The organism is Bradyrhizobium shewense, assembly GCF_900094605.1.
GTDB classification, from domain to species: domain Bacteria; phylum Pseudomonadota; class Alphaproteobacteria; order Rhizobiales; family Xanthobacteraceae; genus Bradyrhizobium; species Bradyrhizobium shewense.
Genome location: NZ_FMAI01000013.1, coordinates 114,283 through 228,422 on the forward strand (window position 1 = coordinate 114,283; position 114,140 = coordinate 228,422).

The window sequence follows — 114,140 nt, forward strand, 5'->3', positions numbered from 1 at the left end:
CCCCGGAATGACGGCCCAAGAGGCTCCAGTCGCTGGATTTTCGTCCCTCCAACCTATATTTGAGGGCCGTTCTCCACCACAATTCCGGGTTCCATGACGCCGCCGCGCAAGCTGCACATCAAATCATATGGCTGCCAGATGAACGTCTACGATGCCCAGCGCATGGTGGACACGCTGGCTCCGGAGGGATTCGTGGAGACGGCCAGCGCTGATGACGCCGACCTCGTCATCCTCAACACCTGCCACATCCGCGAGAAGGCCTCCGAAAAGGTCTATTCCGAGCTCGGCCGATTGCGCGTCGCCAAGGACGAGGCCGCGCGCGCGGGCCGCGCGATGCAAATCGCGGTCGCGGGCTGCGTCGCGCAGGCCGAGGGCGAGGAGATCGTGCGCCGCGCGCCTGTCGTGGACGTCGTGGTGGGACCGCAGAGCTATCATCACCTGCCGGAACTGCTGAAGCGCGCCGGCAACGAAGGCCGCGCGATCGAGACCGAGTTTCCCGCCCAGGACAAGTTCGGCTTCCTGGCTCAGCCCAAGCCCGACGCGATCCGCGCGCGCGGCATTTCCGCTTTCGTCACGGTGCAGGAAGGTTGCGACAAGTTCTGCACCTTCTGCGTCGTGCCCTACACGCGTGGCTCGGAGGTCTCGCGCCCCGTCGCCAAGATCGTCGACGACGTGAAGCGCCTCGCCGACAACGGCGTGCGCGAGCTGACGCTGATCGGGCAGAACGTCAACGCCTATCATGGCGACGGACCGGACGGAAAAACCTGGCCGCTCGGCAGACTGCTCGAGCATCTGGCGACGATTCCCGGCATCGCGCGGCTGCGCTATTCGACCAGCCACCCCCGTGACGTCGACGACAGCCTGATTGCCGCCCATCGCGATCTCGGTGCCCTGATGCCGTTCGTGCACCTGCCGGTGCAATCGGGTTCGGACCGCATTCTGGCGGCCATGAACCGGAAACATACCGCCGATGATTACCGGCGGGTCATCGACCGTTTCCGCGCCGCGCGCCAAGACATTGCTTTTTCATCAGATTTTATCGTGGGTTTCCCCGGCGAGGGCGAGCAAGATTTTCTCGCCACCCTCGCGCTTGTCACGCAAATCGGTTACGCTGCGGCTTATTCGTTCAAATACTCCGCCCGGCCGGGAACGCCGGCCGCGGACATTCAGGAGACGGTGTCCCCCGCCGAGATGGACCAGCGATTGGAGCGGCTCCAGGAACTGATCGACAGCCAGCAATCGGCCTTCAACAAGGCTGCGATTGGCTCAACGGTCGACGTGCTGTTCGAGCGTCCGGCGCGCAAGGACGGCCAGATCGTCGGCCGCACCGCTTTCCTGCAGCCCGCCCACGTGATGGCCTCGCCCGACATCATCGGACAAATCCTGCCTGTTAGGATCGACAGCCTCGAACGCTACAGCTTTCTCGGTGAGCTCGTGACGCCGCGTGGGGCGCGCGAGCCCGCTTTATCGCCAGCCATCGGAGCCTGAACCCTTGCCAAAAAGCGCATCGGATTCGTCTTCTCTCGCTCCCAGCCGCAAATTTGACCGCGACATGCAAGTACCGCCCGAGACCCAGGTCGTCATCGACTTCGACGACAACCGCGCCGCTTCCGCGCTGGTCGGCCCCTACGGCCAGCATCTGGCGCAGATCGAGCGGCGGCTCGGCGTCGTCGTCGATTCCAAGGGCAACCACATCACGATCGGCGGCACGCGCGACGGCTGCGACGCCGCACGCCGCGTGCTGGAGATGCTCTACGCGCAGGCCGTGAAGGGGCAGGATCTCGACCAGGGCGAGGTCGAGGGCGCGATTCGCGCGGTCATCGCCCAGGGCTCACTGTTCGAGTTCGACGCCAAATCGGCCAAATCGGCGACCTTCGACAGCATCAATCTGCGCAAGCGCCCGGTGCGCGCGCGCACCGCCGCCCAGGACTCCTATATCCGCGCGCTGAAGCGCCACGAGCTGGTGTTCGGCATCGGCCCGGCCGGCACCGGCAAGACCTGGCTCGCGGTTGCGCATGCCGCGCAGCTGTTCGAGCGCAAAGAGGTCGACAAGATCATCCTGTCGCGACCGGCGGTGGAAGCCGGCGAGCGGCTCGGCTTCCTGCCCGGTGATCTCCGCGAGAAGGTCGATCCTTATCTTCGTCCGATCTACGACGCCCTCTACGATCTCATGGATGCGCGCATCGTCGAGCGCGCGCTCCAGACCGGCGAGATCGAGATCGCGCCCCTCGCCTTCATGCGCGGCCGCACGCTCACCAACGCCGCCATCATCCTGGACGAGGCGCAGAACACCACGTCGATGCAGATGAAGATGTTTTTGACGCGCCTCGGCGAGAACAGCCGCATGATCGTGACCGGCGATCCCTCGCAAATCGACCTGCCGAACGGCCAGACCTCGGGCCTGGCCGAAGCGACCCGCCTCCTGGGCGGTGTCGAGGGCATCGCCCAGGTTCATTTCAAAGCCGAGGACGTGATCCGCCACGAACTCGTGGCGCGGATCGTCGCCGCCTACGAAGGCTCGCCGCAGCGGCCGGCCGCCGGCAAATCCTGACGAGGCAACAGCCGGACCCAGAGAGCGCGGACACGGCGCCCTTGTCCCAGACAACACAATGTCCCATCCCAACCTTCCCATGACCGAGGTCCTCGTCGTCGCCGATTGCTGGCAGCGCGAGCCCGATTCCGAAGCCGTGATCCAGCGCGCGGTTGCGGCCGCCGCCGAGAGTGTCGACGAAGACGTTGCCGACGCTGAAGTGGCGGTGATGCTGACCGATGATGCCGGCATCCGCACCCTCAACAGCAACTGGCGCGGTATCGACAAGCCGACCAACGTGCTGTCGTTTCCCGCGCTTCAGCCGGAGGGCGAGTGGAAGCCGGGCGAGGCGCCGCGCATGCTCGGCGATATCGCGATCGCCTACGAGACCATGCGGCGCGAGGCGGACGAGGAACACAAGCCGTTCGACCACCATTTAAGCCATCTCGCCGTGCACGGCTTCCTGCATCTGATCGGCTACGACCACGAGAACGACGGCGACGCCGAGGAGATGGAAGCCCTGGAGACGCAGATCCTGGCTCACCTTGGAATTCCCGATCCCTATGCAGACCGCGCAGGGACGCACTGAGATGCCGGACTCCGACCCAATTCAAGACAACCCGCGCCACACGGCCAATCTGCCGGCCGTGGTGACCCAGGGCGAGGTGATGCGCCCGACCGCCGATGGCTGGCTCTTGCGCGCCATCCGCACGCTGTTCGGCTGGAAGGCGGGATCGGTGCGCGACGACCTCCAGGTCGTGCTCGATGCGACCACGCCCGACGACACCGGCTTCTCGGCGGTCGAGCGCACCATGCTGCGCAACATCCTCGGTCTGCACGAGCGGCGCATCGCCGACGTCATGGTCCATCGCGCCGACGTCGTCGCGGTGAAGCGCGACATCCCGCTCGGCGAGTTGATGGACCGCTTCGAGAGCGCCGGCCATTCGCGCCTCGTGGTCTACAACGAGACGCTCGACGATCCCGTCGGCATTGTCCATATCCGCGACCTGCTCGCCTTCATGACCGCCCGTGCGCGCGTGTCGGAAGCCACCAAGACCAAGCGCAAGAAGCCGCTGCCGGCCGGGCTCGACCTCCGCACCGTCGATCTGGCGCTGCCGCTCGAGGAAGCGCGCATCATCCGCAAGCTGCTCTACGTGCCGCCGTCGATGCGGGCGATCGACCTGCTCGCGCAGATGCAGGCCACACGCATTCACCTCGCGCTGGTGGTCGACGAATATGGCGGCAGCGACGGGCTGGTTTCGCTCGAGGACATCGTCGAGCAGATCGTCGGCGAGATCGACGACGAGCACGACAGCGACGAGCCGCCCTCGATCGTGCGCCTGCCCGACAATGCCTTCATCGCCGACGCCCGCGCCAGCCTCGACGACGTCCGCTCGGTGATCGGCGAGGATTTCGTCACCGGCGAGGCCGGCGAGGAAGTGGAGACGCTGGGCGGCTATCTCGTCAGCTTCGTCGGGCGCCTGCCGGTGCGCGGCGAGGTGATCTCGGGTCCCGGCAATTACGAGATCGAGGTGCTCGATGCCGATCCGCGCCGCGTCAAGCGGCTGCGCATCTCGACGCGGAAGGAGCGCCCTGCGCCCCGCACTCAGCGCGAGAGCCGGCGCCGCGAGGCTACGCCGGACAGCGGTCAATCGCCGGCCAACGACACGCCCACCCCGCCGCCAAGCGACGGGACCGGCCAACAGTGAGTCCGTTCCAGCGGCTTCGGCAGATTGCGCTTGCCATCATCCTCGCCTGGGGATGGAAGCGCGCCGTCATCGCCATGGGGTGCGGAGCGCTGTCCGTGCTGGCGCTGGCGCCGTTCAACCTCTTCCCGGTGCTGTTCATCACCTTCCCGGTACTGGTCTGGCTGATCGACGGCGCCGGCGCCGGACGACATCGTGGCGTCCCCGCCGCGGCGCTGACCGGCTACTGGTTCGGGCTCGGCTATTTCGTCCCCGGCCTCTACTGGATCGGCTACGCCTTCTTCGTCGAGGCCGACGTGTTCGCCTGGCTGACGCCGTTCGCGGTGCTCGGCCTGCCGGCTTACCTGTCCATCTTCACGGCCATCGGCTTTGCGCTGGCACGCCTGCTCTGGACCAAGAACGCCACGCGCGTGCTTGCGCTTGCGGCAAGCCTCACAATCAGCGAATGGCTGCGCGGTCACCTGCTGACCGGCTTTCCCTGGAACGCGTTCGGCTATGCGCTGTCCGAGCCGCTGCCGCTGGCGCAGACGGCCTCGCTGGTCGGCCTGTGGGGCATGACGTTCCTGACGGTTGCGATCTTCGCGAGCCCCGCGACGCTGATCGACCGCACGCCCGATCGCCGCCTGGCGTGGCGCGTGCCGGCGGCCGCAATTGCGCTCCTGGTTGTCATGAGCGTCTTCGGCGCGATCCGCCTGTCGCTGCATCCGACCACGATGGTCACAGGCGCCAAGCTGCGCCTGATGCAACCGAACCTGCAGCAGGACGCCAAATTCAATTACGCCGCCAAGTCGGAGGTGATGAAAAAATATTTGGCGCTGTCGGACCGCGCCTCCGGCCCGCAATCGACTGGCGTGCGCGATGCCACCATCCTGATCTGGCCGGAATCGGCCTTTCCGTTCTTCCTGACCCGCGAAGCCGACGCGATGGCGCAGATCGCCGATCTTCTGCCCAAGGGCACGGTGCTGATCACGGGTTCGGTCCGCGCGCCCGACCTGCCGCGGGGCACGCCGATCACGCGTGCCTATAATTCGATCTACGTCATCGATCACGACGGCAGCGTGCTCGCAGTGTACGACAAGTTGCATTTGGTGCCGTTCGGAGAATTTCTTCCCTACCAGGCACTGATGGAAAAGCTCGGTTTCGAGCAACTGACGCGTGTGCGCGGCGGCTTTATTCCCGGCACGGTGCGGCATGCGCTGCAGGTGCCCGGCGCGCCGCCCGCGCTACCGCTGATCTGTTACGAGGCAATCTTTCCCGGCGAGGTGGCTGGACGCAATGAACGTCCGGGCTGGATCGTGAACCTCACCAATGACGGTTGGTTCGGCATTTCGACCGGACCCTATCAGCATCTCGAGCAGTCGCGCATGCGCGCGATCGAGCTCGGATTGCCGCTGGTCCGCTCTGCCAATACCGGTATCTCTGCGGTGATCGATCCAGTGGGCCGCACCGTCGCCAGCCTCGGTCTCGGCATCGAAGGCATTTTGGATGCAAGTCTGCCTGCCGCGATATCACCGACGGTCTATGCGCGGGTAGGCGACGTGCCGGCCGCCATGCTCGTCGCGCTGGCCGTGATTCTGGCGGTCCGCCGACGTGTCACCAAGCGGAAGGCCTGATCGCGCCGTCGCCGCGGAGGCGGCCGGAAACTTTTGACAACCGTAGTCCGACGGTTGACAGACTGCACATGGGCTCCCCATTCTGCACCGGCTGCAAAAGACAGTGGGCATTGCTAAATTTCTCCGCAATGTTTCCCAATAAGAGGGTCTGATTTGACGATGCTTGCACCTGAGGCACTCCAGTTGATTGCGCTGAAGGTGGTGTTTGGAGGGCTGAGGAAATGTCGAAAGCGCCCAACCCTGTTGACAAATATGTCGGCAGTCGCGTGCGTATGCGCCGCATCATGTTGGGCATGAGCCAGGAAAAGCTCGGTGAAGCTTTGGGCCTGACTTTCCAGCAGATCCAGAAATACGAGAAGGGCACGAACCGGGTCGGCGCGAGCCGCATCCAGCAGATCGCCGAAATTCTCCAGGTGCCGGTGTCGTTCCTGTTCGAGGGCGGCCCGAGCGGCGTGCCGGGTCCGGATGGCTTCAGCGAAGGCGCCTCGCCTTCCTATGTGTCGGACTTTCTCGCGACGTCCGAAGGACTTGCCCTGACCAAGGCGTTCACGCGAATCACCGATTCGAAGATGCGCCGCTCGATCGTCGATCTCGTCGAGCAGATTGCGGCTCGCGAAGGTCCCGACAAGCGCTGATCGCCATCTCAATGGCGATTTGAGACCGCGTCAAATCTGGCCTATGTCGTCATTTGTGGCCACGCTTGGGTGCGCGTCCGCTTCGATGATGCGATTCAAAGGCACAGATGCGTCCATGGCCAGCTCCAATTGGTTCGATTCCCAAACTATTCTCGATGGCATCCGCCGCTGGGTGGAGGTCGAGACGCCGACGGAAGCGCCTGAACAACTCAACAGGCTGATCTCGATGGTCGCGGAGCAATACCGCGATCTGCCGGTCACGCTGGAGCGCGTCGCCGGCGTCGGTGGCTGCGGCGATCATCTCATAGCGCGCTCGAATTGGGGGCAGGACCGGCCGGGCATCCTGGTGCTGAGCCACCTCGATACCGTTCATCCCATGGGATTCATCGAGCGCCTGCCGTTCAAGGTCGAAGGCGACGTCGCGTACGGTCCCGGCATCTACGACATGAAAGGCGGGGCCTACATCGCCCATCACGCGTTTGCCGCATTGTGTGCCACAGTCGATCGCTCGCCGCTCGGCATCACGCATTTGTTCACCTCCGACGAGGAGATCGGCAGTCCCACCTCGCGCGCACTCATCGAGACGGAAGGGCGCAAGGCCAAATACGTGCTGGTGACGGAGCCGGCGCGCGACGGCGGCAAGATCGTCACTGGACGCAAGGGCGTCGGACGCTTCAAGGTTTTCATCAAGGGCGTGCCCGCGCATGCCGGCTCGCGGCCGGAAGACGGCCGCAGCGCCGTGCGCGAGCTTGGCAACGTCATCCTCGCTCTGGAAGGGATGAACGACCTGACACGCGGCGTCAGCGTCAATGTCGGCGTGGTACGTGGCGGCACGCGCCCCAACGTCACGCCGGAAGCGGCCTATGCCGAGGTCGATCTGCGTGTACTGAGCCTTGCGGACGCAGAGGAGTTCGTCGGCAAGATCCTTGGGCTGACGTCGAAGACCGACGGTGTCACCGTCACCGTCACCGGCGAGCTCAACCGTCCGCCCTACGAGAAGAGCAACGCGGGCGCCTCGCTGTACGAGCACGCGAAGACGCTCGCCGGCGAGATCGGCTTCGAGCTGGTCGACACCCACACCGGCGGCGGCTCGGACGGCAATTTCACCGCGGCCCATACCGCGACGCTTGACGGTCTCGGCGTCGACGGCAAGGGCGCGCACACTCATTATGAGCAGCTCCATGTCTCCTCGCTCGCGCCGCGCGCGCGGCTGCTCCATCGCCTGTACCAGACGCTGCGATGAGCGGGCGCAAATCAGAGCCCGATCGCGATGACAGCGAGCGCGCGTTCTTCGGGCGCCGCAAGGGTCACAAGCTCAGGCAGCATCAGGCCGAGCTGATTGGTCAACTGCTGCCGCATCTGGCGCTCGACATCGACGGTGAGACGCCGGCGGATGCAAGCGATATCTTCGATCCCGCCGCCGACGATGTCAGGCTCGAGATCGGCTTCGGCGGTGGCGAGCATCTCGCGGCCGAGGCACAAAGCTTCGCCACGACAGGCTTCATCGGCTGCGAGCCCTATGTCAACGGCATGGCCAAGATCCTCGCGCAGATCGAGGCCGCCAACATCGGCAACATCCGCCTGTTTGCAGGCGATGCCGCTGAGCTGCTGGCCTGGCTGCCCAAGGCATCGCTGTCGCGGATCGACCTGATCCATCCCGATCCCTGGCCGAAGCGGCGGCACTGGAAACGACGCTTCGTCCAGGACAGGACGATCGCCGCGATGGCGCGCGTGCTGAAGCCGAACGGCGAATTCCGCTTCGTCTGCGACATCGACGATTACTGCGCCTGGACGCTGTCGCATCTTGCGCGTTCGCAGGATTTCGTCTGGCTTGCCGAACGCGCCGACGACTTCAGACAGCCATGGGCGGGCTACACCATGACGCGCTACGGCCGGAAGGCCGCGCGCGAAGGACGGAAGGCTGCGTATTTGCGGTTCAGACGACTCTAGATCGTCTGCCGGTTGCGCCAGAAATTGACGACGCGCTCGGCGGTCGTCGGCATCAGGCGCGTGAAGTTCACGCGCGCGGCCTCGATATCGGCATCGGCCGGCGTGCGGTGCGGCCCGTACCAGAGCAGGATGAGCGCGCGCACCGTGGGCCAGCCGAGATTCAGCACGCGGCCGAGAATGAGGATCGGGTCGTAGCGGTCGCCTGAGATCAGGCGGTCGAGCACAGAGAGGCGAACGCCGGACATCGCCGAAAGCGAGGCGATCGATTCCTCGTATTTGTTCGCCTTGGCGAAGCCCAGCAGCGCGCTCTCGCCGAGATGGCCCTCGCGATGCAGGGTGAGCACCGTGCGCTGGGCCGCGGAGAAATCGCGCCGCGGTCCCGGCGGCAGCGCGGCCTCCTCGATGGCCACCATCGCGCGCTTGATCTCGACCTGGCGCGCGGGATTGACCACGCTGGAGAGCCGCCGGCGGATGACGTCGAGCGTGCCGTCGAGAAGCTGTTTCAGGTTCTCGCCCGAGAGATCACGGCGCTGGCCGATCTTGAGCGTCAGCACGCCGTCCTGCGCCGCACGCTTGATCAGCTCGGAATAGCTGCCAGGCGAGAACACCGCACCGGCATTGCCCGCGGCGCGGCGCACCACGTCGCGATCGCCGCGCTCCACCAGCACGTCGGTGATGACGGAAGACAAAGCGGGGCGCTCCGTCATCGCAAGCAAATGCCCCTGGCCCTTCAGCCGCGCAATCTCGACCAGCGCGGCGTCATCGAGCACGGGCGAGCGGCGCAGCACGGGGCCGGCCACCATGATCTCGTTCTCGCGCGCGAGTTGATTGACCAGATGCGGCGGCGCGTTGTTCAGGTGCGAGAAGCGCTCGGCGAGGTCGACGCGCGAGGCAAGCTCCGCATGCGGGACGAGATCGATCAGGAGGTTGTCGAAGAGATCGATGAGCTCGGGCCGAAGATTGGCGGAATCCTGGAAGAACAGCTCGGAGATGGCGCGCGCGATTTCGCCGCGTCGCCGCGGATCGCCGCGTTTGACGATATCGTCCAGTCCGGGAATGAGCGACGTGGCAACGGTCATGAAAACGCAACTCGTACGGGGCACGCCGCGGGCGCGCCCTTGGTCCAAGCCGCCCCACAATCAGGGAATTTAGCCCCCCGAGGTGAAGGAAGCGTTAGGCCCGGGGCGCCGCGAATCGGGCGCAAAAAGCCTCGTCTGGCCCGCGATGGGCCTTGTCCGGGGGGACAGAAAGCGCTATATCAGCGCCAATTCATCTTCTCATACGATCCGCGTAGTGAGAGTGGGCCCGAAAGGACCCGCTCTTTTTTATTACCCGAACGCGGCTTGGCGGAAGATGCGGCCCGACGCGCTGTCGGGAAGTTCCGAAGCGGGCTTTGAAAATCGTAACCAAGCCTTAACCATCGAGCGCCTTGACCCCTGATATGACCGAACCGAACACTGGTTCCACGGATGCCGAATTGCTGGCCGAGCCGAGGCTCGTGGTCGAGCCGGGCGCGGCGGCACGTGTGTCCGCGGTCGCAGCGCCGGTGCTCGAGGGCATGGGCTACCGCCTGGTGCGGATCCGTATTTCCGGGGAAGCCGGCTGCACCGTGCAGATCATGGCCGAACGGCCGGACGGCTCGATGCAACTCGAGGATTGCGAGGCGATCTCGCGGGCGCTGTCGCCCGTACTCGATGTCGCCGACCCCATCGATCGCGCCTATCGGCTGGAGATCTCCTCGCCGGGGATCGACCGCCCGCTGGTGCGCCGTTCCGATTTCGAGCGCTATTCCGGGCATCTGGTAAAGATCGAGATGGCCGTCGCCCATGAAGGGCGCAAGCGGTTCCGTGGCATGCTTGGTACTGTCGAAGGCGACCAAGTGCATCTGCGTCGCGACGACGTTAAGGCCGGCGACGCCGCCGACGTACTCCTGACGATGGAAGATATCGGCGAAGCACGGCTGGTGCTGACCGACGAGCTGATCGCGGAATCGATGCGCCGCGGCAAGGCCGAGGAGCGCCAGATGCGCCGCGATCTCGGCATCGAGCCGCCACAGGCGCCGCACGCCGAGATCAGTGCGAAAACCACCAAGAACACCAAGCCGCAAAAGAAGCCGGCCCCGACCAATACGAAGAAGCATCGCCTGGCCGCCGAACGCGCGCGACGGGGCGAGATCGAGCCTGACGAAGGAGACTAGCCATGGCAGTCAGCGCCAATCGACTTGAGTTGCTCCAGATCGCCGATGCCGTTGCGCGCGAGAAATCGATCGACCGCGGCATCGTCATCGCGGCGATGGAGGATGCCATCGCCAAGGCGGCCCGCGCACGCTACGGCAGCGAAACTGACGTTCACGCCGAGATCGACCCGAAGAAGGGCGAGCTGCGGCTGTCGCGCCACATGCTGGTGGTCGAGAAGGTCGAAAACCATTCCAACCAGATCTCGCTGGTGGACGCGCAGCGCGCCAATCCCGGCGCCCAGGTCGGCGACACCATCGCCGACACCCTGCCGCCGCTGGAATATGGCCGCATCGCCGCCCAATCGGCCAAGCAGGTCATCGTGCAGAAGGTGCGCGAGGCCGAGCGCGACCGGCAATATCAGGAATTCAAGGATCGCATCGGCGACATCGTCAACGGCGTCGTCAAGCGCGTCGAATACGGCAGCGTGATCGTCGATCTCGGTCGTGGCGAAGCCATCATCCGCCGTGACGAGATGCTGCCGCGCGAAGTATTCCGAAACGGCGACCGCGTCCGTGCCTACATCTTCGACGTCCGCCGCGAGACCCGCGGTCCGCAGATCTTCCTCTCGCGCACCCATCCGCAATTCATGGCGAAGCTGTTCGCGCAGGAAGTGCCGGAAATCTATGACGGCATCGTCGAGATCAAGGCGGTTGCCCGCGATCCGGGCTCGCGCGCGAAAATCGGCGTGATTTCCCGCGATTCCTCGGTCGATCCGGTCGGCGCCTGCGTCGGTATGCGCGGCTCGCGCGTGCAGGCCGTGGTGAACGAATTGCAGGGCGAGAAGATCGACATCATTCCGTGGTCGCCCGACATCGCGACCTTCGTCGTCAACGCGCTGGCGCCGGCCGAAGTCTCCAAGGTCGTGATCGACGAAGACCGCGAGCGCATCGAGGTGGTCGTCCCCGACACCAACAACCAGCTCTCGCTGGCGATCGGCCGCCGCGGCCAGAACGTGCGTCTGGCCTCGCAGCTCACCGGCTGGGACATCGACATCCTGACCGAGCAGGAGGAATCGGAGCGCCGCCAGGCCGACTTCGAGAACTCCACCCGCGTCTTCATGGAATCGCTCAACGTCGACGAAGTGGTCGGCCAGCTGCTGGCGTCCGAAGGCTTCACCTCGGTCGAAGAACTCGCCATGGTGGACCTCAAGGAACTCGCCGGCATCGAGGGCTTCGACGAGGAAACCGCGCAGGAGCTCCAGAGCCGCGCCCGCGAATATCTCGAGCAGCAGGAAGCTGAGATCGAGGCCAGGCGCAAGGAGCTCGGTGTCGAGGACGCCGTCAAGGACGTCCCCGGCGTCACCTCCAAGATGCTGGTGAAGTTCGGCGAGAACGACATCAAGACGGTCGACGACCTCGCCGGCTGCGCCACCGACGATCTGGTCGGCTGGACCGAACGCAAGGAAGGCGGCGAGCAGACCAAGTTCCCCGGCGCGCTCGACGGTATCGACATTTCCCGTGACGATGCCGAGGCGATGATCATGCAGGCCCGCGTCAAGGCCGGCTGGATCACCGAGGCCGATCTGGCCAAGCCCGCTGAGGAGGCTGAGGCCACCGAAGATCAGCCGGCTTAAGGGCAAAGGAGAATGTCGCCCGGATGCTCACCGATACTGACCCCGAACTCGACCATGGCCCGCGGACCGAAAGGTCCGCGACCATGCGGATGTGCGCGGTCAGTCGGCAGGTCCGGCCGATCGACGAGCTGATCCGCTTCGTCATTTCGCCGCAAGGCGACGTAGTTCCAGATCTCAAGCGCAAGCTGCCCGGACGCGGCATGTGGCTCACCGCCTCACGCGGGGTGGTTGCGGAAGCCGTCCGGCGTCACCAATTTAGCAAGGCCTTCAAGCGCGAGCTGCGCATCCCTCAGACGCTTCCTGCCGATATCGAGGCGCTCCTGGTTCGGAGCGTGACGGAAGCCCTTGGGATCGCCGCCAAAGCGGGCCAGGTCGTGGCCGGCTTCGGCAAGGTCGAAAGCGCCCTTCGGGAAGGCACGGCCGGGGTCCTGATCCACGCCAGCGACGGGGCCGCGGACGGAATCCGCAAATTGGACATGCTGGCGCGTCAAAATGCCGGAAATCGCGGCGCCAAGCCGCAGATTCCCGTCGTTACCGCGCTGAAATCGTTAGAATTGGATTTGGCACTGACCCGGTCAAATGTGATACATGCTGCCCTGCTCGCGGGCCCGGCGAGCAAGTCATTCCTGTCACGTAGCCAGATGCTGGTCCGATACCGGATGGCGGACGCTGACAAGACTGCCGAAAAGCCCGGCCAGGATTTCTGAGAGATAAGACGACCCAATAGGACGGTGCGGCAACGCACAACACTGATAAATCAGGATTAGGACTGCTGAATGGTTGATACCAAGACCCCTGACGACAAGAAGCTGAGCGTTCCGAGCAAGACGCTATCGCTCAAGCCGCGCGTCGAAACGGGCACTGTCCGCCAGAGCTTCAGCCATGGCCGCAGCAAGCAGGTCGTGGTCGAGAAGCGCGGCAAGCGCCGCATCGACGGCAGTGCCGAACCGCAGGCTCCAACGGTCGTCGCGAAGCCGGCGCCGGCCGCGCCAACTCCGACGCCCGCCCCGTCGCGCCCTGCGCCGCCGCGCAACGCCGGATCCGGCGTGGTGCTGCGCACGCTGACCGAGGACGAACGTTCCGCCCGCGCCAGCGCGCTGGCCGATGCCAAGGTGCGCGAAGTCGAAGAGCGCCGCCAGGCCGAGGAAGAGGCCCAGCGCCGCGCTGTTCGCGAAGCCGCTGAACGCGTCGAGCGCGAAGCTGCCGAATCCCGCCGCAAGGCCGAGGAAGAGCGTCACCGTCACGAGGACGAAGCCAAGCGCAAGGCAGAGACCGAGGCCAAGAAGCGTTTTGGCGAAGGCGAGCAGCCGGCATCCGCACCGCGCCCCGCAGCCGCCGCCCCGGCCACTCCGGCGCCGCGCACCGGCGCCCCCGCCGCGCGCCCCGGCACCACCACGGCACGCCCGGGAACATCGACCGCGCGCCCCGGAACGACCACAGCGAGACCGGCAGGTGGCCCGTTGGGCCGCGCTCCCGCGGTTGCTGCCGGCCCGGACGAGGACGATGGTCCGCGCCAGATCCGCCGCGGTCCCGGCGGCGCAGCGCGTCCCGTGGTAGCCCCCAAGCCCACCCACAAGCCCGGCCCGCAGAAGGAGCGCGGCCGCCTGACCGTCGTCACCGCGCTCAATGCCGACGAAGTCCGCGAGCGTTCGATCGCCTCGTTCCGCCGCCGTACCCAGCGCCTGAAGGGGCACGCCTCGAACGAGCCGAAGGAAAAGCTCATCCGCGAGGTGGTCATTCCGGAAGCGATCACGATCCAGGAGCTCGCCAACCGCATGGCCGAGCGCGCGGTCGACGTCATCCGCATGCTGATGAAGCAGGGCGCGATGCACAAGATCACCGACGTGATCGACGCCGACACCGCGCAGCTCATTGCCGAAGAGCTCGGCCACACCGTCAAGCGCGTTGCTGCATCCGACGTTGAAGAAGGTCTGTTCGACGCCACCGACGATTCGACCGACACCGAGACCCGTTCGCCCGTGGTGACCGTCATGGGTCACGTCGACCACGGCAAGACTTCGCTGCTCGACGCGCTCCGTCATGCCAACGTCGTCTCCGGCGAAGCCGGCGGCATCACCCAGCATATCGGCGCCTATCAGGTGCTGTCGCCCGAAAGCGGGAAGAAGATCACCTTCATCGACACGCCCGGTCACGCCGCGTTCACCGCGATGCGCGCCCGCGGCGCCAAGGTGACCGACATCGTCGTGCTGGTGGTTGCGGCCGATGACGGCGTCATGCCGCAGACGATCGAAGCCATCAACCACGCCAAGGCGGCGCGGGTGCCGATCATCGTTGCCATCAACAAGATCGACAAGCCCGACGCCAAGCCCGAGCGCGTGCGCACCGAGCTGCTCCAGCACGAGGTGCAGGTGGAATCCTTCGGCGGCGAAGTCGTCGACGTCGAAGTGTCCGCCAAGAACAAGACCAATCTCGACAAGCTGCTCGAGATGATCGCGCTCCAGGCCGATATCCTCGACCTCAAGACCAATTCGGAACGGCCGGCCGAGGGCACCGTGATCGAAGCCAAGCTCGATCGCGGCCGCGGTCCTGTCGCGACCGTACTGGTCCAGCGCGGCACGCTCCGGGTCGGCGACATCATCGTCGCAGGCGCCGAGATGGGCCGCGTCCGCGCGCTGATCTCGGATCAGGGCGAAACCGTGCAGGAAGCCGGCCCGTCGGTGCCGGTCGAAGTGCTCGGCTTCAACGGTCCGCCGGAAGCCGGCGACCGTCTCGCCGTGGTCGAGAACGAAGCCCGCGCCCGCCAGGTCACCAGCTACCGTGCGCACCAGAAGCGCGAGAACGCGGCTGCCTCGATCTCCGGCATGCGCGGCTCGCTCGAGCAGATGATGTCGCAATTGAAGACCGCGGGCCGCAAGGAATTCCCGCTGATCATCAAGGCCGACGTGCAGGGCTCGCTGGAAGCGATCCTCGGCTCGCTGGAGAAGCTCGGCACCGACGAAGTCGCAGCCCGCATCCTGCATGCCGGCGTCGGCGGCATCTCGGAATCCGACGTGACGCTGGCCGAAGGCTTCAACGCCGCGATCATCGGCTTCTCGGTTCGTGCCAACAAGGAGGCCGCTGCGGCCGCCAAGCGCAACGGCATCGAGATCCGCTACTACAACATCATCTACGACCTCGTGGACGACGTGAAGAAGGCGATGAGCGGCCTGCTCGCGCCCACCTTGCGCGAAACCATGCTCGGCAATGCCTCCATCCTGGAGATCTTCAACATCTCCAAGGTCGGCAAGGTCGCCGGCTGCCGCGTCACCGACGGCACCGTGGAACGCGGCGCCAATGTGCGCCTGATCCGCGACAACGTCGTCGTGCACGAAGGCAAGCTGTCGACGCTGAAGCGCTTCAAGGACGAAGTGAAGGAAGTCCAGTCCGGTCAGGAATGCGGCATGGCCTTCGAGAACTACCACGACATGCGCGCAGGCGATGTCATCGAGTGTTATCGCGTGGAGACGATCCAGCGCTCCCTGTAAGTCCAAATCTTACCGAAGCGACTGGATCTTTTTGAGCTGAATTGCGGGAGTGCGATGGCCGGATTTATTCCGGCCATCGCACCGCATTCGTTTCAACAGGACAAATGACAATGCTCGTGTCCCAAACGCGGGCATGACGAGGTGATTTTCGAGAATGCCACGCCATCATCAGAAAAAAAATTCCGCACCCGGCGGAGGCTCGCAGCGTCAGTTGCGCGTCGGCGAGCAGGTTCGCCACGCGATGGCCGAGATTCTGGCGCAAGGCAATGTGCATGATGCGGATCTCGAAGGTCACATCATCACCGTGCCGGAGGTGCGGATGTCGCCCGACCTGAAGCTCGCGACAGTCTATGTGATGCCGCTCGGTGGCCACGACACCGCGGTCGTCATTGCTGCGCTCGAACGCAACAAGAAGTTTCTGCGCGGCGAGGTCGCGCGGCGCGTTAACCTGAAATTTGCACCTGATCTTCGTTTCCGCGTCGACGAACGATTCGACGAAGCGGAACGGATCGAGAAGCTTTTGCGAACACCTGCGGTTCAGAAGGACCTCGAACAGGATTTGGAACAGGATCCGGAGACGGATCGGGAAGAAGAACGATGACCATGGACCCGGCTCACGACACGATCAGCGGCGAACAGGCCGATCAGCGCGACGTGCAGAAAAATAATTTTGCGGATATGGGCGGCGATTCGCAGCCGCATCAGGAGCCGCGCCGCGTCAACAACGATCCGCGTGCCAATGCCAAGCAGAAGGGCAACCAGGTTCGCCGCGACCGGCGCGACGTCCATGGCTGGGTCGTGCTCGACAAGCCGATCGGCATGACCTCGACGCAGGCGGTCGCGGTGCTCAAGCGCCTGTTCAACGCCAAGCGCGCCGGACACGCCGGCACGCTCGATCCGCTCGCCTCGGGCGGGCTTCCGATCGCGCTCGGGGAAGCCACCAAGACCGTTCCCTTCGTCATGGACGGCCGCAAGCGCTACCAGTTCACGGTGTGTTGGGGCGAGGAGCGCGACACCGACGACATCGAGGGCCGGGTGACCGCGACCTCCGACCAGCGTCCGACCCGCGAGGCCATCCTGGCCCTGTTGCCCCGCTTCACCGGGGTGATCGAGCAGATCCCGCCGCGTTATTCCGCGATCAAGGTCCAGGGCGAGCGCGCCTACGACCTCGCCCGCGACGGCGAGGTCGTGGAGCTGGCTCCCCGCCCGGTCGAAATTCACCAATTAACCCTTGTGGATCAACCGGATAACGACCGGGCCGTATTCGAGGCCGAATGCGGCAAGGGCACCTACGTCCGGGCACTGGCCCGCGATATGGGCCGGATTCTCGGCACTTACGGCCATATCTGCGCGCTCAGACGGACCCTGGTCGGCCCATTTGGCGAAAACGACATGATTCCGCTGGATCAGCTGGAGGCTTTGTGCGATAGAGCCGCGTCCGGCGAGGGTAGCCTCGCCGACGCGCTTATGCCCGTTGAGACCGCGCTGGACGACATCCCGGCACTGGCCGTCACTCGGGCTGATGCGGCAAGGCTCCATCGGGGCCAGGCCGTTTTGTTGCGCGGACGGGATGCGCCCACTTGTAGCGGCACAGTCTATGTCACGGTGGCAGGCCGTCTTCTCGCGCTTGCTGAAGTCGGCAATGGCGAAATCATCCCCAAGCGTGTGTTCAACCTGACCGGCCTGACTGCCAGCCCCGGTCCCAACGAGAGAAATTGACGATGTCGATTGCCGCAGAACGCAAAGCGGAAGTCATCAAGACGAATGCCAACAAGGCCGGCGATACCGGCTCGCCCGAGGTTCAGGTCGCGATCCTGTCGGAACGCATCAACAACCTCACCAACCATTTCAAGACCCACGTGAAGGACAACCATTCGCGTCGCGGCCTCTTGAAGCTGGTCTCGACCCGCCGCTCGCTGCTCGACTACCTCAAGAAGCGGGACGAGGCGCGTTACAAGGCGCTGCTCGAGAAGCACAACATTCGCCGTTAAGAGTTCTTGCGCGCGCCAACGGCGCGCGTTTTCGCACGTGGTTTCGAACGAAAGCGCTTATTTTAAGCTTTTTGATCGAGGTTGCGCGCACGTCGGATGCGGGCCGTTGACGGCCAGCATCCGGGCATGATGAGCGAAGATCGCAATTCGGTGTTCGCATTCGTGCCGACTGACAGTCCAGCAGCAATCCGGCGGCTGGGCACAACGGGCAAGGCGCCCGTATGACCCGAAAGGATGGACGCCATCCGAAATCCAAAAACCATGGCAGGATCGCAGGACGCTGATCACCCGCTTCGATCAGCGCCCCGCAATCTTGCGCATGGTTTTTGTTTTTCGAGCCGTCCTTCTTTCGAGAACCCATGAAAGAAGACATCTATGTTCAATAAGCATTCGGTCGAGATCGACTGGGGTGGACGCACTCTCAAGCTGGAAACCGGCAAGATCGCCCGTCAGGCCGACGGCGCCGTCGTCGCCACCTATGGCGAGACCGTGGTGCTCGCCACCGTCGTTGCGGCCAAGGCGCCGCGCGAAGGCGTCGACTTCCTGCCGCTGACCGTCGACTACCAGGAGAAGACCTACGCTGCGGGCCGCATTCCCGGCGGCTATTTCAAGCGCGAGGGACGTCCGACCGAGAAGGAGACGCTGGTCTCCCGCCTGATCGACCGTCCGATCCGTCCGCTGTTCGTCGACGGCTGGCGCAACGAGACCCAGGTGATCGTCACCGTGCTCTCGCACGACATGGAAAACGATCCTGACATCGTCGCGCTGGTGGCTTCGTCCGCTGCGCTGACGCTGTCCGGCGCGCCCTTCAAGGGCCCGATCGGTGCCGCCCGCGTCGGCTTCGCCAATGACGAGTTCATCCTCAACCCGACGCTCGACGAGATGGTCGACACCCAGCTCGACCTGGTCGTCGCCGGCACCGCCGACGCCGTGCTGATGGTGGAATCGGAAGCCAAGGAGCTGAACGAAGACATCATGCTCGGCGCGGTGATGTTCGGTCACCGCCACTTCCAGCCGGTCATCAACGCGATCATCGAGCTCGCCGAGAAGGCTGCGAAGGAGCCGCGCGAAGTCACCGTGATCGACAATTCGGCGCTCGAGAAGGAAATGCTCGGCCTCGTCGAGCAGGAGCTGCGCGCCGCCTACGCCATTCCGGTCAAGCAGGATCGCTACGCCGCGGTCGGCAAGGTCAAGGAAAAGGTGATCGCCCACTACTTCCCGGAAGGGCAGGAGCCGAAATACGACAAGCTGCGCATCGCCGGCGTGTTCAAGGAGCTCGAAGCCAAGATCGTTCGCTGGAACATCCTCGACACCGGCAAGCGCATCGACGGTCGCGACAGCAAGACCGTCCGCAACATCGTCGCCGAAGTCGGCGTGCTGCCCCGCGCCCACGGTTCGGCGCTGTTCACCCGCGGCGAGACCCAGGCGATGGTCGTGACCACGCTCGGCACCGGCGAGGACGAGCAGTACATCGACGCGCTGTCGGGAACGTACAAAGAGACGTTCCTGCTGCACTACAACTTCCCTCCCTACTCGGTCGGTGAGACCGGTCGCCTCGGCGGCACCAAGCGTCGCGAGATCGGCCACGGCAAGCTCGCCTGGCGCGCGATCCACCCGGTGCTGCCGCCGCACCACGAATTCCCCTACACCACGCGCGTGGTGTCGGAGATCACCGAGTCGAACGGCTCGTCCTCGATGGCTTCGGTCTGCGGCGCTTCGCTCGCGCTGATGGATGCCGGCGTGCCGTTGAAGCGGCCGACCGCAGGCATCGCGATGGGCCTGATCCTCGAAGACAAGCGCTTCGCGGTTCTCTCGGACATCCTCGGCGACGAGGACCATCTCGGCGACATGGACTTCAAGGTCGCCGGTACCGAGCAGGGCATCACCTCGCTCCAGATGGACATCAAGATCGAGGGCATCACCGAAGAGATCATGAAGGTGGCACTGGCCCAGGCCAAGGATGGTCGTATCCACATCCTCGGCGAGATGGCCAAGGCGCTCACCAACGCCCGCGCCGAGCTCGGCGAATACGCGCCGCGCATCGAGACCTTCAAGATCGCCACCGACAAGATCCGCGAAGTGATCGGCACCGGCGGCAAGGTGATCCGCGAGATCGTCGAGAAGACCGGCGCCAAGGTCAACATCGAGGACGACGGCACCGTGAAGGTCGCCTCCAGCGACGGCGAGGCCATGAAGGCCGCGATCAAGTGGATCAAGTCGATCGCCTCCGATCCGGAAGTCGGCCAGATCTATGACGGCACCGTCGTCAAGGTGATGGAGTTCGGCGCCTTCGTGAACTTCTTCGGCTCCAAGGACGGTCTCGTCCACATCAGCCAGCTCGCTTCGGCGCGCGTGCAGAAGACCTCCGACGTCGTCAAGGAAGGCGACAAGGTCAAGGTCAAGCTGCTCGGCTTCGACGATCGCGGCAAGACCCGCCTGTCGATGAAGGTGGTCGATCAGACCACCGGCGAAGACCTCGAGGGCAAGGGCGGCGAGGGCGAGAAGGCCCCGCGCGAAGCCGCCGGCGAGTAAGCGCTCGCTACACTGCAGAAAAACGAAAGGGCGGCCGAAGGGCCGCCCTTTTTGTTTGTGTTCGCTCCGGGCGAGATGCGCCCCCTCTCCCGCTTGCGGGGGAGGGTTTGGGTGGGGGTGCTTCCGCAAAGAGACTCCCAACGACGAGAGAGCCCCCACCCGCGCCTTCGGCGCGACCTCCCCCGCAAGCGGGAGAGGTTGCACCGAGCCCGAGGTGAGATCAGTCGATCTCAGCCCGCGATGTCGTAACGGTCGAGGTTCATCACCTTGGTCCAGGCCTTGGCGAAGTCCTTTACGAACTTTTCCTTGGAGTCCGACGAAGCATAGACCTCGGCGAAGGCGCGGAGCTGCGAGTGTGCGCCGAAGATCAGGTCGGCGCGCGTGCCGGTCCACTTCACCGCATTGGTCTTGCGGTCGCGGGCCTCGTAAGTGCCGTCGGAAGCCGGCGTCCATTGCGTGCTCATGTCGAGCAGGTTGACGAAGAAGTCGTTGCTCAGCGTGCCCACCTTGGCGGTGAAGACGCCGTGCTTCGAGCCGTTCGCATTGGCGCCGAGCACGCGCAAGCCGCCGACCAGCGCGGTCAGATCGGGGCCGCTCAGCTTCAGAAGCTGCGCGCGATCGACGAGGGCCTCTTCCTGCTGCAGGAACTGATGCTTCTTGCCGACATAGTTGCGGAAGCCATCGGCCCGCGGCTCGAGCGGCGCGAAGGACTCAGCGTCGGTCTGCTCCTGTGAGGCATCCATGCGGCCCGGCGTGAAGCCGACCTTCACGTCGACGCCGGCATCCTTGGCGGCCCTCTCGACCGCGGCAGAACCGCCGAGCACGATGAGATCCGCGAGCGAGACCTTCTTCGCGCCTGAGGACGCGTTGAAGTCCTTCTGGATCGCTTCAAGCTTGCCGAGAACCTTGGAGAGCTGAGCCGGCTGGTTCACCTCCCAATCCTTCTGCGGGGCAAGACGGATGCGCGCGCCGTTGGCGCCGCCGCGCTTGTCGGAGCCGCGGAACGTCGAGGCGGACGCCCAGGCGGTCGAGACCAGCTCGGAGACCGACAGACCCGAAGCCAGGATCTTGCTCTTCAGCGCAGCGATGTCCTGCTCGCTGGCCAGCTCGTGATTCACGGCCGGAATCGGATCCTGCCAGATCAGCGTTTCCTTCGGCACCAGAGGGCCGAGATAGCGCTGGATCGGACCCATGTCGCGATGGGTGAGCTTGAACCAGGCGCGGGCGAAGGCGTCCGCGAACTGAGCCGGGTTCTCCAGGAAGCGACGCGAGATCTTCTCGTAGGCCGGATCGAAGCGCAGCGAGAGGTCGGTCGTCAGCATGGTCGGCCGATGCTTCTTCGACTTGTCGAAGGCGTCGGGAATGATCGCGTCGGCGCCCTTGGCGGTCCACTGGTTCGCACCGCCCGGGCTCTTCGTAAGCTCCCATTCGTAGTTGAACAGGTTCTCGAAGAAGTTGTTGCTCCACTTGGTCGGCGTCGTCGTCCAGGTCACTTCGAGACCGCTGGTGATGGAATCACCGGCGAGGCCCGAAGCGTGCTTGCTCTTCCAGCCGAGGCCTTGATCCTCGAGCGCGCCCGCTTCCGGCTCCGGACCGACCAGCGACGGATCGCCGGCGCCGTGAGTCTTGCCGAAGGAGTGGCCGCCGGCGATCAGCGCGACGGTCTCTTCGTCGTTCATCGCCATGCGGGCGAAGGTCTCGCGGATGTCCTTGGCCGCGGCAACCGGATCCGGCTTGCCGTTCGGGCCTTCCGGATTGACGTAGATCAGGCCCATCTGCACCGCGCCGAGCGGCTCGGCGAGCTGGCGTTCACCGCTGTAGCGCTCATCACCCAACCACGTGCCTTCGGGACCCCAATAGAGCTCTTCCGGCTCCCAGACGTCCGCGCGTCCGCCGGCGAAGCCGAAGGTCTTGAAGCCCATCGATTCCAGCGCGACGTTGCCGGCGAGAACCATCAGGTCGGCCCAGGAGAGCTTGCGGCCGTATTTCTGCTTGATCGGCCACAGCAGCCGGCGTGCCTTGTCGAGGTTGGCGTTGTCGGGCCAGCTGTTGAGCGGTGCGAAACGCTGCTGGCCGGCACCGGCGCCGCCACGGCCGTCGGTGATGCGGTAGGTGCCTGCGCTGTGCCAGGCCATGCGGATCATGAGACCGCCATAGTGACCGAAATCGGCGGGCCACCACTCCTGCGAGTCCGTCATCAGCGCGGTCAGATCCTTGACGACCGCGTTAAGGTCGAGCGTCTTGAATTCCTTGGCATAGTCGAATTCGCCGCCCATCGGATCGGACAGGCCGGAATTCTTGTGCAGCATCTCGATGCTGAGCTGAGTTGGCCACCAATCGCGGTTCGCTGGCACGCGTTTTCCACCCGAAAACGGGCACTTCGAAGTGTCGTCCATGAATACCTCCTCTGGTGGCGTCGAACTTGCGCCTTTGACCAGGTAGAACCACTCTAAGCGTCGCGTCCTATCAGGTAAAGTTGACTTTAATGATCGCTGCGATAGGATTTTCTGATGATAAACCTGACGCTGCGCCAGCTCCGGTATTTCGACGCGCTGGCGCGTCATGGCCATTTTGGCCGGGCGGCCGAGTCCTGCTCCATCTCGCAACCGGCCTTGTCGATGCAGATCAAGGAGTTGGAGGAGACGCTCGGCGGCCTGCTGCTGGAGCGCAGCGCCCGGCAGGTGGCGCTGACCCGGTTCGGCGAGGAGCTCGCGCAACGCGTTCGCGACATTTTGCGCTCGGTCGATGAGCTCGGCGATTTCGCCCGCGCCTCGCAGGACCGCTTCGCCGGCCGCCTGCGCATCGGCATGATCCCGACGATCGCGCCGTATCTGCTGCCCACCATCACGAAGAATCTGACGCGCATGCATCCGGAGCTCGACATCCGCGTGCGCGAGACGATGACGCCGCGGCTGATCCAGGAGCTGGTGGAGGGACGGCTCGACACCGCCATCGTGGCGCTGCCGGTGTCCGAGCCTTCGCTCACCGAGGTCGCCCTGTTCGAGGAGAAATTCCTGCTGGTCCGGCCGAGCGCAGATGAGGGGACCCCGGCGCCGTCGCGCGAGATGATGCGCGAGATGCGACTGTTGCTGCTCGAAGAGGGACACTGCTTCCGCGATCAGGCGCTGTCGTTTTGCAACATGCAGTCGGCGCCGCCGCGCGAGATGCTGGATGCCAATTCGCTGTCGACGCTGGTCCAGATGGTCAGCGCCGGCATCGGGGTCACGTTGATCCCGGAGATGGCGGTGCCAGTGGAAACGCGATCGGCGTCGGTCTCGCTCGCGCGCTTCCGCGACCCGCAGCCATTCCGCACCATCGGCATGGTCTGGCGCAAGACCAGCCCGCTGGCGCGGCAGCTGCTGCAAATCTCCGAAGTGGTGTGCCTGTCGGCCGGCAAAGTGCGCGCACGCCCGCCTGTGCGCAGCCAGCGGGCCTGAGGGTACGATGTCGCACCCGATCATCCGCCCCGCCCGCGCCGACGAATATGACGAGGTCGGCCGCGTCTGGATGGAGAGCTGGGTCTCGACCGGCCTCGGCGAGGCCAGCGACTTTCTGCTCGCCAATCTCCGCGCGCGCATCCGGCGCGAGATCGAGAACGGCTGGAGCCTGTTCGTCGCTGATGATCGCGGCACGATCGCCGCCATGCTGGCGCTGCATGTGCCAAAACTCTATCTCGACATGCTTTTCGTCGGACCCGACTATCAGGGGCAATCGCTCGGGCGAAAGCTGCTCGCCTTCACCCGCACGCAAATGCCGGATGAGATGTATCTGCGCTGCGTGCGCGAGAACGAAAAAGCCTGGCGCTGGTACGAGCGCGAAGGTTTTGTATTCGAGAAGCAGGAAATCGAGCCGTCGAACGGGTTCATGATGAAATATTATCGGTGGCAGAAGACGTCATAGGTTCTGCTTGCGGAGGCGCCCCGCACGCTCTAGTTTGCGGATTGCATCTCAGCAATTCCGCTCCCGAGTCATGTTACGCAATCTCGCCGTCACCGCCCTGTTCGCGTCGCTTTGTGCGTCGACCGGATGGGCCCAGTCTCCCTCCGCTCCACCAACTGCCACACCCCCGGCAACAGCCAAGCCTGTTGCGAAAAAGGCTGCGCCGAAGGCCAAGCAGCCGGCAGCGAACAAACCGCAAGCGGTGGACGTCGGCCCCTGCAAGCTCGGCGTAATCTCCGTGATCGGGGAGCGCTACTCCGTCCAGAAGTTCGGGCTGACCATCTTCGAGAACGAGGAGGCCGAAGTTCCTATCGACTGGGGTCTCGACGATCTCGTGTTTGCGCGCGTGAAAGCGGCAACCGGCGGCGATCCCGGTGTTCGCAGGATCGCCTACCCCAAGGGCGCCTTCGAACCGTTCTATCATCCGAAATCGCGATTCATTCCCGATCCCAACGAACGCCTGCCAGCGATCGTGCGTGGCATCACGCCGAACGTGAGCTGCGATCGCTATCTGGTTGCGACGACGTACAAGGGAGAATTGCCGGGCAGCCGCATGATGTTGAACGGAATCGGCACATTCAATCAAGGGCTCGGAAATCTGATCCGGCATTCGCATTTGTTCGCGAACATCTCGATCAACCTGATCGACGGCCGGAGCTACGAGGAGATCAAGCGCCCCTTTGTAAATTTCGGCGCGAACTTCGCCGCAAGTATGCGACTGACCGAAGACCCGCTTAACAAGCTCGACAATGACCAGTTCCCCAACCCGCCCGCGACCGCTTCGAGCAGCGCGATCCTGCGCGAGAGAACGCGGGCGCTCATCACCGACAGGCTCGATCGGGGGCTTCCCGGCTATCTGAAGCAAGACTGACACGCACTCATTCGCGTCGACCAAGATGTTGACGACCGATCGCTGCATCGGACCAACCGTAGTGCGTTGCGATTTCGAAGCAGACACGCGATGAATAGCCTCGCCCGCCTCACGCAGATGGAAGGTTCCCCGCCATGATCAAGCTCTATTGGTCGCCCCGCTCGCGTTCGTTCACGACGCTCTGGCTGATGGAAGAGAGCGGCCTTGCCTATGAACGCGTGCTGACCGACATCTCGACTGGCGCCCAGAAGGCGCCGGGCTATCTGAAGATCAATCCGATGGGCAAGGTTCCCGCGCTCAGCGATGGCGAAGCCGCACTCGGCGAAGCCGCCGCGATCTGCGCCTATGTTGCCGACCGCTATCCGGAGACGAAGCTTGCGCCTGCCGTGACCGATCCGCGCCGCGCCCGCTATCTGCAATGGCTGTTCTTCTCGCCGGGCTGCATCGAGCCCGCCATCATCCAGATCTTCACCAAGATCGAAATCCCGACCTCGACCGCAGCCTGGGGCAGCGCGACGCAGGTGTTCGACGTGCTGGAAGCTGCGCTTGCCAAGGGGCCGTGGATTCTCGGCGAGGAGTTTTCGGCCGCGGACATCACGATCGGCTCGGGCCTGAATTACGCGGTGCGCCTGTTCAAGATGGCGCCCTCGCGCCCGGCGTTCGATGCCTATCTCGCGCGCTGCATGGCACGTCCTGCGTTCCAGCGGGCGGAGAAGATCGCGGCGGGTTAGCCGAACTCTCGTAGGGTGGGCAAAGCGTAGCGTGCCCACGTCTTCTGTCTATCGCCATCACGAAGAGATGGTGGGCACGTCGCTTACGCGCCTTTGCCCACCCTACCGCAGCGTCGTCTATTCCGTCTTCAAATCGTCAGGCCTCGGCATCAGGACGATGTTGTAGCCGGAATCGACATAGTGGATCTCGCCGGTCACGCCGCCGGAGAGATCCGACAGCAGATACAGCGCCGAGCCACCGAGCTCGTCGAGCGTGACGCCGCGGCGGAGCGGCGAATGCTTTTGCATGAAGGCGAACATCGCGCGCGCCTCGCCGATGCCGGAGCCGGCAAGCGTGCGAATGGGGCCCGCGGAGATCGCGTTGACGCGGATGCCGCGCGGTCCGAAATCGGCGGCGAGATAGCGTACGGAGGCTTCCAGCGCCGCCTTGGCCACGCCCATCACGTTGTAGTTCGGCATCGCGCGCTCCGAGGCGCCGAAGGTCAGCGTGATCATGCTGCCGCCCTCGGTCATCAGCTCGGCGGCGCGCTTCGCCACTTCCGTGAACGAGAAGCAGGAGATCACCATGGTGCGTGAAAAGTTCTCGCGGCTGGTGTCGGCGTAGCGGCCCTTCAGCTCGTTCTTGTCGGCAAAGCCGATCGCATGGATGACGAAATCGAGCTTGCCCCACTTGTCGCGCAGCACATCGAAGGTCGCATCGACGCTGGCGATGTCCTCGACATCGCACGGCAGCACCAGATCGACGCCGAGCTGCTCCGCCAACGGCTTGACGCGCTTGCCGAGGGCCTCGCCCTGGAAGGTAAAGGCAAGCTCGGCGCCGTGCGCATGCAGCGTCTTCGCCATGCCCCAGGCGATCGAATGATCATTGGCGATGCCCATGATCAGACCGCGCTTGCCTTTCATCAGACCTTCCATCTCTCGATCACCTTCCGCTTTCGTCGTACCCGAGCTTGTCGCGGGCATCCACGTCCTTCGCAGCATGGGCCCCAGACGTGGATGGCCGGGACAAGCCCGGCCATGACGAGAAAATCAACAGTGCGCCAACAACGACGTCACACATCCATTCGGCTGAACACCAGCGTGGCGTTCGTGCCGCCGAAGCCGAAGGAGTTCGACAGCACGGTGCCGATCTTGACGTTGTCGATGCGCTTGCGCACGATCGGCATGTCGGCGAACACGGGATCGAGCTCCTGGATATGCGCGCTCTCGCAGATGAAGCCGTTATTCATCATCAGCAGCGAGTAGATCGCCTCCTGCACGCCGGTGGCGCCCAGCGAGTGGCCGGTCAGCGCCTTGGTCGCCGAGATCGGCGGGCACTTCTCGCCACTTCCGAACACGCGGCGGAGCGCGTCGATCTCCGGCGGGTCGCCGGCCGGCGTCGAGGTCGCGTGCGGATTGATGTAGTCGACCTTGGTCTTCACCGTCGACATCGCCATGCGCATGCAGCGCTCGGCGCCTTCGCCTGAGGGGGCGACCATGTCGTAGCCGTCCGAGGTCGCGCCGTAGCCGACGATCTCGCCGAAAATGCGGGCGCCGCGCGCCTTGGCATGTTCGAGCTCTTCCAGCACCAGCACGCCGGCACCGCCGGCGATGACGAAGCCGTCGCGGTTGACGTCGTAGGGACGCGAGGCGGTGGCGGGCGTGTCATTGTATTTCGAGGACATCGCACCCATGGCGTCGAACAGCACGGAGAGCGACCAGTCCAGCTCCTCGCAGCCGCCGGCGAAGATGACGTCCTGCTTGCCGATCTGGATCGTCTCATAGGCATTGCCGACGCAATGGTTCGACGTCGCGCAGGCCGACGAGATCGAATAGTTCACGCCCTTGATCTTGAACCAGGTCGCAAGCGTCGCCGAGGCCGTGGACGACATCGCCTTCGGCACCGCAAACGGTCCGACACGCTTCGGTCCCTTGGTGCGGGTGATGTCGGCGGATTCGACGATGGTGCGGGCGGAGGGGCCGCCGGAGCCCATGATGATGCCGGTGCGGATGTTGGAGACTTCGTCAGGCGATAGACCGGAGTCCTGGATCGCCTGTTCCATCGCGACGTGATTCCATGCCGCGCCCTGACCGAGGAAACGCATCGCGCGGCGGTCGACCACCGTGGCGGGATCGAGCGTCGGCGCGCCCTGCACCTGCGAACGGAAGCCGAGCTCTGCATATTTCTCAGCCCGCGAAATGCCTGACTTTGCCTCGTGAAGGCTCGCAAGCACTTCCTGGGTGTTGTTTCCGATCGACGAGACGATGCCCATCCCGGTGACCACAACCCGCCTCATGACAGCCTCGCCTTAATCGTTGTTGTCTTGGTGATGCGCTCAGCCCAGGCTCGTGCCCTGCTTGAACAGGCCAACCTTCAAGTCCTTGGCGCGATAAATAATCTGGTCATCGACCGAAAGCCACCCGTCGGCGATGCCGAGCACCAGCTTTGAACGCATCACGCGTTTGATATCGACGTTGTACACAACCTTGCGGGCCTCGGGCAGCACCTGGCCGCTGAACTTCAGCTCGTTCAGTCCAAGCGCGCGACCACGACCTTCGCCTCCGGTCCAGCCCAGGTAAAAGCCGACCATTTGCCACAGCGCGTCGAGGCCGAGGCAGCCGGGCATCACCGGGTCGTTCTTGAAGTGGCAGCCGAAGAACCAGAGGTCGGGCTTCACGTCGAGCTCGGCGCGCACCACCCCCTTGCCGAACTCGCCGCCATTGTCACTGATGTCCGTGATGCGGTCGAACATCAGCATCGGCGGCAACGGCAGCTGGGCATTGCCCGGGCCGAACATCTCGCCGCGGCCGCAGGCCAGCAGATCTTCGTATTCGTAACCGTTGCGCCTGTTCAGCATGCACGAGCCTCTGTTTGAATTCCGATTGAGCGGCGCTTTTTGGCGAAAATGGGCCCCGTCTCGGTCGGAGAGCAACGCCAATTGCCACCGTCAGGCGCTGCGCCCGCATGCCCCGATTGGACTGCGGACCGGGCTTCGATGCCCGGCTGCCGCCAAAATCGGCTAAGCGGAACCGCGCGCTCTCTAACACAGGCTATTTCGGGTAGCAAAGCGCATCCATGAAGGTAAAATGACGCGATCCCGGCCCAGTTCCAAGCCTGATTAGAACCTCTCTAGTTGCGAGAAACTTGCATCTGCATCTTTCTGTTCTTATATTACGGAGAGATATTGTTCACGCGTGCCCGAAATCTGGAAATGAGCGAGAATACTGCGCCCCATCACGACGACGACGTCCACTCCGCGGCCCTGCTGTCCGGCCGCCAGCCGGCTCTCACCGGCTGCCCCTGGCACGACGTCAACGAAATGCTCCAGTCCGCCGGACTCCGTCCGACGCGTCAGCGCATGGCACTGGGCTGGCTGTTGTTCGGCAAAGGTGCTCGCCACCTCACGGCTGAAATGCTCTACGAGGAAGCCACACTGGCCAAGGTTCCGGTGTCGCTGGCTACTGTCTACAACACGCTGAACCAGCTCACCGATGCCGGCCTGCTCCGCCAGGTCAGCGTCGACGGCACCAAGACCTATTTCGACACCAACGTCACCACCCACCATCACTACTATCTCGAGAACAGCCATGAGCTGGTCGACATCGAGGATCCGCATCTGGCGCTGTCCAAGATGCCGGAGGTGCCGGAGGGTTACGAGATCGCGCGCATCGACATGGTCGTGCGCCTGCGCAAGAAGCGCTGAGGTCTTCCTAGAATCGCTGAATTGATCGTCATGGCCGGGCTCGTCCCGGCCATCCACGTTTTGGGCCGACACGAAAGTCCGTGGTTGCCCGGGACAAGCCCGGGCATGACGTTCGAGCAGCAGCTGCTCTATCGCGTCAGTTGACCTGCTCGTCCGAATACACGCCCCAGAGGCGCTCCTGCTGGATCCAGCCGTCGAAACCGTTGCCGGTGACGCGGCACCAGTTTGCAGCGCACTTCTTTACCTGCGTGACGACGCCGGCCTGGAGTCTTGCTGCGACCGCGCTGTCGAGGTCGGCGCGATCGTAGATCGGGGCGAGGTCGTCCTTGTGCTTCATGGTGACGACCGCGGTGCGGCGGCCCGACAGCAACGAGTGATAGACCCAGCCCTCGGCGCCTTCGGAATCGCGCACCCGGCGCCAATTCTCGAACTCGGCGGTGATTTCCACCGGCAGGCCCGAACGGGTGTAGACCCAGGCCACGTCATTGTCCTTGGTCGGGCCGGCGCGGACGTTCACATGATCCGATTTGAGGCTGACATAGCGCGGCACCGGCAGGCCGCTTGCGGTCTGGGGCGTCGTATCCTTGGCCGAATGCGAGGGGCCGACCGAAGCGCTCAACCAGGTGCAAACGAGCGCCATCACCGAACAAAAACGCCCCAACGCCATCAACCCGTCTCCTGTCGAAGACCCGGCCCGAGCCGGTCCTCACCCCAAATTCCAAAACCTGCCGCGCAACCCCCTGACCCGCCCCACGCGGGTGTTCCCCAAACCGGGCTCCTTGAAGCCTTGACCCGTGGTTCTTGTCTTGGCCCGGCCTTCTGCTAGAGAGGACGGGCACTTGAACAACCAGTTTGCCCCGATTTTCCGGCCGGAAATATCGGGAGAGCTTGAAGGAAACGCCGGGGACGGACACGGCAAGGGCAGTGTCGAACAACCGGGTTAATGAGACCTCAACGACCGGCCTTTGGCGACAGAGGCGGCTTGCGACGCCTCATGAGAGCAGGACATGTCGGTGAAGAAAAAGCCCCTCGTCGTGGTGACGCGCAAGCTGCCGGATTCGATCGAGACGCGGATGCGCGAATTGTTCGACGCGCGGATCAATCTCGAGGACACGCCGATGTCCGCCGATCAGATCGCGGAAGCCGCACGCACCGCCGACGTGCTGGTTCCGACCGTCACCGACCATATCAGCGCCGACATCATCAACCAGCCCGACTGCAAGCTGCGGCTGATCGCCAATTTCGGCAACGGCGTCGATAATATCGACGTCGAGGCCGCACATGCTCGCGGCATCACCGTCACCAACACGCCGAAGGTTCTGACCGAGGACACCGCCGACATGACCATGGCGTTGATCCTCGCCGTGCCCAGGCGGATGATCGAAGGCGCCTCGATCCTGACGGAAGGAAAGCCCTGGCCGGGCTGGTCGCCGACCTGGATGCTTGGGCACCGCATCGGCGGCAAGCGGCTTGGCATCATCGGCATGGGCCGCATCGGCCAGGCGGTGGCGCGCCGCGCCCGCGCCTTCGGCCTGCAGATCCACTATCACAACCGCCGTCCCGTCGCGCCGAAGATCGCTGAGGAGCTTGGCGCGACCTATTGGGAAAGCCTCGATCAGATGCTGGCGCGGATGGACATCATCTCGGTGAACTGTCCGCACACGCCGGCGACCTATCATTTGCTCTCGGCGCGGCGGCTGAAGCTGATCCGCAAGGACGCCTACATCGTCAACACCGCGCGCGGCGAGGTGACCGACGAGGACACGCTGATCAAGCTGATCGAAGGCGGCGAGATCGGCGGCGCCGGTCTCGACGTCTACGAGCACGAGCCCGCGGTCAATCCAAAGCTGGTGCGGCTCGCCAAGGCCGGAAAGGTGGCGCTGCTGCCGCATATGGGCTCGGCCACGATCGAAGGCCGCGTCGAGATGGGCGAGAAGGTGATCATCAACATCCGCACCTTCCTCGACGCTCACAAGCCGCCGGATCGCGTGCTGCCGAGCATGCTCTGAGGTTTCGGCCTCACGCGTCACACCCTCATCTCCTCACCATGAGGGTCTACTGTCTGCGCGTCTCGCGCTTGCGCCAGTCGGCGACGAAATCGATGAAGGCGCGCAGCGCGGGCGGCGTCTGGCGCCGGCTCGGGTAGTACAGGAACGGGCCGGGAAACGGCTCGCACCAATCTTCCATCAGGCTGACCAGCGCGCCGGACTTCAGGGCTTCGCCGACATAACCGTCGAGGCTTGCCCAGATGCCCGCGCCGGCGAGCGCGGCCTGCATCGCAAGGTTCATGTTGGTCGAGATCAGCTTGGCCGGCGGATCGACCTTCACGATCTGGCCGGCCTTCTCGAACTCCCAATCGTGCATCACGCCGCTCGAATACCGGGCGCGGATGCAATCATGATCGAGCAGATCCTTCGGATGCTTCGGCTCGCCGCGGCGCGCGACATAATCGGGCGAGGCGACGACGACATAGTGCTGCGGACCGCTCAGCGGGATCGCCACCATGTCCTGCGCGAGATGCTCGCCATAGCGCACGCCGGCATCGTAGCCCCCGCTCACGATGTCGACGAAACCGCTTTCGGACACGACGTCGAGATCCACCTGCGGATGCGCGGCGAGAAACGGCCCGACCATCGGCGCCAGCACGAGATCGACCGCCGGGGGCGGCGCGTTGATGCGCAGACGGCCGGAGGCGACCTCGCGCAGGCCCCGCACCTCCGCCAGGGCATCGCCGACATCGCGCAGTGCAGGTGCCACCCGCGACAGCAGCAGCTCGCCCGCCTCGGTCAAGGCGACGCTGCGGGTGGTGCGGTTCATCAGGCGGACGCCGAGGCGCTCCTCGAGGTCGCGTAGGCGCTGGCTAAGGCTCGACACCGACACGCGAATTTCGACCGCCGCACGCCGGAAATTCCGGGTGCGGGCGACCGCCACGAAGACGTCGAGATCGCGCAGGTCAGGCTCGGTCATTGTTCGGTAATGTGAACAAGGCATTCCAGATTGTCCAGCTTATCGACGCAATGGACCAGGCGCATATCCACCCTCGTCACGCGGCGCAATCAGCCTGCCGCCTTTCGAGGAGAGCCATCATGGAACAGCACAAACTCGGTTCAACCGGCCCCAGCGTCTCTGCCCTTGGTCTCGGCTGCATGGCCATGTCGGACGCCTATGGCCCGGCCGATCGCGGCGAGAGCATCGCCACGGTCCATGCGGCCCTCGACGCCGGCATCACGCTGCTCGACACCGGCGATTTCTATGCCATGGGCCACAATGAAATGCTGATCCGCGATGCGCTGAAGGAAGTGGCGCGCGACAAGGTGCAGATCAGCGTCAAGTTCGGCGCGCTACGCGGCCCCGCCGGTGAATTCACCGGCATGGATTGCCGCCCTGCCGCGATCCGGAATTTCCTCGCTTATTCGCTGCAGCGGCTCGGCACCGACTATATCGACATCTACCGCCCGGCGCGGCTCGACCCCAACGTTCCCATCGAAGAGACCATCGGCGGCCTCGCCGATCTCGTGAAGGCCGGCTACATCAGGCATATCGGCCTGTCCGAGGTCGGCTCCGACACCATCCGCCGCGCGCATGCCGTGCATCCGATCGTCGATCTCCAGATCGAATATTCGCTGATCGAGCGCGGCATCGAGCGCGACATTCTCAAGACCTGCCGCGAGCTCGGCATTGGCATCACCGCCTATGGCGTCCTGGCGCGCGGCCTGATCAGCGGCCATTGGTCGAAGGACTCGGGCAGGGCGGGCAAGGACTACCGGCTGATGACGCCGCGCTTCCAGGGCGCAAATCTCAACGCCAATCTCGCGCTGGTGGAGTCCCTGCGTGCCATCGCCGGCGAAATCGGCGCAACGCCGGCGCAGGTCGCAATCGCCTGGGTGGCGGCGCAGGGCAAGGAGATCATCCCGCTCATGGGCGCGCGTACGCGCAATCGTCTCAGCGAAGCGCTCGGCGCGACGAAGGTGACGCTGACACAGACGCATCTCGCAGCATTGGCAAAGGCGTTTCCGCCCAACGTTGCCGCCGGCACGCGCTATGCCGCCGAGCAGATGGCCCATCTCGACAGCGAGAAGCCCGCCACGGCGTAACGCAGCAAATCAAGTGCGATGGGCGCTGAGGTCGGTGACCACGGGCCCGTCGCCGTTCAGCGGATTGGCCGGATCGCGCGAATAACGCAGCGTCTCGAAGCGCATCGCGCGCGCATCGATCATCAGGAGGCGGCCGACGAGGCCGTCGCCAAAGCCGACGATCTCGCGGATCGCCTCCATCGCCATCATCGATCCCAGCACGCCCGCCAGCGCACCCATGACGCCGGCTTCCGCGCAGGCAGGAACGGTACCCGGCGGCGGCGCCTCCGGAAACAGGCAGCGATAGGTCGGATTGAATTCGCCCTGCTCGTTGGTCTCGTGTGCACGGATGGTGGTGAGCGAGCCGTCGAAGGTGCCGAGCGCCGCCGTAATCAGCGGCCGCTTCGCGAAGAAGCAGGCGTCCGAGACCAGATAGCGCGTCGAGAAATTATCGGAGCCGTCGAGCACGAGGTCGTAGTCGCCGATCAGGCTGAGCGCATTGTCGGCATTCAGCCAGGTGGCGTGGCCGACGAAACGAACATGCGGATTGAGCGCCGCAATCCGCTCGGCCGCGCTCTCGACCTTGTGCCGGCCGATATCGGGCGTGGTGTGGATCACCTGGCGCTGCAGGTTGGACAGCGACACCACGTCGTCATCGACCACGCCGAGCGTGCCGATACCGGCGGCGGCCAGATACATCAGCGCCGGCGCGCCTAGCCCGCCGGCACCGACCACCAGCGCGGAGGCCCGCTTCAGCGCCGCCTGGCCCGGTCCGCCGACGTCGCGCAGCACGATATGGCGGGCATAGCGTTCGAGTTCGTCCGGGCTCAGCATCGTCGTACGCCTCTCTTACCAAGCCGTCGCTCACACTGTACGCGGCTCGACCTTAGGCCTGAACCACCCCAACATTGTTCGCGACCAACGAGATGTGCTTGAATGGCATCGCGTTCAATGGGCTGGTTGGATTTGTCATGAGATCGATGCTTGCGGCAACCTTGATGTTTGCGGCTGCCACAGGCGCGCACGCCCAGATGACGACGCCGCAGATCCCCGGTACCAAGCCGAAGCCGGTCCAGACCGTGCCAATCCGCCCTCCGGCAACGCAGACGCCATCGGCGACGGCGGATGCTATGGCGCAGGCGGAGCGGCTGTCGCTGCAATCCGATCTCGCCTGGGTCGGCCAGTACAACGGCGCCATCACCGGCGACGTCAGCGCGCGCCTGGTCAACGCCATCAAGGAATACCAGAAGGCCAAGGGCGGCAAGCCGACCGGCGTGCTCAATCCGCAGGAGCGCGCGGCGCTGGCCGAGACGGCGCGAAAGAAGCAGGACGGCGTCGGCTGGAAGATCGTGACGGAGCCGACCAGCGGCGCCCGGCTCGGTATCCCCTCGAAACTGGTGCCGCAGCAGGCGAGCGACGCCAACGGCTCGAAATGGACCTCGCCGACCGGAACCGTGCAGGTGCAGCTCAGCCGCCGTAAGGAGGCGAACCCGACCGCGGCAAAACTCGCGGAGCTCGAGAAGGAGCCGTCCGGGCGCAAGGTCGACTACACCGTGGTGAAGCCCGATTTCTTCGTGCTCTCGGGCTTGCAGGGCCTGAAGAAATTTTACATCCGTGGCACCTTCAGAGGTGACGAGGTCCGCACCATGACGATCCTGTACGACCAGGCGACCGAGAACACGGTCGAGCCGGTCGTGATCGCGATGTCGAGCGCGTTCAACGCGTTTCCGTCCGGACCGCAAGCCGGGCTGCCGCCGCGCAAGACCGTCGAGTACGGCACCGGCCTCGTCGTCAGCGACGACGGCGCGATTGTCACCGACCGGCTCGTCACCGACAACTGCCTCGCCATCACGATCACCGGCTATGGCAGCGCCGATCGCCTCGCCGAGGACAAGGAGCGCGGTCTTGCACTGCTGCATATCTACGGCGCGCGCGGCCTGAAGCCGTTCAGCCTCGCTGGCGGCGCGGCCAAGACGAACGTGGATGTCGTCGGCATCGCCGATCCGCAGAGCCAGGGCGGCGCAGCCGGCGTGTCGAGCACCAAGACCGCGCTGGCGCCGGTCCCGAGCAGCGATTCCATGCTGTCCCCACCGCCGGCGGTCGGGTTATCCGGTGGTCCGGCGATCGATGGCAACGGCAAGTTCGCCGGCATTGCGCTGTTGAAGCCGGCGATGGTCGCGGGACCCGCGACATCGGTGCCGGCATCACAGGCGGTGATGGTGTCCGCGGAAACGGTGCGCGATTTCCTGAAGGCGAACGAGGTCGCAGCGAACGGCACGTCGACGGACGCCAAGGCCGCTGTCGTGCGCGTGATCTGCGTGCGGAAGTAAGCCCGCGATAGAACGACTCTCGTGTCCCCGAGGCGGCGCGGCACGGATGCAACCCATCAGCGAGGACCATGGTACGTACGACTACTGGTCCAGTAATGCTACGGATTCGCCGGCATTCCCGATTTCGCCATCATCGTTACTGTTGATTCGGACATCCGCGGTCCCCTTTGGATCGGGCAGGGCACGTCCTGAGCGAGAAGAGCTCAGCATCGAGAAGCGATGCACGTTCGCGTGGCGTTATCCCGGGACCCAAGCAATCCAAAGGATTCATCTTCCAATGCACACGATCGTACTGGCCACCCAAAAGGGTGGCAGCGGCAAGAGCACGCTCGCCATCGGGCTCGCGCTCGCGGCCAAGCAGGCCGGCTTCACCGTCCGCCTGATCGAGACCGACCCGCAGGGCACCCTGTCGAGCTGGCAGCGCCGCCGCGCCGCCGATGATTTCGTCGTCGAGCCGATCTATCACGCCGCCGACATCGAGCCGCGCCTGAAGATGCTGGCTGACAGCGGCCTGCAGCTTGCGATCATCGACACCGCCGCCGGCCTCAGCGCCGCGACCACCGCTGCGATCCGCCATTCCGATCTCTGCCTGATCCCGGCCCGCCCGAGCGTCGCCGACATCGAGGCGACCGTCTCGACGCTCAGCGTCGCACGCGCCTGGAAGCGGCCCTACAGCTTCGTGCTCAACCAGACGCCGATCCGCGGCCAGCGCATCGACAACGCCGCCAACACCCTCGCCGAGGAAGCGGCGCTCGATCTTTCGGACGTGCTCGCGCGCCCGCTGATCGTGATGCGTAACGACCACCAGGATTCGCTCGCGAACGGCCTTGCCGTGAGCGAATTCGCGCCGAACGGGAAGTCGGCGGACGAGATCCGCGGCCTCTGGCGCTGGATCGAAACCCGGCTCGAGCTCAGCGCCACGACCAATGTCCTGATCGATCAGGTGATGTCGCCTGCGGACGGCATGCTGCATGTCGCTGCCGATCTTTCGGCGGACGAGACCACGACACTGGCGTCCTGAGCGGGGCAATCGCTCTGACGGCAGTCGGCCCTTCACCATCCGGAAGGGCCCCAGCGACGAAGTAATCCGGCCATCAGCCCGGCCGGATTGCTTCGCTTCGCGGTTTTTGTCGACGGTCTATTTTCGCGTCGTAGCCCGGATGGAGCGCAGCGCAATCCGGGAAAGTCTCTCCGCGGTCACGCTGAACCCGGATTTCGCTGCGCTCCATCCGGGCTACGGGCTACGTCACTTCTGACACTTCTGACACCAGAAGGTGGACCGGCCATTCTGCGTAAATCGCTTGACCGTGCCACCGCACCCCGGCGTCGTGCATTTCTCGCCTTCGCGGTCGTAGACCTTGAACGAATGCTGGAAATAGCCGAGCTCGCCCGAGGTCTGGCGATGGTCGCGCAAGGACGAGCCGCCGGCCTTGATGGCGTCGTTCAGCACGGTGTGGATCGCACTTACCAATCGCTTCGCATGATCGGTCGGCTCGCCGCCGCCAACGCCCTTGCGACCCTTGGTCGCGAGCGTCGCCGCGATCCGGCGCGGCGACAGATGCGAGCGATGCAGGGCTTCGCAGACATAGATGTTGCCGAGCCCCGCCACCACGCGCTGGTCGAGCAGCGCGGCCTTCAGGCTGGTGGTCTTGCCTTCGCAGGACCGCGCCAGCATCGCGGCGTCGAATTCGTTGCCGAGCGGTTCGGGGCCGAGGTCGCGCAGCAGTGGCTCATCTTCGAGTGCGTTACGTGCGATCACTTTCATGTAACCGAAGCGGCGCGGGTCGTTGAAGACGATGTCGGCGCCCGAGGACATCCGAAACAGCACGTGGTCGTGCGTGGAGTCCTTACCCCTCGGATAGTGAAACTCGCCGGGAGCTGCCTCGTTGTCCGGCTTGATGACGCGGAACGAGCCCGACATGCCCAGATGCATCAAGAGCACATCGCCGGAGGCGAGATCGGCCATGAGATATTTTGCACGGCGGCCGAGCCCCGTGACGACCTGCCCCTGGAGCCGGGTCACGAAATCCGGCTGGAACGGAAAGCGCAGGTCCGGCCGGCGGGCTTCCGCCACCAGGATTTTCGCACCCTCCATCACAGGCTGAAGGCCGCGGCGGACGGTCTCGACTTCGGGCAATTCAGGCATGGTCAGGCATTCACCTTATGAAGGCGGTGTGATAGCGCCATTGCGGCGGGCGCGCTATGGTTCGCCCAGTGGAGTAGAGTAATGGATCGGCCGGGCGAAACCACGCATTTTGGCTTCAGGGACGTCCCCCTGGGGGACAAGCAGACGCTGGTGAACGATGTGTTTCACAGCGTGGCGTCGCGCTATGATTTGATGAACGATTTGATGTCCGGTGGCCTGCACCGGGTCTGGAAGGACATCATGATCACCGCGCTCGACCCGCCCAGGAGCGACCGGCCGTTCGCGCTGCTCGACGTCGCAGGCGGCACCGGCGACATCTCGTTCCGTGCCGCCAAGGCGGCGGGCCGCGGCTTCCATGCCACCGTCTGCGACATCAACACCGACATGCTGGTCGTGGGCCGCGAGCGCGCCGCGAAGCGCCATCTCGAAACCCGGGTCGATTTCGTCGAAGGCAATGCCGAAGCGCTCGCCTTCGCCGACCGCAGCTTCGACGCATATACGATCGCTTTCGGCATTCGCAACGTGCCCCGGATCGATCTGGCGCTGCGCGAGGCCTATCGCGTGCTGAAGCCCGGCAGCCGCTTTCTGTGCCTGGAATTCTCCACCGTCGAGATGCCCGGGCTCGACCGGATCTACGATCTGTTCTCGTTCAAAGTGATCCCGCCGCTCGGCCGCATGATCACGGGCGACGCCGAGTCCTACCAATATCTCGTCGAGTCCATCCGCAAGTTTCCGAAACCCAACGCCTTCGCCGACATGATCCGCGACGCCGGCTTCGCCCGCGTCAGCTGGCAGACCCTGTCCGGCGGCATCGTCGCACTGCATTCGGGCTGGCGTTTGTGATCTCTGCGTTCACCCACATTGCGCGCCTGATCCGCGCCGCGTTCGTGTTTGCGCGCGAGGGCGTGTTCGGCTCGGTCGATCCGAGCCTGGTGCCGCCGCCGGGACAGCTCGCGCTGAAGCTGGCGCGCCTGGTCGAACGGCGTGGCGTCAAGCACGGCCCGCGGATATCGCGCGCGCTGACGCGGATGGGCCCCGCTTATCTCAAGCTCGGACAATTCTTGGCCACACGCCCCGACGTCGTCGGCGTGATCATGGCGCGCGACCTCGAAAGTCTCCAGGACCGCCTGCCGCCGTTTCCGCAGGACGAAGCCGAAGCCGCGATCGCGACCTCGCTGGAGCGGCCGCTGAAGGACGTGTTTGTGAGCTTCGGCCCTCCCGTCGCGGCGGCCTCGATCGCGCAGGTGCATCGCGGCGAGGTCTTGCACGCCGGCATCCGCAAGTCGGTCGCGGTCAAGGTGCTTCGGCCCAACGTCGCCACGCGCTTCCGTCGCGACCTCTCCGATTTCTTCTTCGTCGCGCACAAGGCCGAGGCTTATTCGGCCGAAGCGCGGCGCCTGCGCCTCATCGAGGTCATCAACACCATGTCGCGCTCGGTCGCGATGGAGATGGATCTGCGGCTGGAAGCTGCGGCGCTGTCAGAGATGGCGGAGAACACGCAGGGCGATCCTGATTTCCGCGTGCCGTCCGTGGACTGGGACCGCACCACGCACAACGTGCTGACGATGGAGTGGATCGACGGCATCGCGCTGAACGATCACAAGCGTCTGGCGGAATCGCAGGTCGACCTGCCCGATCTCGGCCGCAAGGTGATCCAGAGCTTCCTGCGGCACGCGCTGCGCGACGGCTTCTTCCACGCCGACATGCATCCGGGCAATCTGTTCCTGGATGACGCGGGACGACTCGTCGCGGTCGATTTCGGCATCATGGGCCGGCTCGGCATGAAGGAGCGGCGCTTCCTCGCCGAAATCCTGCTCGGCTTCATCACCCGCGACTATCGCCGCGTCGCCGAGGTGCATTTCGAGGCGGGCTACGTGCCCGCGCATCACTCGGTCGAGAACTTCGCGCAGGCGATCCGCGCCATCGGCGAGCCGATCCACAACCGCACGGCGGAAGAGATCTCGATGGCGCGGCTCTTGACGCTGCTGCTCGAGGTCACCGGCCTGTTCGACATGACCACGCGTCCCGAGCTGATCCTGCTCCAGAAGACCATGGTCGTGGTCGAAGGCGTGGCGCGCGGCTTCGATCCCAGGCTCGACATCTGGAAGGTCGCCGACCCCGTGGTGCGCGAATGGATCGAGCGCAATCTCGGTCCGATCGGCCGGGTGCAAGGCGCGCTCGCCGGGACCGGAGACATCGCGCGCGTGCTGATGCGCATGCCGGAGATCGCCGAGCGGTCCGTGAAGGTGCTCGAGCAGCTCGAGACCATGACACGGGAGGGCATCCGGCTGTCGCCGGAGAGCATCGCCGCGATGGGTCGCAGCGAGGGCCGCAAGAACCGCTGGCGCACCGTCGCGCTCTGGATCATCGCCGCGACCTTCATCGGGATCCTGATCGCCGTCCGGAATCTATGACTGCCAAAAGTTTGATTGCATTGCAATCACACGGGTGATAGCATCGCTATCATTCCGTGCTGGAGGGGCGTCATGGCAAGCCTGACCATCCGCAAGCTCGACGACGCCGTCAAAACCTATTTGCGGCTGCGCTCGGCCAAGAACCGCAGGTCAGTCGAGGAAGAGGTCCGGGTCATCCTGCGGGAGCTGATCGAGGGCCGTGAGGAGCCGCTGACGCCGTTTGCGGTACCGCCTGCGACATCCTCCGCCCCCGCACTCCAGCGCACCGGCGCCGTCCCCGAGGCCAGCGTCACCCTGATCATCGGCGGCGGTATCGCGGCCTACAAGTCGCTCGACCTGATCCGAAGGCTGAAGGAGCGCCGCGTCGAGGTCCGCTGCGTGCTGACCAAGGCGGCCCAGCAATTCGTCACGCCGCTGGCGGTCAGCGCCCTCTCCCATGAGCGTGTCTATACCGACCTGTTCGACCCCCAGAGCGAGTTCGACGCCGGCCATATCCGCCTCGCGCGCGACTGCGACCTGGTCGTGGTGGCGCCCGCGACCGCCGACCTGATGGCCAAGATGGCGAACGGCCATGCCGACGATCTCGCCAGCGCGGTCCTGCTCGCGACCAACCGCAAGGTGCTGCTGGCGCCGGCAATGAACCCGCTGATGTGGACCAATGCGGCGACGCGCCGCAACGTCGCGCAGCTGCAGCGCGATGGCGTGGTGCTGATCGGACCCAATTCCGGCGAGATGGCGGAAGCGGGCGAGGCCGGTACCGGCCGCATGTCGGAAGCCATCGAGATCGCTGCGGCTGCCGAGCGTCTGCTGCGGCCGCCGGTGCCGAAGCCACTTGCCGGCAAGCGCGTGCTGATCACCGCAGGTCCCACCCACGAGCCGATCGATCCGGTGCGCTACATCGCCAACCGCTCCTCCGGCAAGCAGGGCTTTGCCATTGCCGCCGCCGCACAAGCCGCCGGCGCCGAGGTGATCCTGGTGAGCGGTCCGGTCGACCTCGGCGATCCCCAGGGCGTGACGGTGAAGCATGTGGAATCGGCGCGGCAGATGCTGGAGCAGGTGCAGGCCGCGCTCCCCGCCGACATCGCGATCTTTGCCGCCGCCGTCGCCGACTGGCGCGTCGCCAACGAAGGCGAGCAGAAGCTGAAGAAGACCGCAGCCGGCATGCCGCCGCTTCAGCTCATCGAGAACCCCGACATCCTCGCCACGATCTCGAAGCTGACCGACAAGCGTCCGCCGCTGGTGATCGGCTTTGCCGCCGAGACCGAGCACCTCATCGACAACGCCAAGTCAAAACTCGCCCGCAAGGGCTGCGACTGGATCGTCGCCAACGACGTCTCGCCCGCCACCGGCGTGATGGGCGGCGACCGCAACACCGTGCATCTGATCAGTCGCAAGAATGGTGGGAAGGACGGCGAGATTGCAGTTGATTCCTGGCCGGTGATGACCAAGGAACAGGTCGCCATCGAACTGGTCGCGCATGTCGCACGGAGCGTGACCGACAAATCCCTGGAGCCGGCATCTTGAGCACGAAGGTCACTGTCGAACTACAACGCCTGGCCCATGCGGAAGGCCTGCCAATGCCGGCCTATCAAACCACCGAGGCTGCCGGCCTCGACCTGATGGCGGCGGTGCCGGACAGCGAGCCGATGACGCTCGCGCCCGGCCAATATGCGCTGGTGCCGACGGGCCTTGCGATCGCATTGCCGGCCGGGCACGAGGCGCAGGTGCGGCCGCGCTCGGGGCTTGCCGCCAAGCACGGCGTCACCGTGCTGAACTCGCCGGGCACGATCGACGCGGATTATCGCGGCGAGATCAAGGTGATCCTGATCAACCATGGCGCGGCGCCGTTCGTGATCAAGCGCGGCGAGCGCATCGCCCAGATGGTGATCGCGCCCGTGATGCAGGCCGCGCTGGTTCCGGTGGCCACATTGTCGACCACCGATCGCGGCGCCGGCGGCTTCGGCTCGACCGGCCGCTAAGTCGTGGTGGGTTGAAGTCGAACAGAGTCCGATCATCGCGGCGCTCTCTCCGTTCCCTCCCCCTTGTGGGGGAGGGGCAGGGAGGCGGGCCACACGGGGACTCTTTCGATCGCGCACCGTTCCCCTTTGCATCGTCAGCAATTGGCACTTCTTCCTGGGCTACCCCTCTCCCTAACCCTCCCCCACAAGGGGGGAGGGAACGCACCTCCGTCGGAGCGCCCGTGATGTCTCATCTCACGCGCTAACGCACGGTAGTTCCGGCCGAGTCATCCGAAGATTTACGTGTGTTGGAACCCTTCACCCTGCATTTTTTTGGGGCCGCCTTTGCGTTCACGATCTGGACTCTTACCGGCGGAGTCACGGTGGGGGTATTGTCGTTTGATTCGCGCGCGACGGGGGTCGCCGCGCGTAAATTCGTGCGGTCTTGGGGCAACTATGTCAGGCGTGATCGTGTCGATGCGTCGGACGCTGCTGTCGTGCACATCGCTCGTGCGCAACGGCCTGTTGGGAGGCGCTCTTGCAGCGCTGCTGCCGGCTGCGCCGGCCGAGGCGGCCGACCTCATCGACACCCTCTCCATCATGCTGGATTTCAACCGGCAGGAACTTGCGGTGCTCGCCACCGCGCTGGCCTTGCTCGGCTTCTCGGTGGTGGCTGCGATTCTGTTGATGCGCACGCGCGTGCGGACCGCGAAGAACGAGGCGCGGCTGCGCGCCCGAATCGGGGAACTCCAGCTCCAGGCCGACCGCTTCGGCGCGTTGCTGTTCGCCGAGCCGCAGATCCTGATCTCCTGGCCGGCCGGCGACAATCGCGCGCAGATCTCCGGCGACATCTCCCTTGTGCTGCCGCGCGATTCCTCGCCGCAACGCGTGCTCGCATTCGGAACCTGGCTGCCGCCCGAGCCCGCGCTCCAGATGGATCATGCCGTCGATGCGCTGCGTGACCGCGGCGACGGGTTCCAGCTGACACTGACGACCGCGCATGGCCACACGCTCGAGGCCATCGGCCGCGCCATCGGCGGCCAGGCCATTGTCCGGATTCGCGAACTCTCGGGGCTCCGCCGCGATCTGGCCGAGACCCATCTGCGCTACAACGCGCTCTCCGACGAGACCGAGATGCTGCGCGGCTTTGCCGCCAACGCACCCTGGCCGATCTGGGCCAAGGGCGAGAACGGCGCGCTGACCTACGCCAACCCGGCCTATGTCCGTGCCACCGAGGCGAACAACGTCACCGACGCGCAGGAGCGCAAGCTGGAGCTGCTCGACAGCGCCGACCGCACCGCGATGGAACGGGGACTGAAGGACACCGCCAATTTCAACGCGCGACTGCCGATCGTGATCAGCGGCGAGCGCCGCATCTACGACGTGCGCGCGGTCAATGTCGGCAGCGGCAGCGTCGGCGTCGCCATCGATGCCAGCGAGGCGGATGCGCTCAGCTCGGCGCTGGTGCGGATGGCGGAGGCGCATCGCCGCACGCTCGACCAGCTCTCCTCCGGCGTGGCCGTGTTCGACGGTCAGCGCCGGCTCGCCTTCTACAACGATTCCTACCGCCGGCTGTGGGACCTCGACCGCACCTTCCTCGACGCCGATCCCGATGATTCCAGCGTGCTCGACCAGCTCCGCGCCGCGCGCAAGCTGCCGGAGCAGCCGGACTTCCGTGCCTGGAAGTCCAAGCTGCACGAGGCCTACCGCGCGGTCGAGACCACCAAGGACACCTGGTACCTGCCCGACGGCCGCGCGCTCTCGGTCGTCACCACGCCGAACCCGGAAGGCGGCGTCACCTATCTGTTCGACGATGTCACCGAGAGCCTCGAGCTCGCCCGCCGCTTCGACGGCATGATCCGTGTCCAGCGCGAGACGCTGGACAGCCTCGCCGAGGGCGTCGCCGTGTTCGGCAGCAACGGCAAGGCGCAGCTGTTCAACCCGGCCTTCGTCCGAATGTGGAAGCTGTCGAGCGACGCCATGCGCGACGAGCCGCATATCCAGACGGTGGAAGGCTGGTGCCATCAGCTGTTCGACGACCCCGCGGTCTGGCGCCAGATCCGCGAGGCCGTCACCTCGATCGAGAGCCGCGCCGACGTGCCGCTGAAGCTGGAGCGCAAGGACGGCAGCGTGCTCGACGGCATGATCCGCCCGCTGCATGACGGCGCGACCATGCTGACGTTCCAGGACATCACCGACACCGAGAACGTCGAGCGCGCGCTGCGCGAGCGCAACGAGGCGCTGGAAGCCGCTGACCAGATGAAGGTGGATTTCGTCCACCACGTCTCCTACGAGCTGCGCTCGCCGCTCACCACCATCATCGGCTTCGCGCATTTCCTCAGCGATCCCTCGACCGGGCCGCTGACGCCGAAACAGGCCGAATATCTCGACTACGTCACCAAATCGACCAACGCGCTGCTGGCGCTGACCAACAACATCCTCGATCTCGCTACCATCGACGCCGGCGCCATGAAGCTGGAACTCGGCCCGGTCGACGTCAGCAAGACCATCGAACTCGCGGCCGAAGGCATCCAGGACCGGCTCGCCACCGACCGCATCCGCCTCAAGGTCGAGATCGCGCCCGATGTCGGCAGCTTCGTCGGCGACGAGAAGCGCGTGGTGCAGGTGCTCTATAACCTCCTCGCCAACGCCGTCGGGTTTTCTCCACAGGATTCCACCGTCGGCATCAGCGCGCGGCGCACCGAACGCAGCGTGGTCTTCACTGTGACAGATTCCGGGCCTGGAATACCTGCCGACATGAAGGACAAGGTGTTCAACTGGTTCGAAAGCCGCTCGCAGGGCTCGCGTCACCGCGGCGCCGGGCTCGGCCTGTCGCTGGTGCGCTCCTTCGTCGAGCTGCATGGCGGCAAGGTGCGGGTGGATTCGATCGTCGGCCGGGGCACGGTCGTGATCTGTGACTTTCCGACCGACCAGGCGGCGCATCGCGACGCCGCCGAATGACAGAACCCACCAAACTCTCCGTCGCGCTCCACAACGAGACGGCCACCGCACAATTGATGGCCGACCTCGCGCTGCTGGTTGGCCCCGGCGATGTCATCACGCTGACCGGCGATCTCGGCGCCGGCAAGACCGCGGCGGCGCGCGCCATGATCCGCTATCTCGCCGGCGACGAGGAGCTGGAGGTGCCGAGCCCGACCTTCACGCTGGTGCAGGGCTACGAGCTGCCGCCGTTTCCGGCGATGCACGCCGATCTCTATCGCGTCGAGGACGAGAGCGAGCTCGAGGAGATCGGGCTGTCGCCGCTCCCCGAGGCAACGCTCGTGCTGATCGAATGGCCGGAGCGGGCACCGTCGGCGATGCCCCAGGATCGTATCGACATCGCGCTGACGCATCGGCCGGCGCTGGGCTCGAATGCGCGCGCCGCCGACATCACCGGTTACGGCAGGAGTGCCGCCACTGTCGCGCGGCTGCAGGCACTGCGCGAATTCCTCGATGGGTCCGGCTATCTCGAGGCGACGCGTCGGCGCATGGCCGGCGATGCCTCGACCCGCTCCTATGCGCGACTCTTGCGCGGCGAGGAGATCGTCATCCTCATGAACTTTCCGCAGCGCCCTGATGGTGCTGCGACGTACAACGGAAAATCCTACAGCGCTGCGGTGCATCTCGCCGAGAACGTCAAGCCGTTCGTCGCGATCGACGAAGGCCTGCGTGCGCAGGGCATCTCGGCGCCCGCGATCCACCATTCCGACCTCGACCATGGCTTCCTGATCACCGAGGATTTCGGCAGCGAAGGCGTGATCGAAGGCGACCCGCCACGCCCGATTGCCGAGCGCTACGAGGCCGCGGTCGATGTGCTGGCCACGCTGCACGGCAAGTCGCTGCCGGAAACGCTGCCACTGGGCGGACAGACCTACGCCATCCCCCTCTTCGATGCCGAGGCGCTGCTGATCGAGATCGGCTTGATGCCGGAATGGTACCTGCCCGATCGCAACGCGCCGCTGAGCGAGGCGGCGCGCGGAGAGTTTTTCGCGATGTGGCGCGAGCTGCTGAAGAAACCGCTCGCCGCGCCGAGGACGTGGATCATCCGCGACTATCACTCGCCCAATCTGATCTGGCTTGGGGATCGCGCCGGCATCGCGCGCGTCGGCGTGATCGATTTCCAGGACTCGGTGCTCGGTCCGCCATCCTACGACGTGGTCTCGCTGCTCCAGGACGCCCGCATCGACGTCCCTGAAAACATCGAGCTGACGCTGCTGTCGCGTTACATCAAGACGCGGCGCGCGAGTGATGCAAGCTTCGATGCTGCCGGCTTCGCCGAGCTCTACGCGATCATATCGGCGCAGCGGAACACGCGGCTGCTCGGCACCTTCGCCCGCCTCAACCGCCGCGATGGTAAGCCGCATTATTTGCGTCACCAGCCGCGGATCTGGACCTATCTCCAGCGCTCGCTGGCACATCCCGCGCTGAGCTCTTTGCGCGACTGGTATCTCGCCAACGTCCCACCGCCCCAAAGTCCGCCAAAGGCCTGATTCGGAGGCCGATTTACCAGCTGTTAGCCAAGACGCCGGTATTCTGGCGGCAAGGCAGCCGGATCATTACGGGCTGGAGCGGGCAGATGGCGGTAAAGACGGACCAGCGCGGCAACAGCCGGGTTGTCTTCGAGCGCGGGATCTCGGCCCAGATGATGGGGATCGACGGCACCTGGCGGCGCGACTGCACCATGGAGGACGTCTCCGAGACCGGCGCCAAGCTGACCATCGACGGCTCGGTGGAGGGCCTCCATCTGAAGGAGTTCTTTCTGCTGCTGTCGTCCACCGGACTTGCGTACCGGCGCTGCGAGCTGGCCTGGGTCAATGGCGACCAGATCGGGGTCAATTTCCTGAAAGTCGGCGACAAGAAGAAAAAAGCGCGTTCCACAGCCGTCGGGGCATGATGGCAACACCCGTCGTACAACCGTCACGGCGGGTGGTTAAGGCGGTTGAGATGCGGTGCGGCTGATCGAACCTCGTGTTAGGATTGCTGCGAACGCGAAAGGTCTGAGAAAGCGAAGGATGTCCGTCAAACCGACCAAAGCCATGGTGCTCGCCGCAGGGTTTGGCCTGCGCATGCGTCCCCTGACGGACAAGATGCCGAAGCCGATGGTGCCGGTGGCCGGCCAGCCACTGCTCGACCACGTGCTCGACAAGCTCTGCCAGGCGGGCGTGACCGAGGCCGTGGTCAACGTGCACTACCTGCCGGACCAGATCATCGATCACGTCGCATCGCGCCAGCTTCCGCGCGTGACGATTTCTGACGAGCGCGACCAGGTGCTCGGCACCGGGGGCGGCGTGGTCAAGGCGCTGCCGTTGCTCGGCGACGCACCGTTCTTCCACGTCAATTCCGACACGCTGTGGATCGACGGCGTGCGCTCCAATTTGACGCGGCTTGCCGAAAATTTCGATCCCGCGCGCATGGACATCCTGCTGCTGATGGCGCCGACCGCGACCAGCATCGGCTATAGCGGTCGCGGCGACTACGGCATGCTGCCCGACGGCGCCCTGCGCAAGCGCAAGGAAAAGGAAGTCGTTCCGTTCGTCTATGCCGGCGCTGCGATCCTGTCACCGTCGATCTTCGAAGGCGCGCCGCAGGGCGAGTTCTCGCTGACAAAAATGTTCGACCGCGCCAACGAGCAGGAGCGGCTGTTCGGCCTGCGGCTCGACGGTGTCTGGATGCATGTCGGCACGCCCGACGCCGTGCACGCCGCGGAAGAGGCATTTCTGGAGAGCGTGGCGTAAGGCCAATCTCAAAGACGGTGCCGTAGGGTGGGCAAAGCGAAGCGTGCCCACGGAGTCAAGCGGTGAAAGTCGGTGAGAGACGCGTGGGCACGGCGCTGTCGCGCCTTTGCCCACCCTTCGACACCTGTTCTAGTCCCGACGAACAGCGGGGACGACTTCCCCCCGCCCCATGACCATTCGACCTCGCCTCCCTATATTGCCCTGATCTCCGAATCAGGCAGTCCATGCGCGTCTTCAGCGTCCCCCTCTCAGTTCCATTCCTGCGCACGATCGTCGCGAGCCTGCTCGACGGACGGCTGGTCGAGGGATTCGAGGCGCGCAAGGAACCGGCGCGTCTGGCGGATGCCACACTGTATCTGCCGACAAGGCGCGCGATGCGCGTGGTCCGCGAGATCTTCCTCGACGAGATGAATGCGGATGCCGTGGTGCTGCCGCGCATCGTCGCGCTCGGCGACATCGACGAGGATGAGCTCGCCTTCTCCGACGAGGGCGAGCAGTTCTCCGGCGCAACGCCCCTCGACATTCCGCCGCGGCTTGGCGAGCTCGAACGACGGCTGACGCTGGCTCAACTGGTCGCGGCCTGGGCCAAGGGCCCGGTGCTGTCGCCACTGGTGGTCGGCGGGCCCGCTTCGACGCTGGCTCTCGCCGGCGACCTCGCGCGCCTGATCGACGACATGGTGACGCGCGGCGTCGACTGGAGCGCGCTCGACGGTCTCGTACCTGACAACCTCGACCGCTACTGGCAGCACTCGCTCGAATTTTTGCGGATCGCACGCATCGCCTGGCCCGGTCATCTGGCCGAGATCAACCGGATCGAGCCGGCGGCGCGGCGCGATCTCCTGATCGCGGCGGAAGCCAAACGGCTGACCGCGCATCCGAGCGGGCCGGTCATCGCGGCCGGTTCGACCGGCTCGATGCCGGCCACCGCCAAATTTCTGCACGCAGTCGCCTCGCTGCCGCATGGCGCCGTGGTGCTGCCGGGCCTCGATACCGATCTCGATGACGACGCCTGGCGCAGCATCGGCGGCGTGCGCGATTCGCTCGGCAAGTTCGCTGAGCATCCGGCGTCGAACCATCCGCAATATGCGATGAACGCACTGCTGGAACGTTTTGGCATCAAGCGCAGTGACGTCGAGATTCTCCAGCCGCCAGCGGACGGCGGCCGCGATCTGCTCGCCTCGGAATCGATGCGGCCGTCCGCCAAGACGGAAGTCTGGCACGACCGGCTGAAGCAGCCGGATGTCGCGACGAAGATCGCCGGTGGCATGAAGAATCTCGCTGTCGTCGAAGCACCCAACCCTGAAATGGAAGCGCTCGCCATTGCCATCGCGATGCGCGAGGCGCGGCATCTCGACAAATCGGCAGCGCTGGTCACGCCGGACCGCGCGCTGGCGCGACGGGTGATGGCTGCGCTGACCCGATGGGATCTCGCCTTCGACGATTCCGGCGGCGACGTGCTGATGGAAACATCCGCGGGCGTCTTTGCCCGGCTCACGGCGGAAGCGGCGACCAAGGGACTGGAGCCGCCGACGCTGCTGGCGATGCTGAAGCATCCGCTGTGCCGGCTCGGCCGGCTGCCTGGCGCGTGGAAGGCGGCGATCGAAGATCTCGAGCTTGCAGTCCTGCGCGGCACGCGCCCGCCTGCGGGCACCGGCGGCCTGCAGCGCGAATTCAATCGATTCCGTGACGAGCTGACAAAGCTGTGGCGCAGCGAGGTCTCCGCACTTCACAAGGCCGAGCCCCGTGCGCGTCTCAAGGCCGAGAATATCGACCGCATCCAGACGCTGATCGATGCCTTGCAAAAGGCGCTGGCACCGATCGAGAGTCTGGCGTCGGCAAAACCATATGACTTCGCTGAACTCGCGCACCGGCACCGCGAAATCATGATCGAGCTGTCGCGCGACGAGCAAGGCATTCCGCTCGCCTTCGAGGAGCGCGAAGGCCTCGCGCTCGCCGGCGCCTTCGACGATCTGCTACGCGGCGGCACGACCAGCGGATTGATGGTGACGCTGCCCGACTATGCCGACGTCTTCCAGACCGCGTTCAGCGAGCGCGCCGTGAGGCGACGCGACAAGCCGGGCGCGCGGCTGCAGATCTACGGCCCGCTGGAATCGCGCCTGATGCAGGCCGACCGCATCATCGTCGGCGGGCTGATCGAAGGCGTCTGGCCGCCGGCGCCGCGCATCGACCCCTGGCTCAGCCGGCCGATGCGGCACGAGCTCGGTCTCGATCTTCCGGAGCGGCGCATCGGTCTCTCCGCCCACGATTTTGCCCAGCTGCTCGGCGGCGACGAGGTGATCCTCACCCATTCCGCCAAGGCCGGCGGCGCGCCGGCGGTGGCCTCGCGCTTCCTGCATCGGCTGGAGGCGGTTGCGGGCGACGATCATTGGAAGGCGGCCGTTCGCGCCGGCGAGAAATATGTGCAGTTCGCGGGCGCGCTGGACCAGCCGGACGAGGTCAGGCCGATCAAGCAGCCCGAACCGCGACCGCCGCGGGCGACGCGGCCGCTCAGGATGTCGGTGACCGCGATCGAGGACTGGCTGCGCGATCCCTACACGATCTACGCAAAACACATTTTGCGGCTCGACGCGCTCGATCCCGTCGACATGCCGCTGTCGGCCGCCGACCGCGGCTCGGCGATCCACGATGCGATCGGCGAGTTCACCGAGAGCTATGCCGCGCGTCTGCCCGACGATCCCGCCCGCGTGCTGCGAACCATCGGCGAAAAATATTTCGCGCCGCTGATGGAGCGGCCCGAAGCGCGGGCCCTGTGGTGGCCGCGCTTCCAGCGCATCGCGCGCTGGTTCGGCGAATGGGAGACCGCGCGCCGCGACGCGATCGAGGCCATCGTCGCGGAGACGCGCGGCGAGATTTCAATCACGCTCGACAGCGCGCGCAGCTTCCGCCTTTCCGCGCGCGCCGACCGCATCGAACGGCGCCAGGGCGGCGGCTATGCCATCCTCGACTACAAGACCGGACAGCCGCCGACCGGCAAGCAGGTCCGCATGGGCCTGTCGCCGCAGCTCACGCTGGAGGCCGCGATCCTGCGCGAGGGCGGCTTTCCCGATATCGACGCCGGCGCTTCGGTGAGCCAGCTCGTCTATGTGCGCCTGAGCGGCAACAATCCGCCGGGCGAGGAGCGCATTCTCGAGCTCAAGTACAAACCCGGCGACGAGCCGCAGCCGCCGGACACGGCGGCCGCCGAAGCGCGCGCCAAGCTGGAGGCGCTGATCCGTGCCTTCGAGGACGAGAACCAGCCCTACACCTCGCTGAACCTGCCGATGTGGTCCAACCGCTACGGCACCTATGACGATCTCGCCCGGATCAAGGAATGGTCCGCGGCCGGCGGTTTGGGGATCGAGGAATGGTGAAGCTGCCACGCCCCATCCCCGACGAGGTGCGCGCGAGACAGGCGCGCGCGTCCGATCCGACTGCGTCGGCGTTCGTGTCGGCCAATGCCGGCTCGGGCAAGACCCATGTGCTGGTGCAGCGGGTGATCCGCCTGCTGCTGTCGGGCGTGCCGCCGGAGAAGATCCTCTGCATCACCTTCACCAAGGCCGCCGCCGCGAATATGGCTGAGCGCGTGTTCACCACGCTTGGTCACTGGGTGACGCTGGATGATACCGGGCTCGACGCAGCGATCCGCGCTGTCGGCATCCCGCATCCCAGCGCGAGAATTCGGCGCGACGCGCGAAAACTGTTCGCCTGCGCGCTGGAGACGCCGGGCGGGCTGAAGGTGCAGACCATCCACGCGCTGTGCACGCGCCTGCTCCAGCAGTTTCCGTTCGAGGCCAACGTGCCCGCGCGCTTTGCCGTGATCGACGAGCGCGACCAGACCGACATGATGGAGCGCGCCAATCTGAAGGTGCTGCTGGAGGCCGCGCGCGATCCCGAGAGCGTCACCGGCCGCGCTTTGCTGACCGCGATGGCGAGCGCCGCCGACGTCACCTTCAAGGAGGTCGTGCGCGAGGCGTGCCTGAGCCGCGATCACTTCATGGCCTGGACGGATGAGGCCGGCAACGCCGAAGCCGCGGCGACGCAGATGGCGGCGGCGCTGGGCGTTGATGCGAGCGACCGCATCGAGGACGTCGAGACCGAGATCCTCGATGGACCCTATCTGCCGCGATCGCGCTGGGACGACATCGCCTTTGCGCTGGAAGACGGCAGCAAGTCCGACAACGACCAGGCCAGCCGGCTCCGGGAGGCAAAGGTCTTTTCCGGCAGCGCACAGGTCGATGCCTATCTCTGCGTCTTCCTCACCGACGAAAAGTTGCCGCGCAAGACGGTGCTGACCAAGAAGTTTGGCGACCACAACCCGTCCGTCGCTCGCCTGTTCGAGAACGAGGCGCAGCGCATCAGCGGCTTGGTCGAGAAGCGCCGCGCGGTGACCATGCGCGACCGCACCGCGGCTCTGCTGCACATCGCGACCGCGGCTGCCGCCAACTACCGCCGCGAGAAGCAAGAGCGCGGGCTGCTCGACTACGACGACCTCATCGACAAGACGCTGGCGATGCTGAACCGTGTGTCTTCAGGCTGGGTGCACTACAAGCTCGACCGCGGCGTCGACCACGTCCTGATCGACGAGGCCCAGGACACCAGCCCGCGGCAATGGGACATCGTCGCGCACATCATCTCCGAATTCACCGCCGGCGAAGGCGCGCGCGAAGGATTGAACCGCACGGTCTTCGCGGTCGGCGATGAGAAGCAGTCGATCTTCTCGTTCCAGGGTGCGGCGCCGCACGAGTTCGACGCGCGCCGGCGCGAGCTGCACCGCAAGTTCACCTCGGCGGGGCTGAAGTTCGATCCGGTCGCCTTCACCTATTCGTTCCGCTCGGGCGCTGCGATCCTGCACTCGGTCGACCACGTCTTCCGCGAGCAGGAGATCTACAAGAGCATCCATTCGGTCGAGATCGGCCATCCCCTGCACAACGCGCTCGCCGATGCCGGTCCGAGCGTGATCGAGCTGTGGGATCTGGCTGTCGCCGACGACCGCCAGGAGATCGAGGGCTGGCGCGCGCCGTTTGACGGCGTCGCCGTCACCAGCCCAGAAGTCAAGCTGGCGCGTCGCATCCAGGCCGAGATCAAACGGCTGGTCGAAAGCGGCACGCTGACGGGACACGAGGGCGAGCGCCGACCGCTGCGCTATGGCGACATGCTGATCCTGGTGCGCCGGCGCGGCAACGCCTTCGACGCCGTGATCCAGGCACTGAAACACGCTGGCGTTCCGGTCGCCGGCGCCGACAGGCTCAAGCTGACCGAGCACATCGCGATCATCGATCTGATGAATCTCGCGGATGCCCTGCTGCTGCCGCAGGACGATCTCGCGCTGGCGGTGGCGCTGAAGAGCCCGCTGTTCGGCCTCGATGACGACGATTTGTTCCAGCTTGCCCATGATCGCAAGGGATCGCTGCGCCGCGCACTCGGCGAGCATGCGGCCGGAAGCGAGAAGTTTGCGGCCGTGCTGCGGCGTCTGGAAGCCTGCGAGACCCGCGCGCGCGAGGAAACGCCGTTTGCCTTCTACGCCTGGCTGTTAGGAGGCGACGGCGGGCGGGCGCGCATCCTGCGCCGGCTCGGCTTTGAAGCCAACGACGCGCTCGACGAATTCCTGGAGCTGGCGCTGAGCTGTGAGCGCAAGGCGCCGGCATCGCTGCAAGGCTTCATGGCCTGGCTGCGCTCGGCCGACACCGAGGTGAAGCGCGACATGGAGATCTCGCGCGACGAGGTGCGGGTCATGACCGTGCACGGCGCCAAGGGCCTGGAGGCCTCGGTCGTATTCATGGTCGACACCACGTCGTCGCCCGCGGACTCGCAGCGGGTCCGGCTGATCCACGTGCCGCGCGGCAATGGCGGCGAGGTCGTGGTCTGGGCTGGCCGCAAGGCCGACGACCCCAAGCCCGTCGCCGACGCGCGCAAGGCCATGCTCGAGGAGACCGAGGACGAATATCGCCGCCTGCTCTATGTCGCGATGACGCGCGCCGCGGACCGGCTGATCGTCGGTGGCTGCATGCCCGGCAATATGAAGACGGTCCGCAAGCTGAGCTGGTATGACCTGGTCGACACCGGTCTCGCCGGCTCGGGTCTGGGCAAGCAGGTGATCGAGACGCCGCTCGGCAAGGTGACCCGGTTCGCCCGGCCGGAGGACGTCGCGGCGCTGGGTGTCCCGGCGGCGACCGTGGAGCAGGCGGTCGCGCTGCCAGCCTGGCTGCGAACACCGGCGCCGCGCGAGATCGTTGACGACGACCTGGTGCGTCCGTCCGGCCAGTCGGCCGAGGAAGGCCGCAGCGTGCGGACAGGCGAATCAGTGCAGTCGCGCGCGCTCGCACTGCAGCGCGGCACGCTGGTGCACCGTCTCCTGCAATCCCTGCCGAATATCGCCGCGGAGCGCCGGTACGCGGCCGCGCTCGGCTTCATGGCGCGCAACGCCCCGGACTGGACGGAAGCCGACCGCGCTGCTTTGGCCGACAAGGTGCTGGCTTTGATCACTGAACCGCGCTTTGCGCCGGTGTTTGCCGCCGGCAGCCGGGCGGAAGTCGCCATCGCCGGCAGGCTGGAGCGGACGGGCCGCGCCCCAGCTTTGGTCTCGGGACAGATCGACCGGCTGGTCGTTCGTCCGGATGAGGTTTTGATCGTCGATTTCAAGACCAACCAGGCGGCGCCCAAGAACGCGGCCGCAGCGCCCGCCGCCTATGTCCGGCAGCTCGCGCTGTACCGGGCGGTGCTGGCGCGGCTTTATCCCCAAAAGCCCATCCGCGCCGTCCTGCTCTGGACCGAGGCCCTTGAATATATGGAGATTTCAGCCCCCGCGCTGGACGCGGCGCTGGCATCCCTTCATCTCGGTGTGAGCGTCCTTGACCCGGCAAGGGGCCGTTCATAGGTTGACGGCATGATCCCGGGCGCGATTCCCATCCGCGCCGATTCTTTCAACCGAACGAGGTACTCCCATGGCCGTTGGCAAGGTTTCTGACACCGATTTCGAAGCCGAAGTGCTCAAGGCGAACGGTCCTGTGGTCGTCGATTTCTGGGCTGAGTGGTGCGGCCCCTGCCGCATGATCGCGCCCGCCCTCGACGAGATCGCCGGCGCGATGGGCGACAAGGTCAAGATCGTGAAGCTCAACGTCGACGAGAGCCCGAAGACGGCCTCGAAGTACGGCGTGATGTCGATCCCGACCCTGATGATCTTCAAGGGCGGCGAGATGGCCTCCCGCCAGGTCGGCGCGGCGCCGAAGGCGAAGCTGCAGCAGTGGATCACCTCCGCGGTCTGATCCGCCTCGCGTAAGATTATTTTCGACAACGGCCGGCGAAATGCCGGCCGTTTGCGTTGACGGGACGTGTTCAGCGTATGACGAGTCCCGGCCCTTGCCTGCCCCTCCCGCAAAGCGCGCGCGAAAATCGACTTCTCTCGTTGCCATGGAGGCGCGGTCGGTCGACGAGATTCCACGCGGCAAGGAATGGCAATATGAACCCAAGTGGGATGGCTTTCGCTGCCTGCTGTCGCGCGACGGCGGCCATGTCGATTTGCGCTCCAAATCCGGCGAGGACCTCGCGCGCTATTTCCCGGAGATCGTCGCTGCCGCGCTGAAGCTGACGACCGATCGTTTCACGCTCGACGGCGAGATCGTCGTACCTCACGGCAAGAGCTTTTCGTTCGACGCGCTGCTGCAGCGGATTCACCCGGCGGCTAGCCGCGTGACGAAACTCTCGCAGGACACGCCGGCGCTCTATCTGGCTTTCGACCTGCTCGCGACTGCCCGGGAGAAGCAGATTGCCGGCAAACCGCTCAGCGAACGCCGACCAGTACTGGAGGCGTTTGCGAAGGCCAATCTGAAGGGCGGCCTCTTCCGCCTGTCGCCGGCGACGACGAGCTTCGCCACGGCGAAAAAGTGGCTGGCGCAATCCGGCGGCGGTTCCGATGGCGTCATCGCCAAGCGCATCGACCTGCCCTACCAGGCCGGAAATCGCGACGGCATGCAGAAGATCAAGAAATTCCGCAGCGCCGATTGCGTGGTCGGCGGCTTCCGCTATGCCACCAACAAGATCGCCGGGCGAAAGGTGGTCGGCTCGCTGCTGCTCGGGCTCTACGACGATGATGGCTTGCTGCACCATGTCGGCTTCACATCCGCGATCAAGGCAGAGCAGAAGCCCGCGCTGACCGACCGGCTCGAGGCGCTGATCGCAGAACCCGGCTTCACCGGCAACGCGCCGGGCGGGCCGAGCCGCTGGTCGACCGAGCGCTCGGCAAAATGGTGTCCGCTGAAACCGAAGCTGGTGATCGAAGTCTGCTACGACCATTTCAGCGGCGACCGCTTCCGCCACGGCACCTCGATCCTGCGCTGGCGCCCCGACAAGGCGCCGCGGCAATGCAGCTTCGAGCAATTGAAGCAGAAGGCCGCGGATCCGATGAAGCTGTTGAAGTAATCCGCGCTCGTGCCCCGGACGCACCGCAGCGCTTCTTCAGCGATGCGGTGCAGAGCCGGGGCCCATCGCGTGCTGGGTCCCGGCTCTGCGTCGCGTCATTTCATGCCGCGCCGCGTCCGGGACAGGAGCGTCGCTACTCGATTCATCCCGTCGCCAGCGCGTTCGCCAGCTCCGGCTGGCCGTTGCGGCGTGCGAGCGTCGCCATGGCCTGGTGATCGTACGCGACGTGGCGGAACGTCACCTGCCAGGCGCCATTCGCAAGCTCGAGGATCGCATAACGCGCGTGCGGCGTGCCGGCTTCCACCACATGCGGATAAGGATGCTTGTCGCGATAGCCGGGACTGCCGACGCTGCCGGGATTGACGATCAGACGGCCGTCGCGAAGTCGCACCGCGCGGGCGAGATGGGTGTGGGCGCAGAGGATCAGGGATTGCGCGAGCCCCAGCGCGAATTGCTCGATCCGGTCGAGCGGCGACAGCGCGACCGTGCCATCTGGATGCACGGTGTCGAGCCAATAGACCTCGTCATTCTCGGGCGTCGCGTGGCAGAGGAACACCTGCTCGCGAAACACCTGCGTCATCGGCTGTGCACGCAGCCAATCCAGTTGCGCGGCGTTGAGCGCTGCATGGGCGGGACGATCCCACGAGCCCATTTTCTCCGGCGGACGGTCGAGCAGATAGCGGTCGTGATTGCCGAGCACGTGCACGGCGTCGAGCTGCATCAGGATCTCGATGCTGCGGCGCGCATCGAGCGGGCCGCTCAGCATGTCGCCGAGATTGACAATGTCGGTGATATCAAGGGCCCGGATGTCGGCGAGCACCGCCTCCAACGCGAGATAGTTTCCGTGGACGTCGGCGATGGCTGCGAAGCGCATGTTGTTATCCCCACTCTCGTGCCCCGGAGGCAGCGCAGCACGCAGTGGTGCGCTGCTGAGCCGGGGCCCATGTTGCGGCACTCTGGGTCCCGGCTCGCGCTCCGCGCGTCCGGGACAAGAGAAATCATGCAGGAGGCGTGCCGTTGATCGCCAGCACGTGGCCGGCCAGATACAGCGAGCCGGTGATCAGAATGCGCGGCGGCACCTCGTAGGCGAGCTTCGACAGGCCACGCAGCGCGGCTTCCACACCGGAGACGGTCTCGACGCGCATGCCGAGACTGCGCGCGGCGTCTGCGAGGCGATCGACCGGCATCGCGTTCTCGGTGTCGGGAATCGGCACCGCGATGATGTGACGGGTGAGGCCGGCGAAATTGGCGAGAAAGCCCTGCGCGTCCTTGTTGGCCATCATGCCGGCGATGACGACCAGCGGCCGCGACACCCGCTCTTCGAGATCGCCGAGCGCGGCTGCCGCCACGCGGCCGCCTTCGGCATTGTGCCCGCCATCGAGCCAGATCTCCGAGCCCTGCGGACCGAGAGCGAGCAGCTCGCCCGAGGTGATGCGCTGCATCCGCGCCGGCCATTCCGCACCGACGATGCCGGCCTCGAACGCCGCCTGATTGATCCTGAAGTTCGGAATCGCGCGCAGCGTCGCGATCGCGAGACCGGCATTGTCGAACTGGTGGCGGCCGAACAGCCGCGGCGCCGTGAGATCCATCAGGCCGCGATCGTCGGAGTAGACGAGGCGACCGTGCTCGACATTGACGTGCCAGCTCTCGTTCGCCGCAAACAGCGGCGCGCGCATGCGCTTGGCCTGCGCCTCGATCACCGCCATGGCTTCGCCCGCCTGCTCCGCGGAGATCACGGGCACGCCGCGCTTGATGATCGCCGCCTTCTCGCCGGCGATCGATGTCAGGGTGTCCCCGAGGAAATCCATGTGGTCCATGCTGACGGGCGTGATCACGCAGGCCGCCGGCGCATCGATCACGTTGGTCGAATCGAGCCGACCGCCGAGGCCGACTTCGAGCAGCACCACGTCGGCCGGGTTCTGTGCGAACAGATGGAAGGCGGCCGCCGTCTTCAGCTCGAACAATGTCGCGGCCTCACCGGAATTGACGCGCTCGACCTCTTCAAGAGCCGCGCGCAATTCGTCGTCACCGACCAGCACGCCACCGCCAACGCGGCCGAGCCGGAAGCACTCGTTGATCCTGACGAGATAGGGCGAGGTGTAGGCGTGGACGCGCAAGCCCGCGGCCTCCAGCGTCGCGCGCAGGTAGGCGAGCGTGGAGCCCTTGCCGTTGGTGCCGGCAATGTGGATCACCGGCGGCAGCTTGCGTTCGGGGTGGCCGAGCCGTTCGAGCAGGCGGTGCATCCGCTCCAGCCCGAGATCGATGCGCTTCTGATGCAGGACCGACAGCCGCCCGATCAATTCACCGAGCGGCGTCTTCGCGCTGTCAGGGGACGCGTTCACGCGTGGGGCGCAGCCGGCGCCGTCTCGGCGGCCGATACGATCTGCGCCGGGCTGAGCACCGGCTGCATCGGCTTCGACGCGGTCTCCAGCGCCGGCGCCTTGGTCAGCAGACGGCAGAGCCGCGCCAGAGTCGGACGCAGCTCGTGGCGATGCACGACCATGTCGACCATGCCGTGCTCTTTCAGATACTCGGCGCGCTGGAACCCTTCAGGCAGCTTCTCGCGGATGGTCTGCTCGATCACGCGGGCGCCGGCAAAGCCGATCAGCGCGCCGGGCTCGGCGATCTGCACGTCGCCGAGCATCGCATAGGACGCGGTGACGCCGCCGGTGGTGGGGTTGGTCAAGACGACGATGTAGGGTTGCTTGGCTTCGCGCAGCATCTGCACCGCGACCGTCGTGCGCGGCATCTGCATCAGCGACAAAATGCCTTCCTGCATCCGTGCGCCACCGGATGCGGCGAACACAATGAATGGTGACTTCTTCTCGACTGCAAGCTCGAGCCCGCGGACGATGGCTTCGCCCGCGGCCATGCCGAGCGAGCCGCCCATGAAATCGAAATCCTGCACGGCGACGACAACGGCGGAGCCTTCGAGCTTGCCGTAGCCGACCTTGATCGCGTCGTTCAGATTGGTTCGGGCGCGCGCATCCTTGATGCGGTCGACGTACTTCTTCTCGTCGCGGAACTTGAGCGGGTCGGGCGTGACGTCAGGCAGCGCAACGTCGTACCAGGTCTCGTTGTCGAAGATCGACTTCAACCGGGCCACCGCGCCCATGCGCATGTGGTAGTTCGAACCGGGGATGACGAACTGGTTGGCCTCGACGTCCTTGTAGAACACGAGCTGCCCGGAATCCGGGCACTTGATCCACAGATTCTCCGGCGTCTCCCGCCGCAGCATGTTGCGGATCTTCGGCCGGACCACGTTGGTAAGCCAGTTCATGGTTTGCTCCGATGTGCGACCCGCCTCGCGGATCGCCTGAAGGGATATATGGCGACCGGGCCGTTGCCTGGCAAGCCGCCGTGTCGTCCGCCTTAGAGCATGATCCGGAAAAGTGTGAAGCGGTTTTCCGACAAGATCATGCTCAAACTAAAGAGCTAAAGCGGAATTATGGCCTATTCCGCCGCCTGTTGCGCGCCCTTGACGCCCTGGGCCAGGGCCGCCGTCAGCTCAGCCACGGCGTTAACGGTTTTGCCGGTCGCCCGTCCCTCGGCGTCGAGGCTGTTCTTGAGCGCATCGACCAGCGCGGTGCCGACAACCGAACCATCGGCCTTCTCGGCAATGGCGCGCGCCGCTTCCGGCGTGCGGATGCCAAAACCAACGCATATCGGCAGCTTGGTATGCCGCTTGATGCGCGCGACAGCGTCACCGACCACATTCGCGTCCGCCGCCGCTGCACCGGTGATGCCGGCGATCGAAACGTAATAGACAAAGCCTGATGTGTTCGCGAGCACCGCCGGCAGGCGCTTGTCGTCCGTGGTCGGGGTCGCCAGGCGAATGAAGTTCAGGCCCGCCTTCAGCGCGGGAATGCAGAGCTCGTCGTCTTCCTCCGGCGGCAAATCGACGATGATGAGACCGTCAACGCCGGCCGTCTTGGCGTCAGCCAAAAACTTGTCGACGCCGTAAATGTAGATCGGATTGTAATAGCCCATCAGCACCAGCGGCGTGATGTTGTCGTCCTTGCGGAAGTCGCGCACGAGGTCGAGCGTCTTCTTCAAGGTCATGCCGGCCTTGAGCGCGCGCAGACCTGCAGCCTGAATCGAGGGACCGTCCGCCATCGGATCGGTGAAGGGAATGCCGAGCTCGATGACGTCGGCGCCTGCCTTGGGCAGCGCCTTGACGATATTGAGTGACGTCGTGAGATCGGGATCGCCGGCCATCACATAGGTGACGAAGGCCGCGCGGCCCTCTTTCTTCAATGCGGCGAAACGGGTGTCGATACGCGTGGTCACTTGCTCTTGCCCCTCAGGATGTCGCCGACCTGCGGGACGTCCTTGTCGCCGCGGCCGGAGAGGTTGACGACCATCAGGTGATCTTTTGGCCGCTTCGGCGCGAGCTCCATCACCTTGGCGATGGCGTGCGCGGGCTCGAGCGCGGGGATGATCCCTTCGAGGCGCGACAGCAGCTGGAACGCTGCGAGCGCTTCGTCATCGGTCGCGGAGAGATAGTTCACGCGGCCGATCTCGTGCAGCCAGGAATGCTCGGGGCCGATGCCGGGATAGTCGAGGCCGGCCGAGATCGAATGCGCGTCCTGGATCTGGCCGTCGGCATCCATCAAGAGATAGGTGCGGTTGCCGTGCAGCACGCCGGGACGGCCGCCCGCGATCGACGCCGCATGCAGTTGCGTCAATCCATGTCCCGCGGCTTCGACGCCGAAGATCTCGACGGAGGGATCGTCGAGGAACGGGTGAAACAGGCCCATTGCGTTCGAGCCGCCGCCGATGCAGGCGACCAGCGAATCCGGCAGGCGGCCCTCGACCTCCTGCATCTGCGCCTTGGTCTCGTTGCCGATGATCGACTGGAAGTCGCGCACCAGCGTCGGATAGGGATGCGGGCCGGCGACCGTCCCGATGCAATAGAACGTGTTGTGCACGTTGGTGACCCAGTCGCGCAGGGCCTCGTTCATGGCGTCCTTCAGCGTGCGGGTGCCCGACTGCACCGGGACCACCGTCGCACCCAGCATCTCCATGCGGATCACGTTGGGCTGCTGCCGCTCGACATCGACGGCGCCCATATAGACCACGCATTCGAGCCCGAAGCGCGCGCACAGCGTCGCGGTGGCGACACCGTGCTGGCCGGCACCGGTCTCGGCGATGATCCGCTTCTTGCCCATGCGCCGCGCCAGCATGATCTGGCCGAGCACGTTGTTCACCTTGTGCGAGCCGGTGTGGTTGAGCTCTTCGCGCTTCAGATAAATCTTGGCGCCGCCGAGATGCTCGGTCAGGCGCTCGGCGAAATAGAGCGGCGAGGGCCGGCCGACATAATGCGTGAGATAGCCGTTCATCTCGGCCTGGAAGGCCGGATCGGCCTTGGCCTCGGTGTAGGCCTTCTCCAGATCGAGGATCAGCGGCATCAGGGTTTCGGCGACAAAGCGGCCGCCGAAGATGCCGAAATGGCCGCGATCGTCGGGACCGCTGCGATAGGAATTGGGTTTGGCGACGTTCATCGAACACTCAACTCTTGGCTGGAGTCTTGACTGGCGCGCGCAGCGCGAATGAAGGCCTTGATCATCTTCGGATCTTTCACGCCGGGGGCGCTCTCGACACCGGAGGACACGTCGACGCCGCCGGCGCGGGTGACGCGGAGAGCTTCCGCGAGGTTATCGGCATGAAGCCCGCCCGAGACCATGTAGGGCAGCCTCAGATCGAGGTTTTCGAGCAGGTGCCAGTCGAAGGGCTCCCCCAGGCCGCCGGGCCGGGTCGCATCCTTCGGCGCGCGGGCATCGAACAGGATGCGGTCGGCGACCGCGGCATAGCCGGGCAACACGGCGAGATCGGCCGCGGTCGCGACCGGGACCGCCTTCATCACCGGGCGGCCGAACCGCTGCTTGATGTCGCGCAGCTGCGCCACGCTCTCCTTGCCGTGTAGCTGGAAAATGTCCGGCGACAGCGCGTCCATGATGTTGTCGAGCGTCGCATCGTCGGCATCGACCGTGAGCGCCACCTTGAGCGCGCGCCCCTCCACCTGGCGGCCGAGGTCGCGGCCGAGCTCCAGGGACAGGTGCCGCGGCGAAGGCGGGAAGAACACGAACCCCACCATATCCGCACCCGCCTCGAGCGCCGTTTGAAGCGTCTCGCGCGTGGACAGGCCGCAGATTTTGACGAGCAGGGACATGGTCTCAAAGCAAATGGAGGCCGCAACGTGCAGCCGGAAAACAGAGTTTTCGGTCGGGGCCGCTTCTACAACGTCGCGCGCTGCTTGTCTCGCCCGATGGGCCCGTAAAGCCCAACCCCGGAGGGAACGGGAAGGCGCTGCGAGCCGGGCTTTGCCGCGGCCGCCTGGGCCCGCAAATCGGCCAGTTCGGTCCTGGCAGCCCGTGAATCCGCCTCGTGCCGGCGCGCCGCGCGGCGCCAGTGCCGCTGACCGAGCCAGACGGCGGAGCCGCCGGCGAACACGCCGAGGGCGGCGACCAGGATCAGGAGCAGGAACAGCGGCAGCGTGACCGACAATGACGGGTCGTTCGCAATGAACGGATCGAACGAGACCGTGACGAAGTGCCGGTTGGCAACGGCGAAGGCCACCAGGATCAGGCCCAGCGGGATCACGATCAGCGCGGTCAGGAACTTTCGCATCGCGATCGCTCGTCTTGAATCAAGCTTGCGGCCGCATCATGCGGCCGTTCGGTTAAACCCCGACGACGACAGCCTTAGTCGGGCGCGCCGGGATCCGGATGGTCGCGGTTCAGCCGCTCGCGCATTTCCTTGCCGGTCTTGAAGAACGGAACGCTCTTCTGATCGACGGGCACATGGGCGCCGGTGCGTGGATTGCGCCCGGCGCGTGCAGGGCGGTGCTTGACCGAGAAGGCACCGAAGCCGCGCAACTCGACGCGGTCACCGCGCGCGAGAGCCGCTACGATCTCTTCGAGAATCGCATTCACAATGTTCTCGACATCCCGCTGGTACAGATGCGGGTTGTGCTCGGCGATACGCTGAACAAGTTCGGATTTGATCATCGAGAGATAGGACCCGGAAGCGTGCGGATGACCATTTCCGTGAAAATACCTTGATCTGTCAAGACGCTAAATCAAGGTTGAGCGTCGTGAAATTGCGTGACAAATGCCGAAAAAGCGGGCTGCCCCGACGCCCGTCAAACGGGAAAACCCTCAGCCGCTCGCCCAAACCCCTCAATTTGAGGCGGCCGGTTGCCACAGGGCCAGCATTCCATCCATTCCGAACCGATCGACCGCCTGCGCGACGCCGGTTTGCCCGATTTGATGCGCAATCGAGCCCAAACCGAGCGCTTCCAGCGTAACGGCGGCGGCCGTCTTAAGGAATGGCAGATCGCCGAAGCGCGGCTGGAGCTTGTAGTCGCGCACGGAGAGCCCCTTCTTGACGCCCTTCTGCTCGACCAGCCAGGTCACCGCCGTCTTCTCGTCGCCGATCTGATCGATCAGCTTGAGATCGATCGCCTGGCGCCCGGTGAAGACGCGGCCATCAGCCACTTTCTCGAGCTGCGTGTCATCCATGCCACGCCGCTCCTTCACCAATCCCCTGAACCAGGCATAGGAATCCTTCACCAGCGCATCGAGGGCGGCCCGTGCTTCCGGGCTGGTCGGCTCAAAACCGTTGGGCGCGGCCTTCAGCGGCGACGACTTCACCTCCTCGACCTTGACGCCGATGGTCTTCAGGAGCTCGCTGACGTTGGGATATTGGAACAGCACGCCGATCGACCCGACCAGCGAACTCTGCTGCGCGATGATGTGGTCGCTCGCAATCGCCGTGATGTAACCCCCGGAGGCAGCCAGGCCCTCGACCACGACGACGAGCGGCTTCTTCGCCTTCAGCCGGACAAGCGAATCGTAAAGCTGCTCGGACCCGGCCGTAGTGCCACCCGGCGAGTTGATGTGAATGATGACGGCGGCGGCCTGCGAATTCTCCAGCCGCTCCAGCGCCTGCGTGCGATCGGAATCGCTGCGGATCAGGCCCTCGATCTGGACCCGCGCGATCGAGCCGGCGGATGCGAACGTGCCCCGCGTCCCCGGTGTCACGACCAGCGCAAAGCCCGCAATCGCCGCAATCGCGATCAGCGCAGCCACCACGCGCCAGAACGTCAGCTTGCGGCGGATCCTGCGGCGATCGACGATGATGTCCGAATCGAGCGACATCTAGATATCTCCAAATGAAAGGCCGGACGCGTTGTGCCCTCACAGCGAGACCAACGGCTTATCTGGATACATCAATTGCGGCGCAATTAGAAGAAAACAAGGCTGTGAGCGCGGTGGGAGCCCGGTACCTCGCCACACCCTCGCTGTCGTCCCTGCGAACGCAGGGACCCATAACCACAGGGAGAAATTGTCGCGCAAAGCTCGCAACTCCGGGTCTTCGTCAAACCACTCCCTGTGGGTATGGGTCCCTGATCGGCGCTCCGACAACGCTGCGCGTTGTCACGAGCTGCGCTTGTCCTGGACGACAGCGGAGTTTTCCGGAGCGACAGCGGAGCTTGTGGAGACAGCAAACAAAAAAAGCCCCGGCTCACGCCGGGGCTTTGATGTCAGCGAAACCTTCGTTTCGCTTACTTGCTGTCGCGGTTCTTGAGCGCGGTGCCGAGGATGTCGCCGAGCGTTGCTCCCGAATCGGAGGAGCCGTACTGCGCGATGGCTTCCTTCTCTTCGGCGACTTCGAGCGCCTTGATCGACACCTGGACCTTGCGGGCCTTCTTGTCGAACTGGATCACGCGGGCATCGACCTTCTCACCGACGGCAAAGCGTTCGGCGCGCTGGTCGTTGCGGTCACGGGCGAGCTCGGAGCGCTTGATGAAGGTGGAGAAGTCGGTACCGGTGATCTTCACCTCGATGCCGCTTTCCTTCACTTCGAGCACTTCGCAGGTCACGACCGCGCCCTTCTTGACATCGCCCGGCTCGGCGAAGGGATCGCCTTCGAGCTGCTTGATGCCGAGCGAGATGCGCTCCTTCTCGACGTCCACATCGAGCACCACGGCCTTCACCATGTCGCCCTTCTTGTAGTTGTCGATCACCTGCTCGCCCGGAAGCTTCCAGTCGAGGTCGGAGAGATGGACCATGCCGTCGACGTCGCCCTCGAGACCCAGGAACAGACCGAACTCGGTCTTGTTCTTGACCTCGCCCTCGACTGTCGAACCGGTCGGGTGACCTTCGACGAAGACCTCCCAGGGGTTGCGCATGGTCTGCTTGAGGCCGAGCGAGATGCGGCGCTTGACGGAATCGACTTCCAGCACCTGCACTTCGACTTCCTGCGAGGTCGAAACGATCTTGCCGGGGTGCATGTTCTTCTTGGTCCACGACATCTCGGAGACGTGGATCAGGCCTTCGATGCCCGGCTCGAGCTCGACGAACGCACCGTAGTCGGTGATGTTGGTGACGCGGCCGGTGAAGCGGGCACCCAGCGGGTACTTGGCTTCGATGCCCTGCCACGGATCGTCCAGCAGCTGCTTCATGCCCAGCGAGATGCGGTGCGTCTCGTGGTTGATCTTGATGATCTTGACCTTCACGGTCTGGCCGATCGAGAGCACCTCGGTCGGGTGGTTGACGCGGCGCCACGCGATGTCGGTGACGTGCAGCAGGCCGTCGATACCGCCGAGATCAACGAACGCACCGTAATCGGTGATGTTCTTGACCACGCCGTCGATGACCTGACCCTCTTCGAGGTTCTGCACCAGCTCCTGACGCTGCTCGGCGCGGGTCTCTTCGAGAACCGTGCGGCGGGACACGACGATGTTGCCGCGGCGGCGGTCCATCTTGAGGATCTGGAACGGCTGCGAGTTGTTCATCAGCGGCGCAACGTCGCGGATCGGACGGATGTCGACCTGCGAGCGCGGCAGGAAGGCCACGGCACCGTCGAGGTCGACGGTGAAGCCGCCCTTGACCTGGTTGAAGATGACGCCGTTGACCTTCTCGTTGTTCTGGAACGCCTTCTCGAGCTTGCCCCAGCTCTCTTCGCGGCGCGCCTTGTCGCGCGACAGCACGGCTTCGCCGAGCGCGTTCTCGATGCGGTCGAGGAACACTTCGACCTCGTCGCCGACCTTCAGTTCACTGTCACGGCCGGGGCCGGAAAATTCGCGCAGGGCGACGCGGCCCTCGGTCTTCAGGCCGACGTCGATGACGGCCATGTCCTTTTCAATTGCAACAACCTTGCCCTTGACGACGGAGCTCTCCTGCAGGTTGCCACCTGCGAAGGACTCGTCGAGCATCGCGGCGAAATCGTCGCGCGACGGGCTATAGGTATCAGCAGAAGTCGAAGCCATTTGTTCTCCAGTTGCGGATGTCGTGCCGGCCGTTGGGTTCATGGGCGCATCGCACGCGCAGTGTCGGAAGGTCCGCAAGACCTTCGAGCGACCGCTCGCTGCTCCGGCCTGAAAGGCGGAACAGCGGATGCGGGCCGGCTGAGGCCCGCGCGTTCGATACGTGGAAATCTTGTGTCCGGAGCCTGGATCGCGTCGGCCCCAAACAGGGGACCGAGGTATCGACCTCAAAGAGCGGGAGCGGGCGCTTCCTCCAATGACGGCGGCGGCTTAACCCCGCGACCGGCCCGCTCGGACGGCCTCGATAATGTCGATGGCGGCCCGGACGCCGCCTTCTATATCCAGTTGGGAGTTATCTAGCAAGTAAGCATCGGCGGCCGGTTTCAGGGGTGCAATCGGCCGGTTCTTGTCACGTTCGTCGCGCTGGATGATGTCGGCGAGCACGGCGGCCTCGTCGGCATCCTCGCCCCTCGCCTTGGCTTCCATGGTCCGGCGGCGCGCTCGGACTTTTGGGTCTGCGACGACGAAAATCTTCACGTCCGCATGCGGGCAGATCACGGTTCCAATGTCCCGGCCGTCCAGCACCGCTCCGGGCGGATCGGCGGCGAATTGCCGCTGAAAATTGACCAGGGCCTCGCGAACCCTGGGGATCGCCGAGACGATGGAGGCGCCCTCGCCGGCCTTCTGGGTCTTCAGGGCGGGATTGCCGAACTTCTCGGGATCGAGTTCCAGCGCCGCAGCGACCGCAGCCTCCTCGTCCCGGAGATCGTGGCCAGACTGCATCAGGGCATAGGCCACCGCACGGTAGATCACGCCGGTATCGAGATGACGATAGCCGTAATGATGCGCGAGACGCTTGCCGAGTGTGCCTTTGCCCGAGGCCGCGGGCCCGTCGATGGCGATGATCATGAAAACTCGGCCCCTAGCGAACGCATCATCGGAATGAAATCCGGAAAGCTGGTGGCGATGAAGGCGGTGTCGTCGACGGTCACGGGCTGATCGGATGCGCAGCCCATCACCAATGCGGACATCGCGATGCGATGGTCCATGTGGGTCGCGACAGTGCCGCCACCGGGGACGTGACCGCGGCCTTCGACGATCAGATCGTCGCCGGAGACCTCGACCTTCACGCCGTTGACGCGGAGCATGGCAGCGGTGGCCTCCAGGCGGTCGGACTCCTTGACGCGCAGCTCCTGCAGGCCGCGCATGATCGTCGTACCCTCGGCGAAGGCGGCTGCCACCGCGAGCACGAGATATTCATCGATCATCGAGGGCGCGCGCTCCGGCGGCACCACGACGCCACGCAGCTTCGAGGCCCGCACGCGCAGTTTCGCCATCGGCTCGCCGGCGTCACCGCGGACTTCGCTCTCCTCGATCGATGCGCCCATTTCGCGCAGCGTGGTGAACAGGCCGGTGCGCAGCGGATTGGTCATCACATCGGACAGGACGACATCGGAGCCCTCGACGATCAGCGCCGCGACCACCGGGAAAGCCGCCGAGGAGGGATCGGCCGGCACCACGACATTGGCGCCGTGCAGCTCGGGCTGGCCTTTGAGCGTGATACGGCGGCCGTGCAGTCCCTCCTGTGCCGAGGTGATGTCGGCGCCAAAATGCTTCAGCATCAATTCGGTGTGGTCGCGGCTGGCCTCGGTCTCGATGACGGTCGTAGTGCCGGGTGCGGCGAGGCCCGCCAGCAGCACCGCCGATTTGATCTGGGCCGAGGCGACCGGGGTCTTGTAGGTGATCGGCAGCGGATCGCGCGCGCCCTGAAGGGTCAGGGGCAGACGGCCGCCCTCACTGCCGGAGATGACCTTGGCGCCCATCTTTTCCAGGGGATCGAGGATCCGGCGCATGGGGCGGCTGCGCAACGAGGCGTCGCCGTCGAAAACCGCCGAGATCGGGCAGCCGGCGACGGCGCCCATCACCAGCCGGCAGCCGGTGCCGGAGTTCCCGAAATCCAGTGGGGCCTTGGGCTGGGCGAAGCCCGCGACGCCCACGCCCTGCACTTTCCAGGCAAAATCGCCGGTCCGCTCGACGGTGGCGCCCAGCGCCTGCATCGATTTGGCGGTGTTGAGGACGTCCTCGCCCTCCAGCAGGCCCGAAATCCTGGTCTCGCCGACCGCGAGCGCGCCCAGGATGAGGGCACGGTGGGAGATCGACTTGTCCCCGGGCACCCGTATTTTCCCGGTCAGGGGCCCGCTGGCGCGAGCCTGGAGCGGCCTCGTTTGGTCGGAATGGGTCACGATTGTGTCCTTGGATGCGCCCTCAAGGGGGCTGGGCGCAGGTACCACATGGTCAGTGCCCCGTCACGGGCATGTCGTTCTCCCGCAATGCGCTATTGACAGCGGGCCGCCAACTAGCCAAGTGAAACACCGCTTTTCAGACATTCCCAGGATTCCTGCCGTGGCCAAGTCCGAACTCGGAACCAAACGTATTTGCCCAACCACGGGCAAGAAGTTCTATGACCTCAACAAGAATCCGGTGATCTCGCCCTATACTGGCGAAGTCGTGCCGATCGCCCCGGTCGCGCCCGCGCGCATGCCCCGCGGCGCCGAAGCCCGGCACGCAGCGACGGCCGACACCACGCCGGAGCCGGCAGAGGTCGAGGAGGTCTCGCTCGAGGAGGCCGACGCCGAGGAGAACACCGGCAAGGTCAAGGCCGCCGTGCCCGAATCCGAGGACGATATCGAGGTCGATGAGACCCTCGATGACGACGATGACGATGATTCGACCTTCATTGCCGACGAAGAAGAGGGCGATGAGGACGTGACCGACATCATTGGTGATGTCGGAGGTGATGAAGAGACTTGAGATCAGCCCTGATCTGTGAAAAAGGGTGCACCGCGCGAGTCACCAGGGCTCGCCGGTGCGGGTGATCCACTAGGATCCCCGCAAGGACTAAGGGGCCATAGCTCAGCTGGGAGAGCGCTTGCATGGCATGCAAGAGGTCGGCGGTTCGATCCCGCCTGGCTCCACCAGCCTTCGCTGGCTTCGCCAGCTTCGGCTCGGCAAGCCCTTTCGTAGCGAAGGCTGCCGCGGCGTAGCCCGAAGGGCGAAGCCGGGCTTCATCCGCAAACTTCCAATTCGCCAACTTCGTTCCGCAGGCCCTAAGTGGCGAAGCCGGGCTTCAGCAGAACATAAGCGGGTGTAAGCTCTCCTCGACAACTGGAGAGCGTGCCGTGAAGTACGTTTACAAGTACGTTTACATCCTCGAGAGCCTCGATTCGCTCCATTTCTACGTCGGGATCACCGACGACCTGCGCGCCCGCCTGACAAAGCACAATGCTGGCGAGGTGCCTCACACCTCGAAATACGGGCCCTGGCGACTCAAAACTTACGTTGCGTTCAGCAACGAGAAGCAGGCCGCCGCATTCGAGAAATATCTGAAATCATCGTCCGGCCGCGCCTTCGCCAAGAAGCGCCTCTAGCCCTACTCCCCGATCACCGCGTTCAGCCGATCCCGCAGCGCGACGATCTCGTCCTTTATCGTGACCAGTTCCGACACCGAGCAGTCCGACGCCGCCAGGATCGACTGTGGCACGCTGCGGGCTTTTTCCTTCAGTGCATGGCCCTGCGCCGTCAGCGCGATCAGGACCTGACGCTCGTCCTCGCTCGAGCGGGTGCGCCTGACGAGATGGGCGGCCTCGAGCCGCTTGAGCAGCGGCGTCAGCGTGCCCGAATCTAGGAACAGCCGCTCGCCGATGTCCTTGACCGGCACGTCGTCGCGCTCCCACAGCACCAGCATCACCAGATATTGCGGATAAGTCAGGCCGAGCCGGTCCAGCAGCGGCTTGTAGACGCGGTTGAAGGCGTGCGCGGCCGAATAGACCGCGAAGCAGATCTGGTTGTCGAGGCGTTGCGGATCGAGGGTCGATAGCTTCCGGGGCATGGAGAATCTCACGGGATTTCCTCCCATTCTGGGGCCGGAGGGCGGCACATTCAATTGCGAACAATTAAATGTGAGCCATGATAATTTCAATTGCGCACAATCAAATTGTTTGTGATACAGAGCGCACCCCAACCGAAAGACCCGAGGAGACGACAATGTCCGTGAACGTCCTCTACAAGACCAGCGCCAAGGCCACCGGCGGTCGTGATGGCCATGCTGCAACCCTCGACGGCGCGCTCGACGTCAAGCTCACCACGCCGAAGGAGCTCGGCGGCGGCGGCGGCGCCGGCAACAATCCCGAGCAGCTGTTCGCGGCCGGCTATGCCGCCTGCTTCATCGGCGCAATGAAGTTCGTCTCGTCCCAGGGCGGGCCGAAGGTTCCGGCTGATGCCTCCGTCACCTCGACCGTCGGCATCGGCCCGCGCTCCGAGGGCGGCTTCGGTCTCGACATCGATCTCGCCGTCTCGCTGCCGGGCCTCGCCCGCGCGGAAGCCGAGGCGCTGGTCGAGAAGGCGCACCAGGTGTGCCCCTACTCCAATGCCACGCGCGGCAATGTCGACGTTCGCCTGACGGTCGTCTGATCGAAAGTGCGGATTGGCTGGCCCGGGATCACCCTCGGGCCGGCCGCTTCCGCTGATCTGCCAATCCTGATTTGCCACGCCGCGGCATGCGGCCGGCAGTGCATACGCCCCTACGCAACAGGCCATTGCTGGCTTGTGCGAACCTCGCTAGGCCTGTGACCAAATATCGACACAGGGGAAGCGAAGGCATGAGCTCTGAAGCCGCCAGTTCTGAAGCCGCATTGGGCGCAATGAGCGGATTGCGCGTCATCGATCTCACGCGCGTGCTCGGCGGTCCCTACTGCACCCAGATCCTCGCCGACCACGGCGCCGACGTGATCAAGGTCGAGCCGCCCGCGGGCGACGAGGTGCGTGAATGGGGCCCTCCCTTCCACGAGGAGGACGCGGCCTATTTCGTCGGCATCAACCGCAACAAGCGCTCGATCGGCCTCGACCTCGCCTCCGAGGGTGGCCGCATCGTGCTGCTCAAAATGCTGGAGACCGCCGACGTCCTGATCGAGAATTTCAAGCCGGGCACGCTGGAGAAATGGGGCATCGGCAACGATGTGCTCAGCAAGAAATTCCCGCGCCTCGTGCATTGCCGGATCTGCGGCTTCGGTGCCGACGGCCCGCGCGGCGGCAATCCCGGCTATGACGCCATCATCCAGGCCATGACCGGCATGATCGCCGCGACCGGCTCGCCCGAGAGCGGACCGATGCGGATCGGCGTGCCCTTGGTCGACATCACCACCGGACTTTATGCGGCGATCGGCATCCTGATGGCGCTGTCGGAGCGGCAGCGTTCAGGCAAGGGGCAGTTCCTGGAGACGACGCTGTACGAGACCGGCCTTGCCATCATGCATCCGCACACCGCGAATTATTTCATGCATGGCAAGCCGCCGAGCCTCACCGGCAACGAGCATCCCAACCTCGTGCCTTACGCGATCTTCCCGACCAAGACCGACAACATCTTTATCGGCGTCGGCAATGACGGCACCTTCCGCAAGCTCGCCAAGGAGATCGGCAAGCCCGAGCTCGGCACCGATCCGCGCTTTGCCCGCAACAAGGACCGCATCGCCAACCGCGAGGCGCTGCGCGCCGAGCTCGCTGCCGTGTTCAGCCAGCACGAGGCCGAGCCGCTGTGCAATCGCCTGCTCGCCGCGGGCCTGCCCGCAGGGCCCGTGCAGAAGATCGACCAGGCGCTGACCAACGCGCACACGATCGCGCGCGGCGATATTATCGAGAAGGACTGGTACAAGGGCGTGGCCTCGCCGATCCGGCTCGACCGCAGCAAGCCGAGCCTGCGCCGGCTGCCGCCGAAATTCAGCCAGCACTCCCAGGAGGTGCTGGGCGAGTTCGGCTACTCCAAGGCCGAGATCGACGCGATGGTCGAGAAGGGCACCGTCTGCGGCCCCGAGCGCAAGCGCTAGGTGGTGCGCTCCCTCTCCCGTTTGCGGGCCTACGCAATGGGACAATCTCCTAGAGGATAGAACCCTCACCCGCGCCTTTGGCGCGACCTCTCCCGCAAGCGGGAGAGGTTTGGAGCCCGCGACACCGTAGTGCCTTATCCGTTCAATGCCGCACTGCGGCGCGGCCCACGGGGGTGCACCGCGAACGGAGGAGGCTGCCCGCTCCGTCTTCGCCTATTTGCCGGCTTCCCTTTTCCAGCGCTTGCCGCTTTCGTTTCGGCCGCTTACACAGTCATGTGAACGTCATATGGCGCTGCTAGCGCAAGCGCTTCTTTTGACGGCCAAGGGAGGTTTACTTGATGGCTCTTCGACACTTTGGGGCGGCTGCCGCATTTGCACTCACGGTTGGCATGACCGCGTCGCCGGCGCTGGCCGTGACGGAAATCCAGTGGTGGCACGCGATGACCGGCGCCAACAACGACGTCATCGTCAAGCTCGCCAACGACTTCAACGCGTCGCAGAGCGACTTCAAGGTCGTTCCGACCTACAAGGGCAATTACGCTGACACCATGAACGCGGGCATCGCGGCGTTTCGTGCCGGCAACGCACCGCACATCATGCAGGTGTTCGAGGTCGGCACCGCCACCATGATGGCTGCGACCGGCGCCGTGAAGCCCGTCTACAAGCTGATGGCCGACGCCGGCGAGAAGTTCGATCCCAAGATCTACCTGCCCGCCATCACCGGCTACTACTCGACCTCGAAGGGCGAGATGCTGTCGTTCCCCTTCAACTCGTCGTCCACCGTCATGTGGGTCAATCTCGACGAGCTGAAGAAGGCCAATGTCGCGATCCCGAAAACCTGGCCCGAGACGTTCGAGGCCGCCAAGAAGCTGAAGGCTGCCGGTCATGACACCTGCGGCTTCTCCGGCTCCTGGGTCACCTGGGTCAATCTCGAGCAGCTCTCCGCCTGGCACAACGTGCCGCTCGCCAGCAAGGCCAACGGCCTCGACGGCTTCGACACCAAGCTCGAGTTCAACGGGCCGCTCCAGGTCAAGCACCTCGAAAACCTGGTCGAGCTCCAGAAGACCAAGGTCTACGACTATGCCGGCCGCACCAACACCGGCGAAGGCCGCTTCACCTCGGGCGAATGCCCGATCTACCTGACCTCGTCGGCCTTCTTCGGCAACGTCAAGGCCCAGGCCAAGTTCAACTTCACCGCGGTGCCGATGCCGTATTATCCGGAGGCAAAGGGCGCGCCGCAGAACTCGATCATCGGCGGCGCTTCGCTCTGGGTCATGGGCGGCAAGCCGGCCGACGAATACAAGGGCGTCGCAAAATTCCTGACCTTCCTCTCCGACACCGATCGGCAGGTCTACATCCACAAGGCCTCGGGCTATCTGCCGATCACCAAGGCGGCCTATGAGAAGGCCAAGGCCGAGGGCTTCTACAAGGATCAGCCCTATCTCGAGACCCCGCTGCTCGAGCTGACCAACAAGGAGCCGACCGAGAACTCGCGCGGTCTGCGCCTCGGCAACATGGTTCAGCTCCGTGACGTCTGGTCGGAAGAGATCGAGCAGGCGCTGGCCGGCAAGAAGACCGCCAAGCAGGCGCTGGATGCCGCCGTCGAGCGCGGCAACACGATGCTGCGGCAGTTCGAAAAGACCGCCGTCAAGTGAGGCGATGAGCGGCAGGCCGGTCCCCCTGGCCTGCCGCTTTCGGCGGACACCATGCAAAAGCAAGCCATTTTCCAATCCAGGCTATTGCCTTACGCGCTGGTTGCGCCGCAACTCGCGATCGTCCTGCTATTCTTCTACTGGCCGGCCCTGCAGGCGGTGATCCAGTCCTTCCTGCTCCAGGACGCCTTCGGTCTGTCGACGAGCTTCGTCTGGTTCGAGAACTATCTCGACCTGTTCAGAGAGCCCGCCTATTTCGAGGCGATCCTCCGCACCTTCTTCTTCTCGTTCGCCATCGCGGTCTCGTCGTTGTCCTTTGCGCTGCTGCTCGCCGTCATGGCGGACAAGCCACTGCGCGGCTCGATGCTCTACCGCACGCTCTTGATCTGGCCCTATGCGGTGGCGCCGCCGGTCGTCGGCGTGCTCTGGATCTTCATGCTGCATCCCTCGCTGGGCATTATCGCGCGCTACCTGCGCGCGATCGGGATCGACTGGAATCCGCTGCTCGACGGTGACCAGGCTGCAACGCTGATCATCCTCGCCGCCGCCTGGAAGCAGATCTCCTACAATTTCCTGTTCTTCCTCGCCGGCTTGCAGAGCATCCCCAGAAGCGTGCTCGAAGCCGCCGCGATCGACGGTGCCCGTCCGATGCGCCGGTTCTGGACCGTGACCTTCCCGTTGCTGTCGCCGACCATCTTCTTCCTGCTGGTCGTCAACATCGTCTACGCCTTCTTCGACACGTTCGGCATCATCGACACCATGACCCGCGGCGGTCCCGGCAAGTCGACCGAGACGCTGGTCTACAAGGTCTATTCCGACGGCCTGCTCGGCGGCAATCTCGGCAGCTCGGCGGCGCAATCGGTGATCCTGATGGTCATGGTCATCGTGCTGACGGGAATCCAGTTCCGCTTCGTCGAACGCAAGGTGACCTACTGATGGTCGAGGAAGAGGGCTTTCGGCGCTACGTCGCGCACATCATTCTCTGGATCGGAATCGCGATCGTCGCCTTCCCGGTCTACATCGCGTTCATCGCCTCGACCCAGGACAATGCGCTGATCGCGAACGGGCAGATGTCGCTGCTGCCGGGCGGTCATTTCTTCGAGACCTATTATCAAACCATCTTCGTCGGCACGAGCGGCTCGACCCGCGAGCCCGTCGGCAACATGATGCTGAACTCGCTGGTGATGGCGCTGCTGATCGCGATCGGCAAGATCGCGATCTCGATCATCTCGGCCTATGCGATCGTGTATTTCCGCTTTCCGTTCCGGATGCCGATCTTCTGGATCATCTTCATCACCCTGATGCTGCCGGTCGAGGTCCGCATCTACCCGACCTACAAGATCGTCGCCGACCTGCACATGCTCGACAGCTATGCGGGCCTGGCGCTGCCGCTGATTGCCTCGGCCACCGCGACGCTGCTGTTCCGCCAGTTTTTCATGACGGTGCCGGACGAATTGCTCGAGGCCTCGCGCATCGACGGCGCCGGCCCCCTGCGCTTTTTCTGGGATACGCTGCTGCCGCTGTCGCGCACCAACATGGCGGCGCTGTTCGTGATCCTGTTCATCCTCGGCTGGAATCAATATCTCTGGCCGCTGCTCATCACCACCCGCGACGACATGCAGACCATCCAGGTCGGCATCCGCAAGATGATCACCACCACCGACGCGCTGACCGAATGGCCGATCGTGATGGCGACCGCCGTGCTGGCCATGCTGCCGCCGGTGTTCGTCGTCGTCGCCATGCAGAAACTGTTCGTGCGCGGCCTGGTCGAGACGGAAAAGTGAGAATGACGAATTGTGAATGGCGAGTAGTGAATGGGGTCGCTGCATACGCCTTGCGTGCTAACCAATCCCCATTCGCCATTTCCTACTCGCTATTCGCCGGTGCACCCCATGGCTAACGTCACCCTGCGCAACGTCCGCAAGACCTATCTCGGCGGCTTCGAGGCCATCAAGGGCGTCAACGTCGATGTCGGCGACGGACAGTTCTGCGTGCTGGTCGGCCCCTCCGGCTGCGGCAAGTCCACCTTGCTGCGCATGGTCGCGGGGCTCGAGACCGTCACCGGCGGCGAGATCGATATCGGCGGACGCGTGGTCAACCAGGTCGAGCCTGCCGATCGCGACATCGCGATGGTGTTCCAGAACTACGCGCTCTATCCGCATATGAGCGTCTTCAACAACATGGCCTACGGCCTGCGCAACCGCGGCATGAAGGAGACCGAGATCAAGTCCCGCGTCGACGAAGCCGCACGCGTGCTCGAGCTCACGCCGATGCTGGAGCGCAAGCCGCGCCAGCTCTCCGGCGGCCAGCGTCAGCGCGTCGCCATGGGCCGCGCCATCGTGCGCCAGCCAAAGGTGTTTCTGTTCGACGAGCCGCTGTCGAACCTCGATGCGAAACTCCGTATCGCGATGCGCGTCGAGATCCGCAAATTGCAGCGCCGGCTCAACACGACGTCGATCTACGTCACCCACGACCAGCTCGAAGCCATGACGCTCGCCGACATTCTCGTCGTGATGAACGGCGGCCAGGTCGAGCAGGTCGGCAATCCCCTGGCGATCTACGAGAAGCCGGCGACCACCTTCGTCGCCTCCTTCATCGGCGCGCCGCCGATGAACTTGATGTCGACCCGGCCCGAGGAAATCAGATCGCAGCTCACTGGCGGCGCGGCGGCGGACGCCGGTATCCTCGGCATCCGCCCGGAAGATTTCGTCATCACCGACCAGACCCCGGCCGGCGGCGTTGCTTTGCCGCTGACCGTGGAGGCGATCGAGCGCGTCGGCGCCGAAACCTTCGTCTACGGCTCGCGCGAGCAGGAAGAGCAGCGTGTCGCCGCCACGCCGGGCGAGCTGCCGCCCGGCGAGATCATCGTCCGCATTCCCGGAACCGAGGCTCCCGCCATCGGCGCGAAAATCCGCGTCGCGGCGCTGCGGGCGAAGCTGCATTTGTTCAGCGGCGACGGGCGGACGCGGCTAGAGGCCTGATCAGTTTCAAGGGCCGGGCCGATTCAAAATCGCGAAAACAACCCCATGCACAGTAGAAGGGGGCTTGTTTTCGTTGGGATAAATCGCCAGCCGAGTTCGTCATGCCCGGGCTTGTCCCGGGCATCCACGTTCTCTGCGCCGCAAGTAAGATCGTGGATGGCCGGGACGAGCCCGGCCATGACGGCAGGACATGGCCAATCCACAGCTTCCCGGCTACCTGCTTGAACCAACACGGGAACATGCCCATATTGCTGATCAAGGGGCGCCTCTCAGGGCCCTGATGCACCAAAGTCGCTTTCTGCGAGGACTTTGTAAACTATGTCTCGTGTTCCCACGTTATCCAGTCCGTTCCTTCTGGGCTTCGACGAGATTGAGCGCGTGCTCGATCGCGTCGTCAAAGGCGCCGACGGCTACCCTCCCTACAATATCGAGAGGTGTGGCGGCGCGGACGGCCAGCCCGAGCGGCTGCGTATCACGCTGGCGGTCGCCGGATTTACGCGCGACCAACTCGATGTAACCATTGAGGAAAACCAGCTCGTGATCCGCGGGCGGCAGCAGGACGACAAGACCCGGCAATACATCCATCGCGGCATCGCCGCGCGCCACTTCCAGCGCACCTTCGTGCTGGCGGAGGGGATGCTGGTGCTGGGTGCGGATCTGAAGAACGGGTTGTTGTCGGTCGATCTGGCCCGGCCTGAACCGGAGAGGATCGTTAAGACAATCGCTATCAATGAGCACGAATAATGGAACGAGTAGCGGACTCGACCGCTTAGTGTTCCAGAGGAGTCGAGACCATGAGTGAAGGTCACGTTGCGTTCGAATACGAAGCCAAGAACGTCTCGCCCGAGACGCTGGCAACCCTTGGCGAAGGCCATATCGCCTATGTGAAGCAGATCCGCTCCGAGGACGTGCCGGGCCTGTTTCCCGAAGCGCCGAAAATCGCGCCGGGCTTAAAGCTCTTCGCGCTCCACGCCGCCGACGGCACGCCGATCATGTTGACCGACAGCCGCGAAGCCGCGATCGCCAACGCCTGGAGCAACGAGCTGCAAGCCGTCAGCGTGCACTGAGCGGACGTCGCACGAATAGAGTTTCCAGCGGGCATGCCTTCTTGCGAAGGCATGCCCGCTTTCATTTTGACGCGACGACGCTCCTCGCAATGACGGTGCGTGAGGCCGCAGTGGGCTCAACTCTCGAATCCCGAACGTGCGCTTCAACGCACCGCCGGGATCAGCGCCCGCAGGATGTCCGGCTTCCAGGTTTGACGCGCGCTGTCGAAGGCCGCGAAATCATGGTCGAACTGCCAATAGGCCCATGCCCAGCCAAGCCGATCCGCACTTCGCGCCACGAACGACAGATATCGCGTCCGGGCGTCCGTCGGAGCGCGCTCGTACACGCCGAACTCGCCGAGATAGATCGGGCGCTTTTCCTTTTCGGACCAGCTACGAATCTTTTCGAAGTCGGCGAGAGCCTTCTGTTCGTCCTCCGGACTGCCCCAATCGAGTGGCCCGAGCCGCGAAAACGTTGGGGACCACGCCGCACCCTGATGCGTGAAGCGTATCGGCGCGTAATAGTGAAACGTGACGATGAGGTTTCTGTCATCTGATGGCAGGGCCAGTTCCTCGACCGGCATGTCATCGACGTTGAGAACGGCAGCAATGACCGTCCGTCCGGGGTTGCTGGTGCGGATGATGCGGAGACACTCGTTCAGAAGGGCGTTCCAGCTCGTCGATTTCATCTGTCCGCCGGGCTCATTGAGGACCTCGAAGACAAGCTTCGGATATCTTCCGGCATAGCGCTCGGCGATTTGCGTCCAGAATGCCTTCAGCTTCTCGGCGCATCCGGACACGTCGCGCTGGCAAGTATCCGTATCGTGCTCGTCGAGAATGGGGATGAGCTTCCGGGCGAGCACTTCTTCGATCACGGCATCAAGCCGTCTCAAGACGATTTCATCCAGGAGATTCCCTTCGCCCATGAACTTGAAGCCGAAGAAATTGATCCGAACATGCGAGAACCCGGCCTTTCGGATGGCCGTGAGGTTGTCCAGACGAAATGGCGCGTTCCGGCCTCCCTCCCAGATGCCGTCATAGCCGAGGATGTTGATGCCGCGCCCCAACTCTCCTGGGGCGCGCGCAGTGCCCTGCTTGGCTGCGTCGGCCTGAGAGCAGATCGCGAGCATGGCTATCGTCAAGATGAGACGGAAGGTCACCGACCGGCGGGCGCAGATGGCATTCATGCTGCCTTCTCCATCATGGCAGCAGGGGTTGCTGCGGCACCGGCCTGCACACCGCGAAGAAGAACGCGACGAGAAGCACCGACGTGAACATCGTCGAGCGGAGGAACATCGTCTCCGTGAAATTCGATTGAAAGCTCAGGACGACAAATCCGATGATGAGAGCGCAATGGGAACGATTGATCGACCGGGTGGCGATCAAATACAGGACCTTTTCCGAAAACAGATAGACGCTCGCGACGAATAGAAAATATCCCAGAAACCCCGTTTCAATCGCCACCGCGATGTAACCGCTATGATAATTGTCGAGCACCCAGCCATGGTTCTGGTTGAAATAGTCGTAAATCGAAGGGCGCGTCCAGAATCCGTTGATGCCAAAGCCCAGCAGGGGCGCGTCGTTGAAATGGCTGATGGCGTACTGCCAAATGAAGGTCCGCTCGGTCAAGTCGATGGTCGATTCACCGCCGAGATGAACGGAATCGTACCCCGTCAGATAGAAATACAGGAACAGCAGGGCGGCCAGGATGCACATGATGGATGGCAGCACCGCATAGACTTTCATGCAGCGGATCGACCACATCGAGGTCAGGAGCAGTCCACACGCGGCAACAGCGACGGCACCGGCACCACGGGATTCCGAGGCGATAACGCACGTCAATGCCAGGAGAAACGTCACGAGAAAAACGATCCATCCCTGCCCGGTCATCTTCTGATAGCAGGCAAAGAACATCAGATATGCGCTGATGAAGCCGAGCGTCTGCTTCGATTCGTAGATTCCTTGCCACTGGCCGTTGTGCATCCAGCTCTGGTCGACGCCGATCTCGGGCACGAAGACGGCACACAAGGCCGAAGCGGCGACCAGAATGAAGAACCCGAGGGCCGTCGATCCGACGATCTCGTCCATGTCGATACGCGTAATGAGGCAGTACGCACCGAAGGTCGTCACCACAAGTGCCGCGCTCTTCATGATCGCCGCAAGGGCGAGACTGGTCCAGAGAACGGAAATGACAGCGAGGGAATAGAATGCCACCAGCGCGATGAGATCGGGATTGAGCTGCACGCGTACGCGTGGGCGTACGAAAGCACTGGCGTAGATCAAGATGATCCACATCACGAGCGCAACGGCCTGTTGCAGATAGCTCCACTCTGCGGGAAGCAGCGCGGGGTGGAAGACCCCCATCGACGCGACCACGTTAACGGTGATCGAACCGCGGATCACGTTTCTGGCAAGCTTCTCCACGCCGACGCTGCGCGGTTTCCAGATCGCGCGCTTTCGTATGTCTCGGAATCCGGAGCGATTTGTAGGCTGGCCCTGAGCTGACCTTCCTGAAGCACGGCTGACGTTCCCTTACCGCGCGTCGCGACCGCCTTCGCGCGATCGACATTCCCGGGACTTGGGCCGCGAGCGGGCCTCAATTGGCCCGGACGTCAATTCGCGCAAAAGCGCAGCCTGAACCCAACAATATCGATGATTGGCGGCTCGTCGCCGGCTCCAACGCCGGCACCGAAGGGATCGCCTGGGCGTCTTGCGAGGCGGGTAGCTTTTGGACGATACGCCGGGCATCCGCCGGCCGAGGCCCGGTTCCCCGGGCCGTTCTCCCCCCGCCGCGCCAATGCGCAACGACGCATTTCCATTCCAAATCACGTCCGCTCAGTCCACAGCTTTGAACGACTGTTAGCGGATTTTGGCGCCGCCCAATATGCCGTGCGTCTCAAGCGGGAAAATTTTCGGAGCGTCTACCTGGAGAACCCTGAGGCAGGGCGCGACGCCGACAATGCCGGGCGATCCAGGAGGCCAGAGTCGATCCGGCCTTTGACGGCGACGTTACGCCGCGGTGGCCGGCGGCAGTGCCAGCACAGAGTAGATCGCCTGGGCATCGCGCGAGGCGCGCAGCTTCTTGGCGATGTCCTGGTCGCGCAACAGGCGGGCGATGCGGGCGAGGGCCTTGAGATGATCGGCGCCGGCGCCTTCGGGGGCGAGCAGCAGGAAGACGAGATCGACCGGCTGGCCGTCCATCGCCTCGAAATCGATCGGGCGGTCGAGACGCGCGAACAGGCCGAAGATCTTTTCGAGCTTGGGCAGCTTGCCGTGCGGAATGGCGACGCCATAGCCGACCGCGGTGGTGCCGAGCTTCTCCCGCTGCAGCAGCACCTCGAACACGGAGCGCTCGTTCTGCCCGGTCAGCTCGGCGGCCTTGGCCGCGAGCTCCTGCAAGGCCTGCTTCTTGCTGTTGACCTTCAATGCCGGGAGAATCGCCTCGGGTGCGACCAGATCGGTAATCGGCATGGAGGGTTTCCGAGGTGAATTAAACCGTCAGGTTCCGAATTGGCCAGCTTGGAGAGAAACCACGCTGGGCCGGCGTCAAGAAGGTCAAGCAGGAGGAGGACTTAGCCCAAATCCCGTTAAGTCCTGATGTGGGGCGCTTCTACTCCAACGCAATCCCGGTGCCAACTCCCGCGTGCGGCTTTGCCCCGGTCATTGTTAAGGCCTGCGGATGGTACGGGGCCGGGCTTTTGCCCTAGCCCCCGGCCCTGCTGTTCCCCTTGCCATCCGCCCTAACATCCGTTTTGGCTCCCGGCGGGTCGATCCAGCCCACATTGCCGTCAGCCCGGCGGTAAATGATGTTCACCCGGCCGCTGGAGCCATGCTGAAAGACCAGGCAGGGAGCCCCGCTCAGGTCGAGTTCCATGACGGCCTCACTGACCGACAGCGGCTTCAGCGAGGTGGTGGCCTCGGCGATGATGACGGGGCTGTAGCCGGTGACCTCGTCCTCGCCCTCCGGCGCCTCGAGCACGTAGCTGGTGGCATCGAGCGCAGCCATCGCTTCGGAGGCGACATGGGCCTTGCGGGCGGAGCGGTCCTTGAGCCGGTTCTTGTAGCGGCGCAGCCGCTTCTCGATCATCAGCAGCGCCTGGTCGGCGCTGGCATAGGCATCCGGCGCGTTCGAATCGGCCTCCAGCGTGATTCCGGAATCGAGGTGCAGGGCGCAATCGGTGCGGAAGCCGAAGCCGTCCTTGCTGAGCGTGATGTGGCCGGAATAATTGCCGTCGAAATATTTGCGCAGCACCTCGTCGGTGCGGTCGGAAACGCGGCCGCGCAGGGCCTCGCCGACGCTGATGCTCTTTCCCGAGATTCTGAGAGTCATGTGATGCCTCGCTTGGTTCACGTGCTCGCGGTGCGATGACACGTCATCGCACCTCTGGAATATTGCCTGCGCATGATCTCCCCGCAAACGCCTTTGGCGTCTGTCGGAAAGCAAAACCGCTGGACACTTTTCGGGATCATGCGCGTGCTTGGATCCGCCTCGACGGGGGGTCGAGAGTAGCGCGATTTCGCGCCAGCGCAATCAGGCCGGTTCGGTGTTGCGGGAACGATCGGACAAGGCGGTAGAGAGGACGTTACCAAGAGCGCTCTGCTTGTCGCGGCGACGTTGCACCGAGGAAGGAATGCGCATGGCTTCGCGGTACTTCGCGACCGTGCGGCGGGCAATATCAATGCCCGAGGCGCGCAAGCGTTCCACGATGGTGTCGTCCGACAGGATCGCCGCGGGCTCCTCCGAATCGATCAGCTGCTTGATGTGGTGGCGCACGGCCTCGGCGGAATGCGCCTCGCCGCCGTCGGCCGAGGCGATCGAGGCGGTGAAGAAATATTTCAGCTCGAACGTGCCCCGATTGGTCGCCATGTACTTGTTGGCGGTGACGCGCGACACCGTGGATTCATGCATCTGGATGGCGTCGGCCACGGCCTTCAGATTGAGCGGCCGCAAATGCGCGACGCCATGGGTGAAGAAGCCGTCCTGCTGGCGCACGATCTCGGTTGCAACTTTCAGGATGGTGCGGGCGCGCTGGTCGAGCGCGCGCACCAGCCAGGTCGCGTTCTGCAGCGCGTCGGTGAAATAGGACTTGTCGCCGTCCTTGCCGATCTTCTTCGACAGCTCGGAATAGTAGGTCTGGTTGACCAGCACGCGCGGCAAGGTGTCGCTGTTGAGCTCGACATGCCAGCCGCCGTCGGGACCCGGGCGGACATAGACGTCGGGCACCATGGTCTGCAGACGCGCCGAGCCGAACTTCATGCCGGGCTTGGGATTGAGACGGCGGATCTCGCCGATCATGTCGGCGATGTCCTCGTCGTCGACGCCGCAGATCTTCCGCAGGGCCACGATGTCGCGCTTGGCCAGGAGATCGAGATGCTCGACCAGAGCCTGCATCGCGGGGTCGTAGCGGTCGAGCTCGCGGAGCTGGATCGCCAGGCATTCGCTTAAATTGCGCGCACAGACCCCGGGCGGATCGAATTTTTGCAGCACGGCAAGGACGCCCTCGACGTCGGCTTGCGTCGCGCCAAGGCGCTCGGCGGCCTGGCCGAGATCGCCCGGCAGATAGCCGGCTTCGTCGACGAGGTCGATCAAATACTGGCCGATCATGCGCTGGGCAGGTGCGGTGAAGGCCACCGAGAGCTGCTCGGCGAGATGGTCTGAGAGCGTCAACTCGGCCGCGACGAAGGCCTCGAGATTGTAGTCCTCGTCGCCGGAGGCGCCGCCGCCCCATTCCGTATAGGTCGTCGGCGCGGCGTCCTGGGCGTTGCGCGCCGCGGCCTCGGCCGGTTCCTCGGAGAAGACGTTGTCGAGGCCCGTGTCCAGGGTCTGCTCGATCTCGGCGCGGGTGCCGAGATCCTTGGTCATCCATTCCTCTTGGCCCGGCTCGAACGCGTCGCCGCCGCCAAAGCCGTCATCACCCTGGCCGCCGGACTCCTCGCCATCGCTGTACTGGCCGGCGTCGGCCGGGGCCTCGCCCGCGGGGGCCTCGTCATTGGCCCGTTCCAGCAGGGGGTTACGCTCGAGCTCCTCTTCCACGAAGGTCGTGAGATCAAGATTGGACAATTGCAGCAGCTTGATCGCCTGCATCAACTGCGGCGTCATGACCAGCGACTGCGATTGCCGGAACTCTAATCTCTGCGTGAGCGCCATGAAGCAAGAACCGTTCCCAAAAATTGGTCCGATTTTTGCTTATCCTAGTCCAGGCCCGATGTACACGTCTTGACGAAACGCAAAAACGGGCTAGAGGCGGAATTCCTCGCCAAGGTAAAGGCGGCGCACGTCCGGATCGGCAACGATCTCATCCGGGCTCCCCTCGGTCAAGATTTCGCCGGCATAGACGATGTAGGCGCGGTCGGTGAGGCCGAGCGTCTCGCGGACGTTGTGGTCGGTGATGAGGACGCCGATGCCGCGATTGGTGAGGTGGCGGACGAGGTCCTGGATGTCGCCGACCGCGATCGGGTCGATGCCGGCGAAGGGCTCGTCGAGCAGCATGTAGTTCGGACGCGTCGCCAGCGCGCGCGCGATCTCGACGCGGCGCCGCTCGCCGCCGGATAGCGCGATCGACGGCGATTTGCGCAGCCGCGTGATGTTGAATTCGTCGAGCAGCGCATCGAGCTGCTGCTCGCGCTTCTTGCGCGAGGGCTCCACCACTTCGAGCACGGCGCGGATGTTCTGCTCGACGGTGAGGCCGCGGAAGATCGAGGCTTCCTGCGGCAGATAGCCGATGCCAAGCCGCGCGCGCTGATACATCGGGAGCTTGGTGACGTCGTGGCCGTCGAGCTCGATGGCGCCGCGGTCGGCCTTGATCAGGCCGGTGATCATGTAGAACACGGTGGTCTTGCCGGCGCCATTCGGACCGAGCAGGCCGACCGCTTCGCCACGGCGCACATAGATGCTGACGCCGCGCACGACCTGGCGGCTGCCGAACGCCTTTTCCACGCTATGCACAGCCAGGAAGCCGGGCCGCTTCAGGAGCTGCGGCCCACCGCCGTTCGGCTTGGCGGCGGCCCTGACGGGGTGAACTGCCGGCTGACGCGGCGCCTCGGCCTGATAGTCGCCTTGATAGTCGCCCGGGAACTGATCGGGCGCATGGATCGCCTGGTCGCGGGCCATCGGCGCGTCCCGGATCGGGCTGGTCACGAGCCCGCCGACGCCGTCACCGAGCGCGGTGATGTCCTGACGCGCAAATCCTGGCCGGCCGCGCTTGGCGGGGCGCCGACGGAACATGCTGAAGAGATCGACCATCCCCGCCTTCTAAGCCTTTCGCGACGATCCTGCGCGAATTCGCGCGATCTGCCGCACCGGCCGTTCGACTAGCCGATGCAGCATGAGTGAAGGGATGTCTCATGCCCAGTGAAACACGCCCGAAAAGCGGCGGACCCCGCTTCGAAAGCCCTGCGCGCTAGATACAGTCTCACAGGCCAAGCTTCAACCTCGGTTCGGGAGCATCCGAGCCAAGCCGTTGAATTTATTTGGGTTTACTTGCGCCTGGCAATTGCAGGGCTGGACCTGCGCCAGGACCGCCCTGTGTTCCGCATTTGCTGTTCTGGTCGAACAGGCCCCGTACCTTGCCGCTGTCCGACTCCACCCGTGAGACGCCCGTAGTCATGTCGACCACCAATCGGTCACCCTGCAGCACGTTCTTGCACTGGGTCAGGACGACCTGGCCTCCGCCGCCCAGCATGGTGATGAGATTGGTCCTGGTGTCGAACACGGCGGTCTCGCCGGTCACCACCTGATCCTTCTGAGTGACCACGACATTGCCGCGCGCCTCCAGCCGCTTGATCGAGGAACTGCCGCCGGGGCCCGGCTGCGCCGACTGCATCGGCGCGCCCTTGGTCGCCTTGGCCGCAGGCTGCGGCGTGGCGGGCTTGTCGCCACCCGATTCGTAGAACACCACCAGCGTCTTCGAGGTCATGGTGGTGTCGCCCTGGATGACCTTCACATTGCCGGCGAAGGTCGCCTCCTTCTTCTTGTCGCGCATCTCGAGCGAGGCCGCCTCGATCTGAATCGGCTGATCGCGGTTCTGCGAAAAACCCTGCATCGCGTTGGGCACACCCTGCATCGTGCTCTGCGCAAATGCGGCGCCAATTGCAGCAAGCACGACAGTGGCGGCGAGCGCAGCTGCACTGAAGATGGCATTGCGCGTGTGGTTGCGCGGAAAAGACCTGATCATGAAATCACTTTGAATTGGCAGATTTGTTCTTTGACTTGCCCGGCGGCGCCGCCGGCGCGGGCTCGGCTGGCGCAGGCTGAGCGGCGGCGGGGTCATCCAGCTTGTCCAGATGCATCACCACATTGCCCTCGAAACGGATGACGTCGCCGCCTTCCGTAATGCGCAGCTTGTCCGCGGTCAGCGTGCCGTTGGTCAGCTTGACGTCGACATGCTCGTCCGAGGAGACCGTGCCCTTGCCCATGTCGACGAAGGCCGAGTTCAGCCGCGCCTCGTAGCCGGTCGAGGTGCGCAGGAAGATGTCCTTGTGCAGATCGAGCTGCTGTTGCTTGTTGTCGAAGCGGCCGGTGCGGGCATCGAGGAACAGGGTGGATTGATCCTCCATCAGCACTTTCGCGCGCAGGTCGGAGAGATCGACATGATCGGGATCGGTGATGTCCTGCGTCGCGGTCTTGGCCCAGAGCTCGTAGGGCCGCTGGTCCGGCGTGTAGCCCGCCAGATGCGGCGATTCCATCGTGATCTTGGTGCCCGACACCACCAGGTTTCCGGAATCGAGCGGCAGCTTCGGCATCAGCATGCGGAACGGATTGAAGACCGAGACGCCGACGATCGCAGCCATGGACAACAGCACTGCAGCCGGCACCGCGAGGCGCAGAATCCGCACCAGACGGCTGTGGCGCGCCGCGCTGGCAAACTTCGCCGCAAGCGCGGCGTCGTAGGTGGGATTGTGGGCCGAATTCACCTGAGCTCCTGAGATGCCGCTCGCCAGGCCGGGTTGAAGGCCGCTCCATTGTACCCGTCAGCGCCGCAATATGCAGCCTTGGCATATCGGGCTTGGACATATCAGGCTTGGACAGGCCGCACGAAAGTGTCCGAAACGGGGCGTGCCCGAAGTCTAACCGGCGGTCGAGGGCTCAGGAATGCGCGAAAATGTCCTCCTCCGCCCAGCCCTGAAGGTCGAGCAGGGCGCGGGTCGGCAGAAAGTCGAAACAGGCTTTGGCCAGCGCGGTGCGGCCCTCCCGCACCAGCATGGCATCTAACCGTTCGCGCAAGGCATGCAGGTGCAGCACGTCGGAGGCGGCGTAGGCAAGCTGCGGCTCGGTCAGGCTGTCGGAACCCCAATCGCTGGATTGCTGCTGCTTGGAGAGATCGACATTGAGCACCTCGCGCACGAGGTCCTTCAGGCCGTGGCGATCGGTGTAGGTGCGGGTCAGGCGCGAGGCAATCTTGGTGCAATAAATCGGGCCGGTCATGACGCCGAAGGTCTGGTACAGCACCGCGACGTCGAACCGCGCGAAGTGGAAGATCTTGGTGATGGCGGGATTGGCCAGCAGCGCCTTCAGGTTCGGCGCGTCGGTATGGCCCTTGGGGATCTGCACGACGTCGGCGCTGCCGTCGCCGGGCGAGAGCTGCACCACGCAGAGCCGGTCGCGGTGCGGATTCAGCCCCATGGTCTCGGTATCGATCGCAACCGCTCCGGTGTAGCGGGACAGGTCGGGCAGGTCGCCGCGATGCAAGCGTACGGTCATGGCGTTTCAAAACCTCGGGTCTAATCGGTGCGTCGGCACAATAGCTAATTCGGATTGCCCGCGATGTAGCCATTGCCGGCGGGCCGCGCAAGCACGGGCTTCGCTCAGATCGCCGCCAGCATGATGCAGATCATCGCCGCAACCGCAATGCGGCTGGGGCCGTCGCGGAAGGCGTACAGAATCGGGTCGTCCGGCATCTCGCGGCGATGCGCCATCATCAGGGCGCGGCCGAACCAGTAGAGCAGCAGCGGATTGAGCAGCCACAGCAGCCAGGGACGGCTGTACAGCGGCGTCACCGCGGTCGAGGAGACGTAGAGCGAGAATACGGTCACCGCGTTCATCGCGCTCGCCGCCGCCATCGCGGCGATGATTTGCAGGTCGGTGACGCGATAGTCGCGGTTGGAGGGATCGGCAAGGCCGGCGCTCTCGCGCATGCTGAGCTCGCTGAAGCGCTTGATCAGCGCCAGCGAGGTGAACACGAACAGCGAGAAGATCAACAGCCATTCCGACAGCACCACACCGACGCCGACCGCGCCGGCGACGATGCGAAGCGTGTAGAGACCGGCGAGCGTGACGATGTCGACCAGCATCTTGCGCTTGAGCGCGAGCGAATAGGCGATGGTGGTGACGAGATAGGCGCCGAGCACGCCGAGAAACAAAGGCGAGATGCAGAGGCCGGCCACGACCGCGAACAGCCACAACGCAGGAATCGCTGATAGCGCGGACGAGATCGGCAGATCTCCGGCCGCCAGCGCGCGATGGCGCTTGGTCGGATGCTGCCGGTCGGCTGCGAGATCCAGGAGATCATTCATCAGATAGGCGCCAGACGCACAGGCCGAGAACGCCAGGAACGCCAGCAGCGCGGAGCCGAAGCTGGCAAAATTCAACTGATGCGCGGTGATGACAGGCACGAACACCAGCGTGTTCTTGGCGTATTGATAGACGCGCAGCGCCTTGGCCCAGGTCCTGAGACTGGTCCTGAGGCTGGCGTTGCGGCTGCCGCGGTTTTCGACGCGCTCGATGGCGCCGCGGTCGAACGGCAGGCTTCCGCCTGCAGCCAGCTCAGCCGGCGCAACGACGCCGTCAAAGCCGAGATGCGCGGCAATGCCGGCAGCGTGGCGGGCGAAGCGGCCGGCCACCAGATAGATCTTCGCGCCCCGCGCCCGCGCCGCGAGCGCCCGGTTCAACACGTCGGAATCATAGGGCAGATGGGCATAGTCGATCTCGGCGCGCGCCAGGATATCGGTGAGCGCCGCCATGCCCGGGCGTCCGCCAGCGCCGAAGCGGGCGAGCATGCGGCCGGGGCTGGAGAACAGCGCCTCCATCAGCAGCTCGGAGCGCAGCAGGCCGCCTTCGAGATCGATGACGAGCGTCCGCGTGGCCGCCGCCGTGACCAACGGCTCGGGCACGCCAGGATCATACTGCCGGGCAGGCTGCTCCATCCGAATACGCTCTGACTTGCCGCAAACTGACCGGCTCAGGGCCGGGGAGCAGGGAAATGGACGGTCATGACACTAGGGGAGCATTCGCTAAGGGCGGCTTAATCGGGGCTGCCGGGAGCCGCGAGAACAGGATGGGGCGCGGCCGCCGATCCGGCGACAAACGCAGGCTTATCAATGAGATAGTGCTCAGCAACGCTCACGGCGTCTTCTTCTGCGCAGGCACCGCCGGCTTCACGGGCGTCACCTGGGCTTGCGGCTGGGGGGATGCGGCTTCCGGCGTAGCGATCGCGATGGCGATCAGACGCCATTGCCCGGCCACGGTCTGAAACGTGAGATCGAACTGGATCTGCTGCGGCCGGGTCGGAATGTAGCCTGCCAAGCGCAGCATTCCGCGCTGATCGAGCGCGGGCGCGTCGCTGAATTGCGGCGCCAGCAATGCCGCACCGTAGAGATCGAAATTGCGGCGCCGCAGGTCGAGAAAATTCAGCGCGAGATCGGCGGCGGTGTTGCGCGCCTGGAAATCGGGCGCAGCGAGGTCGCGCAGCACCGTATAATTGCCCGTGCGGTTGGCATCGTTGAGCGTGAGCAGCGTCGAGCGGATCAGATAGAGCGCCTGCTCCAGCGTGACGGGCAGCGCCGGCTGCGCGGCAGCCGCAGCCGGCGCGGGCGTCTTCTGCTGCGCCATCGCCCTGTCGCTTCCGCAGCACAGCAGCAGCGCCAGTGCCATCACGGCTCGCGCGATCAATTGCATCGAATTGCCAAAGCCTGGCATCACCAGCCGACGCGCATTCCGACGCGGCCGCCCAATCCGCCGCCGTTGGTGCCGTAGGTCAGGCCGCCGCTTGCCTGCACATGCTCGCTGACGCGCAGCGCCGCACTCATGGAGAGTGCATTGGTGTTCTGGAACGTACCCCAGTTCATGCTCATCGCGATCTTCTCGGACGGCATCAGCCAGGGCGAGCCTGACATCGCAAAGGCCATCGCGACGCCGTTGATCGCCTTGCCGGTCCTGCCGTCGAGGTCGTTGAGGCGGGCATTGATGCCTGCGAGCTGGCTGTTGATGCTTGCGATATCCGCGGGGCTCGCAAACCCGAGTGCACTGAGCGAGGTGGAGGCGAGATTGCCGGCCGCGTCCGTGGTGACGAGTTGCACGGGCCCGGATTGCGCGGCCGCGCTCGCGGCCGAGGTGACGCCCGTCATCGTGTAGGTATTGCTCGCGGTGCCGTAAACCTGCTGGTTGGCGCGGGTCGCGGTGGCGCCATTACCGATCGCGGTGGCGTTCGCAAAGGTTGCCGACGCGCCATTGCCGAAGGCCGACGAATTTGCGCCGGTGGCGTTGGAGCCGTTGCCGACCGCGGTATTGGCGACGCCGTTTCCGTTCGCGTTGGCGCCGTTTCCGACGGCAATGTTGAAGCTGCCGGTCCCGCTGGCATTGGATTGCGCACCGTTTGCAATGTTCCTCGAATTGGCGCCGTTGGCATTCGCCAGATAGCCGGTCGCCGCGTTGGAGCTGTTGGCGCCAAATGCGATGGCGGCGTTGCCGGTGGCAACGTTATTGCTTCCGGACCCGCTCGCGTTGGTATTCAGGCCGGTCGCGATATTGAAGCTGTTGTCGCCGTTCGCATTGGAGTTGACGCCGGTCGCGATGTTGGCGCTGCCGTTGCCGATGGCGTTGGCGTTGCTCCCCGTCGCCGTGTTGGCGCTGGCGTCGCCGTAAGCCTTGGCGATAAACCCGTTGGCAAGATTTCTGCTGTTGTTGCCGGAGGCATTGGAACTGCGCCCTGTCGCAACGTTCCTGCTGTTGTCTCCGTTGGCGAGGGCGGTCAGCCCGGACGCAAGATTACCGCTGCTGTTGCCGCTGGCGTTGGCTCCGGCGCCGGCCGCGATATTGGTGCTGTTGTCACCGCTGGCTTGCGCGTTGTTTCCGGACGCGATGTTCTTGCTCGCTTCACCGCTGGCGATGGCTCCCGCTCCGGTCGCGCTGTTGAAGCTGTTGTTGCCGCTGGCGTTGGCATTGTTTCCCGTCGCCCCATTGGAGCTGTTATCGCCGCTGGCGTTAGCGCCGGTCCCGGTCGCGGAGTTGTTGCTGCCGTTGCCGGCAGCGGAAGCGGAGGGCCCGCAGGCAAAATTGCTCGCTGATCCGCTCGCCGTGGCGCCTTGCTCGGACGCGGCACCATCCACACACACGAACTGCGCCCGGGCTTCCGGCCCGCCGGCGCAGGCCGCGATCACAGCAATGAGCGCAGTTGCAAGCAAAGCGGTTGCTGGCGCCCGCGATGAAATCGTCATGTTCGTTCCCCACCCCGTCTTCCAAGCTCGCAACCGGCAAGAAGAGGAAGAATGAAGACCGCCGACACTTCCAGCCCCAATTCACTTCCAGCCAAGCCGCCGCCACGCCAACGCGATTGGCGCTTCCGCGACTCTCAAAGCATGAGGCCCGTGATTTTGGGAAGACGCGGGATGCGTGAAAGCCTGCGCGGCCTATCGTCCTCCCATATTCATGGGGGGCCGCCCGGTGTCCCGGCTTCTCAGTCCGCGCACCCCCCTTCGCGAGGAGGCGGACGGTTTGCCGAATGCACGGCTGTTGCATGGAACCCACAACGGCGCACGAACTGCCCGTTTCGGCGGAGCCTGTGGCGCGCGCCCCGTGGAAATCGTGCGGGCCCACCCCATCTCCCAGTTTCTCTCCCCGCGACCCACGAATCGAGATCCATGACCGAACAGACGCTCGCCGCGCCGATCGACGATCCATCGGGACGCCAGCGCGGCTTCTCGCGCTATCAGGCGCTTCTGATCGCGCTGCTCGCGTTCACGCAGTTCACGATCATCCTCGACTTCATCATCATGTCGCCGCTCGGCGCCATCCTGATGCCCGCGCTCGACATCACGGCCGGGCAATTCGGCGTCGCGGTGTCGGCCTACGCGTTCAGCGCGGGCATTTCGGGCGTGCTGGCCGCCGGCTTTGCCGATCGGTTCGACCGCAAGCGGCTGCTGCTGTTCTTCTATGTCGGCTTCACGCTCGGCACCATGCTCTGCGCGGCCGCGCAGAATTATCACGTGCTGCTGCTCGGCCGGATCGTGACCGGATTGTTCGGCGGCGTGATCGGCTCGGTGGTGCTCGCCATCATCACCGATCTGTTCCCGCTGCACCTGCGCGGCCGCGTGATGGGCTTCGTCCAGACGGCGTTCGCCGCGAGCCAGGTGCTGGGTATTCCGGCCGGGCTGTTTCTCGCCAATCACTGGAATTGGCACGTCTGCTTCATTGCGATCGTCGTGGTGTCGATCGCGGCGATCGCCATCATCGCCTTCGCCATGGAGCCGGTCGACGCGCATCTGAAGCGGAAGCAGGACAAGAACCCGTTCCACCATCTGATCGCGACGATCGGTCAGCCGCGCTATACGCTGGCCTTCGCCGTCACGACGCTGCTGGCGACCGGCGGCTACATGCTGATGCCGTTCTCCAGCGCCTTCACCGTGCACAATCTCGGCATCGACATCACGCATCTGCCGACGATCTATCTCGTCTCCGGCCTGTTCAGCATCGTCACGGGGCCGCTGGTCGGCAGGGCGAGCGATGCGTTCGGCAAATACCCGACCTTCGTGTTCGGCAGCGTGGTGTCCGTCATCATGGTGCTGATCTACACCCATCTCGGCCACGTTACGCTGACGACCGCGATCCTCGTCAACGTGCTGATGTTCGTCGGTATCTTCTCGCGCATGATCCCGTCGCAGGCCCTGATGTCGGCAATCCCCGACCCCGACCAGCGCGGCTCCTTCAGCGCGATCAGCGCGTCACTGCAACAGCTCTCCGGCGGCCTCGGCTCGGTGCTCGCCGCCGGCATCATCACGGAAGGGGCGGATGGCTCGCTGATCCATTTCGACCGGATCGGCTACGTCGTCGTCGCAACCTCGATCGTCTCGCTGGTCGCGATGTACTTTGTGCAGAAGGCGGTGGCGGAAAGGGCGGGAAAAAGGGTGGTTTGAGGGGAAACGGACGAGGCCGGTCTAAGAACGGACCCCTCGTCGCGGCGGTACCGGGATCGCGGTCCGACTGGCTCCAGCGATCGGAAGCCGCTCTATTTGGGGACCAAATCCTGCTAAATGGCGCCCGGGAAAGGCATTTCACTCTTCAGTCAATTGCTTGAATTGATTATATTTTTTATTGATCTATGTGACCCCAGACCCACAATATTACCAGCAGTGGTCCCCTTTAGGCCAGTTCAGCCCCCAGGCTACTACTCCCTTGGTGGGCCCAGAGAAGGCCTTGGATGGGGCTGCCCCAAAGTGGGGACTCTTGAGGGCCCCAAAGTGGCTCTGGAGGGTTCGGGCAGAGACTCGGGATGGGCTTCAGCCCCCATCAGGAGGTCTTCAGGCCCCTCGGAACCCTGCCAGAGGGTGAGTCTAGGACTTCTCTGCTGACCACCCTATCCCAAGGGCATTTTTCTCACTACGTGCAACGTGTACCGCCGGAAGGACACGCCTGACCTGAGACCCCACCGGGAAACATCACCGCTAATAGGCAACTCTATTGGGAGTCTCCAGCACGATGAGTGGCAACGTGCTAGCGCCAGTGATAAGCGAGAGTTGAAGATGCGAGGTCATCCAACATGACAACTGTAGTTTGGGGATCGACTAAGAAGCCGGTCACTAGCCTGCGCCTGGCCGAAGCCATTGAGCAGAATTTCCACGAGGAAGGTACACTTTACATTGGCTACCCGGTGCTGTCCGCTTCCGATGGCGCTAGTTCGATCGATGCTCTCTGGGTCAGTCCGGGACACGGGTTGATCATCTTCCACCTAGTGGAAGGTCGCGATATCGGCAATTATCGGGAGATCCAGGACGAGTTTGCGAACAACCTAGAGACTCGCCTCCGCGCACATCGAGCGCTGATGCACGGTCGCACCCTACTAGCACCGCCGCGTGTCGTTACCTACGCCCCCATGGTGCGCCTCGACGGCAACGACGATGCGTCATATCCTGTTGCTAACGACGACAATCTCCTCCCCGTCCTTCACACAACTGTTTGGGATCACCCTGATCTCTTCACGGCGGCACACTCAGTAATTCAGTCAATCTCCAGCATTCGACAAGGTCGACGTCGCCGGACGATCCATAATCAGAATTCTCGCGGTGCCATCCTGAAGGCACTTGAAGATTCGATCGCAAACCTCGACTCGCGGCAAAGTCGCGCGGTGATTGAAACAGTTGAGGGCGTGCAGAGGATCCGTGGGCTAGCCGGGTCTGGCAAGACCATAATTCTCGCGCTCAAGGCGGCGTATCTTCATGCTCAGCATCCGGACTGGCGCATCGCGGTAACCTTCAACACTCGCTCATTGAAGGGACAGTTTCGGAAGTACATCACCAACTTTGTCTTCGAACAAACGCGGGACATTCCGGACTGGACGAAGTTGCAGATCCTCAACGCGTGGGGCGCGCCCGGCAGCGATGACCGGACCGGGGTTTACTACCAATTTTGTCAAGCAAATGGTGTTGAATTCTTTGACTTCACCTCCGCGCGCAGAAAATTCCTTCCAACTCAGGAGTTCTCTGGCGTGTGTCAGCACGCCCTTAGCTCCGTGGATTCGCCTCAAAAGCTATTTGATGTTGTCCTCGTCGACGAGGCTCAAGATTTCCGCCCAGAGTTCCTGCGCCTTTGCTACGCAGCACTAGGCACTCCCAAGAGGCTCGTTTACGCCTATGACGAACTTCAATCTCTAACGGATTCCACACTGCCACCTCCTGAGGAGCTTTTTGGAACGGATGCCGAAGGTCGCCCACTCGTGACCTTCGCAGCACCACAGCCAGGGCAGCCAAGCCAAGATATAATATTAGAGAAGTGCTATCGGAATTCGCGTCCTGTCCTTGCGACCGCACACGCCCTTGGCTTTGGCATTTACCGGAAACCTGACCCAAAATCAGGCACTGGTCTGATCCAAATGTTCGACCGCAGCGAGTTATGGGAAGACGTCGGCTACAGCGTTGTTGACGGCGAGCTCAGGCGCCAAGCGCTAACGTCTTCTGTTGTCTCCAAATCGGTAACGCTAGCGGCCACAGTTTGCTGCCGTTTGGTTGAACAAGCAGTTGTAATCCGCAACCGTCCGAAAGCTCTTGTGGCTTGGGAGCTGGTCTAATGTTTCTGAGGGTGATGTCTTCGAGTTTCATTGTTGGTCTCTTTCTCTTTCAGGAGAGAGGCACACCAACAAATCATGGGGGCTACCAGCAAACCACTATGAACAGTGGTGGACAGGCTCCTCAATAAACGTCAGCAATTTCAGCCACTTTTGAAGGCTGGCAAACAATTGTGAACAAGCAAATGGTGCCCAGGAAAGGACTCGAACCTTCACGGCCGTTAAGCCACTGGCACCTGAAGCCAGCGCGTCTACCAATTCCACCACCTGGGCATGCCGTTTGGGGCACGGAGGCGGTTACTACGGTTCGGTGACGCCGTTGTCAATTCATGCTTGAAGCCTGTTTCGGGATGCCGATTGCGCATCGCAAACCGGCCCGATACAAGCCTGACAACACGTTACCCACCTGCAGGAACCGACCCCATGGCATCGAATCTGGACACGCTCGTCACGGTTTTCGGCGGATCGGGGTTTTTGGGCCGGAATGTCGTCCGCGCGCTGTGCAAGCGCGATTACCGCGTCCGGGTCGCCGTGCGGCGGCCGGAACTGGCCGGCTTTCTCCAGCCCTCCGGCAAGGTCGGGCAGGTCCACACCGTGCAGGCCAATTTGCGCTATCCGGCCTCGGTCGAGGCGGCGCTGCGTGATTCGCACGTCGTCATCAACCTCGTGGGCGTCTTGACCGAGAGCGGCGCGCAGACCTTTGACGCGGTCCAGGCCAAGGGCGCCGAAACCGTCGCCAAGGCGGCGGCCGCGGCCGGCGCCAGCCTGGTGCATGTCTCGGCGATCGGGGCCGATGCCGAATCGCCCTCGCGATATGCCAAGGCCAAGGCGGCCGGCGAAGCCGCGGTATCGGCTGCGGTGCCGTCGGCCACGATCTTCCGCCCCTCCGTGATGTTCGGCCCGGAGGATCAGTTCACCAACCGCTTTGCCGCGCTGGCCCGGATGTCGCCGGTGCTGCCGCTGATCGGCGGCGAGACCAGGATGCAGCCGGTCTATGTCGGCGACGTCGCCACCGCGATCGCGGACGCCGTCGACGGCAAGGCCAAGGCGGGCGCGACCTACGAGCTCGGCGGGCCGGAAGTGCTGACCATGCGCGAGATCATCGAGGCCATCCTCGAGATCACCGCGCGCAAGCCGGCGCTGATCCCGCTGTCGTTCGGCCTTGCCCGTTTCCAGGCGAACTTCCTGCAATTCGCGCCGGGCGCCTTCAAGCTGACGCCGGACCAGGTCACGATGCTCGAGCGTGACAATGTCGTGTCGGATGCGGCGAAGGCCGCCAGCCTGACGCTGGAAGGGCTCGGCATAACAGGCGATTCGCTGGAGGCGATCGCCCCGCAATATCTCTGGCGCTTCCGCGCCGCCGGTCAGTTCCAGCGTATGAGCGTGTGAGGGTGGTTCACCTCTCCCGCTTGCGGGAGAGGTCGATCGCGAAGCGATCGGGTGAGGGCTTTCTCCTCTTGGGGGTTCTCGGCCGCGGATAGACCCCCTCCCCAGCCCTCCCCCGCAAGCGGGAGAGGGAGCGCACCGTCAGCGCGGCGACACTTCAAAACTTCAGCTTCTTGAATACCGCTTCCGGCAGCGTCTTGATGATCAGCATCACGAGGCGCCATTTGCCGCTGACATAGACGACGTCGGTCTTGTTCTCGACTGCCCGGAGAATGGCATCGCCAACCACCGGCGCTTCGACGGTGAGCGGGCCGATCAGCTTCATGCCATCAGTCATCTTGGTGCGGACGAAGCCGGGCTTGACGGTGACGACATGCACGCCGCCACGACTGGCGCGGGCGCGCAAGCCCGACAGGAAGGCGGAGAATCCTGCCTTGGCCGAGCCATAGACATAGTTCGAGGCACGGCCGCGGTCGCCGGCGACGGAGGACACGCCGACAAGCGCGCCACTGCCGCGGCCCAAGAATTTTTCGGCGAACAGGCCGAGGATCAGCGAGGGGCCTTCGTAGTTCGAACGCATGATCGCGGTGGCGTGGGCAAGGTCGCTCTCGGCATTCTCCTGCACGCCGAGGAGACCGACGATCGAGACGACGACATCGGGCAACGCCGGCAGGCCGCTCACAAAGCCAGCGAATGCGGCGGTGTCGAGCACATCGAACTTGTAGAGACCGACGTCGATCGCGTAGCGCGCGCGCAGATCGGCCGCATCAGGCTCCAGCGTGGCGACGTCGCGGCCTGCGAGGCCGACATCGTAGCCGGCTTTGGCGAAGGCGCGCGCCGCGGCGCGGCCGATGTCGGAGGAGCCGCCCAGCACCAATACAGATTTGCGTGACGTCACGGCCTAGACCTCATCAAACAGACGCTGTGAAAGTTTCGAACGGATGTTGCCGGCGGGATCGAGCGATTTGCGGATCGCGTTAAAACGCTGCAAGGCAGGATAGCCCGCCGTGAAGGTCGCGCGCGACTGGCGCGCGTCTTTCGCCAGATACAGCCGGCCGCCGGCGGCGACGACCAGGCGATCGATCTCGTCGAGGAAATTCAGGATGTCGCCCTTCACCGGGAAATCCAGCGCGAGCGTGTAGCCGGGCAGCGGGAACGACAGGATGCCGTCGCCCTGGCCGAGCTTCTTGAGCACGGCGAGGAAAGAAGCATCGCCGCGCCGTGCGACGCAATCGAGGATCTCGCCGAGCACGGCGCGCGCGCCGGCTTGCGGGATCACGCATTGATGCTGCAGGAAGCCGCGCTTGCCATAGATGCGATTCCACGCACCGACGCTGTCGAGCGGAAAGAAATACGGATAGAGCGAGACCACATGGCTGCCCCCGGCGCGCCGCGCGCCCATGCGATAGTAGAGCTCGTTGAAGGCGCGGACGCTGGTGCGGTTCAGTGCCATCGACGGCAGGTCGACAGGCACGCTGAGGCGAGACTCCTTGCCGACCGGAAATGCATCGGCGCCTCCCGCCAGCTCGCCCCTGCCCGCGTGCTCGCCGAGATAGATCAGCGAACGGCCGAGATCGCGCCCGCGCGCCACGCAGTCGATCCAGGCCACCGAATAGGTCGCGGCATCGCCCGCCTCGAGCGCGCGCATCGCGGCGTCGAGATCGGACGCGGAGATCACCCGCTCGCGGATCCATCCGGTCTCGACCCGGCGCAGCCGCATCGTCGCTTCGAGGATGATGCCGGTCAGGCCCATGCCGCCGACGGTTGCGAAGAAGGCATCGGAGTTCTGTTCGCGCGAGACCTCGATGACCTCGCCCTGGCCGGTGCGCAGCAGGAGGCTGTCGACATACCGGCCGAAGCCGCCCTCGCAATGATGGTTCTTGCCGTGGACGTCGGCCGCGATGGCGCCGCCGACCGAGACGAAGCGGGTACCGGGCACGACGAAAGGCAGAAAGCCACGCGAGCCAAAGGTGTCGATCAGGTCCGACAGGAGAACGCCGGCTTCCAGGCGGATGCGCCCCGTTGCCGGATCGAACGACCTGACCCGGTCGAAGCCGGTCATCGTGACGGTTCTCGTGGCGCCGATCGCGGCATCGCCATAGGCACGGCCGTTGCCGCGCGCGACGGTGCCGGCGGAGACAGCCTCGCCAACCGCCGCGAACGAGCGGGGGCGCAGCACGTCGCTATCGACGACCGGGAAACGGCCCCAGCCGCTGACCAGGGTCATGGCTCAGCTCCTGTGCAGGGCGCGCGCCGCCCGGCGTTGGAACTGACTACCGATCAAAAGCTTAATTTGCGTTGAAAACGCCGGTCCAACCGCTACGGACCATAAGTCTACCGCCCCAGCGCCAGCGCGATCAGGCCGAGCGTCCCGACGATGACGCGCCACCAGGCGAACACCACGAAGCCGTGCCGGGTGACGTATTCCAGGAACGTCTTGACCACGATGATCGCGGTGATGAACGACACCACGAAGCCGATCGCGACGATGCCCATGTGGTCCATCGTCATCTCGGAGCGGTTCTTGTAGAAGTCGTAGGCGAACGCACCGATCATGGTGGGTATGGCGAGGAAGAACGAGAACTCCGCCGCCGCGCGCTTGTCGGCGCCGAGGAACATCGCGGCGACGATGCTGGCGCCGGAACGCGACACGCCCGGGATCATCGCCACGCACTGCGCGATGCCGATATAGAGATACATCAGCAGCGGAAACCTGGTGGCGTCATGCTCGCGCGGCTTGAGATCGAGCTTGTCGACCCAGAGCAGGATGGCGCCGCCGACGATCAGCGTGAAGCAAACGACCCAGGGATTGAACAGCACGCTCTTGATGTATTTGCCGGCGACGAGGCCGACGACGACCGCGGGCAGGAACGCGACCAGCACGCCGAGCACGAAGCGGCGCGAATAGGTGTCACCCGTGAAGAAGCCGATCACGACATCCCAGAGCTTCTTGAAGTACAGCCCGACGATCGCGAGGATCGCACCCAGCTGGATCAAAACCGTAAACGAATCCCAGAAAGCGCCTTCGCCGAGATGGAAGAAGCGTTCCGCGAGCAGCAAATGGCCGGTCGAGGATACGGGAAGGAACTCGGTCACACCCTCGATGATGCCGAGGATCACTGCCCGTATTGCGCCTGACATATTTACGGTCCATTTCGGCTGGAAAAGCGGGGCTCTTCTCGCCTATTCGCCCCCATGCCGCAATCGCAAAATGCGAAATCACGCCCTTGCCTCGCGGTTTTGAAGGACTAGTGTGGCGCCGCACAAACATTGATGGAATCTTAAGCACCATCAAATAGTCAAAGGCTTCATGTTTACGCTGTTTCATCATCCGTTCTGTCCGCATTCGCGTTTCATCCGCCTGATCGCGGGCGAATACGGGCTCGACCTCAAGCTGGTCGAAGAGCGCAGCTGGGAGCGGCGCGAGGCATTTCTGTTGCTCAATGCGGCAGGCACGACGCCTGTGATGGTGGACGACGAGCAGCCGCCGATCCCGGGCGCTGCGATCATCGCCGAATATGTCGACGAGGCCTATGGCGCCGAGATGGGACCCAAGCGCCTGATGCCGGAAGCCGTCGGCGAGCGCGTCGAGGTTCGCCGGCTGATGGCCTGGTTCAACGAAAAATTCTTCGAGGAGGTCTCGCATCCTCTCGTCACCGAGCGCATCTACAAGCGCTTCATGAGCGAGGAGAACGGCGGCGGGCCCCCTTCGGCCGACGTGATGCGCGCCGCCAAGGCCAATGTGCGCTATCATCTGGCCTATATCGGCTGGCTGGCGCAGACCCGTAATTTCCTCGCCGGCGACCGGCTCACTTACGCGGATCTCGCCGCCGCGGCGCATCTCTCGGCGATCGACTATCTGGGCGACGTGCCATGGAGCGAGGACGACGCAGCAAAGGCGTGGTACGCGCGGGTGAAGTCCCGCCCGTCGTTCCGTCCGCTGCTGAGCGAATGGCTGGCCGGCGTGCCGGCATCGCGGACCTACGTGGACCTGGATTTCTGAACTCCGATCCGACTGAACTCAAGGCGGCGCTCACGCGCGAGGCGCGGGCGCTCGGCTTCGACTGCATCGGCGTCACCGCACCTGGCACGATCGAGAGTGCCGGAAAATACTTCCTTGAATTCATCGCCTCCGGCGGCCATGGCGACATGGACTGGCTCGCCGCGCAACCGGAGCGCCGGGTCGATCCACGCGGGCTGTGGGGCGACGTGCGCAGCGTGATCATGCTCGGCGTCAATTACGGCCCGGACCAGGACCCGCTCGCGATTCTCGAGCAGCGCACGCGCGCGGCGATCTCGGTCTATGCGCAGGGCGACGACTATCACGATCTCATCAAGAAACGCCTGAAGGCGCTGGCGCGCTGGCTGGTCGCGACCGCGCCGTCGGATGTGAAAGTGTTCGTCGACACCGCCGCGGTGATGGAGAAGCCGCTGGCGCAGACCGCGGGTCTCGGCTGGCAGGGCAAGCACACCAACCTCGTCTCGCGCGAGTTCGGCTCGTGGCTGTTCCTCGGCGCGATCTACACCACGCTGGAGCTGCCGCGCGACGATGCCGAGATCGATCATTGCGGCTCGTGCCAGGCCTGTCTCGACATCTGCTCGACGGCGGCGTTCCCCGCGCCCTACAAGCTCGATGCGCGACGCTGCATTTCCTATCTCACCATCGAGAACAAGGGACCGATCCCGCACGAATTTCGCAAAGCCATCGGCAACCGCATCTATGGCTGCGACGATTGCCTCGCTGCGTGTCCCTGGAACAAATTCGCGCAGGAGGGGCGCGAAGCCAAGCTCGCCGCCCGCAGCGAATTGCGCGCGCCTGGTCTCGCCGAGCTGGCACGCCTCGACGACGCTGCGTTCCGCGCGCTGTTCACGAAGTCGCCGGTGAAGCGCATCGGTCGCGATCGGTTTTTGCGGAATGTGCTGATTGCTATTGGTAACTCGGGCGAGGCGGCGCTGGCCGAGGAAGCGCGACGGTTGCTGGAGGATGCGAGCCCGCTGGTGCGTGGCGCTGCGGTGTGGGCGTTGGGGCAGCTGGTGGGGCGGGGAGAGTTTGAGGCGATGAAGGCAGCTGCATTAGATCACGAACGCGACGACAGCGTGCGTGAGGAGTGGCAGACCGTCGCCTAACCCTCGGTGTCATTCCCCGCGGAAGCGGGGAATCCAGTACGCCGCGGCTTCGCGACTGAATCACCGCCGTCTCGGAGTACTGGATCGCCCGCCTTCGCGGGCGATGACACCCTTGTTGTGGTCAAGGTGCGCGCGCTTCGCCACACTTGCTTTCCCCACTCATTCCCGCAAAGTCGCGCGTATGACAAACCTGCCTTTCTTCACCCGTGATGGCGATACATTCCATCCGACGGAAGCCGCCAACGGTCCGTGGGATCCGAAATCGCTGCACGGGCGCGTCGTCGTCGGGCTGCTCGGCTTCGCCATCGAGGAGCGACATTCGGGCCCCAAATTGGTGCCGGCGCGGCTCACCGTCGACATGTTTCGGCTGCCGACCATCGACAAGCCGATCGAGGTGACGACGCGCCTCGTGCGCGACGGCTTGCGCATCCGCGTGGTCGAAGCGGAATTCGTCTCCGGCGGTGTCAGCATGGCGCGGGCCTCGTGCCAGCTGCTGCGCAAGACGCAAAATCCTGATGGCAATGTCTGGTCGCCGCCGAACTGGGACGTGCCGAAGCCGGCCGACATTCCAAAACCCACCGATCCCCGGCTCGGCATGAACGGCAAATGGACGACGCGGCCGATCGTCGGCCATATGGGCTCGCTCGGCCCGCGAAAGCTCTGGATGAGCGAGGTGCGCGAGCTCGTCGCCGGCGTGCCGATGACGCCGTTCGTCCATGTCGCCACCGGCGCCGATTTCGCCAGCCCGTTTGCCAATGCCGGCGACAACGGGCTCGGCTACATCAACAGCGACGTGACGATTTATCTGCACCGCTTGCCGGTGACGAACTGGATCGGCCTCGAGGTGGTGAACCATCACGCCACCGACGGCGTCGCGATCGGCGAATGCTGGCTCTATGACGAACAGGGCCCGATCGGCACCGCGACGGTGGCCGCGCTGGCGCAGCGCAAGCCGATGGCCAATCCGTCGAAGCGATAGGAGCGCGCGCCGCTCTCCGCTCGTCATTTCGGGCTCGCGCCAAGGGGCGCGCCCCGGAATGACGACTACGCCAGATGCCGCTGCATCTCCGGCCGTGCCTTCAGCTCCGCGCCCTGCTTGGCGACGATCTTGGCAATCCGTTCCGGCGCAAACTTCAGGTCGACGAACGCCGGCGCGGTATTGGCGACCTCGTGATAGCTCACGATCTTGCCGCCGTTCAGCGTCATGATCGCGACACCCTCGAACATTGCCCGCGCGCCGCCAGCTTCCGGCAGGGTCGAACTCGCGGCCTGCGAAGGCGCCGTAGAACACGTCGTGATAGACGCCGTCCTCGGTGAACAGCTCGGCGAACGCTTTGCCGTTGCGCTGCTCGACAGCATCGCAGAAGGCGCGCAGCATGGCGGTGGTGGTCATTGGATTGCCTCCTGAAGGAAGAAGGCAGTTCACCCGATCTCAGCCACCGCGGCAATAATGCGCGCGATGTCTTGCGGGCGGGAGAGGCGGTGATCGCCATCCTGGATCATGGTCAGCACGACGTCGTCGGCCGGCAGGCGATGCGTCAGCGCGAAAGCGTGCTGCCAGGGCACATCGGGATCCTTCGCACCTTGCAGGATGCGGACCGGGCAGCCGAGATCGATGGCGCTGCCGAGCACGAGGTGGTTGCGGCCTTCCTCGATCAGGTTCCGCGTGATCGGATAGGGCGAGCCGTCGCCATATTCGGATGGCCGCAGCCAGAGACCCTTGGTCTCGATCTCCTGCTTCACCGCCGGCGAAAAATTCTTCCACATCAGCTCTTCGGTGAAGTCCGGTGCCGGCGCGATCAGCACGAGCCCTGCGAGCGAGGCCGCGCCGGAACGCTTCCTGATCTCGCGCGCGAGCAGCAGCGCCATCCAGCCGCCCATGGAGGAGCCGATCAGGACCTGCGGGCCATCGCAGAACCGTTCGAACACCGCCACGCACTCCTCCAGCCAGCGTCCGATGGTTCCATCGGCGAAATCGCCGCCGGATTCGCCGTGGCCGGAATAGTCGAACCGGACCATGGCGCGGCCGTGATCCCGTGCCCAGGCGTCCAGCGCCAGGGCTTTGCTGCCCTGCATGTCCGATTTGAATCCGCCGAGCCAGACCAGCCCGGGCCCCTGCCCGCGCCGGCTGCGCACCGCGATCCTGCGTGATGACGGGCCCTCACCCACATCGATGGTATCGAGCACGGCATCGGGAATTGCATGGCTCATGGAACGTTTACCCTGGCTGCGCGGTTTGAGCTGTCGGGTCGTAGTCCGCAGCGCCGGAGACCGGCATTGTCCCTTTGGGACGCTTGCGGAACGGAAGCAAGGTGTCTATGTCGGTCAGCGTGCCCAGGCGTGGCCGAAATACCTCGCATTTGAGGGTTTTTCGTTTCGCGCACGAGCGAATTGCTTGCCGGCAAACGCATCTTCCTGCAAAATAGCAGCCTCTTTCACAACTTTGGAGAACCACCCATTCGCCGTCCCAATAAAGCCCCGCCCGTCGCCAGCAAAGATGGGCCGCGCATCAATGATGATATCCGCAATGCGCAGATCCAGCTGATCGATCAGGCCGGTGACAACAAAGGCACCGTCGAGACCGTTGCGGCCATCCGGATGGCCCAGGAAGCCGGCATGGATCTGGTCGAGATCTCGCCGAACGTCAGCCCTCCCGTCTGCAAGATCATGGACTACGGGAAGTATAAGTATTCGGCCCAGAAGAAAGCCGCCGAAGCCCGCAAGCGGCAGAAGATCGTCGAGATCAAGGAGATCAAGCTCCGCCCGATGATCGACGACCATGATTACGACGTGAAGATGCGCGCGATGCAGCGGTTCTTCGAAGAGGGCGACAAGGTCAAGATCACGCTGCGCTATCGCGGTCGCGAAATGGCGCACCAGGAGATCGGCACCAAGCTGCTCGACAAGATCAAGACCGACGTCGCCGAGCTCGCCAAGGTCGAGCAGGACGCCCGATTTGAGGGCCGTCAGGTCGTCATGGTTCTGGCGCCGCGCTGACGCTGGTTGTTTGGAACTGAGAATTCAGCGGCCCGTCCGGATCTCCGGCGGGCCGTTTTGTTTTCACCCCCCTGCAAGCGGGAGAGGGAGCACACCGCTCTCGCCGAGGGCGCCTACGTCCGTGTCGCCTGCCAAGTGCCGCTGCACTGGTCACCGGAAATGACACCTCTCCACGAGCCAGCTCCGTTCACGCCAGCGAGCCGGCCGCCGCCGCTGGCATGGGACGCGCCGACCGAGACCTGGACTGCGACGGCGCCGCCGCGATTGATCTTGCCGGAGACCCGGCCGCCGCCAGCGGACGAGACCCGGCTGCCGATCACGGTGAAGGGAACGCTATAGCCGGAGCTGCAATTGCCGCGGGTGGTGGCGAAGGTGACGTTCCAGACGCCGTCATAGCGGGCCATGCGGGCATCGGCGGTCGACGGAAGCACAGCCGCGGCGAGCGCGGTGAGCACCGCCAGGTGGCGCGGACGGACGAAATCAGTCAAAGAGAAAAGCGATCGGGACAAATGGGCCATTTTGGTCCTGCTCCGGGCGACACGACTTGGACATAAGTGTACCAGCACCGATTAGTCGGCAGGTAGGTTCCGCCGGTTCATCGTTGCCAATTCGCCCGTTCTCTGTCATAAGCCCGGCCTTCATCGCCCGGCTGATTAAGGGCTGCCGTGGCGGTGTTTCGTGCGGGTTTCGCGCTTGTTCGTAAAACCTGAGCACAATCAACGCTCTAACGAGCATTTTTGACGGCCAGCCGCCTTCGCGGGCGGATCTCTGTGGCCATTAGGAGAGCCAAATGCCCAAGCTGAAGACCAAATCGGGCGCTAAAAAGCGCTTCAAGGTGACTGCCACCGGCAAAGTGATGTTCGCCCATCGCGGCAAGCGTCACGGCATGATCAAGCGGACGAAGAAGCAGATCCGTCAGCTGCGCGGCACCAGCGTGCTGTTCAAGACCGACGGCGACAACGTCAAGAAGTACTTCTTGCCGAACGCCTGATCGCGTCCACGATCATTGCCAACCGTGCCGCGTCTTGCGCGGCAATCCGATAACCAAAGTCATCTCTGAAGGATTTTGTCATGTCTCGCGTCAAACGCGGTGTGACCGCCCACGCCAAGCACAAGAAAGTCTACAAGGCCGCCAAGGGTTTCTACGGCCGCCGCAAGAACACCATCCGCGCCGCCAAGCCGGCCGTGGAGAAGGCCCAGCAGTACGCGTTCCGTGATCGCAAGCGCAAGAAGCGGACCTTCCGCGCGCTCTGGATCCAGCGCATCAACGCTGCCGTCCGTCCGTTCGGCCTGACCTACAGCCGATTTATCGACGGCATGGCCAAGTCCGGGATCACCGTGGACCGCAAGGTGCTGTCGGATCTCGCGATCAGCGAGCCCGCGGCGTTCCAGGCGATCGCCGAGAAGGCCAAGGCTGCGCTCGCGGCCTGAGCCCTGCGGCGCTAGCGTCCGGCTTTGCCGGACTTCAGCGCACGTTGCGAGTAGCGCTGGGCGACCTCCGCCCGGCAGAAGGCCGTGGCCGAGATATACATGGTGCCGGACTTGCTTCGGTACTTCTGGTCGCAGACCCGCAACTCGCGCTGGTAGCTGAGCATCTGTGGCGGCTGCAGCTGGCCGATGAAATCGGCCTCGCACTTCTTCTCGACCACCTCACCGAACTGTACGTCGCCGCTGGCGCCGTATGCGCAGGCCTCGAACTGCTTCATGGCACGCTCGCAGCCCGGCGCCCCGTTCAGGGCCACGATGATGTCATCCATCGACGTGGATTTGGCCTGGCATTCTTCGGCGGCGAGAGCCGCGCCTCCCAGAAAGCCTTCCAAGAGAACCAGGGCCAGGCCGGCCACGCAGGATCGCAAACGCATCGTCCCCTCCTTCGCGTTCAGGTTGGTGCCAGCCATGCCTTTACGGTTCAAATGCCCCGCATTTACGACGTCCAATCGGCTTGACGTTCCGCCCCGGCTGCGGCCACAACCCGGCAGCCTTTTGCAAGTTTGAGGGATCCGACCGTGTCCGACCTCGCCAGTCTCGTTCAATCCATCCTCGCGCAGATCAGTGCTGCCGGCGACGAAGCGGCCCTCGAAGCCGTCCGCGTTGCCTCGCTCGGCAAGAAGGGCTCGATCTCAGCCTTGCTGGCAACGCTCGGCAAGATGTCGCCGGACGAGCGCAAGACGCAGGGCGCAGCGATCAACCAGGCCAAGGACGAGGTCACACAGGCCCTCGCCGCCCGGCGCGACGTGCTGAAATCGACGGCGCTCGATGCGCGGCTCGCGTCCGAGACCGTCGATGTCACGCTGCCGCTGCGCGATGCGCCGACGGAAGCCGGCCGCATTCATCCGCTGAGCCAGGTCTGGGACGAGCTGACCACGATCTTCGCCGACATGGGATTCTCGGTCGCCGAAGGCCCCGACATCGAGACCGACGATTACAACTTCACCAAGCTGAATTTTCCGGAAGGCCATCCGGCGCGCGAGATGCACGACACCTTCTTCTTCCATCCGAAGGAGGACGGCTCGCGCATGCTGCTTCGAACCCACACCTCTCCGGTGCAGGTGCGCACCATGCTGAGCCAGAAGCCGCCGATCCGCGTGATCTGCCCGGGCCGCACCTACCGCATCGATTCGGACGCGACCCACACGCCGCAATTCCACCAGGTCGAAGGCCTCGTCATCGACAAGACTTCGCATCTCGGCCACCTCAAATGGATCCTGCACGAGTTCTGCAAGGCGTTCTTCGAGGTCGACCACATCAACATGCGCTTCCGCCCGTCGTTCTTCCCGTTCACCGAGCCGTCGCTGGAAGTCGACATCCAGTGCCGCCGCGACAAGGGCGAGATCCGCTTCGGCGAGGGCGAGGACTGGCTCGAGATTCTCGGCTGCGGCATGGTGCACCCGAACGTGCTGCGCGCCTGCGGCATCGATCCCGATGAGTACCAGGGCTTCGCCTGGGGCATGGGCATCGACCGCATCGCCATGCTGAAATACGGCATCGCTGACCTCCGCCAGCTGTTCGACAGCGACGTCCGCTGGCTGTCCCATTACGGCTTCAAGCCGCTGGAGGTGCCGACGCTGGCTGGGGGTCTGAGCTCGTGATGGCCTGCTGGGACACAATTGCTCCAGCCGCAAGGACGGTCGGACTCCCTCTCCCGCTTGCGGGGGAGGTCATCGAGCTCGACGGCGGCCAACACTTCTCGAATGATGGCGAGCGCGCCGACGCGCGTCGCTCTACCGCAATCGAAGCGATGGGCTTCAAGGTGCTCCGCTTCAGCAATCTCGATGTCATGACAAACCGTGGCGGCGTTCTCGAAACCATCGCGACCACCGTCGCGGAGAGAGCCCCCACCCCAACCCTCCCCCGCAAGCGGGAGAGGGAGCAGACCGTCTCCGTGGAGAAAAAACAGCCATGAAATTCACCCTCTCCTGGCTGAAGGATCATCTCGAAACCGACGAGCCGCTCGACAAGCTCGCCGAGAAGCTCACGATGATCGGGCTCGAGGTCGAGAACATCGAGGACAAGGCGAAGGCGCTCAAGCCCTTCACCATCGCGAAGGTGATCTCGGCCGAGCAGCATGCGAATGCGGATCGCCTGCGCGTCTGCATGGTCGATACCGGCGACGGCGGCGCGCCGGTGCAGGTCGTGTGCGGCGCGCCGAATGCGCGTGCGGGTCTCGTCAGCGTGTTCTCGCCGCCCGGCACCTACATTCCCGGCAAGGACATCACGCTGGGCGTCGGCACCATCCGCGGCGTCGAGAGCCGCGGCATGCTGTGCTCGGCGGCCGAGCTACAGATCTCCAACGACCATGACGGCATCATGGAATTACCGGCGGATGCACCTGTTGGCGCCGGCTATGCCGAATGGGCCGCGCTTGGCGATCCCATGGTCGAGATCAATCTGACGCCGAACCGACAGGACTGCACCGGCGTGCACGGCATCGCGCGCGACCTTGCCGCCGCCGACATGGGCAAGTTCAGGGATCCCGCCATCAAGCCGATCAAGGGCGAATTCCCTTGTCCCGTGAAGGTCACGGTCGAGGATTCCACGCTGTGTCCAGGCTTCGCGCTCCGCCTCGTGCGTGGCGTCAAGAACAGCCCTTCGCCGGAATGGCTGCAGAAGCGGCTGACAGCGATCGGCCTGCGCCCGATCAACGCGCTGGTCGACATCACCAACTTCATGACCTACGACCGCGCGCGCCCGCTGCACGTGTTCGACGCCAGCAAGGTGAAGGGCAATCTCGTCGTGCGCCGCGCGCGTGACGGTGAGACGCTGCTCGCGCTCGACGGCCGCACCTATAATCTCGATCCCGCCATTTGCGTGATCGCGGACGAGCACGGCGTCGAATCGCTCGCCGGCATCATGGGCGGCGAAGCCTCCGGCTGCGATGATGATACCACCGACGTGCTGATCGAATCGGCGCTGTGGAACGAGATCAACATCGCCCAGACCGGCCGCAAGCTCGGCATCAATTCGGACGCGCGCTACCGCTTCGAGCGCGGTGTCGATCCGGCCTTCATGGTGCCGGGGCTGGAGCTGGCGACCAAGCTGGTGATGGAGATGTGCGGCGGCACGCCGTCCGAGACCGTCGTGGTCGGCAAGGCCTTCGGCGACGACCGCGTGATCGATTTCCCCGTGACCGAGGTCAAGCGCCTCTCCGGCATCGAGGTGCCGCAGGTCGAGATGAAGCGCATCCTGACCCATCTCGGCTTCATGATGGCGGGCCCGGGCCCGGTGGTGAAGGTCGCGGTGCCGTCGTGGCGCACGGACGTGCACGGCAAGGCCGACATCGTCGAGGAGATCGTCCGCATCTACGGCGTCGACAAGGTGCCGATGACGCCGTTCGAGCGCGGCGAGGACGCGCGCAAATCGGTGCTGACACCGCTCCAGCTGCGCACCCGCCGCGCCCGGCGCGCGCTCGCAAGCCGCGGCATCATCGAAACGGTGACCTGGTCGTTCATCACGAAGTCCGCGGCAAAATTGTTCGGCGGCGGCCAGCGCGAGCTCGAAGTCGCCAACCCGATCGCGTCTGATCTCTCCGACATGCGCCCGACGCTGCTCGCGGGCCTGATCGCGGCCGCACAAGCCAACGCCAATCGCGGCGTGAGCGATGTCGCGCTGTTCGAGGTTGGACAAATCTTCAAGGGCGATCGCCCGCAGGATCAGTTCATGGCCGCGAGCGGCGTGCGCCGCGGCTTTGCCTCCTCTGAAGGTCTGGGACGGCACTGGTCGGGCTCGGCGCAGGCTGATGTGTTCGACGCCAAGGCTGATGCGCTGGCCGTGCTGGCAGCCGCCGGTGCGCCGATGCAGGCGCTGCAGATCGTCGCCGGCGGGCCGGAATGGTTGCATCCGGGCCGCTCCGGCACGATCCAGATCGGGCCGCAGAACGTGCTCGGGCATTTCGGCGAGGTACATCCCAGAGCGCTCGAAGCGCTCGGCGCCGACGGCCCGCTGATGGTGTTCGAGGTGATCCTCGACCGCATCCCCGAGGCGAAGAAGAAGCCGACCCGCGCCAAGCCCGTGATCGAGCTGTCGGCATTCCAGCCCGTCACGCGCGACTTCGCCTTCATCGTCGATCGCACCGTGAAGGGTGGCGACATCGTGCGGGCCGCGCAAGGCGTCGACAAGAAGCTGATCACCGGCGTGAACGTGTTCGACGTCTACGAGGGCAAGGGCATCGACGACGACAAGAAGTCGATCGCGATCGCGGTGACGATCCAGCCGCGCGAGAAGACGTTGACCGATCAGGAGATCGAGGCCGTGGCCGCGAAGATCGTGGCCGAGGTCACGAAGAAGACCGGCGGCACGCTGCGGGGATGAGTATTGCGGACTTCCTTCCGAAGGACGTCAGCCTCACCATTGCGATGGCGCTCTGCGCCGTCGCTTTCGTTTCCGGCACTGCACGCGGCTTTTCCGGCTTCGGCTCGGCGCTGATCTTCATGCCGCTGGCAAGCAGCATTGCTGCGCCACGGCTCGTCGCCGCCTTGCTTCTGGTGATCGACTTCGTCGCGGCGGCGCCGCTGCTGCCCGATGCCTGGCGCAAGGCCGACCGCAAGGCGACCGCGGTGATCGTGCTCGGCGCGCTGGTCGGCGTGCCCGTCGGCACTTATTTCCTCAGCGTGCTCGAGCCCGTCACCACGCGCTGGATCATCTCCTGCTTCGTCGCGGCCCTGTTGCTCCTGCTGCTGTCGGGTTGGCGCTATCGCGGCAGGGACCACGCCTGGCTCTCCGTCGGCATCGGCGGCCTCTCGGGCTTCTGCAGCGGCCTCGCGCAAACCGGCGGCCCGCCGATCGTCGGCTACTGGCTCGGCCGCCCGATCGCGCCGATCGTCGCGCGCGCCAACATCGTGCTGTTCTTCGGCGCGTCGGATTTCTTCTCGATGGTCAGCTACGCAACCACGGGGCTGATCAGCCGCGAATCGCTCGCGCTCTCGCTGATCGTTGGGCCGGTCTATGGGATTGGCGTCGCATTCGGCGCCTCGCTGTTCGGCCGCGCCAGCGAGCGGCTGTTTCGCGCGATTTGCTATGGTCTGATCGCGATGGCGGTGATCGCGGGACTGCCGGTGCTGGACGGGGTGTTGCGCTGAGCTAGAGCGGGATACGTTGAGATCGAATTGAGTTCGGCCGAGAGCAGCGCTCTCTCCGTTCCCTCCCCCCTTGTGGGGGAGGGGCAGGGAGGGGGGTGCCACACGGGGATTCTTTCCGTCGCGCTCCTCGCCCTCGGCGCATCATCGCAATCGGCACCTTTTGCTGGGCTACCCCCCTCCCTAGCCCTCCCCCACAAGGGGGGAGGGAACGCACCTATTTCCGGCCGCTAGTCGAGTTTCGAGCCATCGTCCTCTAGTTCTTGCCCTACTGCCTTGGCGCCCGCCGCTTCTTCGTCGACTGCGTCGGCACATCCGCCGAATCGTCCTTGAGCGCACCGATCTTGCGCAAGGCTGCGTCCGCGGCGCGCTCGCCGCTTTCCCAGGCGCCGTCGACGGTGCCCCACAGCGTCTCGTGCGTGGCTTCGCCGGCGAGGAACACATTGCCGATCGGTTCGCTCAGGATTTTTCGCGACAGCTGACCGCCGGGGGAAGCCGCCGACATCGCACCCAGGACGTAGGGCGAGGCGTTCCAGCGCGTAGCGCTGGTCTTCCCGACGGCAGCCGCAGCCTCGCTACCGAACAATTTCGTGATCCATTCCCTGGCGAAGGCGACCATCGCCTTCTCACCCTGCTCGGAGAGATCGCGGCCAAACGCGCCGCCAACGTCAATCGAGCACAGCGAAGAGCCGCCGATATTGGCGAACATCAGCGCGGTGCGTGCCGAATTGCTTTGCTCGATGAGGTTATCGTCGCGCGACAGGCCGAGCGGATTGCCGGGCAATTGCAGCACGATGCGATCATAGCTGCCGAGGCCGAGCTTCGACGCCGCGTCTAACGTGCGTTTGGGAATGTCGGGCGTGAACTTGATCGCGCCCGATGTCAGCACGTTGGTCGAGACCGTGACGATGACGGCGCGCGCGGCGATCTTGCCGGCTGGCGTCTCAACGCTGACGTCGCGGTTGCTCCAGCTGATGCGGCTCGCCGGCGTCGACAGCGCCACCGGCGCCTGCTCGCCGAGTTTGGTGATCAGCGTGCCAAGGCCCTGACGGCAGGCGATCGCCGCGTTGCGATCCTGCGCGCGTCCCTTGTCGATCGCCGACAGCTCCTTCAGGTCCTTGCCGGCAAAGCCCGCGCCCAGCATGAACTCGGCCGCGCCCGCCCAGTCGCCGAGATCCTTCGGCAGCACGGAGGCGCAAGAGGTATCCAGCTTAGCCCGCGAAGCATCGTCGATGGCGCGGTTGGCGCGCACCAGCGCCGCCAGGAATTGCTCGGTCTCGCCCGCGCGTGCGTTGCGGCGGCCGATGCGCATCTTCTGGCCCGATGGCGCCGGCAGTACGTCCAGCCCGACACTGCGCGCCAGCCGGATCATCGGATTGGTGTCGGGATTGTGCATCCAGCGCGCACCGCGGTCGAACGGCACCTCGAAGGTGGTGCTGTCGGTGATACAGCGGCCGCCGATCTGCGATGCCGCTTCCATCACGACGACCTTGCGGCCCGTCGCCATGATGCGCCGCGCCGCAGCGATTCCCGCGGCTCCCGCACCGATCACGACGATGTCGGCCTCGCGCGGCAGGGGCGCGGCGGTTGCGCGCAGGACCGGCATCGCGGCAAGGCCCGCCGACGCGACAAGGAAACCGCGGCGCGTGATTGTCATGTCATGGTTTCCGAGGACTTGCGGCGAACGGGAACAGTCAGCGAACCTTGCCGCATCTGATGTTGCACGGCAACCATCATGGTGAATCAATCGTGCTTGATGTCACGGAGTGATGAACCGAATTGCAACACGTTCCGACCATGATAGAGAAGGGAAAAAGACGGCCGCAAAAGGTCGTGGGGGGAGTTGGAAATGGGGACGGTCCTAGATTCAGTCGGCAAGCTGATTGCCGCGTACCTCTCCAAGGAGGTGCCGGGCTACGAGCCGTTCACGCCGAGCGACCCGGAGCACCTGCGCGGCGTGATCGAACCCGGCGACGTGCTGCTGGTCGAGGGCAACAACCGCATCTCCGGCATCATCAAATATCTGACGCAGTCGACCTGGTCGCATGCCGCGCTCTATGTCGGCCCGGTCGAGGGCGCCGCGGAGCCCGACGGCGAGCCGCATGTGCTGATCGAGGCCAATATCGGCGAAGGCGTCACCTCTGCGCCGCTGTCGAAATATTTCCCGTATCACACCCGAGTCTGCCGCCCGGTCGGGCTGTCCTACGAGGACCGCACCACGGTCTGCCGCTATGCGATCAACCGCATCGGTTTCGGCTATGACACCAAGAACATCGTCGACCTCATGCGCTTCTTGTTCCCGTTGCCGGTGCCGCAGCGCTGGCGGCGACGCATGATCGCGATCGGCTCGGGCGATCCGACCAAGATCATCTGCTCGGCGCTGATCGCGCAGGCGTTTGATGCGGTGCGC

Annotated in this window: 102 protein-coding genes, 2 tRNA genes and 1 pseudogene (1 of these 105 running past the window's edge); 61 read left to right on the plus strand and 44 right to left on the minus strand. The window is 64.7% G+C overall.

The annotated features are described in order from the left end of the window. Positions 1–93: 93 nt before the first annotated feature. The 8 genes from miaB (at position 94) to trmB (ending at position 8,434) form a co-directional block, all read left to right on the plus strand. Entirely contained in the window at positions 94–1,488 is a 1,395-nt protein-coding gene (gene miaB, locus GA0061098_RS24115; RefSeq protein ID WP_091962179.1) for a tRNA (N6-isopentenyl adenosine(37)-C2)-methylthiotransferase MiaB, read from the plus strand. Between the two features lie 64 nt (positions 1,489–1,552). Continuing rightward, positions 1,553–2,551 (plus strand): PhoH family protein, encoded by a 999-nt coding sequence (locus GA0061098_RS24120; RefSeq protein ID WP_028139517.1) that lies wholly within the window; start codon positions 1,553–1,555, stop codon positions 2,549–2,551. Between the two features lie 58 nt (positions 2,552–2,609). Next, positions 2,610–3,119 carry an rRNA maturation RNase YbeY gene (gene ybeY / locus GA0061098_RS24125; RefSeq protein ID WP_091962183.1) on the plus strand — a complete coding sequence of 170 codons (510 nt, stop codon included), beginning with the start codon at positions 2,610–2,612 and terminating at the stop codon, positions 3,117–3,119. 1 nt (position 3,120) lies between these two features. Further along, positions 3,121–4,239: a hemolysin family protein gene (locus GA0061098_RS24130; protein ID WP_165637571.1), complete on the plus strand. Its 1,119-nt coding sequence runs from the start codon at positions 3,121–3,123 to the stop codon at positions 4,237–4,239. Next, on the plus strand, positions 4,236–5,849 hold the full coding sequence (gene lnt, locus GA0061098_RS24135; protein WP_091962192.1) for an apolipoprotein N-acyltransferase: 1,614 nt from the start codon (positions 4,236–4,238) through the stop codon (positions 5,847–5,849). The genes GA0061098_RS24130 and lnt overlap by 4 nt, the downstream gene beginning before the upstream one ends. Positions 5,850–6,070: 221 nt before the next feature. Then, positions 6,071–6,484, plus strand: a complete 414-nt coding sequence (locus GA0061098_RS24140; protein WP_018319423.1) for a helix-turn-helix domain-containing protein — start codon at positions 6,071–6,073, stop codon at positions 6,482–6,484. Between the two features lie 85 nt (positions 6,485–6,569). Then, complete coding sequence (locus GA0061098_RS24145; protein WP_091962197.1) at positions 6,570–7,727, plus strand: M20 family metallopeptidase; 1,158 nt, start codon at positions 6,570–6,572, stop codon at positions 7,725–7,727. Then, positions 7,724–8,434, plus strand: a complete 711-nt coding sequence (gene trmB, locus GA0061098_RS24150; RefSeq protein WP_091962202.1) for a tRNA (guanosine(46)-N7)-methyltransferase TrmB — start codon at positions 7,724–7,726, stop codon at positions 8,432–8,434. The genes GA0061098_RS24145 and trmB overlap by 4 nt, the downstream gene beginning before the upstream one ends. Here trmB and GA0061098_RS24155 read toward each other — a convergent pair. Next, positions 8,431–9,513: a DUF2336 domain-containing protein gene (locus GA0061098_RS24155; protein WP_091962206.1), complete on the minus strand. Its 1,083-nt coding sequence runs from the start codon at positions 9,511–9,513 to the stop codon at positions 8,431–8,433. The genes trmB and GA0061098_RS24155 overlap by 4 nt on opposite strands. A gap of 362 nt (positions 9,514–9,875) precedes the next feature. On the opposite strand from GA0061098_RS24155, the gene rimP reads away from it, so the two are divergent. The 8 genes from rimP to pnp all read left to right on the plus strand — a co-directional run bounded on the left by rimP (position 9,876) and on the right by pnp (position 20,252). Continuing rightward, positions 9,876–10,631 carry a ribosome maturation factor RimP gene (rimP, locus tag GA0061098_RS24160; RefSeq protein WP_091962211.1) on the plus strand — a complete coding sequence of 252 codons (756 nt, stop codon included), beginning with the start codon at positions 9,876–9,878 and terminating at the stop codon, positions 10,629–10,631. 2 nt (positions 10,632–10,633) lie between these two features. Next, positions 10,634–12,244: a transcription termination factor NusA gene (gene nusA / locus GA0061098_RS24165; RefSeq protein WP_018319418.1), complete on the plus strand. Its 1,611-nt coding sequence runs from the start codon at positions 10,634–10,636 to the stop codon at positions 12,242–12,244. 23 nt (positions 12,245–12,267) lie between these two features. Next, positions 12,268–12,951 carry an RNA-binding protein gene (locus GA0061098_RS24170; RefSeq protein WP_018319417.1) on the plus strand — a complete coding sequence of 228 codons (684 nt, stop codon included), beginning with the start codon at positions 12,268–12,270 and terminating at the stop codon, positions 12,949–12,951. 69 nt (positions 12,952–13,020) lie between these two features. Next, positions 13,021–15,729 (plus strand): translation initiation factor IF-2, encoded by a 2,709-nt coding sequence (gene infB, locus GA0061098_RS24175; protein ID WP_091962215.1) that lies wholly within the window; start codon positions 13,021–13,023, stop codon positions 15,727–15,729. A gap of 154 nt (positions 15,730–15,883) precedes the next feature. Beyond that, positions 15,884–16,330 (plus strand): 30S ribosome-binding factor RbfA, encoded by a 447-nt coding sequence (gene rbfA, locus GA0061098_RS24180; protein ID WP_091962218.1) that lies wholly within the window; start codon positions 15,884–15,886, stop codon positions 16,328–16,330. Beyond that, positions 16,327–17,448, plus strand: coding sequence for a tRNA pseudouridine(55) synthase TruB (gene truB, locus GA0061098_RS24185; protein WP_165637572.1), 1,122 nt, complete (start codon positions 16,327–16,329; stop codon positions 17,446–17,448). The genes rbfA and truB overlap by 4 nt, the downstream gene beginning before the upstream one ends. A gap of 2 nt (positions 17,449–17,450) precedes the next feature. Beyond that, entirely contained in the window at positions 17,451–17,720 is a 270-nt protein-coding gene (gene rpsO / locus GA0061098_RS24190; protein WP_008131787.1) for a 30S ribosomal protein S15, read from the plus strand. 375 nt (positions 17,721–18,095) lie between these two features. Next, positions 18,096–20,252 carry a polyribonucleotide nucleotidyltransferase gene (gene pnp, locus GA0061098_RS24195; protein ID WP_038970619.1) on the plus strand — a complete coding sequence of 719 codons (2,157 nt, stop codon included), beginning with the start codon at positions 18,096–18,098 and terminating at the stop codon, positions 20,250–20,252. 230 nt (positions 20,253–20,482) lie between these two features. Here pnp and katG read toward each other — a convergent pair whose 3' ends face one another. Next, complete coding sequence (katG, locus tag GA0061098_RS24200) at positions 20,483–22,648, minus strand: catalase/peroxidase HPI (RefSeq protein ID WP_165637573.1); 2,166 nt, start codon at positions 22,646–22,648, stop codon at positions 20,483–20,485. A gap of 114 nt (positions 22,649–22,762) precedes the next feature. On the opposite strand from katG, the gene GA0061098_RS24205 reads away from it, so the two are divergent. The 4 genes from GA0061098_RS24205 to GA0061098_RS24220 all read left to right on the plus strand — a co-directional run bounded on the left by GA0061098_RS24205 (position 22,763) and on the right by GA0061098_RS24220 (position 25,793). Next, positions 22,763–23,689: a hydrogen peroxide-inducible genes activator gene (locus GA0061098_RS24205; RefSeq protein WP_091962224.1), complete on the plus strand. Its 927-nt coding sequence runs from the start codon at positions 22,763–22,765 to the stop codon at positions 23,687–23,689. Positions 23,690–23,696: 7 nt separating this feature from the next. Beyond that, entirely contained in the window at positions 23,697–24,152 is a 456-nt protein-coding gene (locus GA0061098_RS24210; protein WP_091962228.1) for a GNAT family N-acetyltransferase, read from the plus strand. 241 nt (positions 24,153–24,393) lie between these two features. Further along, positions 24,394–25,062 carry a hypothetical protein gene (locus GA0061098_RS24215; protein ID WP_245323515.1) on the plus strand — a complete coding sequence of 223 codons (669 nt, stop codon included), beginning with the start codon at positions 24,394–24,396 and terminating at the stop codon, positions 25,060–25,062. A gap of 134 nt (positions 25,063–25,196) precedes the next feature. Continuing rightward, entirely contained in the window at positions 25,197–25,793 is a 597-nt protein-coding gene (locus tag GA0061098_RS24220) for a glutathione S-transferase family protein (protein ID WP_091962232.1), read from the plus strand. A 117-nt stretch (positions 25,794–25,910) separates the two neighbouring features. Here the strand turns inward: GA0061098_RS24220 and fabI are convergent, their stop codons facing one another. The 3 genes from fabI to fabA form a co-directional block, all read right to left on the minus strand. After that, positions 25,911–26,708 (minus strand): enoyl-ACP reductase FabI, encoded by a 798-nt coding sequence (gene fabI, locus GA0061098_RS24225; RefSeq protein WP_091962235.1) that lies wholly within the window; start codon positions 26,706–26,708, stop codon positions 25,911–25,913. A gap of 137 nt (positions 26,709–26,845) precedes the next feature. After that, on the minus strand, positions 26,846–28,069 hold the full coding sequence (gene fabB, locus GA0061098_RS24230) for a beta-ketoacyl-ACP synthase I (RefSeq protein WP_091962238.1): 1,224 nt from the start codon (positions 28,067–28,069) through the stop codon (positions 26,846–26,848). 39 nt (positions 28,070–28,108) lie between these two features. Beyond that, positions 28,109–28,630: a bifunctional 3-hydroxydecanoyl-ACP dehydratase/trans-2-decenoyl-ACP isomerase gene (gene fabA, locus GA0061098_RS24235; RefSeq protein WP_091962240.1), complete on the minus strand. Its 522-nt coding sequence runs from the start codon at positions 28,628–28,630 to the stop codon at positions 28,109–28,111. A gap of 354 nt (positions 28,631–28,984) precedes the next feature. Here fabA and irrA point away from each other — a divergent pair, with 354 nt between their 5' ends. Further along, positions 28,985–29,476: an iron response transcriptional regulator IrrA gene (irrA, locus tag GA0061098_RS24240; RefSeq protein WP_014490952.1), complete on the plus strand. Its 492-nt coding sequence runs from the start codon at positions 28,985–28,987 to the stop codon at positions 29,474–29,476. A 136-nt stretch (positions 29,477–29,612) separates the two neighbouring features. On the opposite strand, the gene GA0061098_RS24245 is transcribed toward irrA, so the two are convergent. Continuing rightward, entirely contained in the window at positions 29,613–30,143 is a 531-nt protein-coding gene (locus GA0061098_RS24245) for an SH3 domain-containing protein (RefSeq protein WP_018323403.1), read from the minus strand. 340 nt (positions 30,144–30,483) lie between these two features. Here GA0061098_RS24245 and GA0061098_RS24250 point away from each other — a divergent pair, with 340 nt between their 5' ends. Next, positions 30,484–31,485, plus strand: coding sequence for a 2-hydroxyacid dehydrogenase (locus tag GA0061098_RS24250; protein ID WP_091962243.1), 1,002 nt, complete (start codon positions 30,484–30,486; stop codon positions 31,483–31,485). Between the two features lie 46 nt (positions 31,486–31,531). On the opposite strand, the gene GA0061098_RS24255 is transcribed toward GA0061098_RS24250, so the two are convergent. Continuing rightward, the gene (locus tag GA0061098_RS24255; RefSeq protein ID WP_091962247.1) at positions 31,532–32,443 is read right to left on the minus strand and encodes a LysR family transcriptional regulator; all 912 of its coding nucleotides are present in this window, start codon (positions 32,441–32,443) and stop codon (positions 31,532–31,534) included. A 119-nt stretch (positions 32,444–32,562) separates the two neighbouring features. On the opposite strand from GA0061098_RS24255, the gene GA0061098_RS24260 reads away from it, so the two are divergent. Further along, positions 32,563–33,570, plus strand: a complete 1,008-nt coding sequence (locus GA0061098_RS24260) for an aldo/keto reductase (RefSeq protein WP_091962251.1) — start codon at positions 32,563–32,565, stop codon at positions 33,568–33,570. Positions 33,571–33,579: 9 nt separating this feature from the next. Here the strand turns inward: GA0061098_RS24260 and GA0061098_RS24265 are convergent, their stop codons facing one another. Continuing rightward, positions 33,580–34,383 (minus strand): HesA/MoeB/ThiF family protein, encoded by an 804-nt coding sequence (locus tag GA0061098_RS24265; RefSeq protein ID WP_091962254.1) that lies wholly within the window; start codon positions 34,381–34,383, stop codon positions 33,580–33,582. A 137-nt stretch (positions 34,384–34,520) separates the two neighbouring features. Here GA0061098_RS24265 and GA0061098_RS24270 point away from each other — a divergent pair, with 137 nt between their 5' ends. Beyond that, the gene (locus GA0061098_RS24270; protein ID WP_165637574.1) at positions 34,521–35,879 is read left to right on the plus strand and encodes a peptidoglycan-binding protein; all 1,359 of its coding nucleotides are present in this window, start codon (positions 34,521–34,523) and stop codon (positions 35,877–35,879) included. A 277-nt stretch (positions 35,880–36,156) separates the two neighbouring features. Next, positions 36,157–36,900, plus strand: coding sequence for a ParA family protein (locus tag GA0061098_RS24275; protein ID WP_091962258.1), 744 nt, complete (start codon positions 36,157–36,159; stop codon positions 36,898–36,900). 225 nt (positions 36,901–37,125) lie between these two features. On the opposite strand, the gene mutM is transcribed toward GA0061098_RS24275, so the two are convergent. Continuing rightward, positions 37,126–38,025 (minus strand): bifunctional DNA-formamidopyrimidine glycosylase/DNA-(apurinic or apyrimidinic site) lyase, encoded by a 900-nt coding sequence (gene mutM, locus GA0061098_RS24280; protein WP_091962262.1) that lies wholly within the window; start codon positions 38,023–38,025, stop codon positions 37,126–37,128. An 81-nt stretch (positions 38,026–38,106) separates the two neighbouring features. Here mutM and ubiE point away from each other — a divergent pair, with 81 nt between their 5' ends. The 12 genes from ubiE (at position 38,107) to GA0061098_RS24340 (ending at position 56,547) form a co-directional block, all read left to right on the plus strand. Then, the gene (gene ubiE, locus GA0061098_RS24285) at positions 38,107–38,868 is read left to right on the plus strand and encodes a bifunctional demethylmenaquinone methyltransferase/2-methoxy-6-polyprenyl-1,4-benzoquinol methylase UbiE (RefSeq protein ID WP_091962265.1); all 762 of its coding nucleotides are present in this window, start codon (positions 38,107–38,109) and stop codon (positions 38,866–38,868) included. Next, positions 38,865–40,439, plus strand: a complete 1,575-nt coding sequence (gene ubiB, locus GA0061098_RS24290) for a 2-polyprenylphenol 6-hydroxylase (protein WP_091962268.1) — start codon at positions 38,865–38,867, stop codon at positions 40,437–40,439. The genes ubiE and ubiB overlap by 4 nt, the downstream gene beginning before the upstream one ends. Before the next feature lie 72 nt (positions 40,440–40,511). Further along, on the plus strand, positions 40,512–41,963 hold the full coding sequence (gene coaBC / locus GA0061098_RS24295) for a bifunctional phosphopantothenoylcysteine decarboxylase/phosphopantothenate--cysteine ligase CoaBC (RefSeq protein ID WP_091962271.1): 1,452 nt from the start codon (positions 40,512–40,514) through the stop codon (positions 41,961–41,963). Further along, positions 41,960–42,418 carry a dUTP diphosphatase gene (gene dut, locus GA0061098_RS24300; protein ID WP_091962275.1) on the plus strand — a complete coding sequence of 153 codons (459 nt, stop codon included), beginning with the start codon at positions 41,960–41,962 and terminating at the stop codon, positions 42,416–42,418. The genes coaBC and dut overlap by 4 nt, the downstream gene beginning before the upstream one ends. Before the next feature lie 435 nt (positions 42,419–42,853). Continuing rightward, positions 42,854–45,358, plus strand: coding sequence for a sensor histidine kinase (locus tag GA0061098_RS24305; RefSeq protein WP_091962279.1), 2,505 nt, complete (start codon positions 42,854–42,856; stop codon positions 45,356–45,358). Next, complete coding sequence (gene tsaE, locus GA0061098_RS24310; RefSeq protein ID WP_091962284.1) at positions 45,355–46,887, plus strand: tRNA (adenosine(37)-N6)-threonylcarbamoyltransferase complex ATPase subunit type 1 TsaE; 1,533 nt, start codon at positions 45,355–45,357, stop codon at positions 46,885–46,887. The genes GA0061098_RS24305 and tsaE overlap by 4 nt, the downstream gene beginning before the upstream one ends. A gap of 86 nt (positions 46,888–46,973) precedes the next feature. Then, a complete protein-coding gene (locus GA0061098_RS24315; RefSeq protein ID WP_091962288.1) occupies positions 46,974–47,291 on the plus strand; it encodes a PilZ domain-containing protein in 318 nt (105 codons plus the stop codon). Positions 47,292–47,409: 118 nt separating this feature from the next. Continuing rightward, positions 47,410–48,132: a nucleotidyltransferase family protein gene (locus GA0061098_RS24320; protein ID WP_091962291.1), complete on the plus strand. Its 723-nt coding sequence runs from the start codon at positions 47,410–47,412 to the stop codon at positions 48,130–48,132. A 224-nt stretch (positions 48,133–48,356) separates the two neighbouring features. After that, positions 48,357–51,503, plus strand: a complete 3,147-nt coding sequence (addB, locus tag GA0061098_RS24325) for a double-strand break repair protein AddB (RefSeq protein WP_091962295.1) — start codon at positions 48,357–48,359, stop codon at positions 51,501–51,503. Next, positions 51,497–55,006, plus strand: coding sequence for a double-strand break repair helicase AddA (gene addA / locus GA0061098_RS24330; protein WP_165637575.1), 3,510 nt, complete (start codon positions 51,497–51,499; stop codon positions 55,004–55,006). Before addB ends, addA begins: the two co-directional genes overlap by 7 nt. 67 nt (positions 55,007–55,073) lie before the next feature. Further along, entirely contained in the window at positions 55,074–55,394 is a 321-nt protein-coding gene (gene trxA, locus GA0061098_RS24335) for a thioredoxin (protein ID WP_007598398.1), read from the plus strand. A 145-nt stretch (positions 55,395–55,539) separates the two neighbouring features. Continuing rightward, the gene (locus GA0061098_RS24340) at positions 55,540–56,547 is read left to right on the plus strand and encodes an ATP-dependent DNA ligase (protein WP_091962301.1); all 1,008 of its coding nucleotides are present in this window, start codon (positions 55,540–55,542) and stop codon (positions 56,545–56,547) included. Positions 56,548–56,689: 142 nt separating this feature from the next. Here the strand turns inward: GA0061098_RS24340 and GA0061098_RS24345 are convergent, their stop codons facing one another. The 12 genes from GA0061098_RS24345 to aroA all read right to left on the minus strand — a co-directional run bounded on the left by GA0061098_RS24345 (position 56,690) and on the right by aroA (position 69,063). After that, complete coding sequence (locus tag GA0061098_RS24345) at positions 56,690–57,421, minus strand: metallophosphoesterase family protein (RefSeq protein WP_091962304.1); 732 nt, start codon at positions 57,419–57,421, stop codon at positions 56,690–56,692. Between the two features lie 124 nt (positions 57,422–57,545). Continuing rightward, positions 57,546–58,889: a bifunctional folylpolyglutamate synthase/dihydrofolate synthase gene (locus tag GA0061098_RS24350; protein WP_091962306.1), complete on the minus strand. Its 1,344-nt coding sequence runs from the start codon at positions 58,887–58,889 to the stop codon at positions 57,546–57,548. After that, positions 58,886–59,827 carry an acetyl-CoA carboxylase, carboxyltransferase subunit beta gene (accD, locus tag GA0061098_RS24355; RefSeq protein ID WP_091962310.1) on the minus strand — a complete coding sequence of 314 codons (942 nt, stop codon included), beginning with the start codon at positions 59,825–59,827 and terminating at the stop codon, positions 58,886–58,888. Before accD ends, GA0061098_RS24350 begins: the two co-directional genes overlap by 4 nt. A gap of 173 nt (positions 59,828–60,000) precedes the next feature. Continuing rightward, positions 60,001–60,837, minus strand: a complete 837-nt coding sequence (trpA, locus tag GA0061098_RS24360; protein ID WP_091962312.1) for a tryptophan synthase subunit alpha — start codon at positions 60,835–60,837, stop codon at positions 60,001–60,003. After that, positions 60,834–62,051 carry a tryptophan synthase subunit beta gene (gene trpB, locus GA0061098_RS24365; RefSeq protein WP_091962315.1) on the minus strand — a complete coding sequence of 406 codons (1,218 nt, stop codon included), beginning with the start codon at positions 62,049–62,051 and terminating at the stop codon, positions 60,834–60,836. Before trpB ends, trpA begins: the two co-directional genes overlap by 4 nt. Beyond that, complete coding sequence (locus tag GA0061098_RS24370) at positions 62,048–62,719, minus strand: phosphoribosylanthranilate isomerase (RefSeq protein ID WP_091962318.1); 672 nt, start codon at positions 62,717–62,719, stop codon at positions 62,048–62,050. Before GA0061098_RS24370 ends, trpB begins: the two co-directional genes overlap by 4 nt. A gap of 65 nt (positions 62,720–62,784) precedes the next feature. Continuing rightward, positions 62,785–63,177, minus strand: coding sequence for a DUF1049 domain-containing protein (locus tag GA0061098_RS24375; protein ID WP_091962322.1), 393 nt, complete (start codon positions 63,175–63,177; stop codon positions 62,785–62,787). 74 nt (positions 63,178–63,251) lie between these two features. Continuing rightward, entirely contained in the window at positions 63,252–63,557 is a 306-nt protein-coding gene (locus tag GA0061098_RS24380; RefSeq protein ID WP_007598410.1) for an integration host factor subunit beta, read from the minus strand. Positions 63,558–63,728: 171 nt separating this feature from the next. Next, positions 63,729–64,709: a signal peptide peptidase SppA gene (gene sppA, locus GA0061098_RS24385; protein ID WP_091962325.1), complete on the minus strand. Its 981-nt coding sequence runs from the start codon at positions 64,707–64,709 to the stop codon at positions 63,729–63,731. A gap of 407 nt (positions 64,710–65,116) precedes the next feature. After that, a complete protein-coding gene (rpsA, locus tag GA0061098_RS24390; protein ID WP_028139473.1) occupies positions 65,117–66,823 on the minus strand; it encodes a 30S ribosomal protein S1 in 1,707 nt (568 codons plus the stop codon). Positions 66,824–67,090: 267 nt separating this feature from the next. Continuing rightward, positions 67,091–67,729: a (d)CMP kinase gene (gene cmk / locus GA0061098_RS24395; protein WP_091962328.1), complete on the minus strand. Its 639-nt coding sequence runs from the start codon at positions 67,727–67,729 to the stop codon at positions 67,091–67,093. Continuing rightward, positions 67,726–69,063, minus strand: coding sequence for a 3-phosphoshikimate 1-carboxyvinyltransferase (aroA, locus tag GA0061098_RS24400; RefSeq protein WP_091962331.1), 1,338 nt, complete (start codon positions 69,061–69,063; stop codon positions 67,726–67,728). Before aroA ends, cmk begins: the two co-directional genes overlap by 4 nt. A 160-nt stretch (positions 69,064–69,223) precedes the next feature. Here aroA and GA0061098_RS24405 point away from each other — a divergent pair, with 160 nt between their 5' ends. From GA0061098_RS24405 to GA0061098_RS24415, 3 genes are all read left to right on the plus strand, one after another. Beyond that, a complete protein-coding gene (locus tag GA0061098_RS24405) occupies positions 69,224–69,631 on the plus strand; it encodes a TIGR02300 family protein (RefSeq protein ID WP_091962334.1) in 408 nt (135 codons plus the stop codon). 91 nt (positions 69,632–69,722) lie between these two features. Further along, positions 69,723–69,798 (plus strand) — tRNA-Ala (locus GA0061098_RS24410). A 201-nt stretch (positions 69,799–69,999) separates the two neighbouring features. Further along, positions 70,000–70,248 (plus strand): GIY-YIG nuclease family protein, encoded by a 249-nt coding sequence (locus GA0061098_RS24415; RefSeq protein WP_091962337.1) that lies wholly within the window; start codon positions 70,000–70,002, stop codon positions 70,246–70,248. 2 nt (positions 70,249–70,250) lie between these two features. Here the strand turns inward: GA0061098_RS24415 and GA0061098_RS24420 are convergent, their stop codons facing one another. Further along, the gene (locus GA0061098_RS24420) at positions 70,251–70,709 is read right to left on the minus strand and encodes a MarR family winged helix-turn-helix transcriptional regulator (protein ID WP_165637576.1); all 459 of its coding nucleotides are present in this window, start codon (positions 70,707–70,709) and stop codon (positions 70,251–70,253) included. Positions 70,710–70,864: 155 nt separating this feature from the next. Here GA0061098_RS24420 and GA0061098_RS24425 point away from each other — a divergent pair, with 155 nt between their 5' ends. The 8 genes from GA0061098_RS24425 to GA0061098_RS24465 all read left to right on the plus strand — a co-directional run bounded on the left by GA0061098_RS24425 (position 70,865) and on the right by GA0061098_RS24465 (position 78,399). Then, positions 70,865–71,290 carry an organic hydroperoxide resistance protein gene (locus GA0061098_RS24425; RefSeq protein ID WP_018323436.1) on the plus strand — a complete coding sequence of 142 codons (426 nt, stop codon included), beginning with the start codon at positions 70,865–70,867 and terminating at the stop codon, positions 71,288–71,290. Positions 71,291–71,478: 188 nt separating this feature from the next. Beyond that, on the plus strand, positions 71,479–72,699 hold the full coding sequence (locus GA0061098_RS24430; protein ID WP_091962343.1) for a CaiB/BaiF CoA transferase family protein: 1,221 nt from the start codon (positions 71,479–71,481) through the stop codon (positions 72,697–72,699). Positions 72,700–73,037: 338 nt separating this feature from the next. Further along, on the plus strand, positions 73,038–74,354 hold the full coding sequence (ugpB, locus tag GA0061098_RS24435; RefSeq protein WP_091962346.1) for a sn-glycerol-3-phosphate ABC transporter substrate-binding protein UgpB: 1,317 nt from the start codon (positions 73,038–73,040) through the stop codon (positions 74,352–74,354). Between the two features lie 51 nt (positions 74,355–74,405). Continuing rightward, the gene (gene ugpA, locus GA0061098_RS24440; RefSeq protein ID WP_091962349.1) at positions 74,406–75,287 is read left to right on the plus strand and encodes a sn-glycerol-3-phosphate ABC transporter permease UgpA; all 882 of its coding nucleotides are present in this window, start codon (positions 74,406–74,408) and stop codon (positions 75,285–75,287) included. Further along, positions 75,287–76,135, plus strand: coding sequence for a sn-glycerol-3-phosphate ABC transporter permease UgpE (ugpE, locus tag GA0061098_RS24445; protein ID WP_091962352.1), 849 nt, complete (start codon positions 75,287–75,289; stop codon positions 76,133–76,135). The genes ugpA and ugpE overlap by 1 nt, the downstream gene beginning before the upstream one ends. 108 nt (positions 76,136–76,243) lie before the next feature. Beyond that, on the plus strand, positions 76,244–77,332 hold the full coding sequence (locus GA0061098_RS24450) for a sn-glycerol-3-phosphate import ATP-binding protein UgpC (protein WP_091962355.1): 1,089 nt from the start codon (positions 76,244–76,246) through the stop codon (positions 77,330–77,332). Positions 77,333–77,650: 318 nt separating this feature from the next. Further along, positions 77,651–78,076, plus strand: a complete 426-nt coding sequence (locus GA0061098_RS24460) for an Hsp20 family protein (protein ID WP_027531607.1) — start codon at positions 77,651–77,653, stop codon at positions 78,074–78,076. Between the two features lie 50 nt (positions 78,077–78,126). Next, positions 78,127–78,399, plus strand: a complete 273-nt coding sequence (locus GA0061098_RS24465) for a BQ00720 family protein (RefSeq protein WP_007598581.1) — start codon at positions 78,127–78,129, stop codon at positions 78,397–78,399. A gap of 143 nt (positions 78,400–78,542) precedes the next feature. Here GA0061098_RS24465 and GA0061098_RS24470 read toward each other — a convergent pair whose 3' ends face one another. From GA0061098_RS24470 to GA0061098_RS24525, 12 genes are all read right to left on the minus strand, one after another. Beyond that, a complete protein-coding gene (locus GA0061098_RS24470) occupies positions 78,543–79,565 on the minus strand; it encodes a glycoside hydrolase family 5 protein (protein WP_091962361.1) in 1,023 nt (340 codons plus the stop codon). A gap of 13 nt (positions 79,566–79,578) precedes the next feature. Beyond that, entirely contained in the window at positions 79,579–80,697 is a 1,119-nt protein-coding gene (locus GA0061098_RS24475) for an O-antigen ligase family protein (protein WP_430649276.1), read from the minus strand. Between the two features lie 690 nt (positions 80,698–81,387). Then, positions 81,388–81,849 (minus strand): PTS IIA-like nitrogen regulatory protein PtsN, encoded by a 462-nt coding sequence (gene ptsN / locus GA0061098_RS24480; RefSeq protein ID WP_008141251.1) that lies wholly within the window; start codon positions 81,847–81,849, stop codon positions 81,388–81,390. 232 nt (positions 81,850–82,081) lie between these two features. Further along, on the minus strand, positions 82,082–82,708 hold the full coding sequence (gene hpf, locus GA0061098_RS24485) for a ribosome hibernation-promoting factor, HPF/YfiA family (RefSeq protein WP_091962367.1): 627 nt from the start codon (positions 82,706–82,708) through the stop codon (positions 82,082–82,084). 201 nt (positions 82,709–82,909) lie between these two features. After that, on the minus strand, positions 82,910–84,526 hold the full coding sequence (rpoN, locus tag GA0061098_RS24490) for an RNA polymerase factor sigma-54 (RefSeq protein ID WP_091962370.1): 1,617 nt from the start codon (positions 84,524–84,526) through the stop codon (positions 82,910–82,912). Positions 84,527–84,616: 90 nt separating this feature from the next. Then, positions 84,617–85,621 carry an LPS export ABC transporter ATP-binding protein gene (gene lptB / locus GA0061098_RS24495; protein ID WP_091962373.1) on the minus strand — a complete coding sequence of 335 codons (1,005 nt, stop codon included), beginning with the start codon at positions 85,619–85,621 and terminating at the stop codon, positions 84,617–84,619. A gap of 223 nt (positions 85,622–85,844) precedes the next feature. Continuing rightward, entirely contained in the window at positions 85,845–86,552 is a 708-nt protein-coding gene (locus GA0061098_RS24500) for an LptA/OstA family protein (RefSeq protein WP_091962376.1), read from the minus strand. 4 nt (positions 86,553–86,556) lie between these two features. Beyond that, the gene (gene lptC, locus GA0061098_RS24505) at positions 86,557–87,291 is read right to left on the minus strand and encodes an LPS export ABC transporter periplasmic protein LptC (protein ID WP_091962379.1); all 735 of its coding nucleotides are present in this window, start codon (positions 87,289–87,291) and stop codon (positions 86,557–86,559) included. Positions 87,292–87,463: 172 nt separating this feature from the next. Then, the gene (locus tag GA0061098_RS24510; RefSeq protein ID WP_018323452.1) at positions 87,464–88,078 is read right to left on the minus strand and encodes a ribonuclease D; all 615 of its coding nucleotides are present in this window, start codon (positions 88,076–88,078) and stop codon (positions 87,464–87,466) included. A 104-nt stretch (positions 88,079–88,182) separates the two neighbouring features. Further along, positions 88,183–89,487: a UbiA family prenyltransferase gene (locus GA0061098_RS24515; RefSeq protein WP_245323522.1), complete on the minus strand. Its 1,305-nt coding sequence runs from the start codon at positions 89,485–89,487 to the stop codon at positions 88,183–88,185. Between the two features lie 229 nt (positions 89,488–89,716). Next, positions 89,717–90,271, minus strand: a complete 555-nt coding sequence (locus tag GA0061098_RS24520; RefSeq protein WP_245323525.1) for a hypothetical protein — start codon at positions 90,269–90,271, stop codon at positions 89,717–89,719. A 20-nt stretch (positions 90,272–90,291) separates the two neighbouring features. After that, positions 90,292–91,809, minus strand: a complete 1,518-nt coding sequence (locus tag GA0061098_RS24525; protein ID WP_245323526.1) for a hypothetical protein — start codon at positions 91,807–91,809, stop codon at positions 90,292–90,294. Between the two features lie 423 nt (positions 91,810–92,232). On the opposite strand from GA0061098_RS24525, the gene GA0061098_RS24530 reads away from it, so the two are divergent. After that, entirely contained in the window at positions 92,233–93,504 is a 1,272-nt protein-coding gene (locus tag GA0061098_RS24530) for an MFS transporter (protein ID WP_091962386.1), read from the plus strand. A 2,010-nt stretch (positions 93,505–95,514) separates the two neighbouring features. Here GA0061098_RS24530 and GA0061098_RS47460 read toward each other — a convergent pair. Together GA0061098_RS47460 and GA0061098_RS24540 are read right to left on the minus strand one after the other, a co-directional pair. Beyond that, positions 95,515–95,682 carry an Arm DNA-binding domain-containing protein gene (locus GA0061098_RS47460; RefSeq protein WP_430649275.1) on the minus strand — a complete coding sequence of 56 codons (168 nt, stop codon included), beginning with the start codon at positions 95,680–95,682 and terminating at the stop codon, positions 95,515–95,517. 152 nt (positions 95,683–95,834) lie between these two features. Continuing rightward, positions 95,835–95,921: transfer RNA gene (locus GA0061098_RS24540), tRNA-Leu, on the minus strand. Between the two features lie 150 nt (positions 95,922–96,071). Here GA0061098_RS24540 and GA0061098_RS24545 point away from each other — a divergent pair. Next, entirely contained in the window at positions 96,072–97,037 is a 966-nt protein-coding gene (locus GA0061098_RS24545) for a complex I NDUFA9 subunit family protein (protein WP_091962389.1), read from the plus strand. A 154-nt stretch (positions 97,038–97,191) separates the two neighbouring features. Here GA0061098_RS24545 and GA0061098_RS24555 read toward each other — a convergent pair whose 3' ends face one another. From GA0061098_RS24555 to GA0061098_RS24565, 3 genes are all read right to left on the minus strand, one after another. Further along, complete coding sequence (locus GA0061098_RS24555) at positions 97,192–97,932, minus strand: SDR family oxidoreductase (protein ID WP_091962392.1); 741 nt, start codon at positions 97,930–97,932, stop codon at positions 97,192–97,194. Between the two features lie 3 nt (positions 97,933–97,935). Next, positions 97,936–99,261 carry an FAD-binding oxidoreductase gene (locus GA0061098_RS24560; protein ID WP_091962395.1) on the minus strand — a complete coding sequence of 442 codons (1,326 nt, stop codon included), beginning with the start codon at positions 99,259–99,261 and terminating at the stop codon, positions 97,936–97,938. Between the two features lie 107 nt (positions 99,262–99,368). Next, positions 99,369–100,175 (minus strand): undecaprenyl-diphosphate phosphatase, encoded by an 807-nt coding sequence (locus tag GA0061098_RS24565; protein WP_091962399.1) that lies wholly within the window; start codon positions 100,173–100,175, stop codon positions 99,369–99,371. A 169-nt stretch (positions 100,176–100,344) separates the two neighbouring features. Here GA0061098_RS24565 and GA0061098_RS24570 point away from each other — a divergent pair, with 169 nt between their 5' ends. The 3 genes from GA0061098_RS24570 (at position 100,345) to GA0061098_RS24580 (ending at position 103,140) form a co-directional block, all read left to right on the plus strand. Beyond that, positions 100,345–101,037, plus strand: coding sequence for a glutathione S-transferase family protein (locus GA0061098_RS24570; RefSeq protein ID WP_091962402.1), 693 nt, complete (start codon positions 100,345–100,347; stop codon positions 101,035–101,037). After that, complete coding sequence (gene queG, locus GA0061098_RS24575) at positions 100,986–102,161, plus strand: tRNA epoxyqueuosine(34) reductase QueG (RefSeq protein ID WP_091962405.1); 1,176 nt, start codon at positions 100,986–100,988, stop codon at positions 102,159–102,161. Before GA0061098_RS24570 ends, queG begins: the two co-directional genes overlap by 52 nt. Positions 102,162–102,342: 181 nt before the next feature. Further along, entirely contained in the window at positions 102,343–103,140 is a 798-nt protein-coding gene (locus GA0061098_RS24580; RefSeq protein WP_091962408.1) for an acyl-CoA thioesterase domain-containing protein, read from the plus strand. Positions 103,141–103,205: 65 nt separating this feature from the next. Here the strand turns inward: GA0061098_RS24580 and GA0061098_RS24585 are convergent. Both GA0061098_RS24585 and GA0061098_RS24590 read right to left on the minus strand, forming a co-directional pair. After that, a pseudogene (locus GA0061098_RS24585) lies at positions 103,206–103,554 on the minus strand (nuclear transport factor 2 family protein). A gap of 29 nt (positions 103,555–103,583) precedes the next feature. Continuing rightward, positions 103,584–104,372, minus strand: a complete 789-nt coding sequence (locus GA0061098_RS24590; RefSeq protein ID WP_091962410.1) for an alpha/beta hydrolase — start codon at positions 104,370–104,372, stop codon at positions 103,584–103,586. Between the two features lie 246 nt (positions 104,373–104,618). On the opposite strand from GA0061098_RS24590, the gene infC reads away from it, so the two are divergent. Beyond that, complete coding sequence (gene infC, locus GA0061098_RS24595; RefSeq protein WP_091962567.1) at positions 104,619–105,158, plus strand: translation initiation factor IF-3; 540 nt, start codon at positions 104,619–104,621, stop codon at positions 105,156–105,158. 113 nt (positions 105,159–105,271) lie between these two features. Here infC and GA0061098_RS24600 read toward each other — a convergent pair whose 3' ends face one another. After that, positions 105,272–105,676, minus strand: coding sequence for a hypothetical protein (locus tag GA0061098_RS24600; protein ID WP_091962413.1), 405 nt, complete (start codon positions 105,674–105,676; stop codon positions 105,272–105,274). 272 nt (positions 105,677–105,948) lie between these two features. Here GA0061098_RS24600 and rpmI point away from each other — a divergent pair, with 272 nt between their 5' ends. Beyond that, positions 105,949–106,149 carry a 50S ribosomal protein L35 gene (gene rpmI, locus GA0061098_RS24605; RefSeq protein ID WP_027535561.1) on the plus strand — a complete coding sequence of 67 codons (201 nt, stop codon included), beginning with the start codon at positions 105,949–105,951 and terminating at the stop codon, positions 106,147–106,149. Positions 106,150–106,229: 80 nt separating this feature from the next. Beyond that, the gene (rplT, locus tag GA0061098_RS24610; protein ID WP_027561620.1) at positions 106,230–106,589 is read left to right on the plus strand and encodes a 50S ribosomal protein L20; all 360 of its coding nucleotides are present in this window, start codon (positions 106,230–106,232) and stop codon (positions 106,587–106,589) included. A gap of 11 nt (positions 106,590–106,600) precedes the next feature. On the opposite strand, the gene GA0061098_RS24615 is transcribed toward rplT, so the two are convergent. Beyond that, positions 106,601–107,020, minus strand: coding sequence for a hypothetical protein (locus GA0061098_RS24615; RefSeq protein ID WP_091962572.1), 420 nt, complete (start codon positions 107,018–107,020; stop codon positions 106,601–106,603). Between the two features lie 144 nt (positions 107,021–107,164). On the opposite strand from GA0061098_RS24615, the gene pheS reads away from it, so the two are divergent. The 4 genes from pheS to GA0061098_RS24635 are packed head-to-tail and all read left to right on the plus strand — an operon-like array spanning position 107,165 to position 111,733. After that, positions 107,165–108,247, plus strand: a complete 1,083-nt coding sequence (gene pheS / locus GA0061098_RS24620; protein ID WP_091962417.1) for a phenylalanine--tRNA ligase subunit alpha — start codon at positions 107,165–107,167, stop codon at positions 108,245–108,247. Next, the gene (locus GA0061098_RS24625) at positions 108,247–108,561 is read left to right on the plus strand and encodes an endonuclease domain-containing protein (protein WP_245323530.1); all 315 of its coding nucleotides are present in this window, start codon (positions 108,247–108,249) and stop codon (positions 108,559–108,561) included. Before pheS ends, GA0061098_RS24625 begins: the two co-directional genes overlap by 1 nt. Next, a complete protein-coding gene (gene pheT, locus GA0061098_RS24630) occupies positions 108,558–110,966 on the plus strand; it encodes a phenylalanine--tRNA ligase subunit beta (RefSeq protein ID WP_091962421.1) in 2,409 nt (802 codons plus the stop codon). Before GA0061098_RS24625 ends, pheT begins: the two co-directional genes overlap by 4 nt. Beyond that, positions 110,963–111,733 (plus strand): sulfite exporter TauE/SafE family protein, encoded by a 771-nt coding sequence (locus GA0061098_RS24635; protein WP_091962424.1) that lies wholly within the window; start codon positions 110,963–110,965, stop codon positions 111,731–111,733. Before pheT ends, GA0061098_RS24635 begins: the two co-directional genes overlap by 4 nt. Before the next feature lie 265 nt (positions 111,734–111,998). Here the strand turns inward: GA0061098_RS24635 and GA0061098_RS24640 are convergent, their stop codons facing one another. After that, positions 111,999–113,387, minus strand: coding sequence for a flavin monoamine oxidase family protein (locus GA0061098_RS24640; protein WP_091962429.1), 1,389 nt, complete (start codon positions 113,385–113,387; stop codon positions 111,999–112,001). A gap of 192 nt (positions 113,388–113,579) precedes the next feature. Between GA0061098_RS24640 and GA0061098_RS24645 the strand changes: the two genes are divergently transcribed. Then, positions 113,580–114,140 carry the 5' portion of a YiiX/YebB-like N1pC/P60 family cysteine hydrolase gene (locus tag GA0061098_RS24645; protein WP_091962433.1) on the plus strand. The gene runs 417 nt beyond the window's last position, so 561 of the gene's 978 nt are visible here — the first part of the coding sequence; its start codon is at positions 113,580–113,582; its stop codon lies off the right edge, out of view.

Excerpts from the sequence above, each read along its gene's own strand:
- miaB (WP_091962179.1), top strand. The coding sequence starts at position 94 with ATGACGCCGCCGCGCAAGCTGCACATCAAATCATATGGCTGCCAGATG.
- GA0061098_RS24120 (WP_028139517.1), top strand. The coding sequence starts at position 1,553 with ATGCAAGTACCGCCCGAGACCCAGGTCGTCATCGACTTCGACGACAAC.
- ybeY (WP_091962183.1), top strand. The coding sequence starts at position 2,610 with ATGTCCCATCCCAACCTTCCCATGACCGAGGTCCTCGTCGTCGCCGAT.
- GA0061098_RS24130 (WP_165637571.1), top strand. The coding sequence starts at position 3,121 with ATGCCGGACTCCGACCCAATTCAAGACAACCCGCGCCACACGGCCAAT.
- GA0061098_RS24140 (WP_018319423.1), top strand. The coding sequence starts at position 6,071 with ATGTCGAAAGCGCCCAACCCTGTTGACAAATATGTCGGCAGTCGCGTG.
- GA0061098_RS24145 (WP_091962197.1), top strand. The coding sequence starts at position 6,570 with ATGATGCGATTCAAAGGCACAGATGCGTCCATGGCCAGCTCCAATTGG.
- trmB (WP_091962202.1), top strand. The coding sequence starts at position 7,724 with ATGAGCGGGCGCAAATCAGAGCCCGATCGCGATGACAGCGAGCGCGCG.
- GA0061098_RS24155 (WP_091962206.1), bottom strand. The coding sequence starts at position 9,513 with ATGACCGTTGCCACGTCGCTCATTCCCGGACTGGACGATATCGTCAAA.
- rimP (WP_091962211.1), top strand. The coding sequence starts at position 9,876 with ATGACCGAACCGAACACTGGTTCCACGGATGCCGAATTGCTGGCCGAG.
- nusA (WP_018319418.1), top strand. The coding sequence starts at position 10,634 with ATGGCAGTCAGCGCCAATCGACTTGAGTTGCTCCAGATCGCCGATGCC.
- GA0061098_RS24170 (WP_018319417.1), top strand. The coding sequence starts at position 12,268 with ATGCTCACCGATACTGACCCCGAACTCGACCATGGCCCGCGGACCGAA.
- infB (WP_091962215.1), top strand. The coding sequence starts at position 13,021 with ATGGTTGATACCAAGACCCCTGACGACAAGAAGCTGAGCGTTCCGAGC.
- rbfA (WP_091962218.1), top strand. The coding sequence starts at position 15,884 with ATGCCACGCCATCATCAGAAAAAAAATTCCGCACCCGGCGGAGGCTCG.
- truB (WP_165637572.1), top strand. The coding sequence starts at position 16,327 with ATGACCATGGACCCGGCTCACGACACGATCAGCGGCGAACAGGCCGAT.
- rpsO (WP_008131787.1), top strand. The coding sequence starts at position 17,451 with ATGTCGATTGCCGCAGAACGCAAAGCGGAAGTCATCAAGACGAATGCC.
- pnp (WP_038970619.1), top strand. The coding sequence starts at position 18,096 with ATGTTCAATAAGCATTCGGTCGAGATCGACTGGGGTGGACGCACTCTC.
- katG (WP_165637573.1), bottom strand. The coding sequence starts at position 22,648 with ATGGACGACACTTCGAAGTGCCCGTTTTCGGGTGGAAAACGCGTGCCA.
- GA0061098_RS24205 (WP_091962224.1), top strand. The coding sequence starts at position 22,763 with ATGATAAACCTGACGCTGCGCCAGCTCCGGTATTTCGACGCGCTGGCG.
- GA0061098_RS24210 (WP_091962228.1), top strand. The coding sequence starts at position 23,697 with ATGTCGCACCCGATCATCCGCCCCGCCCGCGCCGACGAATATGACGAG.
- GA0061098_RS24220 (WP_091962232.1), top strand. The coding sequence starts at position 25,197 with ATGATCAAGCTCTATTGGTCGCCCCGCTCGCGTTCGTTCACGACGCTC.
- fabI (WP_091962235.1), bottom strand. The coding sequence starts at position 26,708 with ATGGAAGGTCTGATGAAAGGCAAGCGCGGTCTGATCATGGGCATCGCC.
- fabB (WP_091962238.1), bottom strand. The coding sequence starts at position 28,069 with ATGAGGCGGGTTGTGGTCACCGGGATGGGCATCGTCTCGTCGATCGGA.
- fabA (WP_091962240.1), bottom strand. The coding sequence starts at position 28,630 with ATGCTGAACAGGCGCAACGGTTACGAATACGAAGATCTGCTGGCCTGC.
- irrA (WP_014490952.1), top strand. The coding sequence starts at position 28,985 with ATGAGCGAGAATACTGCGCCCCATCACGACGACGACGTCCACTCCGCG.
- GA0061098_RS24245 (WP_018323403.1), bottom strand. The coding sequence starts at position 30,143 with ATGGCGTTGGGGCGTTTTTGTTCGGTGATGGCGCTCGTTTGCACCTGG.
- GA0061098_RS24250 (WP_091962243.1), top strand. The coding sequence starts at position 30,484 with ATGTCGGTGAAGAAAAAGCCCCTCGTCGTGGTGACGCGCAAGCTGCCG.
- GA0061098_RS24255 (WP_091962247.1), bottom strand. The coding sequence starts at position 32,443 with ATGACCGAGCCTGACCTGCGCGATCTCGACGTCTTCGTGGCGGTCGCC.
- GA0061098_RS24260 (WP_091962251.1), top strand. The coding sequence starts at position 32,563 with ATGGAACAGCACAAACTCGGTTCAACCGGCCCCAGCGTCTCTGCCCTT.
- GA0061098_RS24265 (WP_091962254.1), bottom strand. The coding sequence starts at position 34,383 with ATGCTGAGCCCGGACGAACTCGAACGCTATGCCCGCCATATCGTGCTG.
- GA0061098_RS24270 (WP_165637574.1), top strand. The coding sequence starts at position 34,521 with ATGAGATCGATGCTTGCGGCAACCTTGATGTTTGCGGCTGCCACAGGC.
- GA0061098_RS24275 (WP_091962258.1), top strand. The coding sequence starts at position 36,157 with ATGCACACGATCGTACTGGCCACCCAAAAGGGTGGCAGCGGCAAGAGC.
- mutM (WP_091962262.1), bottom strand. The coding sequence starts at position 38,025 with ATGCCTGAATTGCCCGAAGTCGAGACCGTCCGCCGCGGCCTTCAGCCT.
- ubiE (WP_091962265.1), top strand. The coding sequence starts at position 38,107 with ATGGATCGGCCGGGCGAAACCACGCATTTTGGCTTCAGGGACGTCCCC.
- coaBC (WP_091962271.1), top strand. The coding sequence starts at position 40,512 with ATGGCAAGCCTGACCATCCGCAAGCTCGACGACGCCGTCAAAACCTAT.
- GA0061098_RS24305 (WP_091962279.1), top strand. The coding sequence starts at position 42,854 with ATGTCAGGCGTGATCGTGTCGATGCGTCGGACGCTGCTGTCGTGCACA.
- tsaE (WP_091962284.1), top strand. The coding sequence starts at position 45,355 with ATGACAGAACCCACCAAACTCTCCGTCGCGCTCCACAACGAGACGGCC.
- GA0061098_RS24315 (WP_091962288.1), top strand. The coding sequence starts at position 46,974 with ATGGCGGTAAAGACGGACCAGCGCGGCAACAGCCGGGTTGTCTTCGAG.
- GA0061098_RS24320 (WP_091962291.1), top strand. The coding sequence starts at position 47,410 with ATGTCCGTCAAACCGACCAAAGCCATGGTGCTCGCCGCAGGGTTTGGC.
- addB (WP_091962295.1), top strand. The coding sequence starts at position 48,357 with ATGCGCGTCTTCAGCGTCCCCCTCTCAGTTCCATTCCTGCGCACGATC.
- addA (WP_165637575.1), top strand. The coding sequence starts at position 51,497 with ATGGTGAAGCTGCCACGCCCCATCCCCGACGAGGTGCGCGCGAGACAG.
- trxA (WP_007598398.1), top strand. The coding sequence starts at position 55,074 with ATGGCCGTTGGCAAGGTTTCTGACACCGATTTCGAAGCCGAAGTGCTC.
- GA0061098_RS24340 (WP_091962301.1), top strand. The coding sequence starts at position 55,540 with ATGGAGGCGCGGTCGGTCGACGAGATTCCACGCGGCAAGGAATGGCAA.
- GA0061098_RS24345 (WP_091962304.1), bottom strand. The coding sequence starts at position 57,421 with ATGCGCTTCGCAGCCATCGCCGACGTCCACGGAAACTATCTCGCGTTG.
- accD (WP_091962310.1), bottom strand. The coding sequence starts at position 59,827 with ATGAACTGGCTTACCAACGTGGTCCGGCCGAAGATCCGCAACATGCTG.
- trpB (WP_091962315.1), bottom strand. The coding sequence starts at position 62,051 with ATGAACGTCGCCAAACCCAATTCCTATCGCAGCGGTCCCGACGATCGC.
- GA0061098_RS24370 (WP_091962318.1), bottom strand. The coding sequence starts at position 62,719 with ATGTCCCTGCTCGTCAAAATCTGCGGCCTGTCCACGCGCGAGACGCTT.
- GA0061098_RS24375 (WP_091962322.1), bottom strand. The coding sequence starts at position 63,177 with ATGCGAAAGTTCCTGACCGCGCTGATCGTGATCCCGCTGGGCCTGATC.
- GA0061098_RS24380 (WP_007598410.1), bottom strand. The coding sequence starts at position 63,557 with ATGATCAAATCCGAACTTGTTCAGCGTATCGCCGAGCACAACCCGCAT.
- sppA (WP_091962325.1), bottom strand. The coding sequence starts at position 64,709 with ATGTCGCTCGATTCGGACATCATCGTCGATCGCCGCAGGATCCGCCGC.
- rpsA (WP_028139473.1), bottom strand. The coding sequence starts at position 66,823 with ATGGCTTCGACTTCTGCTGATACCTATAGCCCGTCGCGCGACGATTTC.
- cmk (WP_091962328.1), bottom strand. The coding sequence starts at position 67,729 with ATGATCATCGCCATCGACGGGCCCGCGGCCTCGGGCAAAGGCACACTC.
- GA0061098_RS24420 (WP_165637576.1), bottom strand. The coding sequence starts at position 70,709 with ATGCCCCGGAAGCTATCGACCCTCGATCCGCAACGCCTCGACAACCAG.
- GA0061098_RS24425 (WP_018323436.1), top strand. The coding sequence starts at position 70,865 with ATGTCCGTGAACGTCCTCTACAAGACCAGCGCCAAGGCCACCGGCGGT.
- GA0061098_RS24430 (WP_091962343.1), top strand. The coding sequence starts at position 71,479 with ATGAGCTCTGAAGCCGCCAGTTCTGAAGCCGCATTGGGCGCAATGAGC.
- ugpB (WP_091962346.1), top strand. The coding sequence starts at position 73,038 with ATGGCTCTTCGACACTTTGGGGCGGCTGCCGCATTTGCACTCACGGTT.
- ugpA (WP_091962349.1), top strand. The coding sequence starts at position 74,406 with ATGCAAAAGCAAGCCATTTTCCAATCCAGGCTATTGCCTTACGCGCTG.
- ugpE (WP_091962352.1), top strand. The coding sequence starts at position 75,287 with ATGGTCGAGGAAGAGGGCTTTCGGCGCTACGTCGCGCACATCATTCTC.
- GA0061098_RS24450 (WP_091962355.1), top strand. The coding sequence starts at position 76,244 with ATGGCTAACGTCACCCTGCGCAACGTCCGCAAGACCTATCTCGGCGGC.
- GA0061098_RS24460 (WP_027531607.1), top strand. The coding sequence starts at position 77,651 with ATGTCTCGTGTTCCCACGTTATCCAGTCCGTTCCTTCTGGGCTTCGAC.
- GA0061098_RS24465 (WP_007598581.1), top strand. The coding sequence starts at position 78,127 with ATGAGTGAAGGTCACGTTGCGTTCGAATACGAAGCCAAGAACGTCTCG.
- GA0061098_RS24470 (WP_091962361.1), bottom strand. The coding sequence starts at position 79,565 with ATGAATGCCATCTGCGCCCGCCGGTCGGTGACCTTCCGTCTCATCTTG.
- ptsN (WP_008141251.1), bottom strand. The coding sequence starts at position 81,849 with ATGCCGATTACCGATCTGGTCGCACCCGAGGCGATTCTCCCGGCATTG.
- hpf (WP_091962367.1), bottom strand. The coding sequence starts at position 82,708 with ATGACTCTCAGAATCTCGGGAAAGAGCATCAGCGTCGGCGAGGCCCTG.
- rpoN (WP_091962370.1), bottom strand. The coding sequence starts at position 84,526 with ATGGCGCTCACGCAGAGATTAGAGTTCCGGCAATCGCAGTCGCTGGTC.
- lptB (WP_091962373.1), bottom strand. The coding sequence starts at position 85,621 with ATGGTCGATCTCTTCAGCATGTTCCGTCGGCGCCCCGCCAAGCGCGGC.
- GA0061098_RS24500 (WP_091962376.1), bottom strand. The coding sequence starts at position 86,552 with ATGATCAGGTCTTTTCCGCGCAACCACACGCGCAATGCCATCTTCAGT.
- GA0061098_RS24510 (WP_018323452.1), bottom strand. The coding sequence starts at position 88,078 with ATGACCGTACGCTTGCATCGCGGCGACCTGCCCGACCTGTCCCGCTAC.
- GA0061098_RS24520 (WP_245323525.1), bottom strand. The coding sequence starts at position 90,271 with ATGCAATTGATCGCGCGAGCCGTGATGGCACTGGCGCTGCTGCTGTGC.
- GA0061098_RS24525 (WP_245323526.1), bottom strand. The coding sequence starts at position 91,809 with ATGACGATTTCATCGCGGGCGCCAGCAACCGCTTTGCTTGCAACTGCG.
- GA0061098_RS24530 (WP_091962386.1), top strand. The coding sequence starts at position 92,233 with ATGACCGAACAGACGCTCGCCGCGCCGATCGACGATCCATCGGGACGC.
- GA0061098_RS47460 (WP_430649275.1), bottom strand. The coding sequence starts at position 95,682 with ATGAAACTCGAAGACATCACCCTCAGAAACATTAGACCAGCTCCCAAG.
- GA0061098_RS24545 (WP_091962389.1), top strand. The coding sequence starts at position 96,072 with ATGGCATCGAATCTGGACACGCTCGTCACGGTTTTCGGCGGATCGGGG.
- GA0061098_RS24560 (WP_091962395.1), bottom strand. The coding sequence starts at position 99,261 with ATGACCCTGGTCAGCGGCTGGGGCCGTTTCCCGGTCGTCGATAGCGAC.
- GA0061098_RS24565 (WP_091962399.1), bottom strand. The coding sequence starts at position 100,175 with ATGTCAGGCGCAATACGGGCAGTGATCCTCGGCATCATCGAGGGTGTG.
- GA0061098_RS24570 (WP_091962402.1), top strand. The coding sequence starts at position 100,345 with ATGTTTACGCTGTTTCATCATCCGTTCTGTCCGCATTCGCGTTTCATC.
- queG (WP_091962405.1), top strand. The coding sequence starts at position 100,986 with ATGGCTGGCCGGCGTGCCGGCATCGCGGACCTACGTGGACCTGGATTT.
- GA0061098_RS24580 (WP_091962408.1), top strand. The coding sequence starts at position 102,343 with ATGACAAACCTGCCTTTCTTCACCCGTGATGGCGATACATTCCATCCG.
- GA0061098_RS24590 (WP_091962410.1), bottom strand. The coding sequence starts at position 104,372 with ATGAGCCATGCAATTCCCGATGCCGTGCTCGATACCATCGATGTGGGT.
- GA0061098_RS24600 (WP_091962413.1), bottom strand. The coding sequence starts at position 105,676 with ATGGCCCATTTGTCCCGATCGCTTTTCTCTTTGACTGATTTCGTCCGT.
- rpmI (WP_027535561.1), top strand. The coding sequence starts at position 105,949 with ATGCCCAAGCTGAAGACCAAATCGGGCGCTAAAAAGCGCTTCAAGGTG.
- rplT (WP_027561620.1), top strand. The coding sequence starts at position 106,230 with ATGTCTCGCGTCAAACGCGGTGTGACCGCCCACGCCAAGCACAAGAAA.
- GA0061098_RS24615 (WP_091962572.1), bottom strand. The coding sequence starts at position 107,020 with ATGCGTTTGCGATCCTGCGTGGCCGGCCTGGCCCTGGTTCTCTTGGAA.
- GA0061098_RS24625 (WP_245323530.1), top strand. The coding sequence starts at position 108,247 with ATGGCCTGCTGGGACACAATTGCTCCAGCCGCAAGGACGGTCGGACTC.
- pheT (WP_091962421.1), top strand. The coding sequence starts at position 108,558 with ATGAAATTCACCCTCTCCTGGCTGAAGGATCATCTCGAAACCGACGAG.
- GA0061098_RS24635 (WP_091962424.1), top strand. The coding sequence starts at position 110,963 with ATGAGTATTGCGGACTTCCTTCCGAAGGACGTCAGCCTCACCATTGCG.
- GA0061098_RS24640 (WP_091962429.1), bottom strand. The coding sequence starts at position 113,387 with ATGACAATCACGCGCCGCGGTTTCCTTGTCGCGTCGGCGGGCCTTGCC.